Annotated in this window: 75 protein-coding genes and 2 tRNA genes; 19 read left to right on the top strand and 58 right to left on the bottom strand. The window is 60.8% G+C overall.

Annotated elements, in window-relative coordinates:
• Positions 1-41: 41 nt before the first annotated feature.
• The 13 genes from BW14_RS05855 to BW14_RS05800 all read right to left on the bottom strand — a co-directional run bounded on the left by BW14_RS05855 (position 42) and on the right by BW14_RS05800 (position 8,209).
• The gene (locus BW14_RS05855) at positions 42-551 is read right to left on the bottom strand and encodes a hypothetical protein (RefSeq protein WP_258186059.1); all 510 of its coding nucleotides are present in this window, start codon (positions 549-551) and stop codon (positions 42-44) included.
• Positions 548-727 carry a hypothetical protein gene (locus tag BW14_RS05850; RefSeq protein WP_140489536.1) on the bottom strand — a complete coding sequence of 60 codons (180 nt, stop codon included), beginning with the start codon at positions 725-727 and terminating at the stop codon, positions 548-550. The genes BW14_RS05855 and BW14_RS05850 overlap by 4 nt, the downstream gene beginning before the upstream one ends.
• Complete coding sequence (locus BW14_RS05845) at positions 724-1,272, bottom strand: hypothetical protein (protein ID WP_258186058.1); 549 nt, start codon at positions 1,270-1,272, stop codon at positions 724-726. The genes BW14_RS05850 and BW14_RS05845 overlap by 4 nt, the downstream gene beginning before the upstream one ends.
• Positions 1,260-1,586 (bottom strand): hypothetical protein, encoded by a 327-nt coding sequence (locus BW14_RS12250; RefSeq protein ID WP_258186057.1) that lies wholly within the window; start codon positions 1,584-1,586, stop codon positions 1,260-1,262. The genes BW14_RS05845 and BW14_RS12250 overlap by 13 nt, the downstream gene beginning before the upstream one ends.
• Positions 1,583-1,999 (bottom strand): hypothetical protein, encoded by a 417-nt coding sequence (locus BW14_RS05840; RefSeq protein ID WP_140489534.1) that lies wholly within the window; start codon positions 1,997-1,999, stop codon positions 1,583-1,585. The genes BW14_RS12250 and BW14_RS05840 overlap by 4 nt, the downstream gene beginning before the upstream one ends.
• A complete protein-coding gene (locus BW14_RS05835) occupies positions 1,996-2,178 on the bottom strand; it encodes a hypothetical protein (protein ID WP_140489532.1) in 183 nt (60 codons plus the stop codon). The genes BW14_RS05840 and BW14_RS05835 overlap by 4 nt, the downstream gene beginning before the upstream one ends.
• A 120-nt stretch (positions 2,179-2,298) precedes the next feature.
• Entirely contained in the window at positions 2,299-3,729 is a 1,431-nt protein-coding gene (locus BW14_RS05830) for a helix-turn-helix domain-containing protein (protein ID WP_140489530.1), read from the bottom strand.
• A gap of 138 nt (positions 3,730-3,867) precedes the next feature.
• Positions 3,868-4,107: a hypothetical protein gene (locus BW14_RS05825; RefSeq protein WP_140489528.1), complete on the bottom strand. Its 240-nt coding sequence runs from the start codon at positions 4,105-4,107 to the stop codon at positions 3,868-3,870.
• A gap of 17 nt (positions 4,108-4,124) precedes the next feature.
• On the bottom strand, positions 4,125-4,352 hold the full coding sequence (locus tag BW14_RS05820) for a hypothetical protein (RefSeq protein ID WP_140489526.1): 228 nt from the start codon (positions 4,350-4,352) through the stop codon (positions 4,125-4,127).
• 4 nt (positions 4,353-4,356) lie between these two features.
• The gene (locus tag BW14_RS05815; protein ID WP_140489524.1) at positions 4,357-4,839 is read right to left on the bottom strand and encodes a hypothetical protein; all 483 of its coding nucleotides are present in this window, start codon (positions 4,837-4,839) and stop codon (positions 4,357-4,359) included.
• A gap of 57 nt (positions 4,840-4,896) precedes the next feature.
• Entirely contained in the window at positions 4,897-5,697 is an 801-nt protein-coding gene (locus BW14_RS05810) for a hypothetical protein (RefSeq protein WP_140489522.1), read from the bottom strand.
• Between the two features lie 18 nt (positions 5,698-5,715).
• Positions 5,716-6,894, bottom strand: coding sequence for a DUF2637 domain-containing protein (locus tag BW14_RS05805; RefSeq protein WP_258186056.1), 1,179 nt, complete (start codon positions 6,892-6,894; stop codon positions 5,716-5,718).
• Between the two features lie 103 nt (positions 6,895-6,997).
• Complete coding sequence (locus BW14_RS05800; RefSeq protein WP_140489520.1) at positions 6,998-8,209, bottom strand: hypothetical protein; 1,212 nt, start codon at positions 8,207-8,209, stop codon at positions 6,998-7,000.
• 280 nt (positions 8,210-8,489) lie between these two features.
• Between BW14_RS05800 and BW14_RS05795 the strand changes: the two genes are divergently transcribed.
• On the top strand, positions 8,490-8,969 hold the full coding sequence (locus tag BW14_RS05795; protein WP_140489518.1) for a hypothetical protein: 480 nt from the start codon (positions 8,490-8,492) through the stop codon (positions 8,967-8,969).
• A 52-nt stretch (positions 8,970-9,021) separates the two neighbouring features.
• On the opposite strand, the gene BW14_RS05790 is transcribed toward BW14_RS05795, so the two are convergent.
• Together BW14_RS05790 and BW14_RS11930 are read right to left on the bottom strand one after the other, a co-directional pair.
• Complete coding sequence (locus BW14_RS05790) at positions 9,022-9,465, bottom strand: hypothetical protein (protein WP_258186055.1); 444 nt, start codon at positions 9,463-9,465, stop codon at positions 9,022-9,024.
• Positions 9,462-9,731: a helix-turn-helix transcriptional regulator gene (locus BW14_RS11930; RefSeq protein WP_181162309.1), complete on the bottom strand. Its 270-nt coding sequence runs from the start codon at positions 9,729-9,731 to the stop codon at positions 9,462-9,464. The genes BW14_RS05790 and BW14_RS11930 overlap by 4 nt, the downstream gene beginning before the upstream one ends.
• Before the next feature lie 59 nt (positions 9,732-9,790).
• Here BW14_RS11930 and BW14_RS12515 point away from each other — a divergent pair, with 59 nt between their 5' ends.
• Complete coding sequence (locus tag BW14_RS12515) at positions 9,791-10,273, top strand: helix-turn-helix transcriptional regulator (RefSeq protein ID WP_140489544.1); 483 nt, start codon at positions 9,791-9,793, stop codon at positions 10,271-10,273.
• On the opposite strand, the gene BW14_RS05775 is transcribed toward BW14_RS12515, so the two are convergent.
• Positions 10,233-10,306: transfer RNA gene (locus BW14_RS05775), tRNA-Leu, on the bottom strand. The two genes, BW14_RS12515 and BW14_RS05775, sit on opposite strands and share 41 nt — an antisense overlap.
• A gap of 206 nt (positions 10,307-10,512) precedes the next feature.
• Here BW14_RS05775 and BW14_RS05770 point away from each other — a divergent pair.
• A complete protein-coding gene (locus tag BW14_RS05770) occupies positions 10,513-11,109 on the top strand; it encodes an NUDIX hydrolase (RefSeq protein WP_044088521.1) in 597 nt (198 codons plus the stop codon).
• Positions 11,110-11,369: 260 nt separating this feature from the next.
• On the opposite strand, the gene pyk is transcribed toward BW14_RS05770, so the two are convergent.
• The 6 genes from pyk to BW14_RS05740 all read right to left on the bottom strand — a co-directional run bounded on the left by pyk (position 11,370) and on the right by BW14_RS05740 (position 19,739).
• On the bottom strand, positions 11,370-12,812 hold the full coding sequence (gene pyk / locus BW14_RS05765) for a pyruvate kinase (protein ID WP_044088523.1): 1,443 nt from the start codon (positions 12,810-12,812) through the stop codon (positions 11,370-11,372).
• 165 nt (positions 12,813-12,977) lie between these two features.
• Entirely contained in the window at positions 12,978-13,964 is a 987-nt protein-coding gene (locus tag BW14_RS05760) for a TerC family protein (protein ID WP_044088524.1), read from the bottom strand.
• A gap of 144 nt (positions 13,965-14,108) precedes the next feature.
• Positions 14,109-16,220: an excinuclease ABC subunit UvrB gene (gene uvrB, locus BW14_RS05755; protein ID WP_140489514.1), complete on the bottom strand. Its 2,112-nt coding sequence runs from the start codon at positions 16,218-16,220 to the stop codon at positions 14,109-14,111.
• 73 nt (positions 16,221-16,293) lie between these two features.
• Positions 16,294-16,914, bottom strand: a complete 621-nt coding sequence (gene coaE, locus BW14_RS05750) for a dephospho-CoA kinase (protein WP_140489512.1) — start codon at positions 16,912-16,914, stop codon at positions 16,294-16,296.
• Between the two features lie 206 nt (positions 16,915-17,120).
• Positions 17,121-18,596 carry a 30S ribosomal protein S1 gene (rpsA, locus tag BW14_RS05745; RefSeq protein WP_140489510.1) on the bottom strand — a complete coding sequence of 492 codons (1,476 nt, stop codon included), beginning with the start codon at positions 18,594-18,596 and terminating at the stop codon, positions 17,121-17,123.
• Between the two features lie 267 nt (positions 18,597-18,863).
• Positions 18,864-19,739: a bifunctional methylenetetrahydrofolate dehydrogenase/methenyltetrahydrofolate cyclohydrolase gene (locus BW14_RS05740; protein WP_044088527.1), complete on the bottom strand. Its 876-nt coding sequence runs from the start codon at positions 19,737-19,739 to the stop codon at positions 18,864-18,866.
• Positions 19,740-19,850: 111 nt separating this feature from the next.
• On the opposite strand from BW14_RS05740, the gene BW14_RS05735 reads away from it, so the two are divergent.
• Genes BW14_RS05735 through BW14_RS05725 form a run of 3 tightly spaced genes read left to right on the top strand, consistent with a single transcriptional unit; the run spans position 19,851 to position 22,887 of the window.
• Positions 19,851-21,107, top strand: a complete 1,257-nt coding sequence (locus BW14_RS05735; RefSeq protein ID WP_140489508.1) for a metal ABC transporter solute-binding protein, Zn/Mn family — start codon at positions 19,851-19,853, stop codon at positions 21,105-21,107.
• A gap of 41 nt (positions 21,108-21,148) precedes the next feature.
• Positions 21,149-22,051: an ABC transporter ATP-binding protein gene (locus BW14_RS05730; protein WP_044088530.1), complete on the top strand. Its 903-nt coding sequence runs from the start codon at positions 21,149-21,151 to the stop codon at positions 22,049-22,051.
• Positions 22,051-22,887, top strand: coding sequence for a metal ABC transporter permease (locus BW14_RS05725; RefSeq protein WP_140489506.1), 837 nt, complete (start codon positions 22,051-22,053; stop codon positions 22,885-22,887). The genes BW14_RS05730 and BW14_RS05725 overlap by 1 nt, the downstream gene beginning before the upstream one ends.
• A gap of 41 nt (positions 22,888-22,928) precedes the next feature.
• Here the strand turns inward: BW14_RS05725 and ispF are convergent, their stop codons facing one another.
• Complete coding sequence (gene ispF / locus BW14_RS05720; RefSeq protein WP_140489504.1) at positions 22,929-23,441, bottom strand: 2-C-methyl-D-erythritol 2,4-cyclodiphosphate synthase; 513 nt, start codon at positions 23,439-23,441, stop codon at positions 22,929-22,931.
• Between the two features lie 176 nt (positions 23,442-23,617).
• Positions 23,618-24,211, bottom strand: a complete 594-nt coding sequence (locus BW14_RS05715; RefSeq protein WP_044088533.1) for a CarD family transcriptional regulator — start codon at positions 24,209-24,211, stop codon at positions 23,618-23,620.
• Positions 24,212-24,388: 177 nt separating this feature from the next.
• Between BW14_RS05715 and glgB the strand changes: the two genes are divergently transcribed.
• Genes glgB through BW14_RS05700 form a run of 3 tightly spaced genes read left to right on the top strand, consistent with a single transcriptional unit; the run spans position 24,389 to position 28,476 of the window.
• Positions 24,389-26,641, top strand: coding sequence for a 1,4-alpha-glucan branching protein GlgB (gene glgB, locus BW14_RS05710; protein ID WP_044088534.1), 2,253 nt, complete (start codon positions 24,389-24,391; stop codon positions 26,639-26,641).
• Positions 26,642-26,671: 30 nt separating this feature from the next.
• Complete coding sequence (locus BW14_RS05705) at positions 26,672-27,394, top strand: response regulator transcription factor (RefSeq protein ID WP_044088535.1); 723 nt, start codon at positions 26,672-26,674, stop codon at positions 27,392-27,394.
• The gene (locus BW14_RS05700) at positions 27,394-28,476 is read left to right on the top strand and encodes a cell wall metabolism sensor histidine kinase WalK (protein WP_044088536.1); all 1,083 of its coding nucleotides are present in this window, start codon (positions 27,394-27,396) and stop codon (positions 28,474-28,476) included. Before BW14_RS05705 ends, BW14_RS05700 begins: the two co-directional genes overlap by 1 nt.
• On the opposite strand, the gene BW14_RS05695 is transcribed toward BW14_RS05700, so the two are convergent.
• Together BW14_RS05695 and BW14_RS05690 are read right to left on the bottom strand one after the other, a co-directional pair.
• Positions 28,451-29,191, bottom strand: coding sequence for a ComF family protein (locus tag BW14_RS05695; protein ID WP_044088704.1), 741 nt, complete (start codon positions 29,189-29,191; stop codon positions 28,451-28,453). The two genes, BW14_RS05700 and BW14_RS05695, sit on opposite strands and share 26 nt — an antisense overlap.
• An 86-nt stretch (positions 29,192-29,277) precedes the next feature.
• Positions 29,278-30,081, bottom strand: coding sequence for an HAD-IIB family hydrolase (locus tag BW14_RS05690; RefSeq protein WP_044088537.1), 804 nt, complete (start codon positions 30,079-30,081; stop codon positions 29,278-29,280).
• An 86-nt stretch (positions 30,082-30,167) separates the two neighbouring features.
• Here BW14_RS05690 and BW14_RS05685 point away from each other — a divergent pair, with 86 nt between their 5' ends.
• Positions 30,168-30,596 carry a metallopeptidase family protein gene (locus tag BW14_RS05685; protein WP_181162308.1) on the top strand — a complete coding sequence of 143 codons (429 nt, stop codon included), beginning with the start codon at positions 30,168-30,170 and terminating at the stop codon, positions 30,594-30,596.
• A gap of 98 nt (positions 30,597-30,694) precedes the next feature.
• Here the strand turns inward: BW14_RS05685 and BW14_RS05680 are convergent, their stop codons facing one another.
• The 3 genes from BW14_RS05680 to BW14_RS05670 all read right to left on the bottom strand — a co-directional run bounded on the left by BW14_RS05680 (position 30,695) and on the right by BW14_RS05670 (position 35,758).
• Positions 30,695-32,236 (bottom strand): DUF5719 family protein, encoded by a 1,542-nt coding sequence (locus BW14_RS05680; RefSeq protein ID WP_044088540.1) that lies wholly within the window; start codon positions 32,234-32,236, stop codon positions 30,695-30,697.
• Positions 32,233-35,334 (bottom strand): glycosyltransferase family 2 protein, encoded by a 3,102-nt coding sequence (locus BW14_RS05675; protein WP_140462472.1) that lies wholly within the window; start codon positions 35,332-35,334, stop codon positions 32,233-32,235. The genes BW14_RS05680 and BW14_RS05675 overlap by 4 nt, the downstream gene beginning before the upstream one ends.
• 124 nt (positions 35,335-35,458) lie before the next feature.
• Complete coding sequence (locus BW14_RS05670) at positions 35,459-35,758, bottom strand: WhiB family transcriptional regulator (protein ID WP_044088543.1); 300 nt, start codon at positions 35,756-35,758, stop codon at positions 35,459-35,461.
• Between the two features lie 280 nt (positions 35,759-36,038).
• Here BW14_RS05670 and BW14_RS11925 point away from each other — a divergent pair, with 280 nt between their 5' ends.
• The 3 genes from BW14_RS11925 (at position 36,039) to BW14_RS05655 (ending at position 39,911) form a co-directional block, all read left to right on the top strand.
• Positions 36,039-37,445, top strand: coding sequence for an LCP family protein (locus BW14_RS11925; protein WP_181162307.1), 1,407 nt, complete (start codon positions 36,039-36,041; stop codon positions 37,443-37,445).
• A gap of 311 nt (positions 37,446-37,756) precedes the next feature.
• Positions 37,757-39,520 (top strand): FtsK/SpoIIIE domain-containing protein, encoded by a 1,764-nt coding sequence (locus BW14_RS05660; RefSeq protein WP_258186054.1) that lies wholly within the window; start codon positions 37,757-37,759, stop codon positions 39,518-39,520.
• 112 nt (positions 39,521-39,632) lie between these two features.
• Positions 39,633-39,911 carry a WhiB family transcriptional regulator gene (locus tag BW14_RS05655; protein ID WP_003835265.1) on the top strand — a complete coding sequence of 93 codons (279 nt, stop codon included), beginning with the start codon at positions 39,633-39,635 and terminating at the stop codon, positions 39,909-39,911.
• A gap of 100 nt (positions 39,912-40,011) precedes the next feature.
• Here the strand turns inward: BW14_RS05655 and BW14_RS05650 are convergent, their stop codons facing one another.
• Entirely contained in the window at positions 40,012-41,499 is a 1,488-nt protein-coding gene (locus BW14_RS05650) for a sensor histidine kinase (protein ID WP_140489498.1), read from the bottom strand.
• A 148-nt stretch (positions 41,500-41,647) separates the two neighbouring features.
• On the opposite strand from BW14_RS05650, the gene BW14_RS05645 reads away from it, so the two are divergent.
• Positions 41,648-42,562, top strand: coding sequence for a hemolysin III family protein (locus BW14_RS05645; RefSeq protein WP_044088707.1), 915 nt, complete (start codon positions 41,648-41,650; stop codon positions 42,560-42,562).
• 282 nt (positions 42,563-42,844) lie between these two features.
• Here the strand turns inward: BW14_RS05645 and BW14_RS05640 are convergent, their stop codons facing one another.
• The 4 genes from BW14_RS05640 to BW14_RS05625 form a co-directional block, all read right to left on the bottom strand.
• Positions 42,845-43,324 carry a transcription elongation factor GreA gene (locus tag BW14_RS05640; protein ID WP_044088546.1) on the bottom strand — a complete coding sequence of 160 codons (480 nt, stop codon included), beginning with the start codon at positions 43,322-43,324 and terminating at the stop codon, positions 42,845-42,847.
• Between the two features lie 95 nt (positions 43,325-43,419).
• Positions 43,420-43,827, bottom strand: coding sequence for an FKBP-type peptidyl-prolyl cis-trans isomerase (locus BW14_RS05635; RefSeq protein ID WP_044088547.1), 408 nt, complete (start codon positions 43,825-43,827; stop codon positions 43,420-43,422).
• 171 nt (positions 43,828-43,998) lie between these two features.
• Positions 43,999-45,459 carry an L-serine ammonia-lyase gene (locus BW14_RS05630; protein WP_140489496.1) on the bottom strand — a complete coding sequence of 487 codons (1,461 nt, stop codon included), beginning with the start codon at positions 45,457-45,459 and terminating at the stop codon, positions 43,999-44,001.
• Between the two features lie 127 nt (positions 45,460-45,586).
• Positions 45,587-46,180, bottom strand: a complete 594-nt coding sequence (locus BW14_RS05625) for a cadmium transporter (protein ID WP_140489494.1) — start codon at positions 46,178-46,180, stop codon at positions 45,587-45,589.
• Between the two features lie 178 nt (positions 46,181-46,358).
• Between BW14_RS05625 and BW14_RS05620 the strand changes: the two genes are divergently transcribed.
• Positions 46,359-46,438: transfer RNA gene (locus BW14_RS05620), tRNA-Leu, on the top strand.
• Positions 46,439-46,540: 102 nt separating this feature from the next.
• On the opposite strand, the gene BW14_RS05615 is transcribed toward BW14_RS05620, so the two are convergent.
• The 13 genes from BW14_RS05615 to glyA form a co-directional block, all read right to left on the bottom strand.
• Positions 46,541-47,545 (bottom strand): Ppx/GppA phosphatase family protein, encoded by a 1,005-nt coding sequence (locus tag BW14_RS05615; RefSeq protein ID WP_140489492.1) that lies wholly within the window; start codon positions 47,543-47,545, stop codon positions 46,541-46,543.
• Between the two features lie 42 nt (positions 47,546-47,587).
• On the bottom strand, positions 47,588-48,154 hold the full coding sequence (locus tag BW14_RS05610) for a DUF501 domain-containing protein (protein ID WP_140489490.1): 567 nt from the start codon (positions 48,152-48,154) through the stop codon (positions 47,588-47,590).
• Positions 48,151-48,768: a septum formation initiator family protein gene (locus BW14_RS05605; protein ID WP_140489488.1), complete on the bottom strand. Its 618-nt coding sequence runs from the start codon at positions 48,766-48,768 to the stop codon at positions 48,151-48,153. The genes BW14_RS05610 and BW14_RS05605 overlap by 4 nt, the downstream gene beginning before the upstream one ends.
• A 90-nt stretch (positions 48,769-48,858) precedes the next feature.
• Positions 48,859-50,157, bottom strand: a complete 1,299-nt coding sequence (gene eno / locus BW14_RS05600; RefSeq protein ID WP_044088553.1) for a phosphopyruvate hydratase — start codon at positions 50,155-50,157, stop codon at positions 48,859-48,861.
• A gap of 303 nt (positions 50,158-50,460) precedes the next feature.
• Positions 50,461-51,390, bottom strand: coding sequence for an aldo/keto reductase (locus tag BW14_RS05595; protein ID WP_140489486.1), 930 nt, complete (start codon positions 51,388-51,390; stop codon positions 50,461-50,463).
• Positions 51,391-51,559: 169 nt separating this feature from the next.
• Positions 51,560-55,147 (bottom strand): transcription-repair coupling factor, encoded by a 3,588-nt coding sequence (gene mfd / locus BW14_RS05590; RefSeq protein ID WP_181162311.1) that lies wholly within the window; start codon positions 55,145-55,147, stop codon positions 51,560-51,562.
• A gap of 16 nt (positions 55,148-55,163) precedes the next feature.
• A complete protein-coding gene (gene pth, locus BW14_RS05585; RefSeq protein ID WP_044088556.1) occupies positions 55,164-55,763 on the bottom strand; it encodes an aminoacyl-tRNA hydrolase in 600 nt (199 codons plus the stop codon).
• Positions 55,764-55,928: 165 nt separating this feature from the next.
• Positions 55,929-56,510: a GNAT family N-acetyltransferase gene (locus tag BW14_RS05580; protein WP_181162306.1), complete on the bottom strand. Its 582-nt coding sequence runs from the start codon at positions 56,508-56,510 to the stop codon at positions 55,929-55,931.
• 227 nt (positions 56,511-56,737) lie between these two features.
• Complete coding sequence (locus BW14_RS05575) at positions 56,738-59,986, bottom strand: UPF0182 family protein (RefSeq protein ID WP_140489482.1); 3,249 nt, start codon at positions 59,984-59,986, stop codon at positions 56,738-56,740.
• A gap of 237 nt (positions 59,987-60,223) precedes the next feature.
• Positions 60,224-60,886 (bottom strand): nicotinate-nucleotide adenylyltransferase, encoded by a 663-nt coding sequence (gene nadD, locus BW14_RS05570; protein ID WP_375138433.1) that lies wholly within the window; start codon positions 60,884-60,886, stop codon positions 60,224-60,226.
• A gap of 56 nt (positions 60,887-60,942) precedes the next feature.
• Positions 60,943-61,488: a phosphoribosylglycinamide synthetase gene (locus BW14_RS05565; protein ID WP_140489538.1), complete on the bottom strand. Its 546-nt coding sequence runs from the start codon at positions 61,486-61,488 to the stop codon at positions 60,943-60,945.
• A 20-nt stretch (positions 61,489-61,508) separates the two neighbouring features.
• The gene (locus BW14_RS05560; protein WP_140489478.1) at positions 61,509-62,894 is read right to left on the bottom strand and encodes a glutamate-5-semialdehyde dehydrogenase; all 1,386 of its coding nucleotides are present in this window, start codon (positions 62,892-62,894) and stop codon (positions 61,509-61,511) included.
• 197 nt (positions 62,895-63,091) lie between these two features.
• The gene (glyA, locus tag BW14_RS05555) at positions 63,092-64,399 is read right to left on the bottom strand and encodes a serine hydroxymethyltransferase (protein WP_140489476.1); all 1,308 of its coding nucleotides are present in this window, start codon (positions 64,397-64,399) and stop codon (positions 63,092-63,094) included.
• 344 nt (positions 64,400-64,743) lie between these two features.
• Between glyA and thrC the strand changes: the two genes are divergently transcribed.
• Positions 64,744-66,234: a threonine synthase gene (gene thrC / locus BW14_RS05550; protein WP_140489474.1), complete on the top strand. Its 1,491-nt coding sequence runs from the start codon at positions 64,744-64,746 to the stop codon at positions 66,232-66,234.
• Between the two features lie 222 nt (positions 66,235-66,456).
• Here the strand turns inward: thrC and BW14_RS05545 are convergent, their stop codons facing one another.
• From BW14_RS05545 to BW14_RS05510, 8 genes are all read right to left on the bottom strand, one after another.
• Positions 66,457-67,194 carry an ABC-2 transporter permease gene (locus tag BW14_RS05545; RefSeq protein ID WP_181162304.1) on the bottom strand — a complete coding sequence of 246 codons (738 nt, stop codon included), beginning with the start codon at positions 67,192-67,194 and terminating at the stop codon, positions 66,457-66,459.
• Positions 67,195-67,199: 5 nt separating this feature from the next.
• Entirely contained in the window at positions 67,200-67,916 is a 717-nt protein-coding gene (locus tag BW14_RS05540) for an ABC-2 transporter permease (RefSeq protein ID WP_140489470.1), read from the bottom strand.
• Positions 67,916-68,839 (bottom strand): ABC transporter ATP-binding protein, encoded by a 924-nt coding sequence (locus BW14_RS05535; RefSeq protein WP_375138432.1) that lies wholly within the window; start codon positions 68,837-68,839, stop codon positions 67,916-67,918. The genes BW14_RS05540 and BW14_RS05535 overlap by 1 nt, the downstream gene beginning before the upstream one ends.
• 46 nt (positions 68,840-68,885) lie before the next feature.
• Positions 68,886-69,260, bottom strand: a complete 375-nt coding sequence (locus BW14_RS05530) for a GntR family transcriptional regulator (RefSeq protein WP_140489465.1) — start codon at positions 69,258-69,260, stop codon at positions 68,886-68,888.
• A 231-nt stretch (positions 69,261-69,491) separates the two neighbouring features.
• Complete coding sequence (locus tag BW14_RS05525; protein ID WP_140489462.1) at positions 69,492-70,322, bottom strand: ABC transporter permease subunit; 831 nt, start codon at positions 70,320-70,322, stop codon at positions 69,492-69,494.
• A gap of 10 nt (positions 70,323-70,332) precedes the next feature.
• Positions 70,333-71,142, bottom strand: a complete 810-nt coding sequence (locus BW14_RS05520) for an ABC transporter permease (RefSeq protein WP_140489459.1) — start codon at positions 71,140-71,142, stop codon at positions 70,333-70,335.
• The gene (locus BW14_RS05515) at positions 71,142-72,257 is read right to left on the bottom strand and encodes an ABC transporter ATP-binding protein (protein WP_140489456.1); all 1,116 of its coding nucleotides are present in this window, start codon (positions 72,255-72,257) and stop codon (positions 71,142-71,144) included. The genes BW14_RS05520 and BW14_RS05515 overlap by 1 nt, the downstream gene beginning before the upstream one ends.
• 115 nt (positions 72,258-72,372) lie before the next feature.
• Complete coding sequence (locus BW14_RS05510; protein ID WP_140489453.1) at positions 72,373-74,424, bottom strand: sodium:proton antiporter; 2,052 nt, start codon at positions 74,422-74,424, stop codon at positions 72,373-72,375.
• 250 nt (positions 74,425-74,674) lie between these two features.
• Here BW14_RS05510 and BW14_RS05505 point away from each other — a divergent pair, with 250 nt between their 5' ends.
• Complete coding sequence (locus BW14_RS05505) at positions 74,675-75,295, top strand: GNAT family N-acetyltransferase (RefSeq protein WP_140462493.1); 621 nt, start codon at positions 74,675-74,677, stop codon at positions 75,293-75,295.
• Between the two features lie 52 nt (positions 75,296-75,347).
• Here the strand turns inward: BW14_RS05505 and BW14_RS05500 are convergent, their stop codons facing one another.
• The 3 genes from BW14_RS05500 to BW14_RS05490 are packed head-to-tail and all read right to left on the bottom strand — an operon-like array spanning position 75,348 to position 78,759.
• On the bottom strand, positions 75,348-76,007 hold the full coding sequence (locus tag BW14_RS05500; protein ID WP_140489450.1) for an HAD family phosphatase: 660 nt from the start codon (positions 76,005-76,007) through the stop codon (positions 75,348-75,350).
• An 8-nt stretch (positions 76,008-76,015) separates the two neighbouring features.
• On the bottom strand, positions 76,016-77,779 hold the full coding sequence (gene recN / locus BW14_RS05495; protein WP_140489447.1) for a DNA repair protein RecN: 1,764 nt from the start codon (positions 77,777-77,779) through the stop codon (positions 76,016-76,018).
• Positions 77,779-78,759: an NAD kinase gene (locus BW14_RS05490; protein WP_258186053.1), complete on the bottom strand. Its 981-nt coding sequence runs from the start codon at positions 78,757-78,759 to the stop codon at positions 77,779-77,781. Before BW14_RS05490 ends, recN begins: the two co-directional genes overlap by 1 nt.
• A 182-nt stretch (positions 78,760-78,941) precedes the next feature.
• Between BW14_RS05490 and BW14_RS05485 the strand changes: the two genes are divergently transcribed.
• Positions 78,942-80,420, top strand: a complete 1,479-nt coding sequence (locus tag BW14_RS05485; RefSeq protein ID WP_140489444.1) for a TrkH family potassium uptake protein — start codon at positions 78,942-78,944, stop codon at positions 80,418-80,420.
• A gap of 63 nt (positions 80,421-80,483) precedes the next feature.
• Positions 80,484-81,146, top strand: coding sequence for a TrkA family potassium uptake protein (locus BW14_RS05480; protein ID WP_044088575.1), 663 nt, complete (start codon positions 80,484-80,486; stop codon positions 81,144-81,146).
• Positions 81,147-81,201: the final 55 nt, after the last annotated feature.

Below are 81,201 nucleotides of genomic sequence, written 5' to 3'. Positions count from 1 at the left end.
TTGCGGGGCGGGGGATCGTGGTCCGTTTCCGCTCCTGTCGGTTACACCCTGCGGGGGGCCGATAACCCGGTTCTCCTGTGTTCGAGCCGGCTGGCGTGGGGTTCGGTGAATTCCATGAGTCTGGCCTCGAGCCCGTAGGGGCCGTTGTTGGTGATGGATGGTTCGACCGGTGCGATGATGCCGGCCCGTTCGAGTTCGAGGATCTGGTAGGCGTGGGTGGGGTCGGCCCAGAACCGGTATGGCGGTGGCGTGGCGCCGTCGAGTTCCCAGGACAGGGGGATCCTGGTGCCGTCGGCTCCTTGGATCTCGACGCCTGTCCCTCCTCCGGGGTGGCGGCCGGCGAGCACGATCCACTGCCGGATCCCGCCCCGTTCACCTCCGTGCCGCGGGTCGGCGTGCCACGGTCTGCCCCGTTGGGCGAGCAGATGCCGGTATTGGCCGGCGAACATGTTGGGGCGGAGTCGTTCCTCGACCCAATGGTCGATGGCGAACCGCAGCGGCCGTCCGGATTCGCGCAGCGGGGTGGCGTCGGTGATCGGGCCCATCATCATCGTCCCTTCCTGATGGCGATGACGATGCAGGCGGCGAGGAGGACGAGGACGAGGATCCCGGTCGTGATCCACAGCCATCCGAGTTGCGGGGCGGCCATGCATTCGACCGTGAGGAGCAGGAGGATGACGATGCAGGCGACGGCGAGGACGAGCGCCTTGGCGCGCCCGTCGTTCATCGATTCCCTCCTGTCTCGTCCGTCTGGTCGGGGTCGGTCTGGTCGGGGTCCATCCAGTACTGCTGGTCGAACCAGTGCTCGAAGGTCATGTCGCCGGAGTCGGGGGTCAGGCCTTCCTTGAGGAGCCGTTCGTCGCAGCGCGGGTCGTAGAGCATGTCGACGTCGAGGTCTCCGAGCCATTCCTCGAGCCATGCCTCGAGCTGGTCGGGGTCTTCGTCGCCGTCCTGTTCCACGTCGCGGATGGCCGAGCGGATGATGATCTCCTCGATGACGCTGTGTGCCATGTGGTCGTCGTTCGGGTCGAGGAGGCGTCCGCGCAGGCGCAGGATGCTGCCGAGCATCCGGTAGCAGAACTGCCGGTCGTATCGGTCGAGGTAGCGGTCGGGCAGCATCCAGGCGATGGGGGCGTCCATATCGTCCTGTCCGAGGTGCCAGCCGCGTGGCTTGCGTGTGAGCCGGCTGATGGCGTCCCGTGTCTCGGCCTCGATGCATCCCAGTGATTCCATGAAGAGCCGGTGCGCCCGGTTTCCTGTCAGATTCCCCATGTGTTCCACCTGTTCCTTTCCTCATGTGCGGTGGCCGGCATGGCCGGTCTGGTGTTGGTGTCGGTGCGGCGGATGCGTCCGAGCGCGTTGATCTGCACGCGGATCGTCCATGCCTGTTCCTCGAGGCCGTGCACGGTCGTGTGCACGTTGGCGAGACCGGCCACGCAGGCCGTGAGGGCGTGGTCGCAGGCCTTGAGTCCGCCCGCCACGTCCTCGAGCTGGTATCCCTGGACGGCGAGGCTGATGTCCTTTGAGGTTCTGAGGCCGTGGGCGATGCCGAGGATCGCGTCCACGGGGTTGGCGCGGCCGGTCATGACGCCCTCCCGAGTCCGACTGCCTGTTCGAGGGCGTCGACGCGTGACGCGAGCTCTTCGATGCGTCGCGCGTTCGCGGCGAGGAGCCTCGCGTCGGCGGGCGTGACGGCGCGTATGCGTTCGTATGCGGCGGGTGTCGGCGTGGGGTCCGTGTCCCCGTCGCCTGATGCGCTGTTGTCGGGGATGTCCTGTTTCCATCGGGCGATGCATCGTTCGATGCGTTTGTTGCCGATGATCCTGGGGTCGAGTCCCGCCTGCCGGAAGATGTCGACGGGCCGGTCCCCGTGCCGGTACCGGCGCATGGCATGGCGTTTGAACGCTTCGGTGTAGTTGATCCGGTCGCGGGTCACCGATGCGACTGCGGGAAGCATGGCGAGGGCGTCCACCTGCCGCTGGTCGAGGGGGCGCCTCATCGTGCTCTCCCCCGTCCGATGGCGTCGATGATGGCCCTGGCCTGGCCGGCGGTGACCCGCATGGTCGGACGTGGGTCGTGCAGGCCCTGCTCGCGTGCCGCGCCGACGATCCGTTCTATGGGTTGTCCCGCCTGAGCGGCGAGTTGTACGAGCGTGACTGGTTTCCTTCTCGCTCCCATGCTGTTCCTCGTTTCCGGGTGAGGCCGCCGCTGTTCCGCGGCGTGATGTGGTTCCGTCCCCCTTTCGCGTCCACCTTCCCCCTGTCTAATATCGGGGGAAGGGGTGGGGGCTGCTGTCGGTCATGCGGCGTCCTCGTCGTTCCAGTTGCCGGCGAAGCAGCTGCCCCCGTGGGAGCGGCGCCAGCGTTCGAGCTCCAGTTCGGCCTGCCGTTCGCGTTCGCGGCGTTCGGCGGCCACGGCCCGGCCGGCGTCGACCGCTTCGCGCATGAGCCGGTCGAGCGTGTCCTGTGCGGGTTCGCCGTCTTCCGCTTCGAATCCCGTGGTGAGCCGTTCCATGACTGTGCGTGCGTCGATGCGTCCGTCGCCCAGGTCCTTGTCGAGCGTGGGGTCCTCGCGGCGGCGGCGTACGAGGGCCAGTGCGGCCAGACGGGCGGGCTCCCGCTCCGGTGCCGGCCGGCGCGGCTCCCGTCGGGCGTCCGGCTCCCGTCGGGCGTCCGGCTCCCGTCGGGCGAACAGGCCTCCGGTGGCCTGCAGGTCGATGGTCAGGTCGTCGTGGAGCTCGTCGAACAGGCGGGCGAACCGTCGTCCGGTGTCGACGCGTTTGGCCTGCCATGGGGTCTCGAGCGCGTGGTCGAGCACCCGGCCCATGAGCGCGTCCGTGTCCGCGCCGTCCCGGTCGAGCCGTTCCACGAGTCCGGCCACGGCGCGCAGGTCCCGGACGGTCCGGTTGCGCGGGGTCAGGCCCATCGCCTTCCGCTGGGCCTCGAGCCTGTCGAGCAGCCGGGCGGCGCGCGTCTGCGGCGTGGCCGTGGACGGGCCCTCCGCTTCCGGGTCCCGCCATGGTTCGCCGTCCCCGGCGGTCCGGAGGGTTCCGGGCTCCTGCGGGACGGTGTCGGTTTGCGGTGTCGGTTCTGGGTCCTTCCTCGCGGCGCGGCTCTCCCCGCTTCGGGGAGATGCCACCGTAGGTGGCAGAAGGGTTATTTGTTTATCATCATTTGTTTCTCTTATAGGGGTGTCACCAGTGAACCCTCTGGAGGTGTCACTGGTGACACCACCGAGGTTTCCCCCTTGTTTCGGGGGGGTCATTTTGACACCTCTGGGTTTCGGCTTGTTTCCGCCGTTTTCCAGTGGTGTCATTTTGACACCCCTGTTCCGGCGGCGTGGCGTCGGGGCCGTTTGGGCGCCCTTGCGTTGCTCCCGTTCGGCGCGGGCCTGCCGTCCGGGCTTGTATGACACGTGTTCGAGCGTGACGTCCATGCAGCATTCCCAGACGGTGGACCGGTATTGTTCGGGCACCCAGTTGCCGTTCTCGTCCCATTGGGCGAGCGACTGGTTGCCGCGTCGGATGCATCCGGATTCCTCCAATGCCTTCAGGGCTCGTTTGACGGAGGATTCGCTGGTGTGGGCCTCCATCATCAGCGTGTCGATGGTCGGCCAGGCGCTGCGTCCGTCGGGCTGGCACCGGTCGGCGAGGGCGATGAGCACGAGGCGTGCCGTGGATGTGGGTGCGGGCGCCTCCCTGAGCGCCCATGAGGTGCATTGCCAGCTCATTGCCCCTGCTCCTTGTCGGATGTGTCGTGTGGATGTTGTTCCAGGTATTCGCGTGCGATCCTGTCCATGGCCTCGCGGTTCGGCCGGAGCGTCCCGTGGGTGGGGCGTGTACGCCGTTCCTGCTGCCTGTCATCGGGTTCATCGTCGTGCATCGCTGAACAGCTCCCCCTGCGTCGGGTCGGCGTGCCCTGTGGCCTCGAGTCTGGATTCGAGGACAAGGCATATCTCGCGTGCGTGTTCGAATCCGTCGAGCCAGATGGCGGCGGCCTGTTCCATGTCCATGGGTGTTCCCGGCGTGAACATGGGTCTCGTGCTGAGCTGTTCTACCGCCATGGCCTGCGGGTCGAGCCGTCCCTGCTCGTCCATGATGATGTTCATTGCCTCTGTTCCTTTCTCTACCGGGATGATCGCGGGCGTTTCGGGTCGTCGAGCCCCTTGTAGACGGGGCCGGCGATCCCTGCTTTGCTGATGATCTGGATGCATGCCTCCAGCGCGTCGGTGTGGCCGCCGTGGCAGTTGCTCCAGTATTCGCGGCGGATGATCCATTGCAGGTTGTCGTCGCCGTCGAGCGACGGGTTGCATGCGAGGAAGTCGATGATCTTTCTTTCGCTGCGGTCGTCCATGGGGTCACCAGCGTGTGACGTTCCGGAGGGTTAGTGCCAGGTTCGCCTCGCTCGGGTCGTGGCGTCGGCGTACGCGGTCGCACAGTCCGGTGTCGGGCATGTGCGTCCACATGCCGGGGTCGATCTCGAGGATGATCCGGTCGGCGATGGCGAGCTGGCCGATGATGCGGCACACGCGGTCGTGCAGGACGCCCCTCCAACGGCCCGGCCATCGCTCCGCCGCGGCCCGCGCGTAGACGACGGGTTCGTCGCCCACCGGTTGGAGGAGCGTGGTGTGTTCGGTCAGGCGGAGTATGAGACGGATCCACTCCCAGTCGTCGCCGCGCGCCGCGTCGAATTCGGGGGACAGCATGTCCCATGCCTTCATGGTCGCGTCGAGGAGCGTCGCGGCCTCGTAGCGTCCCGTCGCGCCGGTGATGCGCGGGATCTCCTGCGTGTCCGTGTCTTCCGGGGCGCCTGTCGTCCGTGTGATGGTGCCGTATTCCATGGTTGCCTTCTTCCTATTGTCGTTTGCGGCGGCGTTGCCGCGGTCGGTTTGCGTCTTTCACTCGCGTTTGCGCCGATCGGGGCCGATTACCTGTTTGCGTGTGGCGCATGCGGTCAGGTACGGGTATTGGTCGAAGCCCTTGACCCGATGCTCGTGGTGGGCGCGTATCCAGTGGCTGATCTCCCGGAGTATGGGTTCGGCCTTGTTCGAATTCAGGCATTTGGCGCGGATCCGCAGCCATGCGTCGATGCCCCATTCGGCCTGGACGGCGAGGACGAGCGCCTGCATGTCCTTCCGGTACCGGCTGCTCGTCCGGTTGTCTTCGTCCTCGTCGGGCATGCTCCAACGCCGGTATGATTCCGCGTCGCCCGCCGCTGCGGGCACTCCGCCGTCCCTGCCGTCGCGGCCCTCGAAGATGTCGGAGGCGTCGCAGATCACGTCCGCGTCGGCCCGTCGCTGTTCGTCCCTCCGGTATTCCTCCCACGCCTTGGTGTCGTCGGGGTCTTCCGGTTGGAGGCTCCGGCCTGCCCTGCGTTCCGGGGTCTGGGTCATGCCGCTGCGGTGTTTGGGACGGTCGCGTTTGAACCATTCGCCCACGGTGGTGGGCACGAGCTGGTTGACGAACGCGGGCAGGCTGGTCCTGTTCGTCCGCCGCCAGTAGTCGAGCCGTCTGAGGGCTCGGACGGTCAGGTCGCTGACGACCTCGTCCTCGGCCCACAGCCAGTCCTGGCCGAGGCATTTGCGGACGCGCCCCCGGTTGTCCTCGATGGCGGCGGTGAATTCCGCCACGGTCACCTTGTTGCGGGAGAGGGTCGCCATGACTCCCTGTCCCCCGTTCTTCGTCCTTCCCATCTCCATCCTTCTTCCTTGGACCGGCTAGAACAGGTCGGGGTAGACGTCGCGCAGCGCGCGGAGGCGTCGTTTCGCCGCGGACAGGTTTCTCGCCAGGCCGTTCTCCGCGGCGGCTGCGGCGGATATCCTTCCGCCCTGAGCGTGCACGCTTCGGGCCCATTCGATCCATGGTTCCGGGTCGAACCTGAGCGTGCTCTTGTCGGCGGACGGTTTCGCGGGCGCCCCGTCCTGCTCCGCCTCCGGCGTCGTTTCCGGTTCCGGATGTTCGGCCTCCGGGTTGGGTTCCCGCTCGGGCTCAGGCTCGGGTTCCGGTGTCTTACGCGCGGTCGTCGCCCGGTTGGCGTGCATGGACTGGGCGGTGTCCGTCGGCTCTTCGGCGGTCTTTTCCGGCGTGGGTTCGGATTCGCGCGGCGGCATGACGTCCGTACGGGCGGGCTCAACCGTTGCCGGTGTTGTCGGGGATTCCGTCTTCACGGGCTTCGCCGGGCGTTGGATCCGGTCCTGTCCGGGGTTGGCCGCCGTTTCGGGTTCCGTCTTCCCGTCGTCAGGTTCCGTCTCGAAGCTGAGACGTTCGAACAGGTCGGCCACGCCGCCTTCGGCCTCGCTTTCCCCGGTTCCGGAGTCATCCGGTCCGGCGCCGCCCCTCCTGTCCGTCGTCCTTGCCGCGGGGGCGGGCATCGGTGCAGGCATCGGGGCGGGGTTCCATGCCGCATGCATGGTGGTGTTCGTTCCGGCTGACGCCTTGGCGAGTTTGTCCTGGCGGTCGCCGGCGATGATGACGATCAGGTGCGTGGAGTAGAGGAGCGCGATGGGCGGGATGCTCATGATCGCGGGTGCGCCCCACATGGGCAGGCGGCCGCCCGCGTTGAGCCATGCGTGCAAAGCGTTTCCGGTGACCGAGAAGAGGCTGAACATGACCAGTCCGGCCCACGGGTACCAACGGCCTCGGATGTGGCCCTTGCGGAACCCCCATGTGGCCCAGGTGCACAGGAGGATCGTCCCGTCCACGCACAATGGTCCGCCCCATGAGAGCATCGGGTTGATGCCGCTCGAGACGAACACGAGCCTCAACGCGTCGAAGCTGAGGACGAACGCGATGACCGCTATCATCACGCCCACCGCGACGCCCGGCAGCATGCTCACGCTGCCTTCCGTGCCGGTCCCGCGTCCGTCCGTGGCCCCCGTCTCCCTGATTGTGTCCATCGTCACGACTCCTTCCTTGTTCCTGTTCACGTGTTCCCGCTCCCCTCGTGTATGGGGCCGTGCCTGCGTCGGCTCCGGCCCTGTTCAATTCGCCGTCGGCGTGCTATGCGACCTGCTGGGCCACGGTGAGGATCTCGCCGAACAGTTTGATGACCTCGTCCTGTTCGGGGTTGCTGCCGTCCTCCCTGTCGGGCCAGAGCTCGTCCAGGTCGTGGTCGAGGAGCCGCATGAAGGGGCCGAACTGGTTGAGGATGTCCTTGAGGTCCCTGCCGCTGCGGTCCATGATCAGGGCGACAGGTTCGCCGCCCGGCTGCCATTGGTCGGATTGCATGAGTTCCACGAGGCGTTGCAGGGAGTTCCGGGCGGAATCGGCGACCTGCCGGAACGCGTCGATGAAGTACCGGTCGTCGGCGTTGATCCCGGGGCCCGGCACGTCCAATGGCTGGTCGTCTGCGATCTCGCCGAGCATGCCGTCGTCCTGGATGTCGGCCGGCTGGATGTCCTTGAGCCCTTCGCTCATGCGGCGCATGTTCTCGCGTCTGATGCTGGCGCAGACGCTGGATTGCGCCATGTCGAGCTTGGACGCGATCTCCGTCTGGGTCATGCCCTGTCCGCCGTCCTCCTTGCGCATGTTCATCTCGTAGATCTTCGAGTCCAGTTCCCGGCGCTCCTGCTCCGTCAGCTCGACCACGCTGTGGCGTTTGCCGTCCACTCCGATGATCGGCTTCCTCTCACGAATCCACCCGTCCTTGTCGGCTGCGGCCTTCTTGATGCGCCTGACCGTCCTGTCGTTTACACCCAACGTGGCCGCGAGGGCCCTGTCGCTGATCGGGTCGGCGTTCATGCTGAGCACGAGGTCCGTGCGCTGCTGGACGGTCATGCGGATCATGTCTGGCGTGAAGCGTTCACGGCACATCCGCGTCCAGCCCTTCATGCCATCCTCGTATCCGAGAGCCATCCAAGCCTTTCCGTTGAATGCCTCGTTGATGAGTTCGCGGAGCTTCTGCATGCTCTTCGCGGTCTCGTAGAACTGCTCCTGAATGTCCGAGACGAGCTTTTCGGCCTGCTCCCTCGTAAAACGGCATCCGTTCACGTGCGTCAGGTCCACCGGAATGTTCTCCTGCGCGTATCGGATGACCGCGTCACCCACGGTGGTGTCCCCCGGTTCGTCCTGGTCCACGATGCGGATCGATTCGCCGGCGTCCGGCACGAGTTCGGCCTCCACTGTCTCCACAGGTTGGTCTTCCGTCGGGTTTTGTGGATAACGCCCGTCGACGGCGGTCTGGAGGGTGGGGTTGGTGTAAGAATTGGACATGCTGACTCCTTGGGATTTGATCTGGTCCATTGGTTTCTGGTTGTTACCGGTCCCGGTCCTTTTCCTTGGTGTTGGCGACCGGTTCCTCTTCCGGCGTCGGATTCGTCCGACGTGGGACAATGCAATAAGGGTTAAGGATGGAACCTCCGCCCGCACGTGAACGGCAATTCACGTGCGGGCATTCTTTTTATCCGCCCCGGCATCCCGCCCCCGATATCAGCCGACATCCCCGTGTACTGGTTGACTTGATATCGGCAACGGCATTGGGATGGCGACTGTCATGAAGGATTCCACGGAACCGGGTTTTGCTCCCGTCCTCAGAAGCCGGGGTCTTACCGGGCTTTCGTTCAGGAGGCTTGACTGGCTGAGGGGCGTGGCCGCCGCATGCCATGAGCCGTCCCCCGCGCAGCTTGCCGTGGCCGGTCTCATGTACGAGGATCTGGTCTCCGGTCTGGGCGGGCTCCCGTTGCGGGAGCGTGCGGGACTCGCCTGGATGGCATATCGCGACGTCGCATCCTCGGCTTCCATCGTGACCCCATATACGGTCGGGTCCCGCGTGGCCTTCAACGCGGGGGCCGCATGGGTCCTGTCGGTCGGTCTCACCTCCAATGAGCTCCATGACGTGAATCTGGTCGAAGGAATCATATTGGCGGACGCCATGACGGACGAGGGCCGCTCCTTCGCGGCCGAGGTCGTCCGTCTGGTGGCGTCGTCCCGCCGCGTCGCGGCGGCGGGATTGCTGTCCGATCTTGTGATCTGACATTTCCGGTTTCTCTCTACTCTGCTTTTCGGGTTGTTGGATGGTTGTTGGGTTATTGGATGGTTTCCAGTGCGCCGGCGAGCGGACGGCAATCCATCTCGCCGGTGTGCGCGGGGACGGCAATCCCCTGCGCAAGTCTTCTGTTGTGCTCGGCCATGACGCTTCGGGTCACGACCGGCTTCTCGATGTGGACGCCTGCCGCGCGCAGGAACGCAAGGTCGCGTTCCACGCTGTCTCCGCGGATCATTGATGCCTGGGACAGTATTCGTTCCACGGGTTCGATGTAGATGCTGATGGGCAGCCTGTCTTTCAGGTCCACGGTCTGGCCTTCGACCGGGATCCTGTCCCAGGATTCCTCCCTTGTCGGGCGGAAGAACGCGTCGAACAGCACCCGACGGGATTGCCTGTCCTCGATGCGCAGCCCGACGATCTCCCCGCTCTCGGGGGTCGGCCCGGTCACCATCACCCGAACCCACAACACCTTCTCTTCTCTCATGCGTAGACCTGCTCCATATCCGTCGCCGGGGTTGGATCCTCCGTCAGTCCGTACAGGTAATCAGTGGACAGTTGCAGCCACTCGGCCGTTCTCTGTATGTCCATCACTGAGAACGAGGCTTTGCCTGCGAGCCTTCGCGACACCATGGGCTGAGACATATGCAAGACCGATGCATATTGCTCCTGCGTGTATCTGCGTCGCTTGAGCTCATCCGAAATCCTCTTTCGCAACAAGAGTGGATTATTCATTACTGTTTCATGCGCCATACGCATAATGTTACCACTGTTTGTGGATATAACAATTAAGTTCCTATAAACTATGCAATATGAGAGTTTCAAACATGATAGATTCACAAGCTTCGCAAGATCTGCAGGACATTGTGACGAAGAACATACGTATCCTAATGGCGGCTTACGGGACGAAGCAGGACGAATTTGCCGCGGCATTGGGCATAGCCCAGAGCGGGTTGAGCAGAAAGACCAACCGTCGTACCGATTGGACGATGCCCGACTTGGCCAACGCCGCACGTTTCTTCAATATCAGCGTGGCCGATCTTGTATTGCCTATTACGTTTTCCACAGGAACCAGACCGGATTATCAACTGCGGCATAATGCCGCAGTTGATAATCCGGAATACCGCGAGGTTGCTCAAACGCTTGGCCCGCGTTATCTTGTTAGACCAGACGATGAAGCAGATGCTATGAAAAAGCGCGGGGGCAATCCTGCTCCCCGCGCCATCGTCAGACCTGATGATCCTGATTTTTGGGTGCCCTCGGTGGGACTCGAACCCACACTGCGCAGATTTTGAGGCTGCTTCCTCTACCAATTGGGATACGAGGGCGTGTCAAAACACTCTTCGAGAGATTAGCATAAGTCAGAGACTGACACGGCACAAGACACGCATATTCCGGAATATTCATCGCGCAAAACAATGCCGGCAGTCACCATCATCCCGCTCGTGTGTTGCCTATACATATATGAAACTCCGCGGCTTACAATAATTATGGTTTCGAGGTGCATAGATGTGCATCTTTGCGAGGAGGGATTATGAGCAACCAAACATATCGTCAATTTGACCCTTGGCGCACAGCTCCAGTGCGGGAGACCGAGCGCAAGGATGTCTACAAGACGCATTACTTCAACATTGACCGTATTTCTTTTGAGTCCAATGATGGCAACGAGTTCGAACGGTATTGCATTAATGCCAACAGTGGCGACACCGTCGCCGTGTTGGCGTTGACCGATGACGGCAAGATTCCGCTGGTCGAGCAATACCGAGTGGCTACCCACCGTTGGACGCTGGAGATTCCAGGAGGACACCCGCTAGGCGACGAACGTCCGCTCGACACCGCGAAACGCAAGCTGGCAGAGGAAGGCGGATTTGAGGCTGAACGCTTTACGCAGTTCGCACGTTTCCTCAATACGCCGAGTTATTCCACCGAACATACATCCGTGTATTTCGCCACCAAGCTCACGCCGGTCTCGCGTCAATCCATCGGCCCCGAAACCCCCCGTTCCGAAGTGCGAATGGTGACGTTGGAGCAGGCATACGAAATGGTGGTGAACGGCACGATCGTCGACGCGAAGACGATTATCGCCATCCTCCGTCTCAAGAGCGGAGACTTCGGACACATCAACGACTGATGCCATTTCCGCCATCCGTGCGCGTCTGCAGCAACGCGCACGGATTCGGCATGATCGGTACCATACCGATGATCGGCGTCATACGACACTGACGGTATGTCATCCACAAGAAAGCCGCCAACAGACGCGGCCCCGATATTCCAGATACAGCAATAATGCGAGCAATGCTCAGCTCACAAACGCAGGGACCCCAGACGGAAAGTTCCGTCTGGGGTCCCTGTCATTCAACTCACGCTGTCACGCGGTTGGACGTATGCGCATCAGTCGCAAGCGCCAACAGTGTGGACGTAGATGGAGTCGGTGCGGCCCGGCTGGTGATCGCCCTGGGCGGAGCTCAGGATGACGATCTTGTCGCCGTCAACAACCTTGCCGGCATCCTTCAGGATCTTGTCGGTGAAGATCATGAGATCCTTGCGGGACTTGTCGTGGTAGTCCTCCTCGGTCAGGAAGGCCTCGGTGCCCCAGGACAGAGCCAGCCAGTGGTAGGTGTGCTCGTTGTTGGTGATGCCGTAGATCGGAGCGGCCGGACGCTCACGGGAGACGCGGTGCACGGTGGAACCGGTCTGGGTGTAAGCGACGATGGCCTTGGCGTTGAGCTTGTCAGCCAGGTCGACAGCGGCGGAGGAGACAGCGCCGGTGGAGGACATGTCGAGGTTCTTGAGCTCCGGGATGCGGTCGAAGCCGTGATCGGTGGCGTAGCCGGAGATGCGAGACATGGTATCCACGGTGACAGCCGGGTACTTGCCGACGGCGGTCTCGTTGGAGGTCATGGTGGCGTCAGCGCCATCAAGGACGGCGTTGGCGCAGTCGGAAGCCTCAGCACGGGTCGGAACCGGGTTGTTCACCATGGAGCCGAGGACCTCGGTGGCCACGATGACCGGCTTGGCGTACTGGCGAGCCAGTTCGATGATGCGCTTGGTGGCCAGCGGGACCTCTTCAAGAGGGCACTCGACGGCCATGTCGCCACGGGCGGCCATGACACCATCGAAGGTCTTGACGATGTCTTCGAGGTTCTCCAGAGCCTGCGGCTTCTCGATCTTGGCAACGATCGGGATGCGACGGCCTTCCTCGTCCATGATCTCGTGAGCGCGGTCGATGTCGGTGGCGAAGCGCACGAAGGACATGGCGATGATGTCGGCACCAGTACGGATGGCCCAACGCAGGTCGGCCTCATCCTTCTCGGTCAGAGCCGGCAGGGACACGGCGACGCCCGGCAGGTTGATGCCCTTGTGGGAAGAGACAGGACCAGCCACAACGACCTTGGTGTGCACGTTGTTGCCCTCGACCTTGGTGACCTCCAGACGGACCTTGCCGTCATCGATCAGGATCGGATCACCCGGGTGGCAATCGCCAGGCAGACCCTTGAAGGTGGTGGAGGTGATGTGCTCGTCGCCCTCGATGTCATCGGTGGTGATGATGAACTCCTGGCCGAGCTGAAGCTGGACCTTGTCCTCGCCCTCAGCGTTCTTCTTGAACCAGCCGCAGCGAATCTTCGGACCCTGCAGATCAACGAGCGCAGCTACGTTGCGGCCAGTGGCTTCGCCGGCCTTGCGGACGTTGTTGTACACCTTGAGGTGATCCTCAGGGGTACCGTGGGAACGATTCAGACGAGCAACGTCCATACCGGCTTCGACGAGCTTGAGGAGGTTGTCGTAATCCTCGGTGGAAGGACCGATGGTGTCTACGATCTTGGCTTTACGCATGAATGCCTGCCTATCCTTTTCTTGTGGTTCGAGGCGGAAAGCCTCACTTGCCGTGTTTCAGTCTACTAGCGCTCACCGACGCAAGACAAATTTTTTCGCCGGTGTGTTGTGAGCGCTCACATTGTTGTGGCCATTGGGTTTCTTCAGATTGAATTCCTCATGAACTCAGGCCTTTTCGGTCTTTTCCATACCCTTCATCTTGAGCACGGACGCAATCGCCGATCCACCGATTGCCACCACAATCACCGCCAGCGAGAGCCACGTCGGGACCTCAGGCACCCAATGCACGCCCTCTCCCCCGTTGATGAACGGCAAGGTGTTGCCATGCAGCGCCTCCATCACCAGCTTGACGCCGATGAACCCGAGCACGATCGAGAGGCCCATGGGCAGGTAGACCAGCTTGTCCAGCAACGCGCCAAGCAGGAAATAGAGTTGCTGCAGACCAAGCAATGCGAACACGTTCGACGTGAACACCAGGAACGGGTCTTTGGTAAGACCGAAGATGGCGGGGATGGAATCGAATGCGAACATCACGTCGGTGGTACCGATGGTCAGGAATACAATCAGCATCGGAGTCCAATAACGGACGCCATTACGGGTGGTACGGAGCTTCTCTCCGTCGTATTCATCGGTGATCTTGATGACCTTGCGCAGGGCACGGATGAGTCCGTTCTCGTGATACTCCTCATCTTCATCGCCGCCGACTACCAGCTTGATTGCAGTGTAGATAAGGAATGCACCGAAAATGAAGAACACCCATGTGAACCGGGAGATCAGCGCGGCACCGATGATAATGAACAGTCCACGGAAGATCAGCGCAATGGTGATACCGACGGAGAGCACGTATTTCTGAATCTTCTTCGGCACCGCGAAGTTCGACATGATGATGACGAACACGAACAGGTTGTCGATGGACAGCGAGTATTCGGTCAGCCATCCCGAATAGAACTCGATGGCGGGCTTCGATCCGGCGAAATACCAGATGCAACCGCCGAAGATCAGTGCCATGACCACGAAGAATGCGATATGCTGCACACACTCCTTGGTGGAAGGCACATGCGGTCGCCTGCCGATGACGAACAGGTCGACGATGAAGAACAGCGCGAGCACCACAAAAGTGGCGATTTCAAATGCAAGAGGGGTTTCTGCCATGATTCACTACACTAAACCATTATGGTGACGGCCCGCCATTCCACTACCACTGTCCAATGGAGGATGGAGATGTGTGTATCTCCATCCTCCACCTTGTAATTGAAATCAACAAACAGGATGTGGGAGGTCAACTGCCACGGAGGCTCACTTATTCGCCTCCGTCATCTGACGCAGTTCCTTTTTGAGGTCGCGGATCTCATCGCGCAGGCGCGCGGCGAGCTCGAACTGCAGCTGTTCGGCGGCGGTGTGCATCTGTTCGGAAAGCTGGCGAATCAAATCGGCAAGATCCTGGGCCGGCAATCCGGCCTTGAGGATCTCCTCATGCCGCTTATCCGCCTCTTCGGCATTCATGGTCGGCACACCGAGATGCGTATTGCCTGCCTTGCCGGCATTGCGGTACCCGCCTTCAAGCAGCGTCTGCGTATCCACATCCTCTTTGGCGAGCATGTCGTTGACATCACTGATCTTCTTGATCAGCGGCTTCGGATCGATGCCGTGAGCCTTGTTGTAGGCGATCTGCTTGGCACGACGACGGTCGGTTTCGTCAATGGCCTTGCGCATGGCGTCGGTGGTCTCGTCGGCGTACATGATCACGGTGCCGGATACGTTACGCGCGGCACGTCCTATGGTCTGAATCAGGGAACGGTAGGAACGCAGGAACCCTTCCTTGTCGGCATCCAGAATCGCCACCAACGAGACCTCGGGCAGGTCGAGGCCCTCCCTCAGCAAGTTGATGCCGACGATGACATCGATCTTGCCTTCGCGCAGCATGCGCAGCAGCTCCACGCGGCGCAGAGTATCGACGTCCGAATGCAGATACTCCACTTTGATGCCGCGTTCCAATAGGTAATCTGTCAGGTCCTCGGCCATTTTCTTGGTCAGGGTGGTGACCAGGGCGCGCTCGTTCCTCGCCACGCGGTCCTTGATCTCCGCCAGCAGATCGTCGATCTGTCCTTCCACTGGGCGCACATCGATCTTGGGATCCAGCAATCCGGTCGGACGGATGATCTGTTCCACCACGCCATCGGAAAGCCCGAGCTCATAATCACCGGGCGTCGCCGACAGATAGACCGTCTGACCGACGCGATCGAGGAATTCCGGCCATTTCAGAGGCCGGTTGTCCATGGCCGAAGGCAAGCGGAACCCATGTTCCACCAGCGTGCGTTTACGTGACGCATCCCCTTCGTACATCGCTCCAATCTGCGGGACGGTGACATGGGATTCGTCGATGACCAGCAGGAAATCATCGGGGAAGAAATCCAGCAGGGTATGCGGCGGCGTGCCCGGGGCGCGCCCGTCGAAATGTCTTGAGTAGTTTTCTACTCCCGAACAGACGCCCACCTGTGTCAGCATTTCCAGGTCATACGTAGTGCGCATGTTGAGACGCTGCGCCTCCAGTTCCTTGCCCTGCTTGTGCAGTTCGGCCAGACGCTCATCCAGTTCCTCACGGATGGTCTTCAGCGCACGCTCCATGCGTTCCGGTCCTGCGACATAGTGGGATGCCGGGAAGATGTGCACTTCCTGTTCTTCGGCTATCTCATCGCCGGTCAGAGGATGCAACGTGGAGATGCGGTCAATCTCATCACCGAAGAATTCGATGCGGACCGCCAGCTCCTCATAGACCGGAATGATCTCGACGGTATCGCCCCGTACACGGAAGGTGCCACGCGTGAACGCAATGTCGTTACGCTTGTATTGCATTGAAACGAATCTACGCAGCAGATCGTCACGATTGATCTCCTGCCCGACCTTGAGCAGCAACATGCGACCGGCATATTCCTCGGGTGTGCCCAAGCCATAGATGCAGGAAACCGTGGCCACCACCACGCAGTCACGACGGGTCAACAGGTTCGCCGTGGCCTGATGGCGCAGACGTTCCACATCATCATTGATGTTGGAATCCTTTTCGATGTAGGTATCGGTCTGAGGAATATAGGCTTCCGGCTGGTAATAGTCGTAGTAGGAGACGAAATAGCTGACTGCGTTGTCCGGCATAAGCTCTCGAAATTCAGCGCATAACTGGGCGGCGAGCGTCTTGTTCGGCTCGATGATAAGGGTCGGACGTTGCAGCCGTTCGATCAGCCACGCGGTCGTGGCGGTCTTGCCGGTACCGGTGGCTCCCATGAGCACGACGTCGTTCTCACCGTTTTCGATGCGCTCGGCCAGTTCCTCGATGGCTTGGGGCTGATCGCCTGCGGGCTTGTAGAGTGATTTGACGACGAAAGGCCTGTCGGCACGCTCGATATTGAATCCCATGAGGCCATATCATACGCAACCATGCGCATCGGCGATTATTCAACACCATCCGACAGTCAAGATCGACAAGGGGCTATTCAACCGCTCTATTCATTTCGGAAAGGAAACCTTGATATATCTCATTGACTTGAGCCATCATCCTTGACATTGGCTGAGCGGAGTCGATGACAATGTCCGCGATCGCACGTCGTTCATCCTCGCTGGATTGATGACGGATACGCCCTTCGGCCTGTTCCAGGCTCATGCCTCGTTCCTCGACAAGTCTCTCGAGCCTCATGCACACGGGGGCCTCAACCGTCACGATGTGGTCAAAAGTGAACGGTATGTCATCGATGACCTCGGCAAGCAGCGGCACATCGTGCACGATAATTCGCGCCTCTGGATGATGCTGTTCGGCACGCGAGGCTTCAGCATAAATCAGCGGATGCTCGATGGCATCCAGACGCGCGCGGGCATCCGGCTGCGCATCCTTGCCGAACACATGGTCAGCCATCCAGGAACGGTTCAAAGTGCCGTCAACGTTCAAAACAGCCGAACCGAACTCCACCTCGATACGAGGCAATGCCACTCCCCCTGGTCTGACCACGTCATGGGCCAGCGCATCGTAGTCGATAAGCAATGCACCCAGTTCGCTCAGCCTCGCGGCCACGGTGCTTTTGCCCGCCGCGATGCCACCAGTCAATCCTATTCTCATAGACGCTATGCTAATACGCGATGCACTATTCCGGGGCCACGATGGGAGAATCCATGCACGGTGAAACATCCATGCGCATGAGAAGTGTGAAGGCTCCTGCAGCCAAACGTGTGGGACGTGCGAGCGGGCACATACAAGAAAACCCGACCACTATGGGTCGGGTTTCCTTATGCGCTAGGCGCTAGCAGCCTTGCAGTGCGGCTAACTCACTTGCCGAGCAGCTGGTCGCGCAGGGCGACGAGCTGGTCGGAATCAGCGAGCGTACCGGTGGCCGGAGCGGCGGAAGAGTAATTGGAGGTCTCCTCGACCGGCTTCTCTTCCTTCTGGCCCTGACCATCGGCGGCAGCGGACTCGGCAGCGTTGGCCAGTTCCTTGGCCACGAACTCCTTGTGCTCCTCCCACAGCTCGTGGGCGGCAGCATACTGGGATTCCCATTCCTCGCGCTGCTTCTCGTAACCGGCGATCCACTCGTTCGTGTTCGGGTCGAAGCCTTCGGGGTACTTGTAGTTGCCCTGCTCGTCGTACTCGGCCGGCATGCCGTAGATGGCCGGATCGAAGTCCTCGGAAGCCGGGTCGACGGAGTCGTTGGCCTGCTTGAGGGACAGGGAGATGCGGCGACGATCGAGATCGACGTCGATCACCTTGACAAACACGGTCTCGCCCGGCTTGACCACGGTCTCCGGGTTCTCGACGTGACGGTTGGCGAGCTCGGAGATGTGCACCAAGCCCTCGATGCCGTCCTCGACGGAAATGAAGACACCGAACTGGACGATCTTGGTGACCTTGCCCTTGACGATCTGGCCAGGAACGTGGGTGCGTGCGAAGCGCTGCCACGGGTCTTCCTGAGTGGCCTTGAGGGACAGGGAGATACGCTCACGATCGAGATCGACGTCGAGCACCTCGACGGTGACCTTGTCGCCGACCTTGACGACTTCGGACGGGTGGTCGATGTGCTTCCAAGACAGCTCGGAAACGTGGATCAGGCCGTCAACACCGCCCAAATCGACGAATGCGCCGAAGTTGACGATGGAGGACACCACGCCCTCACGGATCTGGCCCTTCTTGAGCTGGGACAGGAAGGTCTCGCGAACTTCGGACTGGGTCTCCTCGAGGTACTGGCGACGGGAGAGCACCACATTGTTGCGGTTCTTGTCGAGCTCGAGGATCTTGGCCTTGATCTTCTGACCGATGTACGGGGACAGGTCACGGACGCGACGCATCTCGACCAGGGAGGCCGGCAGGAAGCCACGCAGACCGATGTCCACGATGAGGCCGCCCTTGACGGCTTCGATGACGGTGCCCTCAACAACGCCGTCAGCTTCCTTGATCTTCTCGATGTCGCCCCAGGCACGCTCGTACTGAGCACGCTTCTTGGAAAGAATCAGACGGCCTTCCTTGTCTTCCTTGGTGACGACAAGGGCCTCAATCTGGTCGCCGACCTCGACGACTTCGTCAGGATCAACGTCCTTCTTGATGGAAAGTTCGCGGGAGGGGATCACGCCCTCGGTCTTGTAGCCGATATCCAGGAGGACCTCGTCGTGATCGATCTTGACGACGGTACCTTCGACCAGATCACCATCGTCGAAGTTCTTGATGGTGGAATCGACTGCCTTGATGAAGTCCTCTTCGGTGCCGATGTCGTTGATGGCGACCTTGGTGACTTCAGTGTTGTTCTCTGCCATGTAATTAATGGTTTCTCATAGAATGGATGGATAGTTACTCGATATTCAGTTATTCGCACGCCTTTACAGACATACAAATATTCAGGATACAGGCATCTCTGGCCAAAAATCCTCGATAATATCAGGCGTGTCGTCGCATCAGACTGTCGTCTGACACTGTCATCTGACGCGTGGGGTCGGGGTGCGCTGCGCCCGGGATCGCTCCAGGCCGCTCGGGCCAAGCTTTACGCCCGGCAACAGAACATCCCAACCCCACGCTCCGCTTGCCTACAGGGAGCGCTCTGCCATTTCCACCACGTTGGCGAGCAGCATCGCGCGGGTCATGGGGCCCACACCACCAGGGTTGGGCGTGTAGGCGGAGGCCTTCTCATAGCATGCAGGGTCCACGTCGCCCTTGATGCGGTATCGACCGGCTTCCTCGTCGAAGACGCGACTGACGCCGACGTCGACCAGCACCGCTCCCTCCTTTATCTTGTCGGGAGTCACAAAACCGGCCTGTCCCATGGCCGCCACAATCACGTCGGCACGCCTCATGTGGTCGACCACGTCCTTGGTACCGGTATGGCACAGCGTCACCGTGGCGTTCACCGCATTGCGCGTCAGCATCAGTCCGATGGTACGCCCGATGGTGATGCCTCGCCCCAGCACGCATATCTCCTTGCCATTGAGGTCGATGTCATAGGCCTTCAGCAATTCGATGACGCCTCGCGGCGTGCAGGGCAACGGCGTGGTGATTTCGCTGCGGACATGCAGCACAAGCTCACCCAGGTTGTACGGGTGCATGCCGTCCGCATCCTTGGCCGGATCGATCATGTCGATGATGGCGTTCTCATCAATGCCCTTGGGCAGTGGAAGCTGAACAATGAAACCGTTGCACGCCGGGTCTGCGTTGAGCTCTCTGACCGCTGCCGCTATCTGATCGAAATCGGCGTCGGCCGGCAGGTCCTTCCGTACCGAACGGATACCGATTTCCTGACAATCCGCATGCTTGCCGGCCACGTATTTGACCGACCCGGGATCCTCCCCCACCAGCACGGTGCCGAGTCCGGGAACCACACCCTGCGCCGCAAGTCGCGCGACACGCTTCGAAAGATCGGCCTTGATTTCGCCAGCGACCTTCTTGCCGTCGATCCTCATAGTCATCTGAAGCCCTTCCACGATTATTTCGGTGAATAAATGAACTGTATCGAAACGATAGGCTATCGTTGAAACAAGTCATACATGTATCGTCCACGCACGAAAAGAAGGCGCGTTATGGGGACTCGATTCGCACGACTTACGCGATACGCGGCAGCAGGCATCAGCGCCGTCATGCTGTTGGCTGCAGCAGCATGCGGTTCGCAACCGTCTGCGGCCCCCGGTTCCGGCGATTCATCCACCGACATCGACAAACAGGCGACAGGACCGATCACCGTGGTGTCGTCCATCAACCAGTGGGGTTCGCTGGCCGCCGAGCTCGGCGGCGATGACGTGAAGGTCACCTCCATCGTGAATTCCACCAACGTCGATGCGCATGATTTCGAGCCGAAGACCTCCGACGTGGCCAAGTTGTCCAAGGCGCAGGTAGTGGTGGCCAACGGCGCAGGATATGATTCCTGGGCGACCAAATCACTGGGGCAAGGTTCGAACCTGGTATCCGCGGCTTCTGTGGTGGGCGCCACGGAAGGCGACAACCCGCATCTGTGGTTCTCCAAAGACGCGCGCACCGGCATGGCCGAGGCGATCACCGAAGCGTATATCAAGGCCCTTCCAAGCAAGAAGAAGGATTTCGAACAGCGGCTGGCGACATGGAAGCAAGGGGAGCAATCCCTGGAGCAATGGGTGGGTGATTTCACCAAACACCATACAAAGAAGATCGCCTACGCGGCGACGGAACCAGTGGCGTATTACCTGATGTCCGATTTGGGGTTCGAGGACATCACACCGAAAGGCTATACGCAATCCACCGCGTCAGGCGGCGAAGTCGCCCCTGCCGACCTGCAATCGTTCCAGAAGCTCCTCGAGGACGGGAAAGCCGACGTGCTCGTCAACAACACGCAGGAATCCAGCGACGCCACGAACATGATCACCGGCACCGCTGGCCGCGCAGACGTACCGGTGGTGGACATCTCCGAGCAGATGCCCGAGGACGTCAATGCGCTGAACGACTGGATCAACCAACTCGTCAATACAATCATCGACGCCGTGGACCCCAGCTACGGCTGCGAATCTGACACTGAAAACGGCTCCGGTGACGGCAGTTCCTCCGAAGACGCATCGAGCTCCGACTCCGGGAACGCCAACGCCACCGAATCCGATTCCAACGGCACATCATCCAGCGATGATTCAAACGGCAACGCAACCTCCGCAGACGGCGAATCATCGAATGATTCCGGTGATGACGCCCCGACGTATCTGCGCGAATGCAAGGCGTCATCCGACGCAGCTGGCGGCAGCGGCATCTCGAAGGATGGTGCAAACTCTGCTGATGCATCAGCCGACGACGCCCAACCCGACCCGAATAAGCAGTAATTGAGAACGATTGTCAGCATCATTTGCCACAATCAGTGGCTATGAGCAAGAACCCCGACTGCATCGTCTTTGACGACGCCGCCATCACACGTGGCGACCATGTCATCTGGCAACACGGCACCTTCAGCATCCCCTACGGTTCGGTCACAGCCATCGTGGGCACCAACGGCGCCGGCAAAACCACCATGATGAAAGCGGAATTGGGGCTGCTTCCCCTGTCCCACGGCAGCGTCACTGTACTAGGCAAGCCGGCAGGCCAAGCAAACAAACGCATCGGATACGTACCGCAAAGCTATGTTTCCAACGTCGATTCCAATCTCACCGCCGAACAATCGGTACTGCTCGGTCTGACCGGCACACGATTCGGCATCCATCTGGTGACACGGGAGGAACGCGACAAAGCCCGACAGGCCATGGAATTCACCGGCATCGCAGACAAGGCGCAATACCGTCTTTCCGAATTGTCAGGCGGTCTTCGCCAGCGCGTGGCCATAGCGCAAGCGCTGGTGAGCGACCCTCAGCTCCTCATGCTTGACGAGCCGCTGGCCAATCTCGACCTAGCCAGCCAGCGGGCCGCCGTTCATGTGCTCGCGCGCCTCAACAAAGAACTGGGCATGACCATCCAGGTGGTGGCCCACGATCTCAACATGCTGTTGCCGATCATGACCGGCGCAGTCTACCTGCTCGACGGACACCCGCATTACGCGGATATGGGCAAGGTGCTTGACTCCGACCTGCTCACGCATCTGTACGGCACGCAGGTGCAGGTAGTGACCACACCACAGGGCGATATGTTCGTGACCCCGACACCGGATGAGCCGGATACCCAGATGCAGGACATGCATACGGCCACCGAAGTGGCGCAAATGCATCATCATGATCACGGCTCCCTGCATGATCGAACGGCAGTCGACGCTTCGGCTGCCGGAAAGGACGGCAAGTGATGGGTGATATCAATTTCGCATTCGACCCCGATTGGATGAGCACGCTCACGGCTCCATTCATGACCAATGCCTTCGTCGCCGGCCTGTTCATCGCCCTGGCGGCAGGAGTGATGGGGTATTTCACCATCGCACGCCACTCCACATTCGCAGCCCATGCGCTCGCCCACATCGGCCTGCCTGGCGCCACAGGAGCCGTGCTGTTCGGACTGCCCGTTTCGTTGGGCATGGGCGTGTTCGCCTTAGGCGGCGCACTCGTCATCGGCGCGCTCGGCAAACGCATCTCCGAGCGTGAGATCGCCACCGGTACGGTACTGGCGTTCGCCACCGGCCTCGGCCTGTTCTTCGCCCGACTGTCCAGCTCCGCATCGCAGCAAATGCAATCCATCCTTTTCGGTTCGATCCTGACCATCACCAAGGATCAGATCATCGGTTTCATGGTGTTCGATGTATTGCTGCTGATACTGCTGGCTGTCATCTACCGACCATTGCTGTTCAGCTCGCTCGACGAGCAGGTGGCCCAGGCCAAAGGCGTGCCGATTGGACTGATGAACGTGGCGTTCATGGCCATCATGGCTGGCGTCATCACCATCGCGGTGCCCGCCGTGGGGACTCTTCTGATCTTCGCGCTCGTCATCACGCCAGCGGCCACCGCCAACATCCTGGCGGGATCGCCGTTCAAGGCGATGGTCATCGCCAGTCTGCTGTGCCTGGTCTCGATATGGCTTGGACTGGTGCTTTCGGCAATGTTCCCCGCTCCCCCGAGCTTCATCATCGTGACGCTGTCAACCCTGTTCTGGGCCATCGCCAGGGCTGTATATGCCCTCAAAGCGCACTGACGCCTTATACAGCCCGCTCAGCAACAAACAGTTGTCGACGATCATCCCTCATCGCCAGCGCATCTGACCAGAGCGCTGGCGATGGCGGCAATGCCTTCACCTCGGCCGGTGAAGCCCATGTGATCGGTGGTGGTGGCAGTCACAGAGACACGACAACCGACAGCTTCGGACAGCACCGTCTCGGCCTCGATGCGGCGGGTACTGACCTTCGGGCGATTGCCGATGATGGCCACCGATGCGGAACATGGTTCATACCCGTGTGCGCGCATGAAGGCCACGGTCTCATGAAGCATGTCACAACCCTGCATACCGGCTCCATGAGCGGCGGCCCCCACACCGAACAATGAGCCGATATCGCCAAGACCACTCGCGGAAAGCAACGCATCAATCAGGGCATGGGCGGCGACATCGCCATCGGAATCGCCTTCGATGCCTTCATAGTGAGCGGGATCGGCACCTTGAGGCACAGGCCAGAACAGTCCCGCCAGCCACAGCGGACGCGAGGAGCCGGCAACTGCGAAGCGATGCGCGTCGAACCCCTGGCCTATCAGCATGCCATCATCCATATGACCTCTCCGATCGCCACGACGTGGCCTCAGTCATCATCGTTGTCCACACGCATCATGGCTGAAGCCGACGGAATTCCATAGAGAACGTCTTGCATATGCAAACGCCTTATATATATGCAGCAACGCCTCGGCCCCATCATCGGGCCAAGGCGTTGCTGTCATCACTTCTTCTTGGACTTCTTTTCCGCAGCCACCCGAGCGAGCGTGTCAGCAGCAGCCTCCTCAGGCTCCTCGGTATGGTGCTTCTCATCGCCGGGTTGTGCAGGCTCATAACCCAGATTCACATCGAGCAGACGCTGAGCCTCCGGCTCGTCGATCTTTTCGGAAAGGGCGATTTCGGATGTCAGGATGGCTCGGGCCTTAGTCAGCATCCGCTTCTCGCCGGCGGACAAACCATGCTCGTCCACATCACGCTGCGCAAGGTCACGAACCACTTCGGCGATTTTGTTGACATCACCGGTGGCGATCTTCTCGACGTTCAGCTTGTAGCGGCGGGACCAGTTCATCTCTTTCTCGATGATCGGCGTACGCAGGATCTCAAACACCTTCGCCACCTCGGAGGCGGAGACGATGTCGCGCACACCGACCTTTTTCGCATTGTCGACCGGCACATTGATGACCAGGCCATCAGAAGACAATACGGACAGCTGCAGGTATTCACGGGTCACACCTTTGACCGTCCGCTCGGTGATGGCCTCCACTTTTGCTGCACCATGACGTGGATAAACGACCATATCGCCGACTTTATAAGACATGAATCCTCCGAGAACTGACGGCTCACACACAAAAACTCGAATAATTGTGCCATCTGGCATGGACTGCGACGCTGATAGCGTTCACAATATGTACGACACGCGAGCAACAGCAGAATTTCGCCGCATTTGCCGCGTTAATACGGCGTTTTACGCGCTGACACACGTAGACTTTGGGGCATGGATACTGAAACCAAGATCAACGAAGATACCATCACCGTGCCTGTCGCCGAAAGCGACCTCGACGCCGTGAGCAATGGCGAGTTCTACAACCCGCACGAGATTCTCGGTGGGCACCTCGGCATCGGCAAGCATGCCGACACCGTGACCATCCGTGTTCTGCGCCCCTCGGCCAAAACCGTCGCCATCAACACCCAGGACGGTGATTACGTCATGCACCACGAGCACAACGGCGTATTCGTGGTGACGCTACCCGCAGCAGGAGACGCCAAGCATCCGGCAGTTCCCGACTACCGCATACGCACCGAATGGGAGAACGGCGAGGTCGTCATCGACGATGACCCCTATCGCTATCTGCCCACGCTCGGCGACATGGACACCTACCTGTTCGGCGAAGGTCGCCATGAACGATTGTGGGAGGCGCTGGGCGCCCATGTGCTCCGCTATGACGACCCGATGGGCGATACCCGGGGCGTCGTCGGCGAACAGCTGGTCGGCACTTCATTCTCCGTATGGGCGCCGAATGCGCATGCCGTGCGCGTGGTCGGCGACTTCAACGGCTGGAACGGACGACTTCACGCCATGCGTGAGCTGGGTTCCTCCGGCGTATGGGAGCTCTTCATTCCCGGCATCGGCGCAGGCGAACGCTACAAGTTCCAGATTCTCAACGCCAACCATCAGTGGGAGATGAAGGCCGATCCGATGGAGCGTCAGCATGAGGTTCCGCCGAACACGGCATCCATCGTGACCGACTCGCATTATCAGTGGAACGATGATGCATGGCTGGCCAAGCGTCGCGCCTCCGATCCGACCAGCGGCCCGGTCTCCATCTACGAGGTCCATGCCGCCAGCTGGAAGGAAGGACTGACATACCGGGATCTGGCCAAGCAGCTCGTAGACTACGTCAAACAAGAGGGATACACGCATGTCGAGTTCATGCCCCTCGCCCAGCATCCGTTCTCCGGCTCCTGGGGATACCAGGTCACCGGATACTACGCCGTGGATTCCCGCCTCGGCTCCCCGGATGATTTCCGCTATCTGGTGGACAAGTTCCATCAGGCCGGTATCGGCGTGATCATGGACTGGGTGCCCGCCCACTTCCCGAAGGACGGTTTCGCGCTCGGCCGCTTCGACGGCACGCCGCTGTATGAGGATCCGGACCCGTTGCGCGGCGAGCATCCCGACTGGGGCACCTATGTCTTCAACTTCGGCCGCCGTGAAGTGCGGAACTTCCTCGTGGCCAACGCCCTCTTCTGGCTGGAGGAACTGCACATCGACGCCCTCCGCGTGGATGCCGTCAGCTCGATGCTCTACCTCGACTACAGCCGCGAACCCGGTCAGTGGAGGCCGAACATCTATGGCGGACGCGAAAATCTCGAAGCCATCGACTTCCTCAAGGAGGCCACGGCCACTGCATACAAGAACAACCCCGGCATCATGATGATCGCCGAGGAGTCCACCGCGTGGCCGGGCATCACCGCCCCCACCAGCGCAGGCGGCATCGGATTCGGGCTCAAATGGAACATGGGCTGGATGCACGACACCCTTGAGTATCTGCATGAGGAGCCTATCAACCGCAAATGGCATCACAATGAGATCACCTTCTCGATGGTGTACGCCTATTCGGAGCATTACGTGCTGCCCATCAGCCATGATGAGGTGGTCTACGGCAAAGGCTCCGTCTACGGGAAGATGCCGGGCGACGGCTGGCAGAAACTGGCCGGCGTGCGCTCCCTGTTCGCCTACCAATGGGCACACCCGGGCAAGAAGCTGTCCTTCATGGGCAATGAGCTGGCGCAATGGGGCGAATGGAACCACGACGCCTCCATCGACTGGGATTGCCTCAACTGGCAGGAGCATCGCCAGATTCAGCATTTCGTCAGCGACCTCAATGCCTTCTACAAGGCGAATCCGGCACTGTGGAGCCAGGATTTCGATCCGGCTGGCTTCCAGTGGCTCACCAGTGACGATGCCGATCACAACACGCTGAGCTTCCTGCGCATCGGCTCCAAGGGGGAGACTCTGGCCGTAGTGGTCAACTTCTCCGGAGAGGCATGGTCCGATTATCAGGTGGCTCTGCCCACCGGCGGCAAGTGGACAGAGGTATTCACCACGGACGACGCCCAATACGGAGGGTCCGATATCCACAACGGCACGTTCGAGGCAGAGAAGGGCGAATACCATTCCCGCCCGTTCTCCGCGAAAATCACCGTACCTGCATTGGGGGTTGTATTCTTGAAGCCAGAAGACTGAACTAGCCATCAGGCTGAAAGGTAACTGTTTATGCTCAATACCACAGCACGTCAGAACACTGCTGCGCGCACGGTGCTGGTGGTGGAGGACGAACCGACGCTCGCCACCGCCATCGCCCAGCGCATCACCGCCGAAGGCTGGAGCGCACGCGTTGCCGGTGACGGCGCCTCGGCAGTGCAGGCGGCCTCGCAGCTCAGACCGGATCTGGTCATCATGGACATCATGCTGCCGGTGATGGATGGGCTCGAGGCAACCAAGCGCATTGTCGCCGAACGCCCGGTGCCGGTGTTGATCCTCACCGCACGCGATGACGAAACCGACAAGGTCATAGGGCTGGGTGCCGGCGCGGACGATTACATGACCAAGCCATTCTCCATGCGCGAGCTCATCGCCCGTTGCAAGGCATTGCTTCGCCGTGTGGAACGCGCCAAGGTAATCGCCAAGAACGCCGAGAACGAGAAGATCCTCGATTTCGGCGCCATGATTATCGATCCGGCGCAACGCATCGTCACACTGAACGGCGAACAGGTGCATCTGACCCCCACCGAGTTCGATCTGCTTGCCACACTGGCGCGCAGACCGAAGTCCGTGCTCACCCGCGAAAAGCTTCTTGAGGAGGTATGGGACTGGGTGGACGCGTCCGGCACGCGAACCGTGGACAGCCATGTCAAGGCGCTGCGTCACAAGCTCGGCGCAGATATGATTCGTACGGTGCACGGCGTGGGATACGCATTCGAACCTCCGACCGAGTGATGACACCGACTGCGAAACGCAAGCAATCCCGGCTTGGCGTCATAGGCGTCAAGCCGGTTGATTTGTTCTCCTCGTTGAAGCTGGAACTCAGCGCGCTCATAGTATGCGCCACCGCCATCGCTTTCATAATGTGCTGGTTCCTGCTGAAATACGGCTGGTCCGGTTGGATTGCCATGCCATTGACCTTGGTGGTGGCCCTGGGCATCACCTATTTCTTCTCACGTGGCATCACCGCTCCCCTGCGTCAGATGCGTGACGTGGCCGAGTCAATGGCCGACGGCGATTACACGGTGCGGGTGACCATCGATCCCGACCGGCATGATGAAGTGGGACAGCTGGCGCGCTCCTTCAACGAAATGGCCGAAGAGCTCGAGCATGCCGATAAGATGCGCCTTGACATGATCGCCAATGTCAGCCATGAGCTGCGCACTCCTGTCTCCGCACTGCAAGCCATGGTCGAAAATATGGCCGATGGCGTCACGGAACCCACTCCGGCCAATATGGAAAGCATCCTCACACAGACCCAGCGTCTGTCCGATCTCATCGCATTCCTGCTAGACCTGAGCCGTATGGAGGCGGGGGCCGCAAGCCTGAACATCGAACGGTTCAACGTCGCGCAGTTCCTGGATGAAACCATCGAACCTTTGGAAATCACCGATGGCGGGCATGCGCATGATATCCAGCTGCATGTGAACCCGGATATCACGATGGAAGGCGATCAGGATCGTCTCCGCCAGCTGTTCACCAATATCATCGCCAATGCCCTCAAGCATTCCCCGGATGGTACCACCGTGCTGATCGATGCACATGAGGATGCCAACAACGGCACCATCGTGACCAATGTCGTGAATTTCGGTTCTCAGATTCCCCCGGAGGATCGGTCCGCCATCTTCCGTCGCTTCGTCAAAGGCAAGTCCGGCCCCGGCACCGAATCCGGCGGTACCGGACTCGGTCTTTCCATCGCCCGGTGGGCCGCCCAACTGCACGGCGGCAACGTCAAGGTCGTCGACGACGACCGTGGGGCTGATTTCGAAATCACGCTGCCCAAATATCACATCAGCGAAGATCGAAATCCCGCATGACCGCGGATGCGAGCGTCAGTGCACCGACCACGTTCGCTCCCCCGAGTTCCAGAGCCTTCACGCATTGGCGCAACGTGGCTCCGGTGGTGATGATGTCATCCACCAGCACCACCGGGGCTTCCCGTTGCAACGCCTTTTCCCGAATCACGATTCGGCCTCCGATGCGCTTCGCGCGTTGCGCGGATGATGTCTGTTGCACGGAACGGCCACCGGACGCGTTGCTGGTCAATAGGGGTGACACTTCCGCCCGGATCCCCTGTGCACGCAACGACCTGGCCACCGCACGAGCCAAAGGCAAGGTATGCCTGCGTCCACGTCTGCGCATCGATTGCAATGACGATGGCGCAGGGACCACCAGCAGCGGCCTGTCTGCCGGGCATCGACCAGCCACTGCGGCACGAACCGTCAGCATATCCATGATGCCAGCGAACACGGCGTCAAGCTCCACATCATCATGATCCTTCCATTCCAGAATCGCATGTCGAACAGTGCCTTGATACACGGCAGCCGACCAGACCGGAACGCCTCTGGTATCCGGCGCTCCCCCGAGCGTAGCGCCACCTATGAGCTCGCGGCGCCGGCATTGGGCGAACAGCGCGGCACACTGCGGGCATAATACGGCATCAGGCCGGTCACAGCCGGCGCATCCGCGGGGAAACAGCAGATCGCGCACCGTTCGCCATGATCGATTCACCAGGCTGCCGGCATAGGACATGTATGGCGAGGCATGTGCCACCCCATCATTGTCGGCATGAATCATGCATGCCGCCGGCGTCTGCGGCCCGTTCATGGGATCGGCCCTTACGATTGCGCCGGTATTCTGGCCAACAGCGCATCCAGCAGTCCCAAGGCATCCTCGGGATTACGCACCTTCACCCCGACCGCACCTGCCTCGACTGCAGGGTAATCGTTCCCCTCCGGCGTCATGCGGTCGCCGACGAAGACGATGCTCGACACCGGAATGTCAAGCAGACCGGCGATGGTGCGAACCGCATAGGACTTGTCGATACCATGCTCACTGACGTCCACACTGGAGTATCCTCCCGCACGAACTTTCAGATCAGGGAAATCCTGTTTGACCAGCGCGGCCAATGCCTGTTTTCTGCTGTCGTCAGGATCCCATTGCCGTTTGGCCGCTACTGGGGCGTACTGGCCCAGCGCCGAGAACGTGATCTGGCTTCCTCGGTTCTCGATGCGTGGCCCCCATACCCGGTCCTCCCATAGATCGAGTTCCTTCGCGTGTCGTTCAAAGCTGGATGTGATGGCCTTCGCCACCGGCTCATCCAGATCGTGCGCGTAGATCAGGGTCCACTCGTTGCCGCGCCAACGATAATACCGGGAGCCTGAAGTGGGCATGACGTGAAGATTGTCCCGATTGGCTCGATCATTGAGCACATCCAACACCTGCATGGTCACTACAGCCATGCTGCCACCAGAAATAAGAGCCACCTGGCAACGGGCGGTGAGTTCGCTGAATCGTTCCACCATGGCAGGTTCCATCGGCTGCTTGGAACTGGCCAGCGTATTATCCAGGTCGAATCCGAAGAGGTGCGCCTGCGCGCAAAGTTCATCCAAATCAAGTTCGGTCCACGATTGCACAGGCATTCGTCGTGCCCTCCTCGCTGACGAGATTGCTATCACTGCACCAATCCTAGCGCATGTTGCCTTCGCCTTGTCCTATGGTGGAATACATGCTTCAGCCACCATGGAACGCCAGAGTCTACCGCAACCGTCATGGACGGGGCACGCGCACCCCGATGTTCGGCATTCGTATGCCGCGATACCGTACGCGTACCGGCATGTTCGACGATATGGTGGCGGCGCAGATCCGCCGATTGAATGACGCATGGCCCGAGCTGATCCGTCCATTGCAATTCGCGGTGGAAGACGTGCCGCCATCTGATCCGGTTCCCTGGCAGATCGAACCGAACCTGACGTCGCAGTGTTTCCCGGCATCGCATGGGATTCCCGCACGCGTGGTGCTGTACCGCATGCCTCTCCAGACGGAGGCGCCGACCAAGCTGGAATTGCAGCTGGCCATCCGTGATGAAGTGGTTTCACGCGTTGCGGAACTCTATGGTCGCCGCCCGGAGGAAATAGACCCCGATTGGGGTCTGTAATCGCTCATCTGAAGCCGCATGCATCCTGTCCGACACCCTGTCCGGCGAGCGAATTCCGTTCCACGCCGGCTATCATCGTCCGATAATCACCAAAATGATCACCGGACGATGCCCGCGTTGCTGTGCGCCCAGACATGGGCGGTCATCGGCATCAACGACACGGATTCCACCGACGAGATGCCTGCAATCTTCCCGTCACCGAGTTCGTCACGGGTAAGACGAGCGTTCCACGCCACCTTGTGCGAATCGTCGGTCATCATGAAAATCGTGGCCGAGGAGCCATCCTTGTTGAAATCCTTGGCTGCAATGCGTTCTGCGGAATTCGCGCCGATGGTGATGTCCTTGCTGTCCAACGCGTCGCCATCGGCGTTGTACGCATGCACAGTTACCGTCTGTTCGAGGTTCGAGGTGTTCGCCACCGTCAATGTCGCGGTCACCCCATCAGGCACGACGACACCGGAACGGCGTACAGGAGCGGCGGCGTTCACCAGCGCGAAATCCGTCTGCTGTCCGTCGCCGGCGCGGACAGTCTTGATGCTCATCGCCAACTTGTCTTCCGCAGTGGACATCACACCCAGCGCCCCATCAGGAGCCTTCCCCAAATCCACGACACTCACCTGCCCATCAGTCAGGGTCGCCTTTTCTGCCTGTACCAGACCATGCGAGGTGATCCAAGACAGTTCGGTGGCAGTATCCGCATGGGTGTACAGGTAGGCGGTCACCTCATCCCCCGCTTCCACCGAAGGTGATACGGAGGCATTCGACATGCCTGACAGCGGCAATGCGAAATCGGAACCTTTCGACGTCAACCCATCCATGGTGACGGTTCGCACCACAGCGGCGATGGGGGTCTCCTTGCTGGATACCGTGACATACAGACCATCCTGGTCGGAAACCGCGGCGGACAGATCCAGCGAGGCCTCGCCTCCCGCCGGCACCGATAGCGCGGATTGCGTGGACAACGCCAGCTTCCCTGATTGGTGAGAACCCCAGATCGCCAGATCCACCGATGTCGGCTTCGTGGAGGGATTGGCGACGATGAGCTGCTGCGTGGTTCCTGTCATACTGCCGGTCAACAGGAACGACTGGCTCAGTGATGTAGGTATGCATGACGCGGCGGACACGCCTTTGAGATCGCCATCATCCGCCCAGGATGCAATGGTACCTGTGCTTCCCGTTCCTTCGGCAGCCTGCAGCATGCGGGTATCCATAAGAGCAGAATCCGTCACCTGCTGTGCGCCGGTCTTCACATCGGCGTCATCGGTGAGATCACGGTCTTTCAGCGTCACATCACTTGTGCTGGCGCTTCCCCCGAATGCGGACACCATCGAGGTGTACACGGAGCCGAACGCGGCGTACCTTGCCTGGGTGCTCAGATTGCCGACCGAGGATTGGAACGCGCTGTCGCCGTAGGTACCCGTGTCGGCCAAGCCCATGGGAGCGGGGCAATAGAGTTCGGATTGAGTGGGACTCACTGATTGGTCTATGGCGTCGTCGGTGGCGGCGACCGTATCCGTCCAGGATTGCGGGCCGGGAATCACGAACAGTGCCGTCAATGCCGCCACGAGCAGAATGGTGGTGATGACGCCGAGCACGATATTGGTGACGTGTCTTGCGCCCGAAGTGATGCGTCTGCTCATGCTGCTTCCTCCTCCAATCCGGACGACAGTTTCCTCCTCGGAACAGCGACCAGGCAATAGATGACCATAATCACACCGAGACAAATGAGCCACGCATGGCGCCAGACGCTTTGCTGCGTTCGTCTTTGCCAGGATGTATCCACGTTCTGCGTGTCGGTGTTCTGCAGAGTCAGACGATAATAGCTGCCCTGTTCCGTGGCGACCAATGACTGGGTGCCATTGGATGCGGCGATGTTGGCGCTCAGTTGCTCATAGGGGGAACCTGCCGTTTCCGCCTGTCCGTTGGCAGCCACGTAGATGCCGCCAAAACCGAGGTCGCTGATCGTCTGGATGGCCTGGGCATCAGGATTGGCAAGCAATGACGCACCCGCTTGGGCGAGTTTCGTGTCGATGTCATCGTGGGAGCCGTCAAGCAACCGGACTCGGGTGATCGGCGAACTGTCGATAAGATCACCCCTCGAGGTACGCATCACCGAATAATCGATGGAGTTACGGGTCGGCGCGCTGATGGCCAGTACACGATGGTCGGCACCGGATGCCAGATAATCGACGGTCACCATGGGAAGGCCCGATCGGGACATCTCAAGCCCCTCATCACTATGGCGTTCGAAGCCATACCAACATTGAATCACCACACACGCAGCAAGCACCACAGCGAGTACGAGACGCCCGGCCACCACATATCGTCCAACACGGCCGGCATCGTATCGCGCATCAAGATGCTCGGCGGAGACATGCAACGGATGGAACCGTTTCACGGCGCCGCCCGCGACCAGGCAGGCGCATGAGAGGAAGCCCATGATCATCAGTATGATACCAGGCTCGGCAGAGCCCGCCACTACGCCATCGGCATCCACCGCGATGGCGATGCGGCTGGACACCATGGCCAGCGCGGCACCGCAGACGACGAGCACCCACATCAGGCGGGATGTCCGCAAGGCGAACGGCAGCACCAGTGCGATGACGGCCAACAGCGTGACGACGATGAACAGAGCGGCCAACGCGATATCAGCCGGTTTCCCGGACATGGGGTCCCACCCCAGCGCACGCTGCGTCGAAGAGAACAGACTCAGTGCGGCGGGCGATCCATTCGCCTCAGTGGTCGGCAGCATGATGTCGCCGAACACCTGACGCCACGCACCTTCGTGCGCATATCGAATCGAATTGACCAGAGTCGGGGCGACGGCGAAGGCCGCAGGCACCGGAATGAGCAGCAGAGCCAGACGTTTGCGCTTGACGAACAGCAGGAACGCGACGAATGCGACTACCAACGCCAGCAACAATTGCGGTTCCGCAGCGATGACCGGCACAAAGCACAACGACGAGATGGCGGCCGCCTGCACGGACGTGCGAGGCTTCAGCGGATCCTCGGTATGGTACATGCCCACCGCGCGGAACACGAAGGCGAACGCCGCAGGCAAAAACACCAGAACCGTGAGCATCGGCAGATTCGCTTGCGCATACCATCCGAACATCACGCCGGTTGAGGCCCACAGCAATCCGCCCAGAACACGAACCACATCGGACCGGGTGAAAATGCCGGCCAACGCCCAGAACGACAGTGCGCTCAACGGCGCCGCGGTGAACAGTATGACCGACAGGGCCGCAGCCACATGGCCGGCGGTCACGACCGAAACCGCCATCAACACCAACAGCCACGGCGTGGGAGGCGCAGGAACACCCGATCCCGAACCGAACACCCACGGCGTCGTGGCGGACTGGACCAGCTGACGGAAGCTGGCGCCAGTGGGCAGCAGCCGATTCGAAGCCAACGAGCCGTCCGAGAACACCTGTCTGAATACCGGCCAATACGCCACCATGACAGTCAGGAAACACACCAGGGCCATGCCTGCAGCAGCAGCCCACCGTTGAGCCAGACGCATCCGCAGATGCGCGCGTTCCAATGGGCTGAGCAGCACCATGTTCTTCTGGGCCTCAAAGGCGTCACGGCGGTCGTGAAACTGCTTGATCTGCCTGCGATCGGCCTGGAGGACGCGCAGCGAGGCCATGGACACGCTGCTCTGCCGGGAGACCAGCCTCCGGGAACGGACCGCTCCCGGAATGGCGGTCAACGCGAGCCACGGCAGGCACAGCTGGACTAAAGCCTCATACGGCTTCTTGCGGAACAGCATGGCGATGGCCATACCGAAACCGCATATCAGGCGCCACAGCCACAACACGATCCACAACGACATGCCGACATCGGTATACAGATAACGTTGCTGCGTACGCGCCACTCCCATGACAGGGCCGCGGGTACGCGCATGTTCCAATGGTTCGCCTCCGCGCGTACGGATACCCTCGAACCGTGCACGACGATGCGCGATCTCCGCTTGCGGCACAACGACCACGCGCCCGCCGCCCAGACAAATACGACGGCAGAAATCAATCGATTCGCCGTACGTGGTGTGCCACGGGTTGATGCCGAACCGTTTGTATTCGTCAAAAGACACCAGAGCACCGGCCAGGGATACCGCGAACACATCCCGCCGGCCATCATATTGCTCCTGATCGGGTTCGCCATCCACCACCAGGGAATGCACGGCATGCGAGCCGGCATACATACCGACGTCATGCAGGTGCCCGCCTTCCCAATCGCACTGCTTGCATCCCAGGATGCTCGCCCCGGGCGTGTTTCGCCAGGCTTCCAGCAGATGCTCCAGGCATACGGCGTCCGACGGACGTGAATCATCATGGAGCAGCCATAAGGCGCGCGTCGAAACATCCAGTTCCGCGGCTTTGACGGCTTTGCTCACCGCATCGCCGAAGGAACGGGCCCCATTGGCCTTCACAATCTGGATGCTCACCTGTTTCGCCTGCGGCACTTCGAGCACAGGGCCCGAAGGCGATGGAATCACCTCAAACGAGGTCTTCAACGACTGGCCAGTGCGTCCGGTGGCATCCGCGATAACAATGACGCCAGGCAATACGCTCTGAATCAGCAGCGAATGAAGAGTCGCCTCAAGAAACCGCGTGTCATCCTCCACCGTGACCACGGCCGCCACCCCGGCATCCACATCCTGTCGATGCGTGTATGGTCGCGCAGCCATGGCATTGGCCAATGCATTATGGATATCGTCATTCGCTGTTGGACTCATAAACCCCCAGTGTACGCAACAACCTTGAAAGGGACGTGTGCACACACGTCCCTACACGCGTTCGGCATGTGCCTCATGTTTCCCGCATGGCCCATGTGGCACATGGCGTGAACCATATATACGCCTACGCCTGCTCCCTATGCTCTTTTTTGTACCGTCGGCGTTCGCGCTCGCTCATACCACCCCAGATGCCGAACCGCTCATCATGCTCGATGGCCCACTTCAGGCACTGCTCGCGCACCTCACATTTGGCGCATACGCGCTTGGCATCACGCGTGGAACCGCCTTTTTCCGGAAAGAACGCCTCAGGATCGGTCTGCGCGCACAACGCTTTGTGCTGCCAAGAGACATCACCATCGGGTCGGAAAAGTCCCCACAGATTCTGCATCGGCTCATCGGAGGAATCGTCGATCACACCCCACATGCGATCCTCCCTGCCCCTGATGTTTTCATACGCCTAAATTACACACATGATACTTGAATTTTGTCAAATTCCATCTCGTGTCAATACCTTTGTTCACCCAATGATGTGCTATAAGAACATGAGCCCATGGCGAACGAATATGCATCACATCATTCGTCCGCCACCGTCAGATGTGCCATGTATGTGCCGTTACTGGGGAGGAACAGCATCCCCCCGCCGCCATAGGCATAAGCTGTGCCAAAGTGTCAACAGACACGTGACAATATCAGGAGGATTATGCATGACGCAGGAATCAGGTGAAGCGGAGCAGCACGTCAATCCGCCAAGCTTCGCCCCTCCCGCGGGTCGCCGAACCAGACCGTCAGGCCAGATTCCCAGCTCCTCCACATCATCGCAGTCGCCGCTACCGCAATATCACCTGCAGCGTCCCATATCCGTCCCGGCATCGTTTGCGCCTTCGGCACCGAGACGATCCGGTTCGGCAGGCGGTCCGTCAGGTCCTGCCGCAGTACCGCCCAGCTTCTCCCCCGATACCGGAAGACGGCAGTCATCGGGATCTGTCTCCCGGACGGCGGACCCGCGCAACAGCGCCCCGACGCGCGCGCGTCGCTCCTCCGGCTCATCCCAGAACGCAGCCCAATCGGCATCGCCAGCGTTGTCCGCGAACAGCCGCCCCCGGTCCGATTCGCAACAGCGGTTCGCGGCAATCACGCGCCCCTCGGCAGCATCCGCAGTCGTACGTCCTCCGACGAAGCGACATCGTGCCGGGCGCATCGCACTCTATGCAGTCGTCATCATCCTGTCGGCTCTGGCATTGGGCGTATTCGGCGCATGGCATTGGGTGGATGGCCGCCTGAACAAAACGGACTATCTGACCAATCACGCCGACACCCCTGCCTCGACATGGCTGATACTGGGCTCCGACGAACGTGATGGCTCAAGCGATGTCACCGGATATCGAACCGATACGATTCTGGTGCTCACCAAACCCAAGAGCGGTCCCAGTTCACTGATTTCCATTCCGCGTGACTCCCTGATGCAAGTGGACGACCAGTACATGAAGATCAACGCCGTCTCGCAGCTGCTGGGACGCACGACACTGGTCGCACAGGTCGAAGACATCACCGGGCAGAAGATCGACCATGTGGCGCAAATCAAATTCGGAGGACTGCAGCAGGTGGTGGACGCCCTCGGCGGCATTGACCTGTGCTACGACCAAGACGTGCAGGACCCGGATTCAGGGCTCAACTGGCAAGCCGGGTGTCATCATGCCGACGGCGGTGTGGCATTGGCGTTCTCACGCATGCGATATGCGGACGCCAACGGCGATTTCGGCCGCAATGCACGGCAGCGTCAGGTGATCGCAGCCATCATCAAGAAAGCCTCCAGCGGAGCGACCCTGTCCAATCCAAAGACCGTGATGGCCGTTGCCGAAGCGGGCCTCAGCGCGTTGACCGTCGATGAACAGGCCTCGCCGTTGAGCCTGATCGACATGGCGCTCGCTTTCAAGGACTCGACCGGATCGCACGGCATTTCCGGCAGTGTGTATTGGACCGACCCCGATTATTACGTGGACGGCATCGGATCATCGGTGCTACTGGACGATGAGAAGAACACCGCCTTGTTCTCGGAGCTGGCTGCCGGCACGCATGCCACCGGCGTGGTCGGCACGCTTGCCGAAGGCTGAGACGGGACGGATTCGGGCCCCATCGGTGCCATTCGCCAGCGCCATTCATCAGCGCTCCCTCTTCCCCTCATGCTGTAGACCCGTGCGGGCACGCCCATGCAGTCATTGTGGATAACTCCGCAAGCTAGAACCACATAACCCGTTTCGGCTTGCGGATATGCCCAGACGTCCTTCACGCTGGATGCATGGCACGCACCACATCACATTACGGCCCATCAGCGCATATGGGCCATGTCCGCAACCGGCCGCGACGCCGCACACGCACCGTCCGGCGAATGGCCAAGGCGCGGCCTTATATCATGGTCTGCGCCATGACGGCACCCCTAGCGGCACAGCTCATGATGGTCATCATCATGATGGTCCAAGGGCAATGGATGTATGCGCTCATGATTCTTCCCGGAGCATTCGGCTGCCTGGCATCATTGCTGATCGCCTCGCCTTCATTCCGTCAGCATGTCGACACCGCCACGGATTCCCCACCCATGATTGGCCCCGGGACGCACCTTCCCACAGAAGGGTCCGACACACGCATCCCAGCCAAGCCTCAAGCCACCCCCGTCATCCCCGTATTCCCCGACATCGACTGCATCGCTCTGGAGCAACTGCTCGATCTCGGGACGTCGCCTTGGCGGACCATGGTGCATCGCTGGCTCGCATCCGCTCAGTGGAATGTGCCGATAGGCACAACGACAGGAGACGAACCGTATCATCTGGATCTGTGTCGGTCCGGACCGCACGCCCTTGTCGCGGGAACCACCGGTTCAGGCAAATCGGTGTTGTTGCAGAGCTGGTGTCTTGCGCTGGCCGCCCACAACGGACCGGACCGGCTGAACTTCGTATTCCTTGATTTCAAAGGCGGTTCCGCATTCAGGGATCTCGAGCAGCTCCCGCACAGCGTGGGCAGCGTCTGCGACCTGAATTTACCCCATGCGGCACGGGCGTTGCGCGCCCTCGAAGCCGAACTGACACGACGGGAAAGGCTCACAGCCGAGTATCGCACCTCGCATATCGATGATGTACCGCACCCTCCTCCTCGACTGATGGTGGTTATCGACGAATTTCACGCACTGAAGGACCAGTTGCCGGATTACATCAATCGACTGGTGCGCATCGCCTCCCTGGGGCGTTCATTGGGCATGCATCTCATCGCATGCACGCAGAATCCCCTTGGTCAGGTCAGCACGGACATGAAAGCGAATATGGCGGTGAACATATGCCTTCGTGTCCGTGATGACATGCAATCTTCGGAACTGCTGGGAGACGGCCGCGCCGCCCGCATCAGTCCGACGATGCCGGGCGCGGCCTACTGCAATGATTCCGAGCGGGTGACCGCCCTGCGATGCTCGCCTGCGAACAGCCTCACACGGATCCGTCGGCAGATTCTGCTGGCCGCACGGTTCATGGGCATGGACCGGGCACCGGCACTGTTCTCCGCTCCCCTGCCGTCGCGCATTTCGCCGAACCGACCATCCGCATCCAAATCCGACCAGGAACATGTCTGGTTCGGCATCCAAGATGACGGCATATCGTTGAGCGATGCCCTCGTAGCGCTGAATCGCGGCAATATCGGCATCATCGGAGGGCACGGGAGGGGCAAGAGCACCCTGCTCGACGTCCTTGCCGTCCAATGCCAAGCCATTGACGGCATCATGGTACGCATCAGCCGATGCGAACATGGCGTCTGGAGCACACGCGCCATACGCCATGCCGGCGTCATCAGTCATGCCCTTGCCGACGCTCCTGCGCCTGAGCCGCCTCGGATGATATGGCTGGTCGACGATTCCGATGCCCTGTTCGACCCGTTCCTCGCCGAAGAGCAGGCCCTGCGATTCCGGCAGGCATTGGCGGACCCGAACATCACCGTACTGTTCACGGCGTCATCCATGCGTCACATCCGGATACCTGAGCACTGCTCCATCAGAATCGTGTTCCCCAGCGGCGAAAAGACCAACGATATGATGGCCGGCATCCCGTCCCCATTGCTCGCGACCATGACTCAACGCGATATCGACACGCCCGGCAGAGCGGTGCTCATCACGGGATCCTCGGCACGGCTTGTACAGTGCTCATCGTGAAATAGTCGGTATTTTCTGGGTGAAACCTCTTGAAAATCAACACGGTTCGTGGTTACCTAGTATGAAGTCAAGGAACAACAATCAGCCACGTGGCTTTTAAGGGAGGCAAGCAATGAGCAGCGCTTTTGATTGGCGAGCCAAGGCCGCATGTCGCGATAAGGATCCGGAACTGTTCTTCCCGGTGGGCAACACCGGCGCAGCATATCAGCAGATCGAAGAGGCTAAGGCCGTATGCCGCACCTGCAAGGTGATTGACGCGTGTCTGAAGTGCGCATTGGACACCAATCAGGACTACGGCGTATGGGGCGGCTTGAGCGAGGATGAGCGCCGGGCTCTGAAGCGTCGCGCCATGCGCGCCCGCCGTTCGCAGGCCATGCAGATGCAGATCTGATTTTCTCTTTCGCGCAATGTCAGGAAAACCCTCCCCGCCGGGAGGGTTTTCCTGTATCGGAGGTGTCATCGTCTCCGGACACCATGCAGGACGTCATTCATCATTCATCCTGCGCGGCGCGCAGCTTCATATTGAGCACCACGCGAGTGCCGCCTTCACGGCGGGGCTCCCAATGCACGGATCCGCCGAAATCATTGGTCACGAATGTATTGATGATCTGAGTACCCAGGCCGGAGCCGGAAGACCGCGCCATGCCGCCTTGTTCCTCGGAGCCCAGACCGGTGCCGTCATCCTCGACCACCACGTTGAGGTTGGGGCCGGAACGTCCCACCGAAATGGTGATGGTGCCTTCCTTGCGCCCCTCGAACCCATGCTCCACGGAATTCGTGATGAGCTCCGTCAGCACCAGGGAGAGCGGCGTGGCGTCCTGGGCCGGCATCATGCCGAATTTACCCACAAAGTTGACATTGATCACCTGATCCTTCATGGTGGCCAGGTCCACGGCCATATGCAGCAAGTTGGAGATCACCTTGTCAAAGTCCACGATCTCGTCGGCGGTTTGGCTCAATCCCTCGTGCACCATAGCAATGGTCTGTACGCGGCGCTGCGCCTCCTGAAGCTCCTTCTTCACCTCTTCGGACTTGGTCTTGCGCGCCTGCAACCTCAGCAACGCCGATACCGCCTGCAGATTGTTCTTGACACGGTGATGGATTTCGGAGATGGTGGCGTTCTTGGTCTGCAGCTCCTTCTCACGACGACGCAGCTCAGTGACATCGCGGCACAGGATGATGGCGCCGACCCTGCCATTGTTGTCGTACAGCGGCAATGACCGCATGGATACCGCCGACCTGTTCGCATTGAGTTCGGAATCGACCGCGGCCTTGCCTGACAGCACCAATGGCAGTGTCTCCGGCACCGGATCGTTCTCTCTGAGCAGCTGGGTACCCAATTCGCTGAGATACTGGCCAGGCATGGTGCTGAGCAAGCCCAGTCTTCTGAAGCAGCTGATGGCGTTGGGGGAAGCATAGCGCACCACACCGTCGAAGGTCAGGATGATGAAACCGTCGGCGACCCGGGCGATATGGCGCTGACTCATCACCGAATCCTGATAGGGGAACTGTCCGCGTGGAATCATCTCATAGAGCTGTTTGCCGGCGTTGATGCTTTCGGATTCATACCGTCCGTTGGATTCACGCGTGGCCATATTGGTCTCCCGCACCACCAGGCCCAACGTCTTGCCGTTGCGGCGTACCGGCGCATACACGTTGCATACCGTTGCCTTGCCGACGGACCGAAGCACGGTGGAGCGGAACACCACGTTCGACTGCATGGCGGCGTCGAGCTCACCGGTCATATCGTCGGGCATGACGTCACCGACCACATCCTCACCGCGTAATGTCATCACCGTCGAGGGGCGGCATTGCTCGGCGACCACATATTTGCCGTCACCGTTCTGGACCAGCAGCAGCAGGTCCGCGAAACTCAGATCGGCGACCACCTGCCAGTCAGCCACGAGGTGATGCAGCCATTCGCGGTCGTCGTCATCGAAATCCGGTCGTGTCGCAAGAATATGTGAAAAATCAGCCATGCACACCATCATACGCAATGGCCGCGCATCGCGCCCATCCCGTCGTCGCGCATGTTCCGCGGGTTGGTATTGACAATCCAATAACTTACGTTAACGTAGGTTACGGTAACGTAAGGCTTAGATGGTCATCGACTATGATGGGGGCACTATGGCACTGGAACACGATGACACCTCAGACACGCGGCGACTTGACTCCACCATCGAGCACAAGCGCGCCGCAGCCATCAAGGCGCGCGAACAGGCCCTGCAGGCCAAGGCCGACGCCGTACGAGCCAAAGCTCAGTTCAAGGCGGAGTCCATCCGCGCCAAAGCCGAGGAAAAAGCCCGCAGAAAGCTCGCCAAGGCCGAGAACCGCGCCCTGAAAATCGAGGGCATCGCCCCCGCTGAAGTGGAACGCAAAATCAGATTGGACGTGCATGGCCGCCCCAAGCCTGCGATGCGCGGATGGATTCACGCGGTGGCCGCTCCCCTGTCTCTGGCTGCCGGCATCGTGCTCATCTGCCTGGCACAAGGTGCCGGACTCAAATGGGCTTGCGCCGTATTCATGACCGCATCGCTCGTCCTGTTCACCAATTCCGCCTGCTATCATCTGGGAGACTGGACCCCGCGGGTGACCGATGTGCTGCGCCGCATCGACCATGTCAATATCTTCCTGCTCATCGCCGGCACCTATACGCCGGTCTCCTTCGCCCTGCAACCATTCTGGCGTAATTTCATCATCATTTCGATGTGGGCATGTACCTTGGTGGCGCTGATCATCCACGTGATCTGGATCAACGCACCACGATGGCTGTATACGGTGGTGTACATCGTCTTCGGCATCTATGGTCTGGCATTCATGGCACTGTTCTGGAAATCGCCGCATGCGGGCCCTGCAGTGGTGGTCCTGCTGTGCGCAGGCGGCGCCTGCTACATCCTGGGCGCCATCGTGTACGCGCTGCGCAAGCCCGATCCGTGGCCTCGGGTCTTCGGGTTCCATGAAATCTTCCACTGCGGTACCGTGGCGGGGTACGCCTGCCATATGGTGGCAATTTATATGGTGATCGTGTCGCTCTGGAGCTGATCGCGAATCGAACCTACGTCACCGTTGACGTGTTGCTCCGTATCGTCTCCATAGCGAGAGCCTCCCACAACGAGAACCACCCACAACAGGGGTCTTGACGGGAACCGCCATCGCAAGCGCACATAGCACATAGCACATAGCACATATGGCAAGCCCCTCCATCCCACATGGGAGGAGGGGCTGATGCGCGGTGTTACGCCACTGTGTCGCGCCATTTGACGTCACACACCGTCTGTCTGTGATGTTACGCGGTGCGGCACAGAAGCGGCTGAAACACGTGCGTCAGGCAAGCGGCTTGGACGCCTTGACCACCACGGACAGCTCACGGCCGTTCGGAGCGGTGTAGGTCACCGTGTCACCGACCTTGGCACCCTCGATGGCCTTGCCGATCGGGGAATCCGGAGTCATGATGTCGTAGTCGGTACCGGAGACGATGTCTCGCGTGCCGAGCACATAGGTCATCTCATTGCCATTGAGCTCGATGGTCACCACGGAACCGTTGCCCACGGTGCCTTCCGGGGCGTTCTCGATGATCTTGGAGTCGCGCAGCTTGACGGTGAGCTCGGTGATGCGCCCCTCGTTCTTGCTCTGCGCCTCGCGCGCAGCCTGATAGCCGCCGTTTTCGGAAAGGTCGCCTTCGGCACGCGCCACGGCGATCTTATGGGCGATCTCCTCGCGCAGCTCGCCTTCACGGTGGGCGAGCTCCTCCTTCATCTTGTCATATGCTTCCTGCGTCAGCAGGTAGACCTTGTCTTCAGCCATGTTGTCCTCCTGAACTCTAACGAAATACTGGTTGAATTGACGCTTTGAATAGCAAAACGCCGGCTATGACACCGGCGTTCCGTTGCGCTGAAAGGTCAGCGAGTGGAAATGATGTCAATGACAAACACCAGGGTGTCATCACCGCCAATGCCTGCCTGCGGGACGCCACGGGAACCATAGCCGTACTCCGGCGGAATGGAAACCACGAGACGGGAGCCCACGTTATGTCCCGGAACGGTCTGGTCCCAACCCTTGATGACCTGTCCCACGCCAATGCCGAAGCTGGCAGGCTGATGACGGTCGAAGCTGGAATCGAACGGCGTGTCCTTGCCCCACACCACTCCGTGGTAGTTCACGGTGACCGTGTCACCACGACGCACCATCGGGCCATCACCTTCAGTCAGCTCAATGGCCTTGAGCCCCTTCGGCGCCTCAGGCGTCGGGAACTCGATCACAGGCGTGGAGCCGAATTCGGCATTCACCTTGGGCATCTGCTCTGCCATACGTCCTCCTTGTCAGACACAATGCGCACTAGAATAGCACCACCCGGGCATTGGCGGAAGTCTGTTCTCCGGTTGCGATATATGAGATTACCGTACATGTTTCCGACTCCCCTCTGCCCACATTGACCGGCCGGCTCCCTCACCGAGGGAGACGGAGAGCGGAAACAGCCATCAGCATTCGACGACGTTGACGGCGAGGCCTCCTTTGGAGGTCTCCTTGTATTTGGCCATCATATCCTCGCCGGTCTGTTTCATGGTCGCAATCGCCTGATCAAGCGTGACGATATGGGAACCATCCCCCAGCATGGCCATGCGCACCGCATTGATGGCGGTATTGGCCGCCATCGCATTGCGTTCGATGCACGGGATCTGCACCAATCCGCCCACCGGATCGCAAGTCAGTCCAAGATTGTGCTCGATGCCGATCTCCGCCGCATTCTCCACTTGCTCGGGGGTCCCGCCCATCACCGCCGCCAAACCTGCCGCAGCCATCGAACACGCAGAACCGACCTCGCCCTGACATCCGACCTCGGCACCCGAAATCGAGGCGTTGCGCTTAAAAAGATACCCGATCGCACCGGCTGTCAACAGGAAGGTAACCACTCCCTGCTCACTGGCGTCATCGACGAAATGCCAGTAATAATGCAGTACCGCAGGAATGATGCCTGCCGAACCGTTGGTGGGGGCGGTGACGATACGGCCTCCCCCGGCGTTCTCCTCGGACACTGCCAAGGCGAACAGATCCACCCACGCCGCATCCGATGATTCCAAGACAGCATCCCTGCGCCGCCGATCATTGCGCAACACGTCGGAGTTGGATGCGAGGCGCCGGTACATCTTCGGTGCGCGCCTGGGCACATCGAGGCCTCCCGGCAACGTCGGTTCAGTGCAGCTGCATCCATTGTTGACACATTCGCGCATCACCCGCCAGATATTGTCGATGATCGAACGCACCTGCACGGCCGAGCGGCTGGCCGTCTCGTTTTTCCAAACCAGTTCGGCGATGCTCATATGGTGTTCGTGGCATAACGCGACCAGCTCGGCACATGATGCGAACGGATAAGGAGTCTCAGGGCCGAAATCGGTGGATGACGACTCATCATCGTCAGCGAAGGAAGTCCCCTCAGGCGGCCGGTCATGGATGCCGATCACAGCGTCATCAGGCGAGCCTTGACGGATGAAACCGCCACCGATGGAATACCACACCTGTTCATCGACCAATGAGCCCGCGGCATCGAACGCCTGGAAACGCATGCCATTGGGATGCGCAGCCATACGCTTCCACTGTTCGAACACCACATCCCGGTCGTACTCGAAATGAATACGCACAACGCCAGCAAGATTCAACGTATCGTCCAGCGCACATGTCTGACGGATATGCAGCATATATCGCGTATCCACCGTGGAGGGAAGATTGCCTTCCAGACCGGCCATCACGGCGCGGTCGGTGCCATGCCCCAAGCCGGTCAACGCCAGGGAGCCGTACAGCGTGGTCTTGACCCGTGCGGTGCGGGCGAGGAGATCGTTGTCTTCGAGGAACGTGGCAAACGCATGGGCTGCAGCCATTGGGCCGACGGTATGCGACGATGAAGGACCCACACCGACGGTGAACATATCAAGTACGCTGAACATGACCGCTCCTTACGCAGACCACTACAGTACTGATTCACCTTACACGCCATGTCCCTGGCTCACCTCCGCCTGCGGCACAGATGTCAGGCGGATCAATGTCGCCGTCTTACTGCGACTGTGCCGGGCACTATGCCGCAGCGGCAATCTGACCGAACAGCATCACCGCCACAATGATCCCGAGTACGGCAAGCACTATCTGCACGACGCACAGGACAATGACCGCTGTTCTTCTCACCGCCAGCTTGGGGGCGTACCACTTGGCAATGAGCATGGCGATGAATCCGAGCACGGCATAGTTGAAGGTCAGAGCGATCATATCGGCATTGGCAAGCACCACGCCGTTGACTGCCTGATCAAGCGAATTCATCGTGGAACCCATCACGAACAGGCCCCAGATGGCATATCCAATCAATCCCACCACGGCGTAGGCCCATGGTTTGAATGGCTCGCGCATATGCGTGGTGAATGCTTCGGCGCACCAGAGCAAGGCGAATCCGACGATATAGGTGAATACAACGGCGATCAGCACGCTCACCGCCATCCAGGGCACCAAGGCCACAATCGGCGCACCCGTCTTGGGATCGGCCGTCATGCCGATATAGAGGCCCGAGCAGGCGATGGCGCCAATGGTCAGCACCGTACCTACGATGACGGCCTGGACGAACATGGTGGGCAGTGCGCCCTGCTCGACGCGATCGACTGCGGTCCAACGTGAAACCATATGGCTGCCTCGTTTCATTCATTCTGCCAACACAACGTCACACAGCCTAACGAGCATTTGTTTCAGGAAAACGCCCTGAACATCATCAGGCGCCATGCGAATAACCTTGCCGACTCCCTCGTCAGGCAGATATACGTCACAACATGACGTACAATGGTACGGTTGGCTTTCAGCCAGCGCCTCCATGGCGAAATCGGTATACGCAGTCGACTTAAAATCGATCGCTTCGGCTTGCGGGTTCGAGTCCCGCTGGAGGCACCTTAGTCCTGTGAATCATCCCGCTGAGAGTATCTCTCAACCGTGTCTTGACAGCTTCTTCGGCTCCCTCAACAGGGGGCTGAAGGAGCTATCCGCCGGAATTCAGCGCTGGGCGAGCAGGCGGCGTCCATAGTCAAGGACTATGCCGTCCAGCAGACCGTGCTCGCTGGCCACGTATGAATCGATCGGCGTACCGTGATCGCGTCGCGCGGCTTCGCTGATGCGCGCTAGTACACGGTTCCACACCACTGCACCGCCGCCGACCACATCGATACGCCCGGGATGGATGGTTTTGTATTCACGACGCTCGGCGCGGCTCATCCTCAGGAACCGGTCGTCCACTGCGTACGCCTCCTCGAGCCCCAGACGGTATCCATCGACCACGGTATGGTCGTATTCCTTCAATCCGATCGCCAAAGCGGTCATCGTGGTCACCGTGCCGGACACGCCGATGATCGTACGTGCCTTGCCTGCATCCACATGCCGGAATGCCTCATCGATGTGCTCGTCGATGTCGGCCACGGCCTGAGCGATCTCCTCTTCAGTGGGTGGGTCCGTGTGCAGATGACGTTCGGTCATGCGCACGGAACCGATATTCATCGAGAACGCGCCCTGCACTTGGGTGGTCGGCTTGGTGACGCCATCACCGCCGATGACCAACTCGGTGGATCCACCGCCCAAATCCACGACCACATAGGGCGCTTCAAGATCGTCACGGTTCACCACGGAGGTTGCGCCCAGGAAACTCAAGTCGGCTTCTTCGGTGCCCGGAATCACTTCGGGCCGTACACCGAGAATGCGCTCGATGCCATCCTCGAATTCCTCACGGTTCTCGGCATCACGCGTGGCGGAAGTGGCCACGAAGCGCAAGCCGTCGATGGGATGCTCGGCGAGCACGTCGGCGAATTCCCTGGCCGCAGCATACGCACGTTCCAAAGCCTCATCGGCGAAACGATGCGTCTTGTCCACATCCTGGCCAAGACGGATGACACGAAGTATTCGCGGTACCACTTCATGCATGCCGTCCGCATCGACACGCGCCACTTTCAGGCGGATGGAATTGGTGCCGCAATCGATGCCCGCGACGGTAACGGATTTCTCACTCATGTCCTTCTCCTTGCCAATCAGCGTCTGCAAATACCGATTCCGCTAGTCTTCCACTGCGCAGCGGCAGACCGTGGGGCTGAACTCGTCTTCTATGCGCGAAAGCACCATATCCCCTATGGGATTGGTACCGGATCCCATCACCAAGGACTGCGCCAGCAATGCGTGCAGGCATTTGACGCGTACAGGCATGCCCCCGGCAGACGTACCCTCGATATGCTCCTCGCTGTCCCCCAGCCGTACCGCCAACTCGTGGCGGAATGCCAGATACAGCTGATGCGCTGTTTCATAGGAAGCCCTGAGCTGCTCATCGGCGGCAAGCATCTCGTTATACTGCTGCATCACACCGGCCGCCTCCACATGGGATGCCGCCTTGACCGCCTCCGGGCTGGTGAGATAGCAGGTTGTGGGGAATGGGATGCCGCCGGGCAGCACCGGGCGTGTAATCACGGCAAGGGGCCGACCGCATACGCAACGTGCGCCCACGGCGACCATGCCTCGCGGGTAGCGCCCGAGCTGACGTTGCACCACAGCGATATCCTCTTCGGCGGCCGGCTGGGACAGTACGTTGTCGACCAAGGTCTTGGCTGTGGATGTGATGTCGATGGTCACTGCTGGGTTCCCTCCCCTGTGGTGTTCTGATCATTGGTGGCGTCGGATGATGAAGACGCAGATGAATTGCCGTCGGTGCCCTGCTCCTGATTCGCATCATCCGAGTCTGACGAGTCGGCGGAACCAGATGTCTGTCCGGTGGACTGTTCGCTGACCGGTTCATCGGCCTTCTTGAACGAGTACGCAAGCTCGCTGTACCAGGGAAGCACCTTTTTTGAGGTTGTCTGACTGCCGTCGCTTTGGTCCGATGGCGTTTCGTCACCGGTCACCGCTTCCGGATGCAGCACGCGGACGGCCTGTTCATCCGGGAATACAAAGCCGAGACGCTCTCGTGCCTGCGCGGTCACATAGGCCTTGTCATCCCAACGCTTGATATTGTTTTCAAGCTCCTGCTTCTTGGCGACGAGTGAGGCTTCCTCACGCTTCAGACTGTTGAGCTCGGCAAGGTTCAAGGCGTACGTGTGGAAAGTGGACACCAATTGGATGGCGCCAAGGGCAATGATGAACAGGGAGACGAAGAACGCAATAGGTCCCGTTGCATTGCTTTTCTTGGCTTTAGCCTTGTTTTTGCCTTTGGCTTTGCCGTTGTCGGTGGCACGGGACGTCTTGTTCATATTCCAAGAAAATACCCGCCGCATTCGACTTGGCGAATGCGACGGGTATCAAGCTTCAGCTGAATGTCACGCCTTCACAGGCGTTTCGATTCACTTGGCCAGGTACTTCTTGCAGGCCTTGAAGGCGCTGTAGCCGGCGTACTGAGCGGTGGAGCCGAGCTCCTCCTCGATCTCGAGCAGGCGGTTGTACTTGGCAACGCGCTCGCCACGGGCCGGGGCACCGGTCTTGATCTGACGGGTGTTCTTGGCGACGGCCAGATCGGAGATGGTGGTGTCCGGGGTCTCGCCGGAACGGTGGGAGACCATGGAGGTGAAGCCGTTGGCGGTGGCCAGCTCGATGGCGTCGAGGGTCTCGGTGACGGAACCGATCTGGTTCAGCTTGACCAGCAGGGAGTTGGCGGCACCCATGTCGATGCCCTTCTGCAGGCGCTTCGGGTTGGTGACCAGGAGGTCGTCGCCGACGAACTGCAGACGGTCGCCGAGCTTCGCGGTAATCTTGGCCCAGTCTTCCCAGCCCTCTTCCTGGTACGGATCCTCGATGGAGACGATCGGGTACTCGTCGATGAGCTGCTCGTAGAAGTTGAGCATGTACTCGGCGTCACGCTCGCCACCCTCGAAGTGGTACAGGCCGGTCTCCTTGTTGTAGAACTCGGAGGAGGCCACGTCGAGGCAGATGCCGATCTGCTTGCCGGGCTCGTAGCCGGCGGCGGAGATGGCGTCCACGATGTAGTTCAGGGAGTCCTTGTTGGACTTCAGCTTCGGGGCGAAGCCGCCCTCGTCGCCGAGGCCAGTGTTCAGGCCTTCCTTCTTCAGGACGTTCTTCAGGGTGTGGTAGACCTCGACGCCGGCGCGCAGAGCCTCGTGGAAGGTGTCGAAGCCGTACGGGGAAATCATGTACTCCTGGATGTCGGTGGCGAAGTCAGCGTGGGCGCCACCGTTCATGATGTTCATGTTCGGGACCGGCAGGATGTGGCCGTTGGTGCCGCCGATGTAGCGGTACAGCGGCAGGCCTGCGGACTCGGCGGAGGCGTACAGGGCAGCCAGGGAGACGCCCAGGATGGCGTTGGCGCCCAGACGGCCCTTGTTCGGGGTGCCGTCGAGCTCGATCATCAGGTCATCGAGAGCGCGCTGGTCGGAGGCATCCATACCGATGACCTTCGGAGCAATCTCCTCGTTGACGGCCTTGACGGCGTTCAGAACGCCCTTGCCGCCGTAGACGGACTTGTCGCCATCGCGACGCTCCCAAGCCTCAGCCTCACCGGTGGAAGCACCGGACGGAACCAGGCCGCGGCCCTCAGCGCCGTCTTCGGTGTCGAGGACGACCTCGACGGTCGGGTTGCCACGGGAATCGAGAATCTGGCGCGCGTACACGCTTTCAATTGCTGCCACAACTACTCCTTAAAACGGTTGTGTATCTAATGACAGTCCTAAGACTAGTGCGATTTGTGGACGTTGTGAACGACACGCCCAAAAATGGTGTGAGCGCTCACATTCCTGACGGAACGCTAATGAAACACTGACGGAATCCTTGCACAACTGACGGTGAATCACGGATGACGACAAGGATGCCACTCATCATCATCATCCCTCCCTCATCCGCGGATATCGCCGGGAGACAAGGCTCCACTGGGAGCAGGACGGCTCCACGAAATCAGCGTGCGCAGCGCCGGCATCCTCACAGTGCCCGTAACGTCACAGTTCCGGAGTCTCCTCGTCGAGATAGGCGAGCTCGTCCGCACTCAGCTTCAGCGCCACGGCCTGGAACGAATCCTCGATCTCCTGCGGATTCCTTGCGGAAGGAATGGTGAACAGGCCGTCGTATCGAGACAGCTCCCAGGCAAGCGTGACGCGCTGATATGAGCATTGATGCCGTTGCGCCACTTCGCGGAACCTGTCGAACAGGCACCGGTCGAATGGATCGAGGAATCCGCCAAGCGGCGACCAGCACACGAACGCGAGTCCCAAACGCTTGCAGACCTCCATCGTATGATCGGGGTCGCGATGCACTGGGGAGAATTGGTTCTGCACCGCCACGAGGCTGTCTCCCAGAATGGTCCTGGCCAGTTCGATCTCTTCGACCCCGATGCGGGAGATGCCGACGGTTTTGGCCACCCCCTCGTCCACCAGCTGCTTCAGGGCTTCCATCTGCTCGACATATGGCACTTGAGGATCGTTGCAATGCGAATACAGCAGGTCAAGCGTCTCGACGCCGAGTCTGCGGGCTGATTCCTTGGCGTTGGCGATCATCGTTTCAGGCCGTGCGTCAGCTTGCCAGCCATACTTGCCATCGTTGTCCAACGTGCGCAGCCAGCCGGTTTTGGTGGCCACCAGCACGTCTTCCCGTGGCCCTTTCCACGTGGCGAGCGCATCTCGCACCAGATACTCGCCGTACCCCATGTCCTCCGGCTCCCCGGTGCCCGGCTTGCTGGGAAGGTAGTAGGACCATGCGGTATCGAGATAGCGCACACCTGCGTCCAGCCCGGCATGGATCGTCTCGATGGCTTGCTCCCGGCTTTCCGGACGGCCTTCGATGGCGAGCGCCATCGTACCCATGCCGAGACGTGGAATGGTATGGCCGGCAAGGGTGCCGATATTGGTCGGATTCAGGGATTCATCTCTCATAGCCGTCACTTAATCCTTGGGGTTGGACAGAGCAGAGTGCATCGCTCCGCAGGGTTCGGCATGGAGCTCGTCGTATCCCTTGAGTGAGGAGTAGCTCCATGTCTTGGCGAAAGACCCGGACGATTCCGGACATGCGCGCCATCCGGCGCATTGTCGTCCACCGCGCGGCTCAGTGTTGATGCCCCGGTCTCCAAGCCAGATCGTCAAGGAGCTGGTTCGCCCATAGCACGATCTGGTCGGAGGTCATGGGTTTCTGGCCAAGCGACCCGTTGAACGGCGCCGGAACCAGTAGCTGATGGGTGACTGGACGGTACTGGGTGCCCTTGTAGATCCTGGCCATGCGCATCTGGACGGATTCTGGCGGATCTATGCGGCCGATGCGCACACGGTTCGATTGCGCGAGGATCTCCGAGATACCGAGCTTGCGGGCCTTGAACTTGAGGCGGGCCACGTCGAACAGCGTCTCGAATTCCAGCGGCGGCTTGCCGTAACGGTCGGTGAGCTCCTCCTGCAGGTCCTTGAGATCGGCTTCGTTCCGCGCGGAGGCAAGCTTGCGGTAGGCTTCGAGCCGAAGCTTGTCCGAATCGATGTACTCCACCGGGATGGAGGCCTCGATGGGCAGGTCGACGGATACCGCGATCGGCTCGACGGTCTCCTCGGGTTCCTTGTATTTCTCGACGGCTTCGGAGACCATGCGCACGTAGAGGTCGAAGCCGACGCCTTCGATATGTCCGGACTGCTCGTCTCCCAGCAGGTTGCCGGTGCCGCGCAATTCCAGATCCTTCATGGCCACGTCGAAGCCGGAGCCAAGCGCCGTGTTCTGCGCGATGGTGGCGAGCCTGTCATGCGACTGTTCGGTCATCGGCTTCGATGGGTCATACAGGAAGTATGCGTAGGCGCGTTCGCGGCCGCGGCCGACTCGTCCTCGCAGCTGATGGAGTTGGGAGAGGCCGAACCGGTCGGCGTGGTCCACGATCAGCGTGTTGGCATTGGAGATATCAAGGCCGGTTTCGATGATGGTGGTGCATACCAATACGTCGATGTCCCGGTGCCAGAAGTCGCGGATGATCTGATCGAGCTGCTTCTCTCCCATCTTGCCGTGCGCGATGCCCACACGGGCTTCGGGCACAAGCGTATGGATCTTATCCGCGATGTGGGAGATGTCCTGCACGCGGTTGTGCACATAGAACACCTGGCCGCCGCGCAGCAGCTCACGGCGTACGGCGGCGGTGATCTGCGCGTCCTCATAGGCGCCCACATAGGTGAGCACGGGAAGACGGTCCTCGGGTGGGGTGGCGAGCGTGGACATCTCGCGGATGCCGGTGACCGCCATCTCCAGCGTGCGTGGGATAGGAGTCGCGGACAGCGAGAGCACATCCACATTGGTGCGGAGGGCCTTCAGTGTCTCCTTGTGCTCCACGCCGAAGCGCTGCTCCTCGTCGATGATGACGAGTCCCAGGTCCTTGAACCTGATTTTCGGGTTCAACAGCTTATGGGTACCGATGACCACGTCCACCGAGCCTGCCGCGAGCCCCTCGATGGTGGCATTGGTCTCCTTCGTGGTCTGGAACCGGCTCATGGCGGCGACATCGACCGGAAAACCTTCGAAGCGTTCGGTGAAGGTCTCGTAATGCTGCTGCACGAGCAATGTGGTGGGTACGAGCACCGCCACCTGCTTGCCGTCCTGTACGGCCTTGAAGGCGGCGCGTACGGCGATTTCGGTTTTGCCGAAGCCCACGTCGCCGCATATCAGCCGGTCCATGGGGATCGGTTTCTCCATGTCGGCCTTGACCTCGTCGATGGTGGTGAGCTGGTCGGCGGTCTCCTGATATGGGAACGCGTCCTCCAGTTCCTTCTGCCACGGGGTGTCAGGGCTGAATGCGAATCCCTTGGCGCGCTGACGTGCCGAATACAGCTTGATCAGATCGTCAGCGATCTCATGGACGTGCTTCCTGGCCTTGGCCTTGGTCGCCGCCCAGTCGGAGCCGCCGAGCTTGTTGAGCTTCGGCGTTTCCGCGCCGATGTATTTGCTGACCTGATCGAGCTGGTCGGTGGGGATGAACAGTTTGTCGGCCGGGGCGCCTCGTTTGGATGGCGCGTACTCGATGACCAGGTATTCGCGCGTGGTCTTGTTCGCCCCGGTGCCAATCGTGCGTTGACGCATTTCGACGAACCGTCCGATGCCGTGTTGCTCGTGAACCACGTAATCGCCTTTTTTGAGCTCCACGAGGTCGATGGCCTTGCGCCGGCGTTTCGGCGTCTTGGCCACGGCCACGGCCGACGTGCGACCGGTCAGGTCACGTTCGGTCAGCAGTGCGACCTTGGCGGCACTATCCACGAAACCGTCGATGGCTTGCGACCGGATGGTGTCGAATGAGGCGACGCCCGTGGTATTGATCGCGCGTTTGAGTCTGGCCAAGGTGCCTGCGGCGGCAGCCGTGATCGTCACCTGGAAGCCGGCGTCGATCAGTCCTTCGATGCCACGTGCCGCTTTGGATTCGTCGCCGCGGAACTCGGCCGGGTTCTGCGCATCGAGCTGCACATGGCCCGAAAGTGTGGCGTCCACGCCAAAACTGGTCAGACGAATCACGTCATGTTCGGAATACTCCAGCGAACTGATGGTCTCCGCATAGTCAAGGAAGCTTGCCTCGTCGAAGCTGATGGGCGCACCGGCGCCGTGGCCGGCGGCCGCCACGTGCCAGCTGGCGGCAAGGAATTCGTTGGCGGTCTTGGCGAGGTCTTCAGCGGATCGGCGCAGCTTCTCCGGGTCGCTCAGCACGACCACCGCATGCTTGGGTATCATGGAGGCAACTGGCTCCAGATGATCCACCAAAGCCGGCATCAGGGATTCCATGCCTTCCACGGGAATGGCGTTTGCGATGGATTCCAGCATGTCCTCGGCGTTGGGAATCGAACCGATCAGCGCCTTGGCCCGCGCCCGCACGTCATCGGTCAGCTGCAGCTCACGGCATGCCGTGGCCCAGATGGTGTGCATGCCGTTGCCATACGTGCGCTGGTCGGAGGCATGGAACTCCTTGATGGAGTCGATTTCGTCGCCGAAGAACTCGATACGCACCGGATGCGGTGCGGTGGGCGGGAACACGTCGAGAATGCCACCGCGCACGGCGAATTCACCGCGGTCCATTACCAGCTCGACGCGCGTGTAGGCGTTCTCAATCAATCGTCTGGCGGCCTCATCGAGGGCGAGTTCCTCTCCCACGGTGAACACGAGGGGCTCCACATCGCCCAGACCGGTGACCACCGGCTGTATCAGCGAGCGAATCGGCATCACCAGAATGCGGATCGGACCGAACATCGGGTTGCCGGCATCAGGATGCTTGAGTCTGCGGAATACGGCCATGCGGCTGGCCACGGTATCGGCGCGCGGGCTCAGACGTTCATGTGGCAGCGTCTCCCAGGCTTCCAACTGTGCAATGTCATTCGGGTCACCGTCATACCAGGAGCGCAAAGCCCCCACGGTCTCCTCGGCCTCTCGTCCGGAGGCCACGACCATGACCACCGGCTTGCCTGGGTTGCCGCGTACGCCCTGTGCGATGGCCGCGACCAACGCCGGTCGCAGTCCTTCCGGCATTCCGGCCAATACGGACGGGTCCGCGGCAGCCGCATCGGGGTCGATCTCGCCTGCGGCGAGGGCGAGGAAATTCGGGTCCCGATTCAGCTCGTCCAGCAATCCGACAAGGGATCCATCAACGGGCTGCCCGTTGGACGCAGCGGCTGCGGAGGATGCGGAGGGCATGGGCGATTTCGCGGCGTCAGCGGCCATTGAACTGCTCCTGTGTCTTGGCGAGCCCCTTGAAGATGATGTCTTCGGCGGCGTCGGCGCCATCCGCAAGGAATTCAGGCAGCTGCTTGCGCTGATCGGGACCGAATCCTCCGAGCACCCAGTTCACGGTGTTGTCGTGCGCGTTGGGGCCTCGCTTTGCGTGGCCGACGCCCATGCGTACGCGGGCGTATTTCGGCGTGCCGAGCGAACGGTCTATGGATTTGATGCCGTTATGTCCGCCTGCGGAGCCGCCCGCCTTGACTTTGATGCGGCCAAATTCAAGATCCATGTCGTCGTGGACCACCACGATATGATCCGGTTCGATCTGGTAGTAGGCGGCGATGGAGGCCACGGCGTTGCCCGACTCGTTCATGAATGTCAAGGGCTTGGCCAGGAAGAACTTGACGGTGCGTCCGTCGAGGTTCATCGTGCTTTTGCCCAGCATGGCCAAGCCCTTGTGGTCTGCGAAGTTCACCGACCATCGTTCGGCGAGCACATCCGCCACCATGAAGCCCATGTTGTGACGGGTGCCTTCATACTTCTTGCCGGGATTGCCCAGTCCTGCAATCAGCCAAAAATCCGATGCCATGTCGCTCCTCGCTGCTCCTCACGCACTTCCGTTGCCGTACCCGGCGTCACGCAATCGGCATGTGACGGGGCGGCAAATCAACCTTCAGAATTGTACTCGGCCCACCTCGACTTCACCACGGCACTTCGCCGCGCACAGCCACGGACTACGGCGACCCGCAACGGCCTACAGGTCGAGGTACCAGTAGGACATGTCCCGCATGGTGCCGGTGGAGTCGGTAGCGGCCGCCGGCATCAGCCCGAACCGGGTGAAGCCGAAGCGGTTCATCAGCGCTATGGAACCGGCGTTGTCGGCGAAGATGATGCCGCAGGCCTTGCGCATATGACGGGCCCGGGCCTCATCGAGCAGACTGCCAAGCAGGAAAGTGCCCGCTCCCCTGCCCTGCCAGTCGGTGTCGATGTAATACGCCAGATCAGTGACGCCGTCATAGCCGGCACGGTCGTAGAACACGGAGAGCGCGCCGAACCCGACGACTGCCGTCCTGGCGCCAGTGCCAACTTCGGAATCGGTGCTGCCTTCCGGGTTGGCATCGTCATCCATCCAGCCGTGGTCTTCGGCCACCGATGCCTCCGCTACGAAGACGCCGTAGGGCGGCCGGTGCGATTCGACCCATGCCCGGCGCTGGTCGAGGCTGCGCGGGGTGAGGTCGGCGGTGGATCCGCCGGCGATGACAGAGGCGTTGTAGATGTCGGTGATGGCCTGAAGGTCCGATTCGACGGCCGGTCGAAACATATACGTATAGGACATGCGCACAGCCTAGCATCGCCGCGCGCGAAGAGGTCGGTTCTGGGCATATACCGGCCATGTACCGACGCCAAAGAACGGTTCTGGGCATATGCGTGTCAGATATGGCTCAAAAATCGCCTGTATCTGACACGCATATGCCCAGAATGTCGTATAAGGACCGTGCATGCCCAGAATAACCGGCCCGATTATGCCCAGAATTCCATGAAGTCGGGCTTGGGTGTCTGGAGCTACTTGTCGAGCTCGATGGCCTTGTTGAGGGCGTCCTCGAGTCGCTTTTGCGCCTCGCCGTAGGCAGTCCAGTCACCGTTCTTCATGGCGGTCTGGCTGTCCTTCATGGCCTGTGCGGCATCGTTCAGCGCCTGCTGGAGTTCAGGGCTGCGCGCGGTGCCGGATTGGGTACCGGTGTCGGACTGACCGGGCTGGTTGGACTGGTCGGAGCCTGCCGGGTTATCGGCCGTCCCCTGATTCTCGGTCTTCGAGGAACTGGAGGCATCCGAGCCATCGGCGTTGGCGGCGTCTCCGGCGTTGGCGCCGGAATCACCACCAAACACCTGGTCGAGCGCCTCATCAAGCGTGTCCGCGAAACCGACCTGATCGCCGAAGGCCACCAGGGTCTTCTTCAGCAGCGGGAAGGATGTGGCGCCGCTGGACTTGACGTATACGGGCTGCACGTAGACCAAGCCGCCACCGAGCGGCAGTGTGAGCAGGTTGCCGCGCACCACATTGGTGTCTCCGGATTGCAACAGGTTGAGCTCCTTGGAGACATCGGCGTTCGCGTTGAAGTTGTTCTGCGCCTGACCGGGGCCTGGGACATTGGAGTCCTTGGGCAATTCCTGCAGCCTGATGGTGCCGTAGTTGGAACCGATCTCACCTTTCTGGTTGCCGGCGTCGGAATCGACCGAAAGGAATCCGGTGAGAATCTCACGCGTGGATTGGCCTGCCGGGATATAGGTGGAGGTCAGGGAGAAGATGGGTTCCTCAGTGCCTCCGGTCTGCAATGTCAGATAGTACGGCGGCTGGAGAATGTCCTGATCCTGCTGGGCCTGGGATTCGGTCGGATCGACCGGGGTCTGCCAGAAATCCTCACCTGAGTAGTACTGGTTGGCGGAGGTCACATGGTACTTGGACAGCAGTTCGCGCTGCACCTTGAACAGGCCTTCCGGATAGCGCATGTGGCTCATCAGGTCGCCGGAGATCTCGCTGAGCTGATGGTATTGGCCGGGGAAGATCTGCTCCCATGCCTTGATGACCGGATCGGAGGTGTCCCAGACATAGAGATCCACGGAACCGTCGTAGGCGTCCACGGTGGCCTTGACCGAATTGCGGATGTAGTTGGCCTGCTTGGCTCCCAGCGAGGAGACCGTCGAGGAGGAGACCGTGGTGGAATCCTGCGTGGAGGTGCCGAGGTTGGTCATCTGCGAATACGGGTAGGCGTCGGATGTGGTGTATCCGTCCACGATCCACTTGACGCGACCATCGACCACGGCCGGATAGACGCGGCCGTCGAGTGTCAGATACGGCGCGACCTTGGCCACACGTTCCTTCGGGGAGCGGTCATAGAGGATCTGCGAGGCCGACGTCACTCGGTCGGAGAACAGAATCTGGTCGGAACCGAAGCGAATCGCATAGAGGATACGGGAGAACAGGTTGCCCACCGAGGGGCCGCCGTCGCCCTTGAAGGTGGTCAGGGCGCCTTCCGAACCGGTCGGATAGTCGAACTCCCACGACTTGGTGCCCTCGGGGGCGCCGACGATGGAGTATTCGGTGGCGTTCGGCGAGAAGTAGATGCGCGGCTCGTATTTCTGGGTTTCGGTGAGCTTGCCTTGTGTCGGGATGCCGTATTCGAAGAATTCCGGTTGGCCATCGGCCGTGACCTTGTTGCCGTAGGCGGCAACGACGCCATATCCGTGGGTGTACACGGTGTGGTCGTTGACCCAGTTGCGGTTGTCGTTGCCATCGAGGTCGAGCTCACGTGCGGCGATCACCGTATCCTGGGAGACGCCATCGATCTCATACTTGTCGACTGCGAGCGTATCCGCGAATGTGTAGTACTGCTTGGATTGCTGCAGCTGCTTGAACGTGGGGCTGACGACCTGCGGGTCGAGCAGACGAATCTGCGCGGTGGTGTCCGCCTCTTTGGCCAGCGCGCCCTGCTCGCCCTTGCTGGTGACCTCATATTGCTCGGTCTTGAGCTTGTTGAGGCCATAGGCCGCACGTGTGGCGTCGATGTTGCGCTGGATGTACGTGGATTCCATCTCCTGGGCGTTCGGATTGACGCGGAACCGCTGCAGCAGCACCGGCCATGCCACAGTGAGCACCAGCGCGACGACCACCGTGGCGGAGATGGAGATAACGGGGATACGCCATGCCTTCAGCGCCGCCGAGGCGCGCACGCCCAGGGAAGCCGGCCCCTCAAGCGCATGGGAGCGCATGAGCCATACGCCGAGCACCACGCCGAGGATGGCGGTGAGCGCGGCCATGATGAACGTGACCGGGATGTTGGCGTGGACCGCCGTGTATGAAGCGCCGGTGATGCGGGAGCCCTGCACGGTGAGCTGATCGAAGACGCCCAGCACCTGACGCGCCGACCATGCGAGCATGTTGAGTATCAGCCAGATACCCAGCTGGCGGCGGGTGCGCTTGGTGATGGTGAACAGTCCACGGCCATTGACCGGCATCGTGATTCGAATGCCGCCCATGAGCACATGGGTAATCAGCGAGAACACGATCCCCACACCCAGCAACATGGAAATCGCGGCGAGCACAAGTTTGAGGCCAGGCAGCATGAACACATAGAACCCGTTGTCAAGACCGAACTGGGGATCCACAGTGTCGAAGCTCTGCGCATGGAACATGAGCAGGATCTCGCTCCAGTTGGCATTGAACTGTGCACCGAAAATCGCGCCGACGATCAGCGATACCACCACCGCCACACGGCGTGCGGTCTTCGAGCTGAACGACTTGCCGACTTCCACCACGTCACCGTTGATGCGGATCGTGGAGCCGTCGGAGGAGTCGGGCCGTGCCCGGATGGCCAACCATGCGGCCGCGAATCCCGTCAATGCCATGAGCAACGCATATGCCACCCACAATCCGACCTTGACTCCCAACTGCACCCAGACCACGGACTGGAATCCAAGCTGTCCGTACCACATCAGATCGGTAATGAACTGGGACAGGCCGAAGAACAATCCGACGACAACAACCACCGCGAGCACCACGCCGATCATGATCCTGGTGCCGCGCGAACCTCCAGCAGCGCCGGAGTCCGGGCGGGACGTCAGTCGCGGACCGGCCGGCCCGCGCGGCGGACGACCTCCCCCATTGGAGGCATGTGGCGCGCCATTGCCTGAAGCGGGGCCGTCCCCATCGGCCTGAACGTCAAGGATGATCGGATCGTCGTCCGACTGTTTGCGGGCGCGACCATCTGCGTCGCCATTGCCGAAAAATATGGAAAAAGGATCGTTGAAAGACATGGCTCCCAGCGTACAGACAGGCCACGAACGGGAGTTATGCCGCCAGCGCACAGGGAGCCGTCAGGACATCCTGGTGGTCTGCCTCTTACATTACGAGACGGATCATTAGGTACCTGATTGGGGCTTGCTCCCCTCAGCCGCGTACCGCTCGGGAGCTCCCTTCAGAGAAGGGCTCCCAGGATGGACCGCACAAGGCGGTAGCGGTTTCATTGTCATTTGAGGAAGAGCAGCGGAAAGCTAACCGCGCGAGTAGAGGCCATGTTTGCCGATGTATTGGACCACGCCGTCCGGCACGAGGTACCAGACCGGCTCGTTATGCTCGGCGCGGCGACGCACGTCGGTCGAGGAGATGGCCAATGCGGGAATCTCCAACGTATCCACTTTGCCTTCCGGCAACCTCACCCCTTCAGGGCTTGAGTACCCGGGACGGGTCACGGCGACGAAGTGGGCGAGGTCCCACATCTGTTCGGCATCCTTCCACTGCATGATCTCCGCCACCGCATCTGCGCCGGTGATGAAGAACAGTTCGGCATCGGGATGTTGGCTGCGGATGTCTTTCAGCGTGTCGATGGTGTAGGTCACGCCGGGCCGGTCGATGTCCACCCGGGATACGGTAAATTTGGGGTTCGATGCCGTGGCGATGACCGTCATGAGATACCGGTCTTCGGCGTTGGTGACATGTTTGTCAAGCTTGAACACCGGTCGGCCTGTGGGTACGAAGATTACCTCGTCCAGATCGTACACCCATGCGACTTCGGATGCCGCCACCAAGTGGCCGTTGTGAATCGGGTCGAACGTTCCGCCCATGATGCCGATACGAGGGCGGGTGTGCCAGTTGCCGCGCGCGGAGAGCCGACCATGTCCACGGGTCCCGGTGAACCGGTCGGACAGATCCGACATACGCCGAGTTTGTTCCTCATGCGAAATCGCGATGAGATCGGTGGGTTCATTGCCGCTCATGCCTGACCGCCTTCGCCTGAGGCATCATCGGCGCTTTCCGTCTCCCGTTCAATTTCGTCTGCGGTGGGATCGCTTTCCTGCGGATCAATCTTGCCCATGTCCTCATCCCATTCCTCCTGCACCACGCGGCGAATCTCCGCGAAAGTAGGGAGAGGAAACTCCGGCTGATACAGTCTACGCACTTCCGCCACGCGTTCGGTGATGCGGATCAGCGTATCGGTCATGCCGTCAATGTCGCCGTCATGCTCCATCTGGCTGAACTTGGCAATGTAGCTCTCCATGAGCTCCATGTGCTCGCGAACCACCTTCGCCTGGGCTTCGGTAAGCTCGACCACTTCAGGTGAATCGATTTCGGGCCACCCGATCAGCACCGCATCGGCATATTCCAGTGAGGCGCGTTGCGCGGCGGAGGCTATGCCATCTTCGATCTGCACCAGAAATACATAGCGTACAATGCTCAGACGTTCTGCGGCGATCTTCAGCCCGATCTGCCAATCATCAGCCTTCGGACCGTCATTCGAGCCGGAAATGGCATCGTTCATGGTGTTCTCGGCCTTCTCGCTCATGCGCGCACCTGTCCTGTTCCGTATCCGATCCACTTGGTGGTGGTCATCTCCTGCAATCCCATCGGACCGCGGGCATGCATCTTCTGCGTGGAGATGCCGAGCTCGGCGCCGAAGCCGAACACGCCGCCGTCGGTGAAGCGGGTGGAGGCGTTGACCATGACCACTGCCGAGTCTATACGCTTGGTGAAGGTCTCGATGGCTTCGTAGTCTTCGGCGATGATCGATTCGGTGTGTCCCGTGGAGTGACGGTTGATATGCGCGATGGCGTCATCAAGGGAATCCACGACCTTGACGCCCATTTTGAGTGCCAGGTATTCGGTGTCCCAGTCCTCTTCGGTGGCTTGGTTGAGGGCGATGCCTTCGATCGCAGCGCCTTCGATGATGTCATAGGAGACGGCATCCGCTTGTAGCACCACGTTCGCGCTCGCAAGCGCCGCGGCGACCGCCGGCAGGACGTCTGCCGCTACATCCTTGTGGACCAGCAGCTTTTCGGCTGCATTGCATACGCCGACACGCTGCGTTTTGGCGTTGAGGATGATGGGAATCGCCTTGGCGAGGTCGCCGGACCTGTCGATGTAGATGTGCACGTTTCCGGCACCGGTCTCAATGACGGGGACTTTCGAGTTTCGTACCACCGCTTGAATCAGACCCGCTCCGCCACGCGGCACCAAGACGTCGATATGGCCACGCGCCTCCATCATGGCGGTGGCGCCGGGACGGCCGTATTGGTCTACCGATTGAACCAGGGCGGCATCGAAACCATGCGCTTCCAGTACGGGGGCGATAACACTGAGCGTCGCCGCATTGGTGCGTTCCGCCGCATGGCCTCCTCTGAGCAATGCGGCATTGCCGGATTTCAGGCATAGGCTGGCCACGTCGACGGTGACGTTCGGCCGGGCTTCGTAGATCATGCCGATGACTCCCATCGGCACGCGGGTCTGCGTCAGGCGCAATCCATTCGGCAGGTTGTAGCCCCGCACGATCTGCCCCACCGGATCAGGCAGCGTGGCCACATGCCGTACTCCTTGCGCGGCTGCGGCCACCCGCGGCACATTGAACAGCAGGCGGTCGAGCTTGCCTGCATCCATGCCGCTTTCCTTGGCTTCGAGCATATCGAGGCCGTTCGCCGCTTCGATGTCACCGGCATGCTCGTCAAGCGCATCGGCGATGGCGAGCAGCAGTTCGTTCTTGGACTCGGTGTTCGCACGGGCCAGCGCCTCCTGCGCGCGGGAGGCATGGTCGGCCTGATCGCAGACAGCGCGGAATATCTCCGGATTCAAAGCATCGCTCATAACAGTCAAGGGTAGCTCAGAACATGGCGCAATTCTTGCCACGACTCGATTTTGCGGCACAAATAATAGCGCGACCGCAGCGGCGTCCATACATGGGTCCTAATGCTCGCCGCTGGCATACAATCCGTGGAGGTCAGCTCTGGAAAGGCTCTGCACAACGATCAGCCTGACTTATACCGGCAATCCAACCGAATACGCGGCGGCCCCTCATTATCGAGGGGCCGCCGCTCCAATCCGGCATCAAACCGGCCGCATGAGTCGATGCGCGGGGCCGATCGGCGAATCGGTCAGTGAATCTGGTCGAGGTCCGGATAGAGCGGGAAGTCCTCGACAAGCTTGTCCACGCGGGCCTTGAGCGCGGTCACGTCGGCGGATGGGCCGGCGGCGAGCGCGGTGCCGATGATGTCGGCCACCTCCTCGTATTCCTTCGGTCCGAAGCCGCGCGTGGCGAGCGCGGAGGTGCCGATGCGAAGGCCCGAGGCGACCGAGGCCGGACGAGGGTCGAACGGCACGGTGTTGCGGTTGATGGTGATGCCGCAGGCGGCGAGCAGGTCCTCCCCCTGCTTGCCGTCCATCTCGGAGTTGCGCAGGTCGACCATGACCAGATGCACGTCGGTGCCGCCGGTGAGCACGGTGATGCCGTTCGCCTTGACGTCGTCAGCGAGAAGACGGTCGGCGAGGATCTTCGCGCCGTCAAGCGTACGCTGCATGCGGTCCTTGAACTCGGGGGTGCCGGCGACCTTGAAGCTCACGGCCTTGCCTGCCACCACGTGCATGAGTGGGCCACCCTGCTGGCCGGGGAACACCGAGGAGTTGAGTTTCTTGGCGTACTCCTGCTTGGCCAGGATGAAGCCGGAACGCGGGCCGCCGAGCGTCTTGTGGGCCGTCGACGAGACCACGTCCGCATACGGCACAGGGCTCGGATGCAGGCCCGCAGCGACAAGACCGGCGAAGTGGGCCATGTCGACCCAGAACTTGGCGCCGACCTCGTCGGCGATCTCCTTCATGGCCTTGAAGTCCTCGATGCGCGGGTAGGCGGACCAGCCTCCGATGATCATGGCAGGGTGGGTTTCGAGCGCGCGATGGCGGATGATTTCCGGGTCGATGCGGAAGGTCTCGGGATTCACACCGTAGGCTTCGGCGTGGTAGAAGCGACAGGAAAAGTTGATCTTCATGCCGTGGGTCAGATGGCCGCCATGGTCAAGCGCAAGACCGAGCACGGTGTCGCCGGGCTTGACGAGCGCCTGATAGACGGCGGCGTTGGCCTGTGCGCCGGAGTGCGGCTGCACGTTGGCGTATTCGGCGCCGAACAGGGCCTTCGCGCGTTCCCGGGCGATGGTCTCGATCTGGTCCACGTATTCGCAGCCGCCGTAGTAGCGGCGTCCGGGGTAGCCCTCGGCGTACTTGTTGGTGAGCACGGAACCTTGGCATTGCAGTACGGCTCGCGGCACGAAGTTCTCTGATGCGATCATTTCCAGACCGCCCTGCTGGCGATGCAGTTCGTCGTCGAGCAGTGCGGCGATCTCGGGATCGGTCTCGCTTATGGGCGAGTTGAAGACATCGGTTGGGGTCTGGGCGAGTGATGAAGCGGTCATCTGTGCTCCTTTGTCGGTGCGGGCAACGACTGGCATGCCGTTTGGGCGTCGAGTGTACGACGTGTTTGTGGCCGTGCTGTTTCCTTCATACGCCGAATCGAACGAATTTTCCCGATGATTGGCAGAAAACCACGGGACATGCCGTCTCGAGATATGGACTTGACCGCATGGGCTTGACCACGCATCTCCCCGATTCGCGAAACGTGTCTTCGATGCCGATCTGTCGAACAATCTGTCATGCGAGACGCCGCACCTCCTACGCCCATGCCGGACGCTAGAATGGTGAGGATTCGATTCACCCCTTGATAAGGCTGTTCGTCATTCACAGACTAAGGATTTCAACCGTGGCTACCACCTTTCATTCCACCCGTTCCACCACCGACTCGCTGACCGCCAAGCAGGCGATCCGCAAGGGCATCGCAGACGACGGCGGACTGTTCGTCTCGGACGACCTGGGCAAGACCAAGGTGGAAATCGGCGATCTGGCCGGCAAGACCTACCAGCAGATCGCCGCGGATGTGCTGAGCGCGCTGCTGCCGGACTTCACCGCCGAAGAACTGAACCAGTGCATCGCTGATGCCTATGGCCCGCAGTGGTCCGACGAACGCATCACGCCGCTCAAGCCGTTGGGCGACGACTATATCCTAGAATTGTTCAACGGCCCGACCTCCGCCTTCAAGGACGTGGCGCTGCAGATTCTGCCGCGTTTCATGGCACACACCACTCCGGCCGATGGCGATGCGGACGAGAAAATCATGATCCTGACCGCCACTTCGGGCGACACAGGCAAGGCCGCGCTGGCCGGTTTCGCGGACGCTCCTGGCACCGCCATCACCGTCTTCTACCCGGAAGGCAAGGTGAGCCAGGTCCAGGAACTGCAGATGACCACGCAGACCGGTTCGAATGTGAACGTCGCCGCCGTCGAGGGCAATTTCGACGACGCCCAGTCCGCGGTCAAGCGAATTTTCGGCGACAAAGTGCTCGCCAAGAAGCTCGCCGCCGACTCGCACGTGGTGCTCTCCTCTGCGAACTCGATCAACGTGGGCCGCCTGGTGCCGCAGGTCGTCTACTACTTCTCCGCGTACGCACAGCTGCTGGAGCAGCAGGTCATCAATGTGGGCGACGAAGTGGAGTTCGTGGTGCCGACCGGCAACTTCGGCGACATCCTTGCAGGCTACTACGCCAAGCTGCTGGGTCTGCCGGTCAAGCATCTGGTGGTGGCCTCCGACAAGAACAACGTGCTGTTCGACTTCCTCACCACCGGCACCTACAACCGTCAGCGCCCGTTCTTCCAAACGATCTCGCCGTCGATGGACATCCTCATCTCCTCGAACCTCGAGCGCATGCTGTACTACTTCTCCGAGGGTGATACACGACTGATCGCCATGCTCATGAACGACCTCAACAAGTGGGGCACGTATGAGGTTCCGGAGGAGCTGCTGGCCAAGATCCGCCAGATCTTCGGCACCGGCTGGGCCGACGAGGATCAGGTGCGCGAGTCCATCAAACACTGCTGGGACGAGAATCACTACGTCATCGACCCGCACACCGCCTGCGGCTACTACCTGCTTGAGCAGATGCCGCGCGACCCGCTTACCCCGCGCGTGCTGCTCTCTACCGCGAGCCCCTACAAGTTCCCGCGCGTGGTGAACGAGGCGTTGGGCTTCGACGCCACCGGCACCGACTTCGAGTGCATGGACGTGCTCTCGCGTGAGACCGGCACCACCGCGCCCGCCGCACTGCGCGGGCTTGAGACCGCTGAAGTGCGGTTCACCAACGTCGTGCCGATCGATGGCATGGAGCGTTTCGTGGCCAACGCCGCCGAATCGCTATAATGATCCGTCAGGCATCCTCCGGGGAATAGAAATACTCTGGGGAATCATGACAGGGGAGTGATGGCAGGCAGCCATCACTCCCCTGTTTCGTCGTGCCGACGGTCCGATCGACGTTGCATCGGTCCGATAATGGGGCGAAACATAAGTCTCGAACGGCAATGGGTTATGTTTCGACCCGTTTCCACCCTGTGCCATAGGCCGGCGACGCATATACCGACGGTGTCACAGCTCCTTGGCGTTGAAGAGGCGGATGGCGATGCCCATGGACACGCCGTATACAGCGAAGCAGAACACCGCACCGACCAATACGCTGCGCCAGGGCACCGACAGGAACTCGAAGACCGTCAGGATGATCGGCTCCCACGGAATCGGCAGGAAGGAGACCAGCGCAGCCAGCAGATACAGCGCGCCCATCATGGCGGCGAACACGATCATCAGCTGGCGGATGCCAAACCGATAGGTGCAGGCCAGCATGATGGACCCGACAATCATCGACATCGCGAACACCGTGGCGACTGACGCAGAGACGCCGACACCGTCCACGGCGCCATCGGCCAACACGTCGAAGACAAGACGGCACACGCCCACCTCCACGCTCCACGCCACCGCCGAGGCCAGCAGATACAGGAACCTGCCGATCACCTGCGGCGTGCGGGCAATCGGAACAAGCCCCGCCATCGCACGATGACCGTCCTGATCCTCCATCATGGACGGAACCAATGCCATCATCCAGCCAGCCACCACGGCCAACCCGGTGATACCTCCCATCAACCCGCCAGCCACTCTGGCATCCATGCCGACAAATCGCACCAGCACGCCGACCACTACGGCGAACAGGAGCACCGCCCCCATGACCAGCTCATAGCCCAAATCGGACGAGCCACGGGCGACATCGAATCGCAGCTGAGCCAAGGCCGACCGCCATACCGTCCGGCGGGAGACCGGAACATCCTTGCCCATGATGCTCACCATTCCTTCCGTTGATAGATACGTGCACTGATCGCATAGGACACCACATAGAGCGCCACCGCAATCGCCAAACCCGCCACAGCAGCCGGAACCGCATGGGAGCCCAGAACAGCGAACACGCCAAGCACACTGGCAGTGAATCCGTGCGGCAGCTCGCTCCACATCAGGAGCACCGCAAGGAATATGACATACACCACGAGAAGCCCTACCTGCAATCCGTTGACGCTGTTCGAACGATAGCCGAGCGGTGTCCATATCGCCACGATGGCCAGCACGCTGAGCAGCGTGCCCACCACCATCGGCATGTTGGCCGCCAACGACCAGTCAGGCACCGCCAACGACTGCACGAGATTGAGCAATGCGACCATAACGGCCGCGATCACCGCCATCATCACGCCCAAGACATATCGCGACAACACCTGGATATGTCGAGCAACCGGCATCAGCGCCCGCAGACGATAGCCGCTCTGCACATCGACAACCGCCATCGTGACGATCAGCGCGCCAAACGAATATGTTTCCATCGAGACACCGAGCACATACCCGAAGTCGTTCCGGAATGCCAGAAGGAACACGAACGGCATCAGGATGATGAGTGGATATTGAAAGACACCATCGGCGAACAGGTAGTCGAGATCAAGACGCATCGCCGATACCAGCGCACGTCCCCTGGACTGCATGCCGGTACAAGCGCCGCGAGCCACGCTGCTCATCACAGCACCCCCTTGTTGTCATGGCGGGTATTGGTCAAGCGGATGATGTCGTCGATGGATGCACGTTCCACGGCGAGCCCCGGCACGGCCCGCATGACTGCTGCAAGGTTCTCGCCACGGACCAGTGCGTCGAAGCCGGTCTCATAGGTATGCGAGCCGAGCACCATGTCCGCCGGCAACTGCGCGAGTTCGTCCGGACCGCCTTTGACCAGCTTGAACGATTCCTCGAACTCATCCTTGGGGCCGGTGAAGTACAGCCGACCACCGGTGATGTAGGTGATGAAGTCGGCGGCGCGCTCGAGATCAGCGGTGATATGCGTGGAGAAGAGCACCGAATGCTCGCCATCCTCGATATAGGCGTGGAGCAGGTCCATGAGCTCGTCGCGGGCCAGCACGTCCAATCCGCTGGTAGGCTCATCCAGGATGAGAAGCTTGGCGTCATGGCTCAGGGCTATCGCGAGCATGAGCTTCATCTGCATGCCACGGGAGAGAGACTTGATGCGCTTGTTGCCGTTTTCCTTGCCGGCAAGCCCGAAGTCGACAAGCCGGCGCTGGTACAGATCATGGTTCCACGCGGGGTACAGCGGTGCGACGATCCTCTCTACGTCTTTCACCTTCCACTGCTCGTAGAGATAACTGGAGTCGAACACCACGCCCAGCTGTTCCTTGACAGCCTCCTCGTGCTCGAGGTTGTCAAGACCGAGCACATGGATGTCGCCGGCGTCGCGGTGAATCATGTTGAGGATGAGCTTGATGAGCGTGGATTTGCCGGCGCCGTTCGGGCCGATGAGACCCATGATGTATCCGGCCGGCAGGTCGAAGGTCACATCGTCCAGCGTGAAGCCGGAATCGTAATGCTTGGTCACGCCAGTGACGGACAGTGCCGTCGGCGTGGATTGCGGTGTGATAGCGTTCATCGCCATGCTCCTTTCACCAGCTGCATTGCATATGCCGATTCAGGCGTATGCATCAGTTCGCTCGGTACTCTTCGACGAGCATCTCCCCCAGCCGCTCCAGCGACATGTCCGCAGCCTTGGCGGCGCGGCTGGCCTCGGCAAGACTCGCACGGGCCTGGGCCTCGAGCTGCTGTTTCATGAGCTCGTTGCCCTTGTCCATCACGAACGTGCCCTTGCCTTGGATGTTCTGCACCACGCCCTCGTCGGCCAGTTCGTTGTACGCCCTGGTGACGGTGAGCACGGAGATGCGCAGCTCCTTGGCAAGTTTGCGCAGCGAGGGCAGCGCCTCGCCAGCCTTGAGGCCGCCGTCCAGCACGGCGGCACGGATCTGGGTTTTGATCTGCTCGTAGATCGGTTCACCGGACACGGATGAGATGATCAGTTTCATCTATGCCCCTTTCGATGGTTATTGATTGGGTTCCAGCCTCCCAGCCCGTCGGTTGTTCAGCTGTTATATATAACAGTATAACTGTTTGGCAAAACTGTCAAGGTGTGTTGCATAACAGTTGAACAGTAGCGCAGCGGTTGGCGATTGGTAGAACAGGGGATATAGCGACGAACCGCTCCCCTCAGTCAGCTCCACTGACAGCTCCCCTCAGAGAGGGGAGCCGAAGGCGAGTCACCGGGACGTAAGGTCACGGCGAAGGAATGCGATATAAGACGCCGCAAAACAGACCACAACAATCACTACGCCCAGTATGGCGAACGGCATAGGGACCTGGCCGTCGATCACGTCCTGTGGGATGGCATAGCGGAAGGGCGATAGTACGCGAACGACCACCGACGCGTCATGGTCGGAGAACATGTCATAGGCCACACCCGCGCAATAGGCCACCACCACGGCGGAGTTTCCAATCAGAGAGCCGCGTTCCAGGCCATGCTCAGAGCCCAAACATGCGGCACACGCACAGGCTGCGAGCGCGCCGAACACCAGCATCATCGCCAGCATCCATATAGCGAACCGGATGACCACCATCGCGCTGCCGGACGCATCGGACAAGCCATCCAGCATGGGCAGGCACAACAGGGCCGAGACAAGATCAACAACCGTGAAGATCACGGCATCAATCAGTGCCGCAACCAGCTTCCAGGTGAGGATGGCCGTCCGAGACACCGGGCGGACGAACAGGAACTCATAGGTGCCGTCCATCATCTCGCGAGACACCGCATGGGCCGCAAGCGCGACCGCATACACCGCAGCCATGATGCCCACGTAGAACATCAGCACTGCGTAATATCCGGCGAATGTCGTCATATCCAAATCGGAGATGCCCATGACCGCAAGCGCCACCTTGGGGAACGCCTCGGTCAGCTGGCGGACGGATTGCGGATCGCCGCCGGCGATGCCTTCGAATTTCATCACGCCCGCCACGTTGAACAGGATGACGACCAAGCTCCAGATCACCAGCGGCTTGGCATTCGATCTCAATTCACGAATCAGAATGTTCATCGCCAGCCCCTCACCTATTGCGCACGTCGGCGTGTGCGTACACCGCCGCAGCGCCTGCCAAACAGACCGCGACAACGATCATGGCCAGCATCGGATACCCGACCTCATAACGACCGTGGTTCAAAGCTTCGTCTACATTGAACCAGGTGAACGGCGAGACAAGCCGCCAACCGTCCTCCCCGGTCATTTCAGGCAGCGAGACCAGCACGAATCCCAATATGCCGACCATCGTGGATGTGCCGGAAATCCCGATGGCATGCCGTGACAGCACCGCGATGAGCACGCCGAATGCGAGGAATACCATTTGCACTCCGACCAGCGAGCACGCGGCGAGCAATATCCTCGGCAACGGAATGGAGGCCGCAGTGGGGTCATCGCCGTACCCCCGGTAGATCATTGCCATGACCGCCATGAACAGCGCACCAGTGGCCGCAATCATCGTGAGGCACACGGCGAGTTTCGCCGCATACAGGCGCATCCGGCCAATCGGCATGACAAACAGGAAATCAGACGACTTGGTGCGCCGTTCTCGCTCGAACACCGACAATCCCCATGCGCAGGCCATAATTGCCACGATGAGCATGAAGTACAGCGAGCAGAATCGATAGAAACCACCGAAGGAGAACATGCCGCCGGAGACACCGAACAGCGCCGCGAACTGCGGCGGGAACCCCTCGAGCACCTGTTCGACTGCCTCCTTGGCGTCACGGTAGATCGGATAGGCGCCCACCATGAGCAGCACGGCAACGCCCAGCAACACCACCTCACCGACAAGAAACCCGCGCAGCTGGCGACCGAACTCAAAACGGTAGACGTTCATCAGTCCCGCTTCCCTCGCGGCGCCGTCGGCGCATCCGCACCATCCGCGACACCCGACGATTCCGGCTCCCCCAATGCATCCGGCTGATAGTAGTGCATGAACACCTCTTCCAGCGTCGGCTCGGTGATCGACACGTCAACAAGGTCGAGGTCGGCGAGCGTGTCGAGCAGCGAATTGCAGTCACCCTCGAACAGGAAGCTCACGTCCTCGGACGAGCCGCCACCCACCGTCAGCGAACGCACGCCCGCAAGGCCGGACAGCATCGCCTTGATACGGGCGGACACAACATCAGCATGCTCATCCCGAATCGCACCGGGGACACCCACCGGTCGAGCGCCGCCATCGCCATCGGCACGCGCACCGCCTCCACCCAGTACCAGCGACACCCGTTTGACCGACGAGCGGCGCAGCTCGGCGACATCCTTCACCGCCACAATCCGGCCTTCGCGTATGATCGCCACACGATCGCACATGCGCTGCACTTCGGACAGGATATGTGAGGAGAACAGCACGGTGACGCCATGCTCGCGGTTCTCTTCGCGGATGAGATCGAAGAACGCGCGCTGCGCCAGCGGGTCAAGGCCACTGGTCGGCTCGTCGAGTATCACCAGCTTCGGCGAATGCAGGAGCCCCTGCACGATGCCGACCTTTTTGCGGTTGCCGAGCGACATGTCCTCAATCTTCTGGTCGAGGTTCAGGTCAAGCCGTTGCGCGAGTTCCATGATGCGGGCGGAGCAGTCCCTGTGATAGAAACTCGCAGCATAGGCGAGCAGGTCGCGGGCGCGCATGCCCTCGTAGTAGAACACCTCGCTGGGCAGATACCCCACGTTCTCGAGAATCCGCACCCGGTCGCGCATGCCGTCGAGTCCGAATACTGATGCAGAGCCGCTTGTCGGACGGATCAGGCCCAGCAGACAACGGATGGTCGTGGATTTGCCAGCGCCGTTGGGACCGACGAAGCCGAAGATCTCTCCCCGCTTCACGACGAGGTCCACATCAGTGATGCCTCTCGCCTTGCCGTAACGTTTGGTCAGATGACGCGTGACAATCGCAGGCTCATGTTCACCGCCATGGCCGTCACGCGCAGTTGCATCGCTCCTGTCAGCCCCTGTCATAATCAGGCTCTCCCCCTCATCTGTTCTCGGACACGCTCACATCCGTCATCACACATCACCATGCGCCCGGCTCCACTGCGGGCGCCGGCCAGACCCCGGATGCGCACGCACATCACTAGACCACCGATTCGGCCTGCATGAGGTACACGTTCGAGCGCATCAGGCGGGCATCCTCGCGGGTGATCTCCTTGGCCTCGAGCATTTCTCGTATGGTGTCCAACTCCATACGAAGCGCGTTGGCGCGCACTGCCTCGACCTTCGAGCTGTCAGCCGCATGCAGAGGGGACATGGAGTTGTCGAGGATCTGGTTCAGCGCCCTGCGGTATTCGATGAGCAGCTCGGCCACCAGCTCGGCATCGTAGACATGGTCGAGGATGAGATCCTGCAGCCGTTCCATGATGTCGTTGTACAGCGGCACCTGCACCGCCCGGATTGCACGTGTGCGCTCGGCTTCCAGACCCGGCGTGCGGCGTGCGATGCCTTCCCAGAACCGCCGGATGACAGGCATGAAACGACGGCGCAATTTGGCCATATTGAATCTGAGCCCATGCCCGGAACCCCCCTCAGGAGTCAATCGCTCCAACACGCTTTCGACATGTTCGAGCAGGTAGCGTGCACCTGTGAGCTGGGTGATGGTCTCCTGATCGGGATTGACGACGTTCTCACGGGTGGCAATCGCCTTGGTGAGCCAATCCCTCTCCCACCTGAGCGTGCGGATGCGCAGCTCGTTGGCCTCGCGAGGAGACGCGGACGGCATGTTCGCCTCCACGCGTTCGATGCGGTCGTTATAGCTTTTGAGCACGCGCGTCACGGCGGCATGGGTCTCGGGCGTCTCGTTGTCCACGATCTTGGCGATGGTGCGGCGCAGCATCTCGATATCGCGCTTGGCCCACTCCTCCTTCGACGTGTCGGCAGGCTTCGGGGACAGCAACGGAAGCATGACATTCGAAATCACGATGGACAGCACGATATAGCCGGAGACGATGAACAATATGATGTTGCGCACCGGCACCGAGGCGCCATTGTCGATTGAATACGGCAGCGAGAACGCCATGGCCAGCGAGATCGCCCCTTTCGGCCCGCCGAAGGTCATCACCACCGCCGAATGCCAGCGTTCACGCGTCATCTTGCGGCGCTTGCCCGTGGCCAGATCCTTGGCCCAACGCAATGTGCCCACGCACCAGATGAATCGGAGTACCAACGTCAGCAGCGTCAGCAACAGCACCAGACCGATCATCGCCCACAGATCGACGCGCGGATCATCCCAGATCGCACGCATCGCAATCGGCAGTTCGATGCCGAGCAGCACGAACACCATGCCGTTCAGCGTGAAGTCCACGAAATGCCATACGGAGTTCGAGACCAGATTGACGCGCGCCACATCCCCGCCCACGCCGGTTCGGGGGAACGTGATGACCACGCCACATGCCACCACGGCCAGCAGGCCGGAGATACCCACATGTTCGGAGAGCAGGTATACGCCGAACGGCAGGAAGCATTCCATCAGCATGCGAGTGGTGACGTCCTCGAAGTTATGCTTGCGCATGAACAGGACCAGACGGTCGAACAGCCAACCTACCACGGCACCGATCAGGGTGCCCAGCACGAAGCTCATCAGCACCTGCCAGCCAAACCCCGCAGGCGAGAAATGACCCGTGGCGAGCGCCACCAGCATGGTCTGGAAACCAACCAGGCTGACGGGATCATTGAGCAGGCTTTCGCTTTGCAGCACCGACTGCTGTCTCGGCGTCAGCTTGACGACGCCACCCAGCTGCGCCACGGACACCGCATCGGTGGGGCTGATGATCGCTCCCATCGCCACTGCCGCCATCATCGGAATGGCCGGCCACAATTCATGCAGGGCCACTCCGCTCAGCGCCATCGTGACCATGACCAGGCCCACCGCCAGAGACAACGAGAGGCTCAGGTCCTTGCTCAGCGCCTTGCGGTCGATGTTGCGCGCCTCAAGGTAGAACAGCGGGACGATGAACAGCAGCATGAACATGTCCGGCTCGAACTGGATGTTGCGCAATCCAGGGGTGAAATACCATGCGACGCCGAAGGCTATCTGGATGAGCGGCGTGGAGATCTTCGGCAGGAACCGGCTCAGGAACGAGGAGATGAGAATCGCGAACAGAATCTCCGTGACCAGTATCGCGTTCTCCATCGTTGCCGCCTTCCCCCCCCAGTCTATACGGAAATAGAATGTAATCAGCCGGCCTCACGCCGCACCCATCCCTTACGGAAGACATACGGTTTTCACCGTGTGCGACGGTGTTTCCCTAACGGTTTTCTCATGCGTGGCCGCATGGCAAAGCGGCTTGGATGAACTTCAGACGAACAATGCAGCCGAATCCCGCCACTGCGATAAGCCGTAACATCCTCCATGCCTATAATGCGGTTGGAAGGGAGCAGCCATGCCCGACAACGCCGTTACATTGCGCATCACCGAACCCGATGACTACCGGTATTTCGAGATCTGGTGGAATACAGACACCATAGCTGACGCATGCCGAAACACCTTGGAGACATTGACCAACGGTCAGATCGACACATTGTTCCACAATGCCAGCGATACGGACGACGACCATCAGTTCGGTCGCACCGTGCTCGATCCGCACGGCCAGCCCATCGGCCACCTCGCCGCCTGGGGCTGCACCGATCCGGAACGCGACGCGACGATGGCCCTGCTCATCGGTCCGTATTATCAGGGTTTGGGCTTCGGCAATCAGGCGATGAAGCTCGGCATCAAACTCGCGGCCGAGCAGTTGCGCGCGTCAACGATCACCGTCAACGTATGGTCGTTCAACCTGCGTGCACGCCATATGGCGGAATCCTTCGGCCTGAAGGAGGTTTCCCGGCGCAGCGACGCCGTGGAACGCGATGGACATTCGTTCGATGAAGTGACCTACCGCGCACCCGTGGAGGTGCTGCTGCAGCGCATATCCTCCGAAGAGGTGGAGCGCCGGGAAGGCGAGGAGTTGGAACGGCAGCGGTTCGCATCGAATCGTCCCGCCGACCTGCTCTCGGTCTTCTGAATCCTCTTCCGCATCCGCTGCGTATGCTTCTATGAGGCCCCACGCAGCGGCATCACCAGTTGCGCGGGGCCTCATAGAAGTCATGGAGGGCACCGTCGGCGATACGTTCGATTTCGGGCCAATCCGCGCTTGACGAATCATCATACATGGCCCACACATGCATGCCCGCCGACTTGGCCGAACGAATGCCGACCAGAAGATCCTCGAACACTATGCAATCAGAGGGTTCTGCACCCAGACGACGGGCGGCCAAGAGGTATACGTCCGGCTTGCTTTTGCCCACTCCACCTGCATCGTCCACCGAAACGACGGCATCGAAGCATTCAGCGATACCGAGATGCGCGAGTGCCGCTTCACGCAGTTTCGGCAATAGCGTCGTAGCCACGCCGAGCTTCACACCGAATCGTTTCAGCTCGTTGAGATAAGCGATGGCCCCGGCTTTCGGCATGACCTGGGTGGCGTAGGCGGCGTGCGCCATCTCATCCCATTCGGCCATGACCTGTTCGGGTGTCTCCTGCAATGCGAACCGGTCGATGGTGTATTCGGCAATCTGCCTGAACTGCATCGACGCCACTGTGGACATATAGTCATCCGGCACGGCGATGCCCCGCCTGCCCAAAAAATCGATGTCGATCTGGTTCCATACGCCCATGGAATCAAGCAACGTGCCATCCAGATCGAAAATGGCGGCTTTGACGGGACTCACTACCATCTTGCTCCTCACTCACCGGCATTCAAGCGGGAATCGGCCAGCAGCTCGCGCGCATGGTCGAGCGACGCTTCGGATTCCGAGCCGGACAGCATGCGTGCCACCTCCCGGATACGGGCATCATCCTGCACCTGCTGCACTGTCGTAATCACACCCACGGCATCGTCATCGGCATCCGGCGGAATCTTCGTCACCACAAACTGACTGTCCGCCCAGGAAGCCACTTGAGCCAGATGCGTGACGACGATGACCTGCGACGTACATGCCAGACGGGCCAACCGTCTGCCGAGTTCGACTGCCGCCTTGCCGCCCACACCGGCATCCACCTCATCGAAGATGAAGGTCATGCCGGATTCCGCATCCTGCTTGTTCTGCGACGATTCACCGGCATGCATGTCCGCGGCAGACAGCTCCAACGCGAGCATCAGGCGGCTCAGTTCGCCGCCGGAGGCGCTTTTGCCCATCGGCAATTGAGCGGCCCCCTCATATGGAGTGAACAGGAAGGCAATGTCATCGCCGCCATTGGCGTCCAGCGCGCCTTCGGATTCGCCGCTTCGGCGAGTCACCCTGATCTCCAATGACGCTCCGGGCATGGCCAGGGACTCCAACTCGGCGGTGACCTTGCCCGCGAGTGTCGCCGCAGCCTTGGACCTCGCCTCGCTGAGCTCATCCGCCGCTGCCACGGCCTTGCGATACAGGCCGTCCCGCTCGGCTTCGAGTTCGGCAATCTTTTCCGGCGAGGCGTCCAGATCCTCGATCTCGAACGATGCCTTGTCCCGCCATTCGAGGACATCCGCCAACGTGGGTCCCCATCTGCGCGTCAGCTCCGAAAGTTCATGGATGCGAGCGTTCAATGCGTCGAGATCCGCATCGCCGAAGTCCTCATCAAGATGCTTGGACAAGGCGAACACCACATCCTGCAGCTCGGCATTCAACGATTCGAGACGGTCGGCCAACTCCTGGAATTCGCCGGCCGCATGGATGCCACGCAGCGCCTGGGCGGCTTGCAACAACAGGTCGGATGCGCCGGTGGACTCGGTGGAGGCGTCGAATTCCAATTGCGACGCATCCAGCGCCGCGAGCGCATGGGATACGCCTTCGGCGATATCCGCCGCGTTCTCGATCCGGTCGCGCTTGACCTTGAGGTCCTCGTCCTCACCTGGGTGCGGGTCGACCTCGTTGATGCGCCCCACCGATTCACGCAGATAGTCGGCGCGCTGACGCGCCGAGGATTCCTGGGAGCGCAGACGCTCCAACCGGTCATCCATGTCACGCAATGCGCGCCATGCCGCATGGTAGGCCTCCAACTGCTTCCCATCGTCCGATGCATGGTCAAGGAATTCCCGTTGCCGCGACGCCGATGCGATGTTGAGCTGCTCAGCCTGGCCATGAATGGTGACCAATGCGGATGCGACATTCGCAAGCACGGATTTGGGCACGCTTTTGCCGCCGAGCACCGCACGCGACCTGCCGGCCGCCTTGACGGTACGGGCAAGGAACAGTTCCCCGTCCTCCACATCCACACCGGCCTCGTGCGCCACGCCCGCAGCGGCTGCATCATCGGCGACGGCGAAGATGCCCTGCGTCCAGGCCTCGTCGGCGCCGGTGGTCACGCGACCGGCATCCGCCGGACCTCCGGAAATGAGGCTCAACGCGGACAACAGCATGGATTTGCCGGCACCGGTCTCGCCTGTGATGGCGGTCATACCTGGCGCCGGCGTGATGGTGGCCTCGTGGATGGGGCCAAGATTACGGATATCGAGTTCCTCCAGCATCAGCGGGCCACCTCGCCGGGTCGCATGTTCTCAGCTGACGATGCGGCGGTACCGGATGCGGCGGTACCGGAGTGATGCTCCGTGACCTGGCCTGTGGCTTCCGCACGTGCATGCTCGCGCCACCCGACTACCGGAAGATCGAATTTGGAGACCAGACGGTTGGTGAACGGCACACCCGACAGCCGTGCCAGACGTAGCGTGTCACGCGATTCGCGGACAATCACACGGGTCCCCTGCGGCAGGGCGCGCTGCCGGCGGCCATCGCAGCAAATCCAGCCTTCGGACATCGATTCACCCAGAATATCAATGGTGAATGTGGAACCGGCACCGATGATCAGCGGGCGGGCGAACAGGGCATGGGCAGCCAATGGAATCAGCTGCAATGCCTTGACGTTCGGCCATATGACCGGTCCTCCCGCCGAAAACGCATACGCCGTGGAACCGGTGGGCGTAGATACAATCACCCCATCGGCCCCGAACGAGTTCATCTCGACGTCATCCACCTGAATGGACAATTCCACCATCTTGCCGCGATCAGCCCGCTCAAGGGTGATGTCGTTCAGCGCCCAATCCTCGAGCGGGGCGCTGGCGCCAGGCAGCCAGACATCGACATGGGCGATCATGCGTTCGTCAATGGAGTAATCATGCTCGGCGACCCTGCGAATCGCCTCATCGATCTGGAAGCTCTCGAATTCGGCGAGGAATCCCACATGCCCCATGTTCACGCCGAGAATAGGCACCTGCGTGCAATGCACCAGTTCCGCGGCCCTCAGAATGGTGCCGTCGCCTCCCAGAACCACCACTATCTCCGTATCATCCGGCACGCACGGCGGCTGCACGCCGAAATCCGGTGCTTCCGTGTTGTCGATGATGGAGACCGCAAACCCTGCCACACGAAGCTGGCTGACCGCTTCGGACACCACGGTCCCGGACTGCCTGAGCCTGGTATGCGTCACCACAACCGCATTGCGCTTGGCCATGCCATCCTCCTGTTCGCCGGCTGATGCATCACATTCGCACTGCACCATTGACCATCCTAACCGCCATGCACGCCATTGGGAATCGCATATCCCGGCAAAACGTCCTACAATGGCCCTGATTCGCCTTCCAGCCGCGGCGGATGAACCAGTGACGACGAGCAGTTTGAGGAAGCACGGGAACCATGTCCAACGACTTCGATGAATCCTCCCTCAACCGGAAATCCTCGCAAGGCCTGTCCTGGTGGTTCGCCAACTATTCGACCGGCGTGAACGACAGGGACAAGGAGGGCATGCGCAAGGCACGCCGTATCCGCCGCATCAGTCTGACCGATCGGTTGCTGAATCATCCCGGACGGCTGTCCATACTGTATTTCCTCGTGCTTATCGTGGTGGTCACCGGCTTGTTGCTGCTGCCGATCTCCACCCGGAGCTGGGTGTTCACCAACTTCCCCGTAGCGTTCTTCACCGCCGTCTCCGCGTTGTCCACCTGCGGCATTCCGGTGGTGAACACCGGCGAATACTGGTCCATGTTCGGGCAGGTGGTCATCCTGTTGTCCATTCAGTTCGGCGGCCTCGGCGTGATGACCTTCGCATCCATGGTGGCGCTCGGCGCATCCCGCAGACTCAAGGTCTCCCAACGCATCCTCACCGCCAGCGAACTGGGCACCACCAAGCTCTCGGAAATCAAAGGCGTGCTGTCCGTGGCCATCGGCACGTTCGTCATCGCGGAGGTGCTCACCTTCGCGCTCCTCTTGCCCGAATTGTTCCGCATCAACCATGGACAGGTCGGCCGTACTCTCTGGCAGGCCCTGTTCTACGCGGTGTCCGCGTATAACAACACCGGATTCACGCCGGACGCCACCGGACTGCATATCAACCGTTGGGGCGTGGGACTGCCCATTCTGCTCAGCGCATTCGTCGGCACCCTCGGCTTCCCCGTGGTGCTGAATGTCGTGCAATGCGCATACCGGCGCATCAGTCCGAGACGTTGGACGTTGCACACCAAACTCACTCTGGCCACCACTGCGATACTGGTCGTGGCCTCCCTGATCTGGTTTCTGGCGGTCGAATGGGACAACGCCACACTGTTTCCCGCCGACGATGCAAGCATGAAGCTACGCCGGGCCCTGTCCGCCGCCGTCATGCCCCGCTCGGCCGGCTTCGACATCTCCTGGGTGCCGGATGTCAGCAACGAGACCAAGGTGTTCATGAGCCTGCTCATGTTCATCGGCGCCGGCTCATCCTCCACCGCAGGAGGCATACGCGTGACCACGTTCGCGGTGATCATGCTGATCTGCGCGGCGTCGTTCACCGGCCATAGGGATGTGACCGTGTTCCGCCGTCGCATCCCCCGACGCATCCAGATGACAGCCGTATCGGTGACCACGGCGTGCTCCGCTCTGGCATTGATCGGCGCCGTGGCACTGATGTTCGTCACCGGCTGCGATTTCGTGGACGCCATATTCGAAGCGTCCTCGGCATTCTCGCTGGGCGGGTATTCGGTCGGCGTGGCGAACGCCGGCAATCCGGCGAGCCTGTTCATACTCTCGGCTGAGATGATCGTCGGACGGCTCGGCCCGTTGACCATCGCCTATTCCATCAGCAGGCCGATGGCGCCGGAGCCCATCCGATATCCGCAGGAGAACATCATCGTCGGCTGACACATCCAATCCACATGCATACGTCCAATCCAACTACCATTGACATTTCAGGAAAGGGTCATCATGGCATCAAAATCGAACAGCGGCAAAAGCGTACTGGTCATCGGTCTCGGACGATTCGGCGGGGCTGTGGCATCCACGCTGGATGCCATGGGACAGGATGTGCTGGCGGTGGACAAGAACCCCGAGATCGTGGCGCGCTGGTCCGCCCATCTTCCCACCATCCAGGCCGATATGACTGATGTGATGGCCATCGAGCAAATCGACGCGGCACAATTCGACACCGCTGTCGTGGCCATAGGCGACAGCATCGAAGCGTCCGTGATCATCACCGGCAACCTGCTCGACGCGGGCATCTCCGACCTATGGGCGAAATCCGTGTCCCAGGAGCACGCCCGCATCCTGCAGCGCATCGGCGCACGGCACATCATCAACGCGGAGACCGACGCCGGCAAACGTGTAGGACATCTGGTGGCCGGCAATTACCTGGATTACATCGAGATCGATGGCCCGTACACGGTCGTGAAGATCCACACGCCGCTCTATGCGGTCGGACGCTCCATCGAGGAAGTGCAGGTGCATGACAAATACGGTGTGACCGTGGTGGGCATCAAGGCCCCCGGCAAGGAGTTCCAATACGGCTCACGGGAATTGGTCATGCACCGCAATGACGAACTCATCATCATGGGCAAGCAGGACCAGATCGACCACTTCATTCAGGGATGATGCGTGAAAGACAAACCACTAGCGAGGCGGACCGCATCAATCCCTCAGAAAATCG

Source organism: Bifidobacterium sp. UTBIF-68, from assembly GCF_006408855.1.
In the GTDB taxonomy this organism is placed as follows: Bacteria; Actinomycetota; Actinomycetes; order Actinomycetales; family Bifidobacteriaceae; genus Bifidobacterium; species Bifidobacterium reuteri.
Note: the sequence above shows the minus strand (reverse complement) of the source record. Positions and strands in the feature narration are given on the sequence as shown.

Excerpts from the sequence above, each read along its gene's own strand:
- BW14_RS05565 (WP_140489538.1), bottom strand. The coding sequence starts at position 61,488 with ATGAACGATGCCATTTCCGGCTCGAATGACGGTCCGAAGGCTGATGAT.
- BW14_RS05715 (WP_044088533.1), bottom strand. The coding sequence starts at position 24,211 with ATGTCTTATAAAGTCGGCGATATGGTCGTTTATCCACGTCATGGTGCA.
- BW14_RS11930 (WP_181162309.1), bottom strand. The coding sequence starts at position 9,731 with ATGGCGCATGAAACAGTAATGAATAATCCACTCTTGTTGCGAAAGAGG.
- BW14_RS05580 (WP_181162306.1), bottom strand. The coding sequence starts at position 56,510 with ATGTCCTATACGTATATGTTTCGACCGGCCGTCGAATCGGACCTTCAG.
- BW14_RS05605 (WP_140489488.1), bottom strand. The coding sequence starts at position 48,768 with ATGAACAAGACGTCCCGTGCCACCGACAACGGCAAAGCCAAAGGCAAA.
- BW14_RS05735 (WP_140489508.1), top strand. The coding sequence starts at position 19,851 with ATGGGGACTCGATTCGCACGACTTACGCGATACGCGGCAGCAGGCATC.
- BW14_RS05645 (WP_044088707.1), top strand. The coding sequence starts at position 41,648 with ATGGCACTGGAACACGATGACACCTCAGACACGCGGCGACTTGACTCC.
- BW14_RS05840 (WP_140489534.1), bottom strand. The coding sequence starts at position 1,999 with ATGAGGCGCCCCCTCGACCAGCGGCAGGTGGACGCCCTCGCCATGCTT.
- BW14_RS05790 (WP_258186055.1), bottom strand. The coding sequence starts at position 9,465 with ATGAGAGAAGAGAAGGTGTTGTGGGTTCGGGTGATGGTGACCGGGCCG.
- BW14_RS05635 (WP_044088547.1), bottom strand. The coding sequence starts at position 43,827 with ATGGCAGAGCAGATGCCCAAGGTGAATGCCGAATTCGGCTCCACGCCT.
- BW14_RS05705 (WP_044088535.1), top strand. The coding sequence starts at position 26,672 with ATGCTCAATACCACAGCACGTCAGAACACTGCTGCGCGCACGGTGCTG.
- BW14_RS05480 (WP_044088575.1), top strand. The coding sequence starts at position 80,484 with ATGGCATCAAAATCGAACAGCGGCAAAAGCGTACTGGTCATCGGTCTC.
- BW14_RS05660 (WP_258186054.1), top strand. The coding sequence starts at position 37,757 with ATGACGGCACCCCTAGCGGCACAGCTCATGATGGTCATCATCATGATG.
- BW14_RS11925 (WP_181162307.1), top strand. The coding sequence starts at position 36,039 with ATGACGCAGGAATCAGGTGAAGCGGAGCAGCACGTCAATCCGCCAAGC.
- nadD (WP_375138433.1), bottom strand. The coding sequence starts at position 60,886 with ATGTCGGATCTGTCCGACCGGTTCACCGGGACCCGTGGACATGGTCGG.
- BW14_RS05560 (WP_140489478.1), bottom strand. The coding sequence starts at position 62,894 with ATGGACGCCGCTGCGGTCGCGCTATTATTTGTGCCGCAAAATCGAGTC.
- glyA (WP_140489476.1), bottom strand. The coding sequence starts at position 64,399 with ATGACCGCTTCATCACTCGCCCAGACCCCAACCGATGTCTTCAACTCG.
- BW14_RS05540 (WP_140489470.1), bottom strand. The coding sequence starts at position 67,916 with ATGAGCAGCGTGGCTCGCGGCGCTTGTACCGGCATGCAGTCCAGGGGA.
- BW14_RS05855 (WP_258186059.1), bottom strand. The coding sequence starts at position 551 with ATGATGATGGGCCCGATCACCGACGCCACCCCGCTGCGCGAATCCGGA.
- BW14_RS05630 (WP_140489496.1), bottom strand. The coding sequence starts at position 45,459 with ATGTTCAGCGTACTTGATATGTTCACCGTCGGTGTGGGTCCTTCATCG.
- ispF (WP_140489504.1), bottom strand. The coding sequence starts at position 23,441 with ATGCTGATAGGCCAGGGGTTCGACGCGCATCGCTTCGCAGTTGCCGGC.
- BW14_RS05795 (WP_140489518.1), top strand. The coding sequence starts at position 8,490 with ATGAAGGATTCCACGGAACCGGGTTTTGCTCCCGTCCTCAGAAGCCGG.
- BW14_RS05685 (WP_181162308.1), top strand. The coding sequence starts at position 30,168 with ATGCTTCAGCCACCATGGAACGCCAGAGTCTACCGCAACCGTCATGGA.
- BW14_RS05830 (WP_140489530.1), bottom strand. The coding sequence starts at position 3,729 with ATGAGCTGGCAATGCACCTCATGGGCGCTCAGGGAGGCGCCCGCACCC.
- BW14_RS05770 (WP_044088521.1), top strand. The coding sequence starts at position 10,513 with ATGAGCAACCAAACATATCGTCAATTTGACCCTTGGCGCACAGCTCCA.
- BW14_RS05825 (WP_140489528.1), bottom strand. The coding sequence starts at position 4,107 with ATGAACATCATCATGGACGAGCAGGGACGGCTCGACCCGCAGGCCATG.
- BW14_RS12250 (WP_258186057.1), bottom strand. The coding sequence starts at position 1,586 with ATGACCGGCCGCGCCAACCCCGTGGACGCGATCCTCGGCATCGCCCAC.
- BW14_RS05485 (WP_140489444.1), top strand. The coding sequence starts at position 78,942 with ATGTCCAACGACTTCGATGAATCCTCCCTCAACCGGAAATCCTCGCAA.
- BW14_RS05530 (WP_140489465.1), bottom strand. The coding sequence starts at position 69,260 with ATGAAACTGATCATCTCATCCGTGTCCGGTGAACCGATCTACGAGCAG.
- BW14_RS05695 (WP_044088704.1), bottom strand. The coding sequence starts at position 29,191 with ATGTCCTATGCCGGCAGCCTGGTGAATCGATCATGGCGAACGGTGCGC.
- BW14_RS05810 (WP_140489522.1), bottom strand. The coding sequence starts at position 5,697 with ATGGAGATGGGAAGGACGAAGAACGGGGGACAGGGAGTCATGGCGACC.
- BW14_RS05820 (WP_140489526.1), bottom strand. The coding sequence starts at position 4,352 with ATGGACGACCGCAGCGAAAGAAAGATCATCGACTTCCTCGCATGCAAC.
- BW14_RS05760 (WP_044088524.1), bottom strand. The coding sequence starts at position 13,964 with ATGGCAGAAACCCCTCTTGCATTTGAAATCGCCACTTTTGTGGTGCTC.
- BW14_RS05640 (WP_044088546.1), bottom strand. The coding sequence starts at position 43,324 with ATGGCTGAAGACAAGGTCTACCTGCTGACGCAGGAAGCATATGACAAG.
- BW14_RS05520 (WP_140489459.1), bottom strand. The coding sequence starts at position 71,142 with ATGAACGTCTACCGTTTTGAGTTCGGTCGCCAGCTGCGCGGGTTTCTT.
- BW14_RS05655 (WP_003835265.1), top strand. The coding sequence starts at position 39,633 with ATGAGCAGCGCTTTTGATTGGCGAGCCAAGGCCGCATGTCGCGATAAG.
- BW14_RS05490 (WP_258186053.1), bottom strand. The coding sequence starts at position 78,759 with ATGGCCAAGCGCAATGCGGTTGTGGTGACGCATACCAGGCTCAGGCAG.
- BW14_RS05575 (WP_140489482.1), bottom strand. The coding sequence starts at position 59,986 with ATGTCTTTCAACGATCCTTTTTCCATATTTTTCGGCAATGGCGACGCA.
- BW14_RS05850 (WP_140489536.1), bottom strand. The coding sequence starts at position 727 with ATGAACGACGGGCGCGCCAAGGCGCTCGTCCTCGCCGTCGCCTGCATC.
- BW14_RS05700 (WP_044088536.1), top strand. The coding sequence starts at position 27,394 with ATGACACCGACTGCGAAACGCAAGCAATCCCGGCTTGGCGTCATAGGC.
- BW14_RS05805 (WP_258186056.1), bottom strand. The coding sequence starts at position 6,894 with ATGGACACAATCAGGGAGACGGGGGCCACGGACGGACGCGGGACCGGC.
- uvrB (WP_140489514.1), bottom strand. The coding sequence starts at position 16,220 with ATGGGATTCAATATCGAGCGTGCCGACAGGCCTTTCGTCGTCAAATCA.
- rpsA (WP_140489510.1), bottom strand. The coding sequence starts at position 18,596 with ATGGCAGAGAACAACACTGAAGTCACCAAGGTCGCCATCAACGACATC.
- BW14_RS05510 (WP_140489453.1), bottom strand. The coding sequence starts at position 74,424 with ATGGAGAACGCGATACTGGTCACGGAGATTCTGTTCGCGATTCTCATC.
- recN (WP_140489447.1), bottom strand. The coding sequence starts at position 77,779 with ATGCTGGAGGAACTCGATATCCGTAATCTTGGCCCCATCCACGAGGCC.
- BW14_RS05615 (WP_140489492.1), bottom strand. The coding sequence starts at position 47,545 with ATGAGTGAGAAATCCGTTACCGTCGCGGGCATCGATTGCGGCACCAAT.
- glgB (WP_044088534.1), top strand. The coding sequence starts at position 24,389 with ATGGATACTGAAACCAAGATCAACGAAGATACCATCACCGTGCCTGTC.
- BW14_RS12515 (WP_140489544.1), top strand. The coding sequence starts at position 9,791 with ATGAGAGTTTCAAACATGATAGATTCACAAGCTTCGCAAGATCTGCAG.
- BW14_RS05670 (WP_044088543.1), bottom strand. The coding sequence starts at position 35,758 with ATGTGGGGTGTGATCGACGATTCCTCCGATGAGCCGATGCAGAATCTG.
- BW14_RS05545 (WP_181162304.1), bottom strand. The coding sequence starts at position 67,194 with ATGGGCAAGGATGTTCCGGTCTCCCGCCGGACGGTATGGCGGTCGGCC.
- BW14_RS05535 (WP_375138432.1), bottom strand. The coding sequence starts at position 68,839 with ATGGCGATGAACGCTATCACACCGCAATCCACGCCGACGGCACTGTCC.
- BW14_RS05800 (WP_140489520.1), bottom strand. The coding sequence starts at position 8,209 with ATGTCCAATTCTTACACCAACCCCACCCTCCAGACCGCCGTCGACGGG.
- BW14_RS05740 (WP_044088527.1), bottom strand. The coding sequence starts at position 19,739 with ATGACTATGAGGATCGACGGCAAGAAGGTCGCTGGCGAAATCAAGGCC.
- BW14_RS05725 (WP_140489506.1), top strand. The coding sequence starts at position 22,051 with ATGGGTGATATCAATTTCGCATTCGACCCCGATTGGATGAGCACGCTC.
- BW14_RS05650 (WP_140489498.1), bottom strand. The coding sequence starts at position 41,499 with ATGGCTGATTTTTCACATATTCTTGCGACACGACCGGATTTCGATGAC.
- BW14_RS05680 (WP_044088540.1), bottom strand. The coding sequence starts at position 32,236 with ATGAGCAGACGCATCACTTCGGGCGCAAGACACGTCACCAATATCGTG.
- BW14_RS05595 (WP_140489486.1), bottom strand. The coding sequence starts at position 51,390 with ATGAGAGATGAATCCCTGAATCCGACCAATATCGGCACCCTTGCCGGC.
- BW14_RS05525 (WP_140489462.1), bottom strand. The coding sequence starts at position 70,322 with ATGAACATTCTGATTCGTGAATTGAGATCGAATGCCAAGCCGCTGGTG.
- BW14_RS05815 (WP_140489524.1), bottom strand. The coding sequence starts at position 4,839 with ATGGAATACGGCACCATCACACGGACGACAGGCGCCCCGGAAGACACG.
- coaE (WP_140489512.1), bottom strand. The coding sequence starts at position 16,914 with ATGAGAATAGGATTGACTGGTGGCATCGCGGCGGGCAAAAGCACCGTG.
- pyk (WP_044088523.1), bottom strand. The coding sequence starts at position 12,812 with ATGCGTAAAGCCAAGATCGTAGACACCATCGGTCCTTCCACCGAGGAT.
- BW14_RS05730 (WP_044088530.1), top strand. The coding sequence starts at position 21,149 with ATGAGCAAGAACCCCGACTGCATCGTCTTTGACGACGCCGCCATCACA.
- BW14_RS05835 (WP_140489532.1), bottom strand. The coding sequence starts at position 2,178 with ATGGGAGCGAGAAGGAAACCAGTCACGCTCGTACAACTCGCCGCTCAG.
- BW14_RS05625 (WP_140489494.1), bottom strand. The coding sequence starts at position 46,180 with ATGGTTTCACGTTGGACCGCAGTCGATCGCGTCGAGCAGGGCGCACTG.
- mfd (WP_181162311.1), bottom strand. The coding sequence starts at position 55,147 with ATGCCCTCCGCATCCTCCGCAGCCGCTGCGTCCAACGGGCAGCCCGTT.
- BW14_RS05505 (WP_140462493.1), top strand. The coding sequence starts at position 74,675 with ATGCCCGACAACGCCGTTACATTGCGCATCACCGAACCCGATGACTAC.
- BW14_RS05515 (WP_140489456.1), bottom strand. The coding sequence starts at position 72,257 with ATGACAGGGGCTGACAGGAGCGATGCAACTGCGCGTGACGGCCATGGC.
- BW14_RS05690 (WP_044088537.1), bottom strand. The coding sequence starts at position 30,081 with ATGCCTGTGCAATCGTGGACCGAACTTGATTTGGATGAACTTTGCGCG.
- BW14_RS05845 (WP_258186058.1), bottom strand. The coding sequence starts at position 1,272 with ATGGGGAATCTGACAGGAAACCGGGCGCACCGGCTCTTCATGGAATCA.
- BW14_RS05675 (WP_140462472.1), bottom strand. The coding sequence starts at position 35,334 with ATGAGTCCAACAGCGAATGACGATATCCATAATGCATTGGCCAATGCC.
- pth (WP_044088556.1), bottom strand. The coding sequence starts at position 55,763 with ATGGCATCGGATTTTTGGCTGATTGCAGGACTGGGCAATCCCGGCAAG.
- BW14_RS05500 (WP_140489450.1), bottom strand. The coding sequence starts at position 76,007 with ATGGTAGTGAGTCCCGTCAAAGCCGCCATTTTCGATCTGGATGGCACG.